Genomic DNA, 115343 nt, shown 5'->3' with positions numbered 1-115343 from the left:
TGGTCGGAGGAGATAAAGATAAATTTGATGCAGTAAAACCAATTATTGAGGCGATGGGGACTAATCTTGTCTATCAAGGTGAATCCGGAGCAGGACAGCATACGAAAATGTGCAATCAGATTGCCATAGCCTCTAATATGCTTGGCGTTGCAGAAGCGATAGCCTATGCAGAACACGCCGGCTTATCTCCGGAAAGAGTCCTTGAGAGCATAACGACAGGAGCTGCCGGAAGCTGGTCTTTAAGCCAGTTGGCTCCAAGAATCATCAAGGGTGATTTTGAGCCAGGGTTTTATATAAAACACTTTGTCAAAGATTTGAAAATTGCCATAGAAGAAGCGGAGAGGATGGGGCTGGAACTGCCGGGACTGAAATTGTCAAAAGGCATATACAGCCAGCTCATTGATCTGGGTTATGGTGATAAAGGAACACAAGCTGTTCAGATGCATTACCGCTGATTTTTACAGCTGATAGTTCACAGGTGGTTCCGAGGGTACTGAAGAACTGCTGATTTTTTGAGCTATGGACTAAAAAAGTAGCCTGATTGAATTATTTTATCGTTCAATCATGCTACTTTTGTTATTTTCATTTTACTTCTGTTGATTCCACAAAGAGCGTTCCGTGGTGACGCCTGCGGAAACAACGCGAGCCTAAGATCCACTTGGTCAAGTATTCTTCTTGACGAAGAAGGCTTGAGGCCGTGCTCGAGGCAAGCATCCACCGCTAAGCGATTCTTGAGAATCACAATAATATTAATAGCTCTTCTAGATTAGAAAGGACTTTTTCAGTGACCTCGTGATTCCTGCGGGCTTAGTTTTTCTAATAAGCAGCAGATTGGCTCTTTTTTACTTTTGCAGCATAAAACCGGAATATGAACCAGGCGATGATGGACAAAAAGATTCCTGATATAAATGGCAGCCCAATGGCAATGGAAAACAGCCATCCCCCAAGGGGTGGACCGATTATCCTGCCAAGGGAATCGAACGAAGAGAGAAGCCCCGTAGCGCTGCCATACCCGGTTTTCGACTTTTTGGTAAGCAGCGATGAAACGCTCGGCCTGATGACCCCGTTGCCGATACCGAAGACCGATAGAAAGATTGTGGCGGTAAGGAAGTCATCGACAAATAGAATAAGACCAAATCCGATAGCAGAAATAAAAATGCCGAGCTGGATAACGAAAGGCTCCCCGAATTTTCTTGTCAAACGTCCGACTAGCCCACCTTGGACAAGTGCGCCTGCAAGGCCCATGATCATAAAGATATAGCCTAACCTCACTGCCCCGAGTCCAGCCTTTTCTGCTGCAAAGTAAGCAAAAGTGGCTTCGAGACCTGACAGGGATAAAGAAACGAATAATTGCAGGAAAAACAAAAGGGATACTGGTTTTCCGAGTGCCGATCTTAATGGCTCTCTTTTTGCTGAATGCTGCCCTCGTGATTCCTTAGACAAAGATTCCTTCAGCAGGAACAAAACAAGCAGCAGCGTGATCAGCGAGGAAATACCCGCGACATAAAACGGCATCTCGAGACTTGTTTTGGAGAAAACACCGCCAATGGCCGGTCCAAATACAAAACCCAGACCGATCGCTGCTCCGATGATCCCCATACCTTTTCCTCTATCCTCTTCCGATGTGATGTCGGCAACATATGCCATGATGGTCGGCATGTTGGCAGATGATAAGAATCCACCAATAATTCTTGCGGCAAACAGCATCCAAAGCTGCGTAGATAAAGCCATTAAAAAGAATGACAATGCCAGACCGGCGATGCCGAGTGCGATGACCGGTTTCCGACCGATCCTGTCAGATATCCGTCCCCACATAGGTGCAAAAATCAGCTGCATAAAAGAATAAACAGCCATCAGTAAACCTAATTGCGTCGGGGAGGCCCCTATTTCCTCCGCATAAAAGGGCAGGACAGGAATGATAATGCCGAATCCGACCATGACGAAAAACATTACAGCGAATAATATCGGTAAAGCTTTTTTCATTTGCAAGGTACCTTTCACTCCTTGCCGCTTCCTTTCAGATCAAAAGACCTATGTATGCTTGCTGGTTTATAAGACAGCGGCCTCTCTATTATAAGGTGAGGATTCACAAGTGGTAAAGCTATCAGCAGTATTCTGTCGAAACTTTTTAAATAAGGGATATGGCCACATCTGTCTGGATTAAAACTCACTGGAGCATTTTTTTTATTGTTGATACCGGAAAAGGGGGGCTGGTAAACGATTAAAGCCACTGGTTATGTCCATTCTAATCTAATAAAGTTGGTAATCTATTTGTTGAGTCTCATTCTGCGGGCACGGCTTAAAAAATTTCTGGTCAAAAAGGTAACCTGACCGAGTGGAATTTCAGCCCGTGCCCGTTACTCCAATGATAGATTTTTGGAACGAAAAGCCACGAGAAATAGCTATTTTTCTCATGGTATTTTTCTTTTCTTACACGATTCATTTAAAAAATTTCAAGGAAGTTTTCCAAACGATCCAGTCCTTGTGCCAAAGTTTTCATATCATACGCGTAGGAGATCCGCATGTAACCCTGGCCATATTGGGAAAAAGCGTCGCCTGGGACAATAGCGAGACCAGCATTTTTGACGAGCTGCACCCCAAGTTCAAATGAAGAAAGACCTTCAACTCTGATTTCTGGAAGGATATAGAACGCTCCTCCTGGCCGTTCATACCGAAGCCCCATGGCATCCAGTCTTCCCATGATATATTTCCTTCTTTTATCGTATTCCTTTTTCATATCTTCCGGGTCATTACCACCGTTATGAATGGCTTCAAGGGCGGCATACTGGCTGATGGAAGTAGCACAGGAAACGTTATACTGGTGGACCTTTAATATATGTCTGGTAATTTCAGCAGGTCCAAGCAAATATCCAATCCGCCATCCCGTCATGGAATGGGACTTCGATACGCCATTCACGACGAGTACTTTGTCCCTGATTTCAGGAAATGATGCAAGAGAGACATGTTCCTGGTCATACACCAATTCACTATAAATTTCGTCGCACAGCACAAACAAATCCCGTTCTTTGATTATGGCGCTGATTTCTTCCAGTTCTGCTCTTGATAAGGTTACTCCCGTCGGGTTGGATGGATAGGGCAGAATGATACATTTTGTAGCAGGTGTGATAGCGGCAGTAATCGCTTCTGCCGTCATTTTAAATCCTGTCGGTCTGGTATCGACATAGACCGGCTTACCACCGGCAAGCCTGATCAGCGGTTCGTACCCAGGATACACAGGACCCGGCAGTATGACTTCATCCCCCTGTGACAAAATGGTGCGGAGGCTAATATCGATTGCCTGGGACGCTCCGACTGTGACGATGACTTCCGCCGAAGGATCGTATTCCAATTGGTATTTTCGCTGGACATGATTGCTGATTGCCTCCCGTAATTCGAAGATGCCTGCATTCGGTGTATAGATAGTCTGATTGCGGCTGATCGCATGGATCCCTGCCTGTTTCACATGTTCTGGAGTAGGAAAGTCAGGCTGTCCAATCGATAAGGAGACGACGTCTTTATAGTCGCTGACCATATTGAAAAATTTACGTATACCAGATATTTCTATATTTTTTACGTTGTCGTTCACTAAATGTTCCATGAGGTACCCCCAAGTATGATAAAAGTTAACAAAATGTTCAAACAATTTAAATAAATACATACATATCCCCTGTTATAATAGGGATATACTTCGAAGAAAGGAGTAGAGCTTGATGCGTCCGAATTTACCGACATTTGATGAATTAGTTAATCAGAAAAAGGAAGAACTATTAAAGGACCCGGAAGCGATGCAGGAAATCGAGAGACAGCTCGATGAAAAGCATAGTAAGGCGAATAAGGGCAAACCATACGTAAACTGATGATAACATACAAAGAAACAGCTGGCCTAAGGAGCCGGCTGTTTTTACTGTTTTTTTAAAACCAAAAAGATTGATACAATTCCTATAGAGGAAAAAGGAGGTTCGGAAATGAAGCAGACAGGTCTTGTTTTAGAGGGGGGAGGTATGCGAGGAACCTACACGGCGGGGGTACTCGACTATTTTCTGGATATGAATCTGCACTTTCCTTTCGTCGCAGGAGCATCCGCGGGAGCTTCTAATGGCAGTTCATATGTCGCCAGACAGCGGGGGAGAAACTACAATGTCCTAGTTGGCTACGGCGATCATCCTGAATACATATCCTATCTCCGGGCCCTTAGGAAAAAAGAGCTGTTTGGCATGGACTTCATTTTCGATAAACTTCCGAATGAACTTGTGCCATTCGACTTTGAAGCATTCGAAAACCGCCAGACACATTTTTCCGTGGCAACAACGGATTTAATGACTGGGGATGCTGTGCATTATCATGATTTTCCGGACCGTAACAGCCTGATGACGATCATGCGGGCTTCCTGCTCGATACCATTGATCGCTCCGAGCATCACTTACGAGGGAAAAACATTAATGGATGGAGGAATCGCAGCCCCGGTGCCGATCGATCAATCCATACAGTATGGAAATGAAAAGCATGTGGTAGTACTGACAAGAAATGAAGGGTACACGAAAGGAAGGATGAAAGGCGGATGGCTTATCCAGCGCAAATTCAGGCAGCATCCGGCGTTCGTAAAAACTATGTTGAACCGTCATGTTGCTTATAACGGTCTAACAGAAAAATTATGGCAGCTGGAAAAAGAAGGACGAGCATTTATTATCCGGCCAGAGACACCTTTATCCGTAAGCCGTATCGAACGTAACCGTAAAAAACTTCATGAGCTTTACATGCAAGGATATGAAGAAATGAAGTATCGGGAAAAAGCCCTGGAGGACTTCTTGAAATCCTGACGGAGCGAGAACGATTCTTGGAATTGGAATTAAATTTTATCAATAGGAAAACCCGAACCATTCTAGTTCGGGTTTTAAGTTTGGAGCCATTGCTCCGTTTTGTTAAGGTCAGATACGCTTAAACAGAATATTGTTTTCAAGATGAATGTGCTGGAACGTGTCTTCCTCAAGCTCTGCCAATCGTTTATAGGTGATCCGGTAAGAGTTACAGGCATCCTGCGGCGGCTCAAATCCTCCCGTAATCGTATGGATTTGTTTCAAAATATCACCTGCATGGTCATGCTCATTTTCAAGGGTCCCATTGGCAGCATGAATACGATTTCTTAATTCTTCACTCGGGTTCTCGTCATATTCTTTAACAAGCGGGAATACTTCTGTTTCTTCTTTGATGAGATGGGCTTCCAGTTCTGTCTTCAATTCATTGTACAGTTTATGGAGCTCTCTCAGATGTGGATGGTGATCCCCATGGACACGGAAGATCTTCGACACAAACTGACCTAATGCCGGCAATTCCTCATTCAAAAACGCATGGTGGGTATATACGATATGATCTACTAATTCCGTATTGGAAACTGCATCCCAGTCGGCAGCCTGATTGCCCTTCGAAACCCACTCTGTATAATTCTCATTCAGCTTTGTCAAAATCATATCTTCATCTATTTTCTGTTTATCAAATACCTCGCCCAGCGGCCGGTCTCCACCACAGCAGAAATCAATCCGATTCTTTTTAAATAGGTCACTTGCTTTCGGATAAATGTTTACGATATCCGCAGGTGTATGTTCTCTAGTGAATGTTGTCATAAGTACAGCCTCCTTTGTGAATACCTTTATGATACCTTTCATTTTTTGTTAAGACGTTGATATAAATCACACCCTGGCTGTGATTTACATAAAGGTGCCGTATAAACTGGTACATAACTGCCTAAACTGGTAGCAAAAAAGGAGGTCGGGGCAGTATGGAGCAATTTTCTCAGTGGGCAAAGTCGATAGCCGAGTGGGTGGAAGGAAGAATGGACGGGTTTGCAATATTGGGTATCGATCCATTGATTGTACATTTTGCATTAGCCTTTTTGCTGGTAGCTGGCGGTGTCTGGTTGTTTGAGCCACTCATGGAATGGCTGATCAGTGCCAATTGGAAGCGGCTGCTTGTATTTTTGGTCATTTGTCTTTCAGCTATTAATCTCTTTCTGAGCATTCAATTATATCAGGTGATGAATTATGACCAGACCGTTGCCGAAAATGTCTTAGGCATAGAGATTTTGGCTGTGGTCACATTTGGTGTCTGCTATACACTTTACGGCCTTGGCAGGCAGATTTACCGTTTAAGTACAAGACGCAGACGACAATCATAATTTATTTTAAAAAGCCCTTTTGCCATGTGAAGGCCACTGTAAGTGCGCTGGTGGTATAGAAAATGTATGACAAAAAAACAGTCTGTATGGTTCATAAGACACCATACAGACTGTTTTCTATTTAATTTTGAAAGTTTCTATGCTTCTATTTATTTATGAGTTTTTAAGTAGTAATTACAGCGTCTATTCGTGATAATCAACAACAAACTTTAACAGCTCTTTTAGGTTAGAAAAACTTTTTCAGCTGTCTCTTGCCATATGAAGGGTTTTTTTGCGTGCTTAAATTCTTCTTTTCCGCATAAAACAGATAATAACCATGAGTGGAAAGCAGGGAGGAACAGGATGAAGGAGACAACTGATTATGTAGAATTCTATCCGCGGAGACATATTTTAATAGGTACGAAAGATAAAAATGTACTCCATTCCAAGTTCTGGCGAGGGCAGCATGTATTGGATACCCATTGGGTAGTTGTTGTGAAGGGAAAAGAGATGTGGGAGAATAAACTTTCCTGGAAAGTGATGCTGCTGACAGCAAAAGAAAATGGCTGTTACGATGCTTGTGCAAGACCCATCAACGAAACAGGAACGCTTACTTTCCATGAAGCTTTGGGGATGGTCAGACGATGGGAAGATAAGCTGTATACTGATCGATGGTTTGACAGGGAGGAAAGTTGAAAGAAATTTACTTTTCTAATACATTCAGAATATATAAAATGTTTGCGAAGAAGCTTTTCGACGTAGCGAAAATGTTTATTCCGAAGTATAAGAAAAACTATCACATTCACGAAAAGACGGTTGAGTGCGAGTTTTTCTAAATTTATGGCTGCCGGTACCCGATAATAAGGGTGATTTTTCAGAAAGGTGGAAACTAGATGATTGAAGTCGGTTCGATTTTTTTGATATTTATATTATTTGGTTTGCTGCTGTTATTTTTAAATATTATAACAAGTATCTGGGCTTATCGGGACAGCAGGAGAAAGGGGAAAAGCCAGGAGTATGCACTGATCGTTCTGGTGGCTACAATCATTTTTCCGATTGTGGGCTTGATTGTTTACCTTGTAATCAGAAATGATTCTTAAAAAAAGCGGATGACCATAGAAGGTCATCCGCTTTTTTTTGCAGGAAAATCCTGTGTTTTATTTTTGGTTTTTTACTTGTTCATATAGGGCGTCATGCCACTTGTAAGCAATTTTTGACAAAGTCTCAGGTGATTCTCCATTAGGGGCAGCGTTCCTGACGATCTCCTGCTGCTCTGTTGTCATGTGTTCATAGGATGTACGCAATTCTGTCACTTCTTTTGTATAACTGCTTAGTTTGTGTAGAAAATTATCGAGCTCATCCATTTAAATCTACCTCCTCTATCAATCAATTACCTCATTCACTTGTTGATAAAACCTTACAATGTGCTGTTTATGGGAATCAGCGGTTTCTCAACTTTGCTAGCAGACGGAGCATTTCCACATAAAGCCATACCAATGTGACAATCAATCCAAAAGCCCCGTACCATTCCATATGCTTTGGGACATTTCGTTTAGAAGCATGCTCGATAAAATCGAAGTCAAGGACCAGGTTCAGGGCAGCTACTACAACGATCAGCAGACTGATCCCGATGCCGAGAAGGCTTGATTCATGTAACAGCGGCACCTGCATATTTGTAAAAGTACGCAGGATAATATCTGCTAAATAAACGAGCAGTATACCAAGTGTCGCCGCCACAACACCGAGGCGGAAATTTTTCGTCACCTTGATGATTCGCAGTTTATAAATGATCAGAAGCCCGAACAGAGTCATGATGGTCAATAACGCCGCCTGCATGACAATTCCTTCATAAAGATTTTCATAATAAGCAGATATGGCCCCAATAAATAATCCTTCCAAAGCGGCATAAACAGGAGCCGTTATCGGTGCTATTCGTGGGATGAAGGCCGTAATTAAAGCAAAAATCAGCGAACCGATAAGGCCAACTACTAAATAGAGCTCGACAGGCTGGCCATTAAAATATAAATTCCAAGTATAAAACGCTGTTGCAGCCAGGATAATCAAAAGTAGAAATACTTTGTTCACTGTTCCCTGCAGGGTCATAGCACGTTTGTCTGCATTTCCCTGATAGCGCGAAAAAGTTTTACCGTGCAAGGCAGGGTTTGCTGTCCGCATGATTTTTCCTCCTATTACATTAGTAATGTTAATAAACTATGATTATACAGGCATAACTATGTTTGAAAAACTTGGCTTGCCGCCAAGTCCTTATGGCGAAAGCCTTCGTTTTACTTATACTTTCATCCTTTAACAAAGTTTAAACTTTCTTAAAGTGTAAAAGAAAACGACCCGCTGCTGCGCGAGCCGTCCGTTTCTTACTCATTATACGGTTTGCGTCTCTGAATTCCGTACGACCAGTACCGCGTGAATGGCACCTGGCAGCCAGAATATGGCTGTCAGAATAAGGTTCAGCAAAGCTTTAAAAGTTTTGCCAGTCATCAACACTGCCAGTGGCGGCAGGAGTACGGCTAATATATATTTCAACATTTCAATCAGCCTCCTTAGACACCCTATTCCACCTGCACAGTATCTAAAACATAATAAAGAGAAAAATGGGTCGATGTAAGGAAAATTAGTATTGTGCTTTATTTGATGTAAGGTATGTTTATGCCAGAGTATAGGTAGCGAAAAAAGTATTTAGATGCAGGACACGCGTATTCGTAGTGGAAAGGCGCGTGTTAACGCAAAGGAAACGCGTGTATACATCCAGAAAACGCGTGTTCAAAGCCAAGAAACGCGTGTTCGAAGCAAGAAAACGCGTATTCAGGCTGAAAACGCACATTCAAACGCATGCTCACAGCCCGGAACACGCGTGTTCGCAGCCTAAAACGCGTGTCCGTTTTGCTTAAACGCGTTTTACGGTAGATTTACCTGATAATGTCAAGACAAAAAGGAAAAATCCCATCGTGAACATACATGATGGGATTTCCTTATTCTACCTCAAACTACATTATACTTCTGTTTACGGGACATTTTATCGATGGAGGGGAGACGGGTGATATCCATGTTGCCTCCGCTGACAATGACACCGCATTTGTTGGATGCTATTTTTTCTCCGCGGAAGAGCAGGGCAGCCATGGCAGCTGCTCCTGCGCCTTCGACCAGAGCTTTTTCCCGTTCTAGCAGGTGAACGATCGTTGCTGCAATTTCTTTGTCAGAAACAGTAAGCATTTGATCGACGTATTTTCGGATAAGCGGGAGAGTCAGCTCTCCCGGGCGTTTCACGGCGATGCCGTCCGCAATCGTCGATACTGAGGAAAGGGCAGTGCTGCCACAGGCATAATAATTATTGTAGGTGGCAGACGCTCCATCCGATTGAACACCGATAATCTTGATGTCTGGATTGATGCTTTTGGCGGCAACTGCAATTCCGCTGATCAGCCCGCCGCCCCCGACTGGCACAATCAGTGTGTCAAGAGAGGGCTCATCATGCAGCATCTCTAACGCGATAGTTCCTTGACCCGCCATGACATCGGGGTCATCGAAAGGGTGGATGAATACAGCCTGGGATCGTTTTTGTTCCTCTACGGCCGCTTCGTATGCTTCTTGAAAGGACTCCCCGGTTAATACAATACTTGCTCCATAGCTTTCTGTTGCTTTTGTTTTAGCTTGTGGTGTATGAGCTGGCATGAATATTTTGGCTTTAATTCCGCGCTGTGCCGCTGCCATGGCAACGCCTTGGGCATGATTCCCGGCAGAAGCAGCTATCACTCCGCGTTTCATCTCCTGTTTCGTCAGCTGTGAAATTTTATAGAAAGCCCCTCTGATTTTGAAGGCCCCTGTTTTTTGCTGGTTTTCCATTTTCATATAAACTTCTTTACCTGTCATCTCATTCAGGGTGGACGAAGTAGCCAACGAGGTATGATGGACAACTGATTTCAGCTGTTCTGCTGCATCAGCCACCTTATTTAATAATAACGAATTCCCAATGTCTTCACACTCCTTGATAAATTAATCTTTTTGCTTAATAGGCATGATTTTTTTCAAAAGCCGTTATTTTATCAGCGTGGGTCAAGGTCACTGCGATTTCATCCCAGCCGTTTAACAGCATTTCTTTATGATACTCAGCGATATCGAAGCGAAACTCGAGGTTTTCCTCATCGCAGACCAGCTGATTCTCTAAATCTACGGTCAGCTTGAGAGACTCTTGTTCGGCTTTTCTCAAAATTTCCTGTGTTTCCTCGGATCCTAATTTCACTGGCAGGATACCATTTTTAACGGAATTGTTATAAAAAATATCAGCAAAGCTCGGGGCGATGACGACTTTGAATCCATAGTCCTGGATCGCCCACGGGGCATGCTCCCGTGAGGATCCACAGCCGAAGTTCTCACCTGCTACCAGAATCGTAGCATTGTTATACTTTTCTTCATTCAGGGAAAAATCACTGCGTCTGTTGCCATCATCATCAAATCGCCAGTGGTAAAAGAGGAACTGGCCAAACCCTTGGCGTTCGATCCGTTTCAGAAATTGCTTCGGGATAATCTGGTCGGTATCGACGTTGGCACGGTTCATTGGGTAAACAAGACCCGTATGGACGCGAATCGGTTCCATGGCCTACACCTCCTTATCGGCAAACTGTGAATTTTTACTAAATGCCCGGACATCGACGAAATGTCCTTCCACTGCAGCTGCTGCAGCCATTTCAGGGCTGACGAGATGGGTGCGTGCGCCATTCCCTTGTCTCCCCTCAAAATTACGATTCGATGTCGATGCACAACGCTCTCCTGATGGGATAATATCGTCATTCATCGCAAGACACATGCTGCAACCGGCATCGCGCCATTCGAATCCTGCCGTAGTGAAAATAACATCCAGGCCCTCTTTTTCAGCTGCTTCTTTGACTGTTTTTGAACCAGGGACGACAAGTGCTGTCACTTGTTCGTGTACCTTTTTGCCGCGGACGATTTCTGCAGCCTTTCGCAGGTCACTTAACCTAGAGTTGGTACAGGAACCGATGAACACATGGTCGATAGTCACGGATGTCATCGGCTGATCGGCTTCTAAGCCCATATACTGAAGTGCACGCTGTATTTCGTCTTTTTCATAGTCTTTTTCTTTGTCGTCCGGATTTGGTACAGAACCGCCGACAGGTACACACATGGATGGATTGGTTCCCCAGGTGACCTGCGGTTCGACTTTGGATGCGTCAATCGTAACCGTTGCATCATAGGCTGCCCCAGGGTCAGTCGCAAGGGACCGCCAATGGTCGGCTGCTTCCTCAAAGGCTTCTCCTTCTGGAACATGCCGTTTTCCTCGCAAATAGTCGATCGTAGTTTCATCGGGACTGATCAAGCCGGCACGTGCGCCTGCTTCGATCGACATATTACACACTGTCATCCGCTGTTCCATCGACATTTCCCGGATGGTTTCTCCGGTGTATTCGATGACATAGCCAGTACCAAAACGGACGCCGTATTTTGCAATTACAGCTAATATCAAATCCTTTGCTGTAACGCCGGTTCCAAGCTTGCCTTCCACCTTGACCTGAAGCGTCTTCGGTGGAGCCTGGCCAAGCGTCTGGGTGGAGAGGACGTGTTCGACTTCACTTGTGCCGATTCCGAACGCAAGTGCACCGAATGCGCCATGTGTCGATGTATGGCTGTCCCCGCACACAATAGTTTTACCTGGATGGGTAAGACCAAGTTCCGGACCGATTACATGGACGATCCCCTGGTCAGGGTGATCGATATCAGCAAGAGGTACGCCGAATTCTTCACAATTTTCTTTAAGGGTATGCATCTGTTTTTTAGACACCTGATCTTTAATGACATGCCTGTTGCGGGTAGGGACGTTATGGTCCATGGTTGCAAAGGTCAAGTCCGGGCGGCGGACCTTTCTGTCTTTCATCCGAAGTCCTTCAAATGCCTGTGGAGAAGTCACTTCATGAATGAGATGAAGGTCGATATACAGGAGGTCCGGCTTTCCTTTTTCCTGATGGACGATATGATTTTCCCAAATTTTGTCGATAATCGTTTTTGGCTGGGCCATCTATTTCACTCCTTGCATTTTGGTAAATCAGGCATAAGCCCGCATGATGCAGCTCATGGCATCGCTTGGTGACAAATGGTCGATGACTTTGTCGGTCATTTGCACAGTGTTCACCCGGGATCCTCCTGCGACATTCAAGTCACCAGTGTGGTAGCCTGCATTGATTACTTCCTCTACAGCTGTCTCTACCAGTGCCGCTTCATCTTCCAGCTTGAAAGAGTGGCGGAGCATCAATGCAGCTGACAGGATCATCGCAAGCGGATTAGCGATATTTTGTCCTGCGATATCAGGGGCTGAACCGTGAACAGGTTCATACAGACCCAGTTGATCCGATCGAAGGCTTGCAGAAGGAAGCATTCCGAGGGACCCGGTCAAGACGGATGCCTCATCACTTAAAATATCTCCGAACATATTCTCGGTCACTATGACATCAAATTGGGCCGGATTCTGTATCAGTTTCATAGCTGCTGCGTCCACAAGCATATGCTCAACAGTCACTTCAGGATATTCCTGCTTTTTCTCTTCCACAATTTCCCGCCACAGCTTACTGGATTCGAGTACATTCGCTTTATCAACGGAAGTCAGGTGCTTCCTGCGAAGCTTTGCGCTCTGAAAGGCTTTATCGACAATTCGTTCAATTTCATGACGCTGGTAATATAGCGTGTCGACCACCGCCTGGCCGTTTTCCTGACGTTCGCTTGGTGTCCCGAAATAGAGGCCGCCAGTCAGCTCGCGAACAATCAGGAGATCACTGTTTTCAACGACTTCCTCCTTCAATGGAGAAGCAGACAAGAGCTTTTTGAAGCCCTTAACCGGTCGCAGATTGGCAAACAGCTCAAGTTCTTTCCGGATGCCAAGGAGTCCTTTTTCCGGGCGGAGATGGGAAGGATTCTGATCCCATTTAGGACCGCCAACCGCTCCGAGTAAGATAGCATCTGCCTGTTTACATGCCTTCACTGTCTCAGCAGGAAGGGGGGTGTCATGTTTATCCACGGCAGTCCCGCCGATATCATGGGATTCAAACGTAAACTTGTGATCGAACAGACAGGCAACTTCTTCAAGAACAGCTTTAGCAGAACCGATTATTTCTTGGCCGATCCCGTCTCCAGGAAGTAAAACGATATGCTTTTCCATGTAAAATCCCCCTTATACTTGTGCCTTTTTTTGTTGGTCAACCTGTTGAGTCAGAAAAATCCGATTGACTGCATTCAAGAAAGCATTTGCGGATGCTTCCAAAACGTCCTGTGCAGTTCCTCGGCCACTCGTTTCCGTACCATTGACGGTCATTTTGACGTGGACTTCTGCAAGGGCATCTCTGCCTTTACCAATTGAACTCAGCTGGTAATCCTGCAAGTGGATTTCTTCATGAACAAGGCTTTCAAGCGTATTGTAGATCGCTTCTACACTTCCTTGGCCCATACCGGCATGTTCTTTCCGGCTGCCTTCCGGTGTAGTCAATGCCACAGTAGCTGTCGGCAAGTTGGCAGAACCATAGTGAACCTGAAAGGCTTGAAGCTCATATTTTTTAACAGTGACATTTTCAAGCTGTGCTTCCATCAATATTGTGAACAAGTCTTCATCTGTCACTTCTTTCTTACGTGCAGTCAGCTGTTTAAAGGTCTCGAATACTTCTTTCATTTTTGCCTCACTGAACCTGTAGCCCAGCTCCTGGACTTTCTCGCGGAAAGCGTGGCTGCCGGAGTGTTTTCCTAATACCATGCTGTTGGAAGTTACACCAACCATCTCCGGGGTGATGATTTCATAGGTGCTTGCTTCTTTCAGGACACCATCCTGATGGATGCCTGATTCGTGAGCAAAGGCATTCTTTCCAACAACAGCTTTATTTCCGGGTATAGCCATGCCCGTAAGCTTAGATACGATGTCACTGGTACGCTTGATTTCTTTCAAGTTTAAATTGGTGGTGAACGGATATTGATCTTGCCGTATCTTCAAAGCGACCGCAATTTCTTCAAGGGAAGCATTTCCCGCACGTTCACCGATGCCATTGATCGTTCCTTCCACCTGAGTAGCACCGTTTTCAATGGCTGCAATAGAATTCGCGACCGCCATGCCCAAATCATCATGACAATGGGCGGAAAGCGTTACTTTATCAATGTTCGGCACATTCTCTCTCAAATGACGGAACAATTTGCCATATTCTTCAGGCGTCGTGTAACCGACTGTATCAGGTATGTTGATGACGGTTGCCCCGGCATCAATGACGGCTTCAACGACTTTAACCAGAAAGTCGACATCTGTCCGTGTTGCATCCTCGGCCGACCATTCCACGTGAGGGAATTTCTGTTTGGCATATGCTACCGTTTCGACTGCAATTTGAAGTACTTCTTCTGGTGTCTTTTTCAATTTATAGGTCATGTGGATAGGGGAGGTGGCCAGGAAGATGTGGAGGCGGGGCTCCACGCCATCCTTCAAGGCTTCCCAGGCTGTATCGATATCGCTTTTCTTCGCACGTGCCAGACCGGCTACGGAAACGCCTTTGATGGTCCGGGCAATGTGTTGTACCGCTTCGAACTCCCCTTGAGAGGAAGCCGGAAAACCGGCCTCCATGACATCAACGCCGAAGCGTTCTAATTGTCTGGCGATCTCAATCTTTTCCAGTTTATTTAAATTTACTCCTGCTGACTGCTCACCATCCCGAAGCGTTGTATCGAACACATTCACGTGACTCATCAGCTTACACCTCCTGTTTTTGTTTTTTCTGCTGTTTGACGAAAGGCATCAGTTCGCGAAGTTCCCGGCCGACTTTTTCGATTTGATGGTTGTTTTCTAAATTATTGGTAGCGTTGAATTCTGGTCTGTTGACCTGGTTTTCTGTGATCCAGCCTTTAGCGAATTTACCTGTCTGGATATCACTGAGTACTTCTTTCATCCGTGCTTTGGTTTCTTCGTTGATGACGCGTGGTCCTGATACAAAGTCACCCCACTGGGCAGTATCAGAAATAGAGTAGCGCATGTACTCCAGTCCGCCTTCATACATAAGATCGACGATCAGCTTCAGTTCGTGCATGCACTCGAAGTAAGCGACTTCTGGCTGGTAGCCGGCTTCTGTCAGCGTTTCGAATCCGGATTTGACCAGATTGGATAGCCCGCCGCAAAGGACTGCCTGCTCACCGAACAAGTCTGTTTCGGTTTCTTCCTGGAATGTTGTCTCCAGTACACCGGCACGACCGGCACCGATTCCTTTTGCATAAGCAAGGGCAATTTCTTTCGCTTCCCCGGAGTAATCCTGTTCGACACCGATCAAGGCAGGTACACCTGCGCCTTCTTCATAAGTCCTTCTAACGAGATGTCCTGGGCCTTTCGGGGCGACAAGGAAAACATCGACATCAGCAGGAGGGACGACCTGGTTGAAATGGACATTGAAGCCATGGGCGAATGCCAATGCATTTCCTGCCTGCAGATGAGGTTTGATTTGTTCCTCAAAAACTTTCGGCTGATGTTCATCTGGAAGAAGGACCATCACGACGTCTGCTTCTTCGACAGCTTCCGGAACAGTTTTCACTTCTAAACCGTCCTCCTCGGCTTTATCCCAGGATTTTCCTTTTCTTAGCCCGACAACAACCTGGTTGCCGCTTTCTTTCAAATTCAAAGCGTGAGCGTGGCCCTGTGATCCATATCCGATCACCGCCACTTTTTTGTTTGTCAGCACCTGTTCATTAATGTCGTTGTGATAAAGTACTTTTGCCATAATTATTCATCCTCTCAAAAAGTTTTTATTTTAAAATGGAATAATTCTTCATTTCTGTAACTTGCGGCTGGTGTCCGCGTAGGAATGCGGTTAACCCAGTCCGGGCGAGCTCCTTGATGCCATACGGCCGAAGGAGGTCGATCAGCGCCTCGATCTTTTCATGTTTACCTGTCACCTGAACGGTCAGACTATCTCTGCTGATATCGATAACAGAGGCGCGGAATGGTTCGATGATTCCCTGGATTTCACTTCGAAGCTGCGCGTTGCTTCCGACGCGGATCAAAGCAAGTTCGCTTGCGACAATTGCTTTATCGGTGATGTCAGAAACCTTCAGTACATCGATCTGCTTATTCAGCTGTTTAGTCAACTGCTCGAGCTTCTGGGTGTCAGGCACGTCTACGACTATTGTCATTTTTGAGATGCCCTCTGTTTCGGTTCTGCCAACTGATATACTTTCGATATTGAACTGCCGTTTAGCGAGAAGGCCAGTGACCCTGTTTAAAACGCCGCTTCGATTTTGTACGGTCGCTGTCACGATTCTTCGCATGGTTTCACTCCTATCATTTCATGAAGCCCTTTTCCAGGAGCAATCATAGGATAGACGTTTTCTTCCCGGAGGACACGACAGTCGATGACCATCGGTTCTCTTGTTTTCAAAGCATCTGGAAGTTTTTCTTCAATGTCTTGCTGGGAAGTTATTTTCATTCCTTTCAGATTATAACTTTCAGCAAGTTTAACGAAATCAGGCTGAGTATTAAGCAATGATTGGGAATAACGTTCTTCATAGAACTTTTCCTGCCACTGCCGGACCATACCAAGGGCTTCGTTGTTGACGATCAGCACTTTAACCGGAAGGTCCAGTTCCTGGAGAAGGGATAGTTCCTGCAGTGTCATTTGGAATCCTCCGTCACCGACGACGGCAACAACGGTGTCATCAGGGGAGGCGATTTGCGCTCCGATAGCAGCAGGGAAGCCGAATCCCATTGTGCCAAGACCTCCTGAGGTAACCCAGCGGTTCGGTTTCTCGAGCTTGTAATATTGGGCTGCCCACATTTGATGCTGTCCGACATCTGTCGTGATAATCGCATTCCCGCCGGTATAGTCATGCACTTTTTCCAGTAGCCATTGAGGTACCAATTTTGACTCCGGGTTGTTGTACCAAAGTGGATATTCCTTTTGGTAACCTTTTAAGGTTTCCAGCCATTCTTCCACATGTGGTATCTCCTTCGACTGTCTGATCAGCTCTTCCAGCGCTGCTTTGGAATCAGAAACAATCGGAATCTGTGTCGGAACATTTTTGCCGATTTCCGCCGGGTCGATATCGATATGAGCTACGGTCGCCTGTGGTGCAAAATGCTCTAACTTACCGGTCAGCCTGTCATCGAATCTTGCCCCAATGTTGATGAGCAAGTCGCATTCATATAAAGCCATGTTGGCGGTATAGGTACCATGCATGCCTCCCATACCGAGTGATAATGGATGGCTGCCAGGAAAGGAGCCAAGCCCAAGCAGCGTGTTTACGACTGGAAGGGAGTGCGATTCTGCGAATGTTTTCAGTTCCTCGGCTGCCTTTCCATGGATCACTCCAGCACCTGCCAGGATGACTGGCCTCTTGGCATGTGCAAGAGCATCAGTCAACTTTTTGACCTGGAGTGGATTCGGCTTCAGGTTCGGCTGATAGCCAGGAAGAGAAAAGTCGACGCTAGGAGGATTCTCTTCCACTTCCGACGATATATCTTTTGGAATATCGACAACCACAGGGCCAGGCCTTCCGGTAGAAGCGATATGAAAAGCTTCTTTGACAGTCCGTGGAAGGTCGGCAAGGGATTGTACCTGGTAATTGTGCTTTGTAATCGGTGTTGTAATGCCCATGACGTCCGCTTCCTGAAAAGCGTCGGTTCCGATCACTCCTCGGGCGACCTGGCCGGTGAATACGACGATGGGAAGGGAGTCCATCATGGCATCAGCTATACCAGTAATCAGGTTCGTCGCTCCCGGTCCGGAAGTCGCAATGACGACTCCAGGTTTTCCTGTAACACGGGCATAGCCTTCTGCCGCATGGATGGATCCTTGTTCATGCCTGGCAAGCACATGGTGGAAGGAATCTCCGGCACGGTGCAGAGCGTCGTAAATCGGTAATACTGCACCTCCCGGATAACCAAAAATCGTTTTTACTTCCTGCTGGATCAGTGCATCCACTAACAAGTCCGCACCTGTTTTTGGCTTAGTATCAGTATTCCTCTCGTAGTGCGGCTTCGCTTCTACCTTCATTTTTAAATCCCTCCTAAAATGTATTGATGAATGAATTGATTTGAGGACAATGAAAAAAGCCTTTTCAACCCCTCCTCAACTACACATCGATGTTGTAGGTGAAGAGGGGAGAAAAGGCTTTTAAAGTCTTTTCACGGTACCACCCTCGTTTACAGCATTTTTGCAAATGCTGCCTTAGGGAGCTGCATGACTATTATCAGCTCCTTTTGATAACAGGTGCCAGGCGACACCTGGTCACGCCTACTGTTCGCAGTTCAGCGCGACACTCGGGGAGGATGTCGGGATAAGGTGTATTTCCGGGCTTCCAGCAACCCCGGCTCTCTGTGAATACAGGCTCTTATCCCTTTATTCCCGTCATGGATTTCTTATCATTCGATTGACAATGGATCTTTATGTCAGCTCAGCTTACCTGAGCTTTATCTTTTGATTCATAAACTTTGTAGCCGTCAGTTGTGGTAAGTTTGCGGAATTCAGAAAGCAAATGTCCGGTAACTTTACCAGGTCTTCTGTTATTGATCGGGCGTGAATCCACTTCGTTTACGCCGATAACTTCCGCAGCAGTACCAGTCAAGAAGACTTCATCCGCTACATACACATCATGTCTCGTGAATGGTTGTTCCCGCATTTCATAGCCTAAGTTCTTGGCTAGGGCCATGATTGTATTCCTCGTAATTCCTTCCAGTGCTCCTAAGTAGGTAGGAGGTGTGGTGATAACGCCATTTTTGACGATGAAAATATTATCGGCAGAGCCTTCTGTGACATAACCTTGATCGTTCAACATCAGGGCTTCATCGACTCCTGCCTGGTTGGCTTCCATTTTGACAAGTATATTATTCATGTAATTCAATGATTTTACTTGAGGCGGAAGGACATCCGGCCGGTTCCTGCGGCTTGCTACCGATGCAAGGCGGACACCTCGTTCGTACAATTCCTTTGGAAAGAGAGCGAGTGCTTCCGCAATGACAACAATGCGAGGTTCCGGACATTTCGTCGGGTCAAGTCCCAGATCTCCAGGACCTCTGGAAACAACAACGCGAATATAAGCGGTCTCCAAATGGTTTTTGCGGACAGTTTCCGCAATTACTTCCTGGAATTCTTCCTTGGTGAATGGGATATCGATCATGACTGATTTCGCCGAGTCATATAAACGGTCAAGATGTTCATCAAGCTTGAAGATGTTTCCGCTGTAGACACGAATACCTTCGAACACCCCATCTCCATATAGAAAACCGTGGTCGTATACCGATACGACTGCGTTGTCTTTTGTAACATATTCGCCGTTGAGATAAATCCATTGGTTACTCATTACCTGCACTCCTCTCTGTCAGTTATTGTTTTTTTGAAAAGATTCTGAATTAAATGGCTTCTAAAATTCCAATTCGCCAACATCTGCTAAAAAGCGTCCAACTCAGTGCCTAGGCACCTGCTTTATGAGATGACCCTGCGAAGTTTTTTTGAAGTTGACGATTACTATACTCCCTTATTTTGAGAAGGTCAACAGGTAAAAAGAAAGTTTTCAGACATTTTAGATAAGTCAGATAAGTAGAAAACGCTTACATCTTTGTCATGTCAACAAACTGGGTGTGAAAAAAATTTCTTGAAAAATTTTGCATGCTTTTTTGTGAACGAAACCTGAAGGGGTTTTTGAAAAAGATTTTTCGGATGAGTGAAGAGGAAGTAGAACATACTTTCACTGATGTAAAGAAACTTCATTGGCTAGGTTAATTTCGATTGAGCAAAAAGGAGAAAGTGTGTGAACAAGCATTATTGACGGTTGCCTGCAGAAGAGAGAAAAAGGACTCTTTCTGGAAGGACATCGTTTGAATCCACAAATGTGGTGACACCCGCGGGAACAGCGCGAGCCGAAGATCCACTTAGTCAAGTGAATTTCTTGACCAAGAATGCTTGAGGCCGTGCCCACGGCAAGCATCCACCGACAAGCGATTTGCATAAATTAAAACAACGATGTACAGCTTTTTACATCTTTTTCAGTGATCTCTTTTTTTATCACGCGGGAGGCGTTTGTTCGCGAATAAGCGAGTGGTTTCGCACGCACTGCAGACAAAAAGATTGAGCCAATGTTTCTCTATATGCTAAAAAAATCCCTGTCAGGTAACAGGGATTTTTGACAATTCTATGACATTTATGAAGTGGTAAGCATGTGGTTGTTGAATATAGAAGAAATTTTGATCAGGAGCGTTTTCCGCGTTGATTCCATGGTGCAATATGCATCGTGCCGAGATAGGAAGGGGATTGCCGCCGGGTGTTTCTGACAGGGGAAGGTGCAGTCCTGGTGACGGGCTTCTTCCAATTCAAATAGCGGTAAAGCATTTTTTTGGCACGTGACAAGGATAATCTAGGTTTCGGATTACGATAATTCTGATCTAGCTTTCCAAGGTGTTTTAGGTTGTGAAAGTCTTGTTTTTCGGCAGGTACATGGAAGTAGTAGTTGCCGACTTGAATCAACAGGGTGGAGTGCTGTCGGCTTAGTTTGGGGTGGTCGGAGTAGTGGAGGCCGATTTTCTCTGCTTTGTTTTCACGAAGAAGCTGTTGGATCGTGTGTTTTTTTAAGTCGTATAACTCCTTCGGCTCAGGAGCTGTTTTTGCGTGTCGATTGACAATGAACAGGGCCTCAGCTATTTCCTGGGAAGAAAGCGGTTTATTTTCTTTCATTGGATGAACTCCTTTCACAGGCTATTTAACCAGGACAGCGTAACCAGGCACTGAAAAAGTGAAGCGCCTGGCACTCGCTGCTATTGGGTTTTTTTCAAATCTTCTAAAATGACTTCCATCTCGGAAGCTTTGATACCTTTGTAGCTTTTAATGACTTTCCCTTCAGGTGTCACAAGAAAAAAGCTGGTTCCATGAGTCATTTGATCGGAATCGGGAATATCTTCGAGTAACGAAGCAAAGGATTTGATGGACAACTCCCTGATTTCTGAGAACTTATATCCTGTCAGGAAGTCCCACATCTTGTAGTCAGGGTTGTATTTATCGGCGAATGATTTCAGTTTTTCTGGTGTGTCGGTTTCAGGGTCAACCGAGAAAGAAACTAGCTGTACATCTTTGATGCCTTCGTCCTTAATCATTTTTTGTAATCTGGCCATGTTTCCTGTCATGGAAGGGCAGACAGTGTCACAGCTCGTGAAAATAAAATTGGCGACCCAGTACTTACCTTTGTAATCCGATAAACTGACTTTTTCTCCATGTTGGTTCGTTGCAGTAAACTTAGCTACATCCCTGGACATATTTCCCTCTATCTCTTGTCCGCAGGCACTAAGGAGTAAAAGGACAAAAGAGAATGTCGCTATTTTGAGTAATTGCTTCATGCTAATCCCCCTGTAATGATAAACCTGCAGTCTTTGCTGCAGGGCATTTGTTTTCTTTTTTCCATTAGGAATCCAGGGTCCATTTTACCATGAAATACTCCTCTTTAACTATTATTCCACATTTTTTCACAAAAAAGTCGATTTACCCGCATTATTTGTTCGACAATTTAAAAACAGTCAGCTCCGGTTTGCACAGGAAGCGGTATGGAAGTCGTGTCGTTCCAAGGCCTCGGCTGACGTAAAGCTGAAGTGGGTAATCCCCAAGTTCATGAAATCCTTCAACATATTTTTCGGCATGGGGTGGTGTAACCAGATAACCGAACAATGGTACCTGAATTTGGCCGCCGTGGCTGTGGCCGGACAGTTGCACGTCTACCGGGAAACGTTTTACATAATCGGCGTAATCGGGTTCATGGACCATCATGATTGTGAACACACTGGGATCTACTCCTTGCAGCGCTTTTTCAAGGTTCGGGCGTCCAAGCATGACATCGTCTAACCCTGCGAGATAGAAAAGTCCATTCCCTTTTTGGATGGCGGTGCTGCTGTTCTGTAGTACTGTAAAGCCAGAGTCGGCCATCGTTTTTTTAACAACTTCTGTTCCATAGCCGCCATGGTCGTGGTTTCCGTAAATCCAGTATTTACCGTGCGGGGCTTGAAGCTGCTCCAATACGGACACGATATCTTCATCCCACGTATATTCATGTGGTTTATCAACCAGATCCCCCGTAAACAATATAAGGTCAGGCTGTTGTTGATTTATGGTGTCTACGACATTTTTTAATTGATCAAGGGAATAGTGAAAACCCACGTGTGTGTCGGTGAATTGGACGATTTTAAAATCCTGGAAGCTTTCCGGGATTGATGTATTCTTGATTGTTTCCGTTTGAATAGTCAGCATATCCGGTTCCATGTAGCGGGCATAATAATAGGTTCCTCCCCCGAGTCCAAAGAAGGCAAGGAGGCTGCCAAACATCTTTTTCAAAAAGGTGCGGCGTTTCATTTTCATAGAAATAACCTCTCTCTATCAAACAACTTCATTCCATTATGTAATTATAGCACGCTGATAGTTTAGTAGCTGTTGTGAAAACACTTTGATAATAAAATGATAAATTTCGAAAAGGAACAGGAATTTCTCCCCTTTTCTGGAATAACTAACAATAGTGAAGGGGGAAGACAGAATGAATGGTCAGGTAGTAATCGTAACTGGCGGGTCGAACGGTATGGGAAAGTATATGGCAAAAAAGTTTGTACAAGAAGGAGCCAGCGTCGTCATTACCGGAAGAAATGAAGAGAGGCTCATAAAGGCTAAACACGAGATAAGCGGGGAGGACCTGTCAAAAATAAAAACAGTCATAATGGATGTAAGGGAAATAAGGGACGTAGAGCGAATGGTGAACGAAACCGTCGAAACTTTTGGCGGCATCGATCATCTTGTGAATAATGCAGCAGGAAATTTCATTTCGCCCGCTGAGAAGTTGACACCTAATGGATGGAAATCTGTTATTGATATCGTGTTGAATGGAACATTTTATTGTAGTCATGCGGTCGGTAATTATTGGATTGCAAATAATAGAAAAGGATCGATTCTCAACATTGTTGCCACATATGCCTGGAATGCCGGGGCAGGGGTGATACATTCTGCTTCGGCAAAAGCAGGGGTACTTGCTATGACGCGGACGCTTGCGGTTGAATGGGGATATCGATACGGCATTAGGGCAAATGCGATAGCTCCCGGTCCAATTGAACGGACAGGCGGGGCTGAAAAACTGTTTGAATCGGAGGCAGCTGCTAAGAGGACGTTAAATTCGGTGCCATTAAAACGTTTAGGTACACCAGAAGAAATCGCCGACCTGGCCCATTTTATCCTATCTGAGAAAGCTTCCTATATGAATGGAGAGGTCGTAACGCTTGATGGCGGACAATGGTTGAATCAGTTTCCGTTCTGAACAAGGGATACGCTTAAGTTTCAATGCTCGTTTATTCAAGCACAGCAGTATATCCACGAACATATAGTATCAAAAAGGATGAACGGAATGTTTTACAAATGTCCCCATTGCTGCCTGATTTTCAAACAGCCAGGCATATGTACCAGCTGTAAGAAGCATAAATTGACCGAATTAGTGATAAATTCTGAAAATAAAAACAAAAAGTCAAACAGGTTTACCGTAATAAAGAATCGGGGTATGAGAGAGTAGTCGGAAGCAATTACTAAATTGTTCCAATTTGTTCTTTTTTGTTTCCAGGCAGAATAGTTATGCCATGTGGTTTATGTTAAAATGTTAAATGTAGGCAAGTTGCGTGTATCTAAACTCCTTCAACTGCTCGATTAAAAAGGGAGTGTGTAAGATGATAAGTGTAGAGTACAATGAATTAGCTCAAATCTCAGTAATGGAATTAATGATTCCAGCAGAAAAAGTAGCTCATGTCCAACTAGGAAACCCATTGGAACACGCGTTGTTAGTCCTTGTGAAGTCAGGCTATTCAGCCGTTCCTGTTCTCGATCCTACCTTTCGTCTTCAAGGAGTAATCAGTAAAGCTATGATTCTTGAGGAAACACTTGGCATTGAACAATTCGAATTGAACGCACTATCGGAAAAGTGTGTCGGTGATGTGATGGAAACGGATATTCCTTGCCTTAATAAAGAAGACGATTTTGAAACTGCTCTGAAGTCAGTCATCGACCATCCGTTCGTATGTGTAGCGAACGAAGATGGTTCATTTGACGGGATTCTGACACGAAGGGCAATTTTAAAGCAGTTGAACCGCCATTTGCACGCTTAATTCTCCAAGAATAACTACATCGCAGATATAACAATGGAAAACAGATACTTAAATATTTTCTAACAAGGGGCTTGCTCAAGGGTAGTTTCTCAAACCGCGGATTGGAAAGCGGGAGGAAGCTGCAATAGAGCGGGCCTCTTCTTTAAATCAGAGAGGAAAAAAGATGACCATGACAACCACTAGCCACGTACATAAAAAGAAATTGAAGCGTCCACTTATCCTTGCTTCGATTATGCTTGCCATGTTTCTGGCAGCGATTGAAGCGACCATTGTATCCACGGCTATGCCGAGTATTGTTGCAGATTTGGGAGGTTTCAGTCTTTATAGCTGGGTATTTTCCGCGTATTTGCTTACCAACGCAGCCACTGTGCTCATTTTTGGGAAACTTTCTGATATATTCGGAAGGAAACCTATTTTCTTGTTAGGCATTTCTCTGTTCCTGATAGGTTCGACTTTATGTGGGTTTGCTGGGTCGATGAAAATGCTGATCGTCTTTCGCTTAGTCCAGGGTCTGGGCGCGGGGGCTTTGATGCCGATAGCCACAACAATAGTGGGGGATATTTACACCAAAGAAGAGAGAGCGAATATTCAGGGGTATCTCTCCAGTGTCTGGGGAATTTCTGCTGTCACTGGTCCGGCGTTGGGAGGTTTTTTTGTCGAGACGATCAGCTGGCCGTTTGTCTTTTGGATGAACATTCCGTTAGGTATTCTTGCCATGGTCGGCATTCTCGTATTCTTCCATGAAGAACCCGACAAATCGAACCGAACCATAGACTATGCTGGTGCTGTTTACATGTTTTTAGCTGTCAGTGCCCTGATGCTCATCCTGGTGGAAGGGGGAGTCAGGATTTCCTGGGATTCCCCTTTGATGTTCCTGCTCCTCTCCGTAACCACAGTCGGATTCACCTTGTTTTTTTTCCAGGAAAAACGGGCAAAGTCACCGATGATGCCATTTCACATCTGGAAATATCGATCGATTTCCGTTGCGAACTTGACCTCGCTTACTACCGGGATGATTTTAATCGGCGTATCCAGTTATCTACCCGCTTTCGTGCAGGGTGTAATGGAACGGTCCGCAACCGTTGCAGGCTTTACTTTGACAACGATGTCAATCGGCTGGCCGATATCCTCTGCACTTGCAGGAAGGCTGCTGCTTAGAATCGGGTTTCGGACAACCTCCATGATCGGTGGTATCTCCTTGATTATAGGGGGGATATTTTTCTTCCTGTTATCACCTGATAAAGGCCCCGTATGGGCTGCTGCCGGTTCCTTTTTCATCGGCGTCGGGATGGGGCTCTCCACCACTTCTTTCATAGTTTCCATCCAGAGCACAGTGGACTGGAAAACAAGGGGGATAGCGACTGCTTCCAACATGTTTATGCGTTCATTAGGCAGTGCAGTTGGTGCTGCCTTACTGGGTGGCCTGTTGAACAGCCATATCCAGTCGACCATTGAAAAAGCAGGCCTGCAAGACAAGTTGTCCGTCGATTCAGCAAACGTGCTCCTGGATCCCGAACGAAGAGGGTCACTGTCACAGGAAGCACTCGATGTTTTGCGGGATTCCCTTACCACTGGCCTTCATTACGTTTATATCGGAATACTGGTGCTGGCGGTCCTCAGCTTCTTATTAATCACTTTACTCCCAAAAGGGGATGCAAAATGAAAATTCTTGTCACAGCTATGGCACTTTGATACAGTAAAATGAAACAGTAAGGATACATAACAGAGGAGGAATAGACATTGAAACAGATGGATGCTAACGAAATTATTTCTTTTATCTCAAATAGTACCAAATCCACACCAGTAAAAGTTTACGTAAAAGGAGAAAACCTCACCGACATCGATTTTGGTGAAGAGATACAGGATTTTGTTGATGAAAAAACTGGCGTATTATTCGGAGAATGGAAAGCGATCAAACAAGCGCTTGAGACGAATAAAAATAATATTGAAGATTATGTCCTGGAAAATGACCGTAGAAACTCTGCCATTCCGCTGCTTGATTTGAAAGAGGTAAACGCACGGATTGAGCCGGGAGCAGTCATTCGCGACCAAGTGGAAATCGGCGACGGCTGTATCATTATGATGGGTGCCATGATTAATATCGGTTCCGTGGTAGGGGACGGAACGATGATTGATATGAATGTCGTATTAGGTGGAAGAGCGACTGTAGGAAAAAACTGTCACATCGGTGCCGGAGCAGTACTCGCTGGTGTCATTGAACCGCCATCCGCCAGCCCTGTAGTCATTGAAGACGGCGTCATTATTGGCGCAAATGCAGTTGTATTGGAGGGTGTTACCGTAGGGCAAGGTTCTGTAGTTGCAGCAGGTGCGATTGTAACTGAAGACGTTCCTCCCAATACACTTGTAGCAGGTACACCTGCTAAGAAAATAAAAGATATCGACGATCAGACCAAATCGAAAACCGAAATCAAACAGGAATTGCGTAAACTGGATAATTGACTGTAAAAGAGTGGCCTTGCTGATTGCAGGGCCATTTCTATAAGCGAAAGGACGGATTAGCATGGAATCGGAACAATTGACAACCATACGGAGACAGCTGCACCAGATTCCGGAGTTAGGCTTTCAAGAATACAAAACGCAGCAATATTTACTTGATCAGATCAGCTCCTTTCCACAGAAACATCTAACCGTAAAAACATGGCGGACTGGGGTTCTTGTTTATATAAAAGGAATCAGACCAGGTAAAACGATTGGTTACCGTGCGGATATCGATGGACTTCCAATTAAGGAGGAGACAGGTTATTCTTTTCATTCCCGTCATGAAGGCAGGATGCATGCCTGTGGACATGATTTCCATATGACGATAGCTCTCGGGGTGCTGCACAGGCTGGCAGAAAAACCACCAGAACATAATGTGGTCATGATTTTCCAGCCGGCAGAAGAGGGGCCGGGAGGAGCACTTCCTTTATTAGAAAGCGAGGAATTCCAGCAATGGCGGCCGGATGTCATTTTCGCACAGCATATTGCCCCTGAGCTTCCTGTCGGCACGCTTTCGACTAAGGAAGGGATCCTCTTTGCAAATACAAGTGAACTTTTCATCGATTTGAAAGGAAAGGGAGGACACGCAGCCTATCCTCATTTGACACGGGACATGGTTGTTGCTGCAAGTGATTTTGTCACTCGCCTTCAGCAAATTGTCTCACGCGGGGTCGACCCGCTAGACAGTGCTGTCATCACAGTCGGAAAAATTGTGGGGGGAACCGTACAAAATATCATCGCTGAAACTGCCCGTCTTGAAGGTACAATCCGTACGATGTCCCCAGAAGCGATGAATCAAGTGAAGAAACAAATTGAACTCCTTTCAAAAGGTATCGAGACAGGACATGACTGTCTTATTCACATTGATTACGGGTCCAATTATTATCAAGTTTCCAATGACTCAACGGCCGTCGCTCAATTTAAACAGGTAGCTTCGCTTGCAGATGTGAATATTATTGAGGCTCCTGCTGCGATGACTGGGGAAGATTTTGGTTTCATGTTAAGAGAAATTCCCGGTTTCATGTTCTGGCTCGGTGTAGATTCCGAAAATGGTTTGCATCATGCACGGCTTTCTCCAGATGAAAAAGCGCTGCCAATAGGTGTAGATGTGGTTGAAAAAACCATCCGCAACTGGAAGTGACAATGCTTGCTGCATACCTTCTTTCCTCAAGGTAACAATATAGTATGTACAAAACCAAAGGAGGAAGGTACCATGAAAAAAATCGCAGTAGAAGAAAGTCTTGCAGACATAAGTTCCGCATTAAAAGAAAAAGGGTATGATATTGTTACCATGAGAAATGAACAGGATGCTGATGGCTGTGACTGCTGTGTTATTTCAGGGCAGGACAAAGACACCATGGGCATGCAGGATACAGTAACAGAAAAATCAGTCATTAACGCTCATGGCTGCACGGCAGAAGAAGTTTGCAGCCAGGTGGAACAACGGCTAGGGTAGAAACAAAAGCGGAAGCGCCTTGGTCCCCCGACCAGCTTAAGCCAAGCCTCGCCGTGACGATTTTTGTCACAGAGAGGATGGGCTTAAGACCACGAGGGGGTAGACGCTGAGCTGGATGAAACAAAAGCGGAAGCGCCTTGGTCCCCCCGACCAGCTTAAGCCAAGCCTCGCCGTGACGATTTTTGTCACAGAGAGGATGGGCTTAAGACCACGAGGGGGTAGACGCTGGAGCCAAGTATAGCCCGCTGTAGAAGTCTATCCACATCATTTGCTAAACAAGAAACAAGGAGCGGTATTTCGCTCCTGTACATAGCTGTTTTTTTAAGAGGAGAGATTGGATGGAAGTCACGCTGAAGCTATTGGCGGTCGCTATTCTGATTATATTGACGGCATTTTTTGTCGCCAGTGAATTTGCGATTGTCAAAGTGAGGAAGTCAAAAATGGAATCACGGGCTGCAGAAGGGGATAGAAAAGCGGAAAATGTACTGCGGCTTTCCAATAACCTGGATTATTATCTGTCCGCTTGCCAGCTGGGTATCACGATAACTGCATTAGGACTCGGCTGGCTTGGGGAGCCGACTCTTGAAGTGCTGCTACGTCCTGTGCTGCATCAATTCGATTTACCTGAAGCGGTCAGTCATGCCATTTCTTTCGGGCTTGCCTTTTTTATTATCACTTTTCTTCATGTGGTACTCGGAGAACTTGCTCCAAAAACACTTGCCATCCAGAAGGCAGAAGGCATTACGCTGGCATTGTCCCGACCGCTCATATTATATAGTAAAATGATGTACCCACTCATTTGGCTTTTGAACGGATCAGCAAATATACTTGTACGGATGCTCGGTTTCCAAACTGTCAGGGAATCCGATGAAGTACATTCCGAGGAAGAACTGCGCTATATTCTGTCACAAAGCTATGAGCAAGGAGAAATCAACCGTTCCGAATTCCGGTATGTGGACAGAATTTTTGAATTTGATAACCGTACAGCAAAGGAGATCATGATTCCAAGGACAGAAGTTTCAGTTATTGATATCAATGACTCAATTAATTCTATCAAACGTTTCATCCATCATGAACGCTATACACGCTATCCGGTTATCGATGATGACAAGGACCACGTACTTGGTGTAATTCATATGAAGGAACTTTTTTATAATGATTTTGATGAGCTGGAGAGCATTGAGCCGTTTATCCGTCCTGTCGTCAAAGTATTTGAAAATATTCCAATCCATGATTTGCTCGTAAGAATGCAGAAGGAACGTACACATTTAGCAGTGTTGATTGATGAGTATGGGGGCACTTCCGGCATTGTGACTATTGAAGATATCATTGAAGAAATCGTCGGGGAAATTCGTGATGAATTTGACCAGGAAGAAGAACGTGCCATCAAGCGTCTGAAAAATGGTCACTTCCTTGTCGAAGGGAAAGTATCCATACAGGATATCAACGAATATTTCAATATTAATTTGGATAATGAAGACTATGATACAATCGCCGGTTTCATTTATACCAATGAAATCGATGCTGAGGAAGGAACGATTGTGGTTCAGCATGGCTACAACTTCAAGGTAGTCGATATGGATGATGGCCAAATTAAAAAAGTAGAAGTATGGGTATAACGAAAACTTTCACGGAATCTGCTCGATTCCATTGAGAGAGTCCTTCGCAGGCGTCACCACCTACCGCTCATCGGGGAATCATTAGGATATAACCGTTTACAAACTACTAGCATAATCTAAAAAGTTCATTTTCTTATACATTAAACATTGAAAGTTAAACTCCTTCGAGGACGTAGGCGCTGGAGGAAGACCACTCTAAAGGGTCATCTATCAACATCAAAGACAAAAAAGTCTGTATGGACATAGAACTCCATACAGACCTTTTTTATAAACTTCAGTTTTTCAGTGGCCGCAATCTGTTCCGTGAGGGTTTTGTAACTTAAAAGGATTTGTAAAAAGAATCAAGCATCCTTTTTAGTGATATTTACCTGGTGAGGGAACGGAATTTCAATACCTGCTTCGTCAAGCGCTTCTTTCATTGCTTTTTTCAAATCTCGTTCTACACCCCATTGTTCCATGTTTTCTGTTTTACCAAGAACACGCAGTACAATATCCGATGAACCGAGCGCCTGGACACCAAGCACGCTTGGTCCTTCTCTCATCCGCTCATCATTCGCCTCAAAATCCTCACAGACACGTTGGAGGATGGTAATGGCCTGATCGATGTTTTCATCATAGGCAATACCGATATCAACGATTGCCTGCATATTTCCACGAGAATGATTGCTGACCCCGGAAATTTCCCTATTGGGTATATAATGGAGAGTTCCGTTGAAGCCCCGGAGTTTGGTGGTGCGTAGACCGACCTCTTCAACTACCCCATCATATCCTGCAGTCGTGACATAATCCCCGACATCTACTTGGCGTTCAATCAGGATGAAAAATCCAGTGACAATATCACTGACCAAACCTTGAGCACCAAAGCCAATGGCAAGTCCGACAATCCCTGCTCCGGCTAGCAGCGGTCCAATTGGAATGCCGAGCATTTCAAGAAGCATGACAGAAAACACAAACATTAATACATAAGAAAATATGTTTACGCTCAACCTGCTCAGTGTCAATGTCCTTGACTCCGGAAGCTTCCGGCTTTTACTGATTTTATTAATCGCACCTTGGATCGCTTTCTTTCCGATGGGCGCGATAATTGCAAAAACAAGAATCAATAAGCCAATCTTAAGTGCAACAGATATGACAATTTCGCTCAATTCCGCTGCATTGAAGGTAAACCCTTCTTCAAATAAATTCATGTAACTTTTCTCCTTTCTACCACTATTTCTTTACTAACCATAGCGGATTTTGTCAAATACTATCAAATTATAAGGTGCTGAAACGAAGAATTTCTTTAAAATGTCCTATGTTAGGGAATCATGAAACATATCATTTTACTTTATCTAGACGTTATTGTTTAATGAGAATGTGTGAAGGTTATATTATAGAAGCGGGCTTTGATTTTAAAGGTTTTGCGTCTAGATTAAATTAATTATCATTTAATATTGACTTTAAAAAACAAGCTCGTTATAATAGTAACCGAGATTGACAACTGTAGTTGTAAATATTTTAATCAATTTTTGGAGGGATTTTTCATGGCAGAACGTATGGTAGCAAAACAAGCACCACGCTTTGAAATGGACGCGGTGCTGCCGAACAAAGAATTCGGTAAAGTATCTCTAGAAGAAAACATGAAGAACGACAAATGGACAGTACTTTTCTTCTATCCAATGGACTTCACTTTTGTATGTCCAACTGAAATCACAGCGCTTTCTGACCGCTTTGATGAATTCGAAGACCTGGATGCAGAAGTTGTGGGTGTTTCTACAGATACCATTCATACTCACTTGGCATGGATCAATACTTCCCGCGACGAAAACGGACTAGGTGATCTAGCTTACTCTCTAGCTGCTGACACCAACCACCAGGTAGCGAAAGACTACGGCGTATTAATTGAAGATGAAGGTGTAGCACTTCGCGGCTTGTTCATCATCAGCCCTGAAGGTGAACTAATGTACCAAGTTGTAAACCATAACAACATTGGCCGTGATGTGGACGAAACACTACGCGTGCTTCAAGCACTTCAAACTGGCGGTCTTTGCCCAGCTAACTGGAAGCCTGGTCAAGAGACTCTATAATTAAGCATAATCAGGACAAGATAGAAGGAAAGGGTCTAACATCACGTTAGGCCCTTTTGTATCGAACCTTTTCTATTTATAAAGGAGGAAATATAATGCGTTTAAGAGAACCAATGCCAGAACTGCAAGGCGCGACTGAGTGGCTGAACGGTGAATTGTCAAAAAGTGATCTCGTAGGTGACAAGCCGACACTCATCCATTTCTGGTCCGTCAGCTGCGGTCTCTGTAAGGAAGCAATGCCCAATGTAAATGAATTCCGGGATGAATACAAAGATGAATTGAATGTTGTTGCCGTTCATATGCCTCGCTCGGAAAAAGACCTGGATCTTGATAAAATTAAAGAAGTCGCAGAAGAACATGGTATTACTCAGCCAATTTTCGTTGATAACAAGCATGCTCTGACGGATGCTTTCGAGAATCAATATGTACCGGCCTATTATGTATTCGATGCAGAAGGAAACCTTCGCCATTTCCAGGCAGGCGGTGGCGGCATGAAGATGCTTCGTAAGCGTGTCAATCGTGTCCTTGGTGCTACAGAAAAATAGTGAAAAATAAAAACCATCAGTACAGCACTGATGGTTTTTTCGTTTTCTATTATGAAAGAATCTTTTTTTTATCCGATGAATATACTACAGTTCGTCTATAAAATTTTCAGGGAAGTACATCGGCGCTGAGAAAATTTTAAGGTGGGAAGTATAAGGGCGACTAAGCCGGCAAAGAACGCCAGCAAAGTCTTCCTAATACTACAGTTCGTCTATAAAATTTTCAGGGAAGTACATCGACGCCGGGAAAATTTTAAGGTGGGAAGTATAAGGGCAACTAATCTGGGGAAGAACACCAGCAAAGTCTATATTAGTTGGGGGAATAATACTGTGCGTTTCTGAACGGTGAACGGCTCATGAATGAGTGGATAAAATCAGTGGAAGCATCCGCGGACGGGCGGAAGAAATCAGCGGAAGCAGGTAAAGAATTCTTGGACGACGTAAATATAAACGCAGGCGACAATTCAGTTCAAAGCATTTACTTTTATTACATAAATGGATGGCCAAGTAATAATTCAGCACCTGGCTGAATAAGTTAGCGTTCGTATAGTAAAACAGGCTTGCCGATTGAGAGTGTACAGGTATCTAAATTCTTAAAAACCCCTTATCTCGAAGCAATACTACTGCTTTCATAATTTTTTGAAAAAATGATGCAAAAGGGTAGATATTTATTTCGGAACCCGATATATTTATAATTACGTTAAAATTAGATTAAGGAGGGAGACAATGGAAACCTTTAAAAAACTTAAGGAGTTTTATTGGCCATATAAGAAATTTCTTCTGAGCTCACTTGTCTTCTTAATGTTGGTCACTGCGATAACAGTAGTTTATCCAGTAATCCTCCAGAAAACGATTGATGATGTTGTGGCACAGGAAAGGTACAGCATGATTCCTTATCTTGCCGGTGCATTTATTATGCTGATGCTTATAAAAGGATTTGCGACTTATTTCCATCAATACCTCGGTGATTTGTTCGGAATCACTTCTGTGTATAAGCTGAGGGATGAGCTGTATAAAAAATTGCAGCGTCTCCCATTTAAGTATTATGACAATGCCAAAACGGGAGATATCATGTCACGTCTGACAGCTGATGTAGAAGGTTTCCGTTTCTTCCTATCTTTCGGTTTTTCTGAAATGGTACGCATTACAACCTTGATTTTAATCAGCTTGAGTGTCATGTTCTATTATTCTGTTCCACTTGCCCTTGTTACGATGGCGGCGATGCCGTTCCTTGCCATTGTTGTCTATCAGTTCGACAGGAAGGTTCACCCGGCGTTCCGCAGTATCAGGAAATCGTTTGGGAAGCTGAATACACGCGTTCAGGAAAATATCAGTGGAATGAATACAGTCAAATCCCTGTCGAGGGAAGGATTTGAGATTGGCCGGTTTTCCAATAGGAATGATAACTACCGACAGAATTATATTACGACAGCCAACATTTGGGCGAAGTATTTTCCTTTAATGGAGTTTGTCGGTAATGTCTCTGTAGTAGCTTTATTAGCCTATGGAGGGTACCTGGTTGTCAATAATCAGTTAGCTTTAGGGGAGCTTGTCGCTTTTTTCAGCCTCGTCTGGTACATTCTTGGACCATTGATGAACCTTGGATTTGTCATAAATTTATTTTCTCAGTCCAAGGCATCTGGGGAACGTCTTTTGGAAATTTTAGAAGCAAAAGAAGATATCCAGGAAGTAGACGATCCGATCACAAATCAACGTCTGGATGGCCATGTAACATTTAATAATGTCACTCTTACGTACACAAAAGATGACGACTCTGCATTGAAAAACATCACCTTCGATGCGCCTCCAGGAAAGGTGATTGGTCTGATTGGAGCGACCGGGTCTGGAAAAACAAGCATCACCCAGCTGATCACCCGCTTTTATGAACCGGAGGAAGGGGAAGTGCTGGTCGATGGAAGACCGGTCGATCAATACGCGTTGAAAACTTTGCGCAGAAATATCGGGTTTGTCCTCCAGGAGTCCTTCTTATTTTCAACAACTATTAAAGAAAATATCGCCTATGGTAATCCAGATGCATCCATGGAGGAAATCATCGATGCAGCGAAACGGGCTCAGGCCCATGAGTTCATCCTTGAAATGCCTGACGGCTATGATACCCTCCTTGGAGAGCGCGGTATGGGACTTTCGGGCGGACAGAAACAGCGGATAGCGATTGCCAGAGCTATCCTGATCGATCCGAGCATTTTAGTTTTGGACGATGCTACATCCGCGGTAGATATGGAGACGGAATTTGAAATCCAAAAAGCTTTGAAGGAAGTCATGCACGGAAGGACGACATTCATCATTGCCCATCGTATTTCCTCCTTGAAGCATGCCGATGAAATTCTTGTGCTGGAAGATGGCAGTGTTAAAGAACGCGGTACTCATGATTACTTACTGTCGAATGGCGGTCCATACCAGCGGATATATGATATCCAATATCAGGACAAAGAAAAAATTCTCAATTCATCAAATCTCTAATAAGGGAGGGAAGCCCATTGGCCAAAAAAGCTAAGGTGGAAAAGCGTCAGAACAAGCATTTGAACCGATTCCAATACACCCAGGACCAGGCGATTGAAAAACCATTCAACTGGGAGCAGATGGTTCGCCTGCTGCAATATTTGAAGCCTTATTCCAAAAGATTGCTGCCTGCAGCTATTATTGCGATGCTGGTTTCAACAATCATCCGACTCGTCGTTCCGATCCTGATCGGTAAAGTTGCAATTGACGTGGCAATTACAGATGGGAATATCCCGTTATTAATCCAGTTGGTAGTCGGGATTGCCATATTATATCTTTTCAGTTATTTGGGAAATGTGTTCCGAATTAAGTGGGTAAACATTCTCGGTCAAAATGTTATCTATGATATTCGGAAACATCTGTTTTCTCATGTGCAGCGGCTATCCCATCGTTTTTTTGATTCCAGATCAGCGGGGTCTATCCTCGTTCGGATCATGAACGATATCAACTCGCTGCAGGAGCTATTTACAAACGGGATCATCAACCTCTTAATGGACGTCGTCACTCTTGTTGGAATTGTCGTCATCCTGTTCGTGCTCAGCCCGAAACTGGCACTAGCAATCATGGTCATTTTGCCGATCATGTTTTATATCTCTACGAAACTCAGAAGAAATATCCGACGGTCGTGGCAGCGAGTTAGGATTCAGCAATCTCGTCTGAATTCCCATTTGAATGAAAGTCTTCAGGGGATTAGAATCACCCAGTCTTTTTCCCAGGAAAGGGAAAACGCAGAGTTCTTTGATGGCGTGAATACGGAAAATTTTGAAGCGTGGAGAAATGCCACCAAAAAAAGTGCCATGTTCCGCCCTTTTGTAGAAATGAGTAATGCTGTCGGAACAGTAATATTGATTTCCTACGGTGCGATTCTTATCATTAACGGGGGAATCGAAGTAGGTACATTTGTATCTTTTGCCTTTTTCCTGGGGATGTTCTGGGAACCGATTTCCCGTCTTGGCCAGATGTACAATCAACTGCTAATGGCGATGGCAGCTTCTGAAAGGATTTTTGAGTTCCTCGATGAGGAACCGAATGTGGAAGAGAAATCAGATGCAAAGCGTCTTGATGACATGCAGGGACGTATCGAGTTCGACCGCGTCGAGTTTTCGTATGATGAAAAACGGACTGCGTTACATGAAATTTCCCTTGAAATGAAGCAGGGGCAGACCGTTGCTCTTGTCGGCCATACCGGTTCAGGAAAATCGACGATAGCCAATCTCATCAGCCGCTTCTATGATCCAACCAAAGGTTCTGTCAAAATAGATGGCCATGACCTCAGGGACCTCACCATTGAAAGCGTGCGGCAGCAGATTAGCGTGGTTTTGCAGGATACATTCATTTTTTCAGGAACGATCATGGAGAACATTCGCTTCGGTCGTCCGGATGCTACCGATGATGAAGTAATGGAAGCAGCAAAAGTAGTCGGCGCAGATGATTTTATTAAACGTCTATCAAACGGGTATCAAACAGAAGTGGAAGAACGGGGAAATGTGCTGTCTGCAGGCGAAAGACAGCTATTATCCTTTGCACGGGCGCTTTTAGCAAATCCCCGTATCCTTATTCTCGATGAAGCAACAGCAAGTATTGATACAGAAACAGAAGTGAAAATCCAAAATGCTTTACGTAAGCTGTTGAAAGGAAGAACGGCGATCATCATCGCGCACAGACTTTCCACCATCCGTGAAGCTGATAATATCATCGTACTCGAGCATGGACGTATCCTTGAACAAGGAAGTCATGAGGAATTGATGGATAAAAAAGGCGAGTATTTTGACCTTGTTAAAACACAATTCCAGATGCTCGATGCGATATAAGATAAGCTAACTCTCTGTCCTGTTAAAGGATAGAGAGTTTTTAATTGCTTCACCAGGATAAGTATTTTACAATGAAAGAAAGTTATAATTGTGAAAGTATTCACATACAATTTAAATTCACCCATATGTAATTTTAGGTTTGATAGAGGAAATTTAGTAAAAACATAACTATATGTGCATTTTCAATAATTTACTGTTTGATTAAGGCGAAAAGCCGATAGGAACTTTCATAGAAATTGACTATCAAGCTTTGCCAGACTGTATCAGCGTTTTCGTATGAAGCGATATTTCAGAATATGGAATTGTTGGGGGTTTTACGAATGTTTGAATACGATAGCGTGATAATGAGCAGATTGCTTACGTCATTGACACTTACTTTCCATATCATTTTTGCAACTATTGGGGTGGGTGTCCCGTTGATGATTTCGATTGCAGAATTCATGGGAATCAAAAAGAAAGACCCACACTATATCTTATTGGCAAGGCGTTGGACAAGAGGGTTCGTCATTACCGTTGCTGTCGGAGTCGTGACAGGTACAGCTATCGGTTTACAGTTATCTTTGCTGTGGCCAAGCTTTATGCAGGTTGCTGGAAACGTCATCAGCCTGCCATTGTTTCTCGAAACTTTCGCATTTTTCTTTGAAGCGATATTTCTTGGTGCCTATTTATATACATGGGACCGGTTCAGGAAACCCTTGTACCACTGGCTCCTGTCTATTCCGGTAGTGATTGGAGCAAGTATGTCTGCTTTTTTCATAACGACAGTTAACGCGTTTATGAATACGCCGCAAGGTTTTGAGCTGGAAGGAAGGACTTTGACCTCGATTGATCCGATTGATGCGATGTTCAATCCGGCTACCCCTACGAAAGTGTTCCATGTCCTGTCAACAGCTTATTTGACTTCCGCAGCTGTGCTTGCTGCAATAACCGCTTTCTATATACTTAAAAAGAAAGGTTCGGATTATCATAAGAAAGCATTGAAGCTGACTGTTGGATCGATTTTCATCTTTGCTTTGCTGACTGCGGTTGCAGGTGATTTATCGGCAAAATTTCTTGCTGAACATCAACCGGAAAAACTGGCGGCAGGTGAGTGGCATTTTGAAACCGAAAAAGGTGCTGATTTAATCGTCTTTGGAACCTTATCTGAGGATATGGAGGTTGAAAATGAGATAAGATTACCGAATGTGCTCAGTTTCCTGGCAAAAGGGGAATTTGACGCGAAGGTGACAGGTCTCGAAGAAATTCCGGACGACGAACAGCCGCCGCTTTGGATCCATTACATGTTCGACCTGATGGTGATGATCGGCTTTTATTCCCTGGGAGTGTCGCTGCTTTTCCTTATTCTTGCAAGGTTTAAAAAGTGGAACGAATATAACCGCTGGCTGTTATGGCTGATCGTCATCAATGGACCGCTTGCTATGCTTGCCATTGAATTTGGCTGGATATTTGCAGAAGTCGGCCGTCAGCCGTGGATACTGCGAGGCTATATGAAAGTAGCTGAGGGGGCGACAACCTCACCACATGTAGATTGGATGTTTGTCCTATTCCTTGCTCTTTATTTTGTGCTTGGTGTCGGCGTTGTGGTCGTCCTCCGGAAACTGTTCAAAAACAATCCGGCGGAGCTTGAGCTAGAACAGAGGTACCCGGAAATCTCCAGGCAGGAAGGGGATGAGCACTAATGGCCTATGAAATGATCGGAATCACTGTCCTTTGGATATTCCTTTATGGTTATCTTATTGTTGCATCGATCGATTTTGGTGCCGGATTTTTTGCTTATTACGCTAAAATCACTAAGCGGGATCATGTCATCAACAAGCTCATTTCCCGCTATTTATCTCCAGTTTGGGAAGTTACCAATGTCTTTTTTGTCTTTTTCTTTGTCGGCCTTATCGGTTTTTTTCCGGATGCCGCCTATTATTATGGCCAGACATTGTTAATCCCCGGAAGTATTGCCATCGTTCTTATTGCCATTCGAGGATCTTTTTACGCATTTGAAAATTATGGTTCAAAAGAAAGTAATGTGTATTTATTTCTTTATGGTGCTACAGGGCTTTTGATTCCTGCTGCCTTGTCGACGGCTTTGACGATTTCTGAAGGGGGATTCATCAAAGAAACAGAAACTGGGGTTCATTTGGAGACAACTGCATTGCTTACAAGTCCTTACTCGTGGAGTGTTGTCTTCCTTGCCATTGTTTCCGTACTTTATATCAGTGCATGTTTCCTCACTTTTTATGCTTACCGGGCTGATGATCAGGACGCCCTCGAGTTAATACGGAAATACGCACTGTTCTGGAGTTCACCGACAATCATTGCCAGTCTTACCACATTCATCGCCATGAGCCAGCACAATGAAGCTCATTTCAACCGGATGATGGAATACTGGTGGGTCTTTGGAGGTTCAGTTGCTTTCTTTTTAGTCGCGCTATTCTTTATTTACCAGGGAAAGTATTATGGTTGGGCATTTATAGCAGTCATGCTTCAATTCCTGTTCGCATTTTTCGGTTATGGAGCTTCCCATTTACCATATCTCTTATACCCTTATATTACGATTTCAGAGGGTGTAGTGAATGATTCTATGGGCCTTGCCTTAGTCATTGCCTTTATTGCCGGGCTTTGCCTGTTACTTCCTTCGTTGTTCATGCTGATGCGCATGTTTTTATTCGACGCAGACTATATAAAAGGGAAGAAGTGATGGGCAGCTTCCCAACGTGATGTGTTTTCATAGAAAAAGTATGGTAAAATACTGCTATCTGAAGCAGTAATGGGGGATCGACATGAAGAAGGAATATGCAGTAATCGGTTTAGGACGATTTGGTGGCAGCATTTGCCGGGAGCTAAGTAGTGAAGGGATGGAAGTGCTCGCCATCGACATTGATGAAGATAAAGTAAACGAATATAAAGAAATTGCTTCTCATGCAGTGATTGCCGATTCGACTGACGAAACGGTGCTGCGTGAACTCGGCATCCGTAATATTGATCATGTCATCGTCGCCATTGGGGATAACATTCAGGCAAGCCTGTTGACGACTTTGATGCTGGAAGAACTCGGTGTAAAAAAGATAACAGTCAAAGCGCAAAATGACTACCACGAGAAAATTTTAAGCAAAATCGGTGCCGACCATGTCGTCCACCCGGAACGGGATATGGGAAAACGTATAGCCCATAATATCATTTCCAACAACATCCTTGACTATATCGAGCTTTCTGACGACCATAGTGTCGTGGAGGTGAAAGCAGGTGCGAAAATGAGGGATAAAACCCTTGTAGACCTGGATATCCGCGCCCAGTACGGCTGTAACGTGGTAGCCATCAAACGCGGAAAAGAAATTTTTGTGTCCCCGCGGGCAACGGAAGTGATTCATGAAAATGACGTGCTGATTGTCATAGGTGCTGATAAAGATATCTCCAGATTCGAAAAGAACCTCGTAGTAGAGGAAGATTAATAACTAGCCGGAGGCATAGCTTCCTGCTAGTTTTTTTGTTGTACGTCAAAGTTTCAGCTTAAAAAGCCTATTAACGCCTCATGTTTCCTCCTCCCTGAAAAAGGTAATACAAAACTATGTTGAAAAATTGAAATATTGCCAGTAGGGAAAGGATGATTGTTATGGCAGAACAACGTACAGGGGAAATCATGACCAATATACTTAGGGAATGGGGAGTAGACCACTTATACGGTATGCCAGGTGATTCCATCAATGAATTTGTCGATGATCTCAGAAAACACGAAGATGAAATAAGATTTATCCAAATCCGTCATGAAGAAGTAGGTGCCCTCGCGGCTTCATCCTATGCAAAGCTTACTGGAAAACTTGGTGTCTGCTTATCGATAGCCGGTCCAGGAGCCGTACACCTGCTGAACGGTCTTTATGACGCCAAGGCAGATAATGCACCAGTTTTGGCTATTGTTGGGCAGGTACAGAGCGAAGCTGTCGGCACGGATGCGTTTCAGGAGATTAACCTGGAGCGTTTATTTGACGATGTGGCTGTTTACAACAGACGGGCAGAAACCGAAGTCCAGCTGCCTGATATGCTTGACCAGGCGATAAAAGAAGCATACGCGAAAAAAGGTGTAGCGGTTCTGATAGTGCCTGATGATTTATTTGCGAAAAAACAAAAGCTCGGGCAACGCCTGGTTTCAGGCGAATACTATAAGCCGGAAATTTTCCCTGCTGAAAATGCACTGGAAGATGCCAGAGAACTTCTTGAACAGGCCGAAAAACCGCTGATACTTGCAGGAAAAGGAGCAAAACATGCCTCGAAGGAACTGATTGCTTTTGCGGAGCATATGAAGGCCCCAGTGATATTAAGTCTGCTGGGGAAAGGGGTTCTTCCAGATAACCACCCATATTGCCTGGGGCAGCATGGCCAAATCGGAACGAAACCTGCATACAAAGCAATGAAGGAAACGGATTTGCTAATCCTGATCGGAACACAGTTCCCTTATCGGGACTTCCTTCCTGATGATGCAAATGCGATCCAGATTGATAACAAACCAGAAAACTTAGGGAAAATCTATCCGATAACAACCGGACTGGCAGGGGATGCAAAAGAAACCTTACAATACCTGACTTCCCATTTAACAGAAAAGAGTAATGATGCTTACCTGAAAAACTGCCAGGACGAGATGCACCAGTGGCGTGTGCACTTACAGGAAGAAAAGAGGAGTGAAGAAAATCCTTTACAAGCCCCACAAGTGATGCACCATCTTGAGCAGGTTATGAAAAAAGATGCCATTATTTCCTGTGATGTCGGAAACGTTACCGTCTGGGTGACTAGGTTTCTCCCATTATTACAGCAGGACTTTTTAATTTCAGGATATTTGGCAACAATGGGCTGCGGACTGCCCGGGGCTATCGCCAGTCAGATAGCATATCCCGACAGGCAAGTGGTGGCTGTCTGTGGAGATGGCGGTTTTACCATGGTTTCCCAGGATTTTGTAACAGCCGTCAAATACGACCTGCCAATCAAAGTAATTATTCTGAACAATAGTTCCATCGGTATGATCAAATTCGAACAGCAGGAAATGGGACATCTCGATTATCAGACGGAGCTTGGAGAAATGGACTTTGCCAAATTCGCGGAAGCTTGCGGAGGTGAAGGTTATCGCGTCGAAAAACATGAAGACCTGGATGTAAGCTTAAAGCAGGCGTTCCTGTCAGATAAACCAGCGATCATTGATGTCGCGGTTGAATCGCAGGCACCACTTCCTGGCCATATCGGTTACGAACAGGCAATCAGCTATAGCAAATATCTGATCAAAGAGTTTTTCGAAAGCGGTGAAGTAAATCTTCCAGACATGAGAAAATCACTCCGCCGTTTATCAAAATAACAGAAAAAAGCATGAGTAGCTCGGAGAATATAAAAATACTCCGAGCTATTTTTTCATCATAAGAACCGATGCAAATGAAAAGAAGATACCTTTAACTCCCGGACAACTCAAAAAGGGCTATCTCCAGAAGTCTAAGTTAGACATTGGAGACAGCCCTTATTTTTTAAAATCAGACTTCCATAATGATCGGTAAAATCATTGGACGTCGTTTGGTTTTGTCAAATAGGAATGGGGCGATCGTATCAGTGATCTCATTTTTAATTTCAGACCATTGTGTAGTACGTCGTTCCATCACTTTTTCCACGTGGGAGGCGACTAGCTTCTGTGCCTCTTTGATCAAGTCTTCGGATTCACGCATATAAACAAATCCGCGGGAAATGATGTCAGGACCAGATGCAATCTTGAATTCTTTCATGTTAATGCTTACGACCACAATAACAAGTCCTTCTTCGGAAAGGATTCGACGGTCACGTAATACGATATTACCGATATCGCCAATACCACTTCCATCTACATAGACAGAACCGGATGGGATTTTGCCGGCGATCATCGCATTGTCTTTTCCTAATGCAAGGACATCACCATTATCCATCACAAAGCAGTCGCTGGGATCTAAATTACATTCCTGCGCAATCTTGGTGTGTTCTTTGAGCATGCGATATTCCCCGTGAATAGGCATGAAGTACTTAGGCTGAATTAACCGAAGCATCAGCTTCATTTCTTCCTGACTGCCGTGACCGGAGGTGTGAATGTCATTTAATGGACCATGAATGACATCCGCTCCATTCCGATAAAGCATGTTGATTGTCCTTGATACACTGATGGTATTCCCCGGGATCGGTGAAGAAGAGAAAACGACAGTGTCTCCTGGCATAGTTTGAATTTGACGGTGTGTACCGTTAGCAATCCGGGATAGGGCGGCCATCGGTTCACCTTGCGAGCCGGTGCAAAGTATTGTCACTTCGTGTGCCGGCAGACGGTTAATCTGATGCGCATCAATGAATGTATCCTTGGGTGCCTGTATATAGCCCAGTTCTTGTCCAATCCTCATTGATGATTCCATACTGCGGCCGAATACTGCTACTTTACGATTATGTTTGACAGCTGCCTCGACAACTTGCTGTAAACGGTGAATATTCGATGCGAATGTAGCAAAAATCAACCTGCCATTGACGCGGCTGAAGATGTCCTGGATACTTTGGCCAACTACGCGCTCTGATTTGGTAAAGCCAGGCACCTCACTGTTTGTACTATCCGATAATAAGGCTAAAACACCTTCGCTCCCGATTTCTGCCATTTTCGCCAAATTCGCAGGCTCGCCTACAGGAGTGAAGTCAAACTTGAAATCCCCCGTATGGACGACGTTTCCTGGCGGTGTTTTGACGACGATACCATAGGAGTCAGGAATACTGTGTGTCGTGCGGAAAAAAGTTACGGCAGTCTTACGGAATTTAATCACATCATCCTCTTGAATGGTGTTCAACTTTGCATTCCGAAGCAGTCCGTGTTCGTCCAGTTTATTTTTGATGAGTCCGATCGCTAATTTACCAGCATAAATAGGCACATTGATTTCACGCAATAGATAAGGAATGCCTCCGATGTGGTCTTCGTGTCCATGGGTAATGAACAGTCCTTTTATTTTATCTTGGTTCTGCACCAGGTAGGTGTAATCGGGAATGACGTAATCGATTCCGAGAAGTTCGTCTTCTGGGAATTTAATTCCGGCATCAATCAGAATGATTTCATCCTGAAACTGGACACCGTACGTATTTTTACCGATTTCACCCAATCCGCCTAGTGCAAAAACAGCGGTTTGGTCATTTTTTACAAATTTCATGTTCAGACATTCTCCAATTCAAAGTCTTCTGACTGTTTTTCATAATTCAAGTGTTCCTCATCCAGCACTTGAATAAATTCGATGTTGATTCCACGATCGGAGAGCTTTTCCCGTACTCTTCGCTCTGTTTCTGCTTCGACGTACAGCGATTTTGTACGCTCTCGTACAGGAACTTCGTGAGGAAGCTCCTGGTATAATACCTTAAATATCATTACTAATATCTCTCCTAACTACTAGTTATTTCCACATTCTTGTCCTAGCATCAATGATAGCACGTTTTTTTATCGGATGGTAATAATAAAATAATTTGCATCTTCTCCAGCCATTAGGAGAATACCGCGTCAGGCTAACTTTCTTCGTTTCCAAAAATCTTTCCAACGTTTTCTCAGCTTCCTTCTTAAGCGTTTGAGCATGGTGCCCATCTCCTTTCAGATGAAGAAAACAGCCAAAAACGTAAAACCGATCCTATCCCTATTACTCTTAGTATAATACTGTTGAGCTAATATTGAAACAAAGAACCACCAAAACACGATATTTTCACTAATCTGTATAGAAGGCATCCCTATTAAAGCATACTTAAAAGTTAACGGCGTATCCCTTCTCATTCTGTTCAAGTCATGCTAAGGTTTATTCATGTTTTTAATTTGAATGGTTTATAATGCTTATTATTGCCAAATGTGTGTGTTCGAAATCATACTATTACATGTTTGACAAAATGAGAATGAACTATACTTCAAGGATTAACGTGATGGAGGTTGAGGAAGCATGGGTAAAAAAATCGCATTTTTTGATATTGACGGCACTTTATTAAATCACAATAAGGAACTGCCTGTGGAAACCATCCAGGCTATCAAAGACCTACAGAAAAATGACGTTTATTGTGCCATCGCGACTGGCAGAGCGCCGTTCATGTTCGAAGATATCAGGAGAACCCTCGGGATTGACTCCTTTATCAGCTTCAACGGTCAATATGTCGTGTTTGAAGGGGAGGTTGTCTACAAGAATCCTCTATCAACTGAGAAGCTTCAGTTCTTGTACGAAAAGGCTCAGGAAAGCGGACATCCGATGGTCTTTATGAATAATAAGAAGATGAAAGCGACAGAACCGAATCATCGTCATATTGCTGAAAGTCTTGGCAGTCTGCATTTTGACTACCCGGCAATTGATAAGGACTTTTATCAGGATAATGAAATTTATCAATCTTTGTTATTCTGTGAAGGAGATATAATTAATTCCTATCGCGGAGAGCATAATGGTTTTGATTTTATCCGTTGGCATCCGTTAGCTTGCGATGTACTTCCGGGGGGAGGTTCAAAAGCGGAAGGAATCAAAGCACTCATCCAAGCTGCCGGACTCGAGACGGAAGATGCCTACGCTTTTGGTGATGGCCCGAATGATATCGAAATGATGGAGTTGGTTGGTACGTCTGTGGCCATGGGTAATGCACTGCCGGAAACAAAAGCCGCTGCTGATCATATTACCGAAGATGTCGATGAGGGAGGGCTTGTCAAAGCCATTTATGAGGTAGGGTTGTTAAAATAACCCTTGATGATAGAAGATGAAAAAGACCATATTAAAAGTCACATGCCTTGCAGGCGGCCACTAAAAAAAGTTTTATATAACCCAAAGGACTGGTGAAATCTTGTTGCTGATTCTCACGAAACGCTTGCCGGCGGAGGCTTGCCGCGGGCACGGTCTCAGCTAACTTGGTCATGAAGACCGCTTGATCAAATGGATCTTCGGCTCGTGCTGTTCCCGCAGGCGTCACCACCTCTCGCTGATTCTGGAATCAACCATGATATAACAGTACAGTATGGCATTATAATACTTTAAAAGTGCCCAATATAAAAAGAGTGATTTTCTTTGATAAGGAATCCACTCTTTTTTCTTGTACAATAAGATCACTATATAAGCGGGATTCGATATTAGACCGTCAATTATCCATGAATTTAAGTCACTACGAGGGACCGGCTTATGTGAAAACAGAGGGTAAACTTATGAAGAAATAGAGGCATGGAATCCCTCAACGTTAAAGTCAAAACGGTCTGCATGGACATAAAACTTCATACAAACATTTTTTTGAAGGCAGTCTTTCTGAATATAAAAAACACTCTCCTTTTCAAGCAAGGTGGAGGAGAGTGTTTTTTGATATCAGGATATTATAAAAATAGATGGCCCCCTGGAGGTCTTAAGCCGAACCTCTCTGTGGCAAAGAACGTCACGGCGAGTCTTGGCTTAAGCTGGTCGGGGGTGAGCAAGGCGCTTCCGCTTTTGTTAGTCAACGGTCAACAGGTTTAGCGTTCTCTGGCTCTTTGAATGGATTATCCTGGTCAATGTGATCGTAGAACATGATTCCATTCAAATGATCAACCTCGTGCTGGAAAACGATGGCTGCAAAATCTCTCAGCCGTAATTTCACTTCATTTCCCTCCAGGTCAGTCCCCTTAATAGTAACCCGTGCGTATCGTGGTACATATCCAGGAACTTCACGGTCCACAGAAAGACAGCCTTCGCCACTCGTCAAATATGCCTTTTCCACAGAATGACTGACTATTTTCGGATTAAATAATCCATAACTGTACAACTTATCGTTAAAATCGGTGAAATGGACAGCAAGCATACGCTTAGTAAGACCGATCTGTGGAGCTGCAAGGCCGACACCTGGCCTGAGTCCGTATTTCTCACAGATGGTATCATCCTGGCTGTTCTTTAAATATTGCAGCATTTCATTTAATGTATTTCGATCTTCTTCTGAAGGTGGCATAGGTACTTCTGTGGCGACTTCCCGTAAAATTGGATCCCCTTCACGAATGATATCATTCATCGTAATCAATTTCTTAACACCCTTTCTCTCTATGTGCAAATTTCTCCATATAGTTTAACACATAAAACCATTTTTGGGAGCGAACGGCCCATAGTCTTTATAGGGGGTTCGTAAAATAATTGAAATAAAATGTGCTTTCAATTTAAAATTATTTATTATAGTATTGGAAATATGATGAAAAAGTTACATAGTTGTAATGTTTAAGGAGGAAACCACGTGCATGTAAGGAAGGTATTCATACCGTTTTTGATTATCTTTATCGCAATGGCAGGCTGCAGCAACAGTCCAGCTGCCGAGGTGCAAATTTATAATCATCTGGAGAAGGCAGTCGAACTGGAAGAGGAATTTCGTAACCAGCAGCAGCCAATTGTAGAATTAGAGAAGCAAGAACAGGAATTATATAATAAGATTATTGATTTGAGTATGGAAGAGTTCGACCAAATCAAGAAGTTATCCCAACAGGCTATGGAATTAGTCGAGAAAAGACAGGAAAAACTTAAGCTCGAAAAAGAAAGCATTGAAGCAGCACAGGAAGAGTTTGAAAAAATAAAACCGCTGATTGATGAACTTGGAGAAGAACAGGCAAAAGCTAAAGAAATCGCTCAGAAGCTTTACGACACGATGATTAAACGATATGAAGCTTATGATGAGCTTTTTAAAAGTTACCAGGAAGCCATCAAGCTCGATAAGGAATTGTACAAGATGCTGCAGCAGAAAGATTTGACTCAGGAAGAACTGCAGAAGCACATTGAAAAAGTAAATCAAAGTTATAGTAAAGTGATTGAAGCTAACAAGAAATTTAATGAACATACGAACACTTACAACCAGTTAAAAAAGGAATTTTATAAGGCTGCAGGTTTAAATGTGGAGTATGAGGAACAGAATAACGGCGAAGCAGAACAATCCGATTCTGATAGTACAAACGAGAAAGAAGGCAACACTTCAGAAAATAAGAACTAAAATCCCCCTTAAAATAGGGAGGCTACTTAAAAACCTGATGATCTATGGAAGGAAATATTTAAAAAACGGTCTGTATGGATTTAAATCCATACAGACCGTTTTGTCTTTCTAGATTGGTTACTTCTGAGGCTAGTGGGAACAGCATGAGCCGAAGAACCAACTGGCCAAGTGACCTTTTTAACCAAGAAGGCTTTAGACTGTGCCCGCGGCCTAAAGCCTTCGACAAGCGGTTCAAGAGAATCAACATAATAATTGCAGTTTGTTTAGATCATAAGATAGTGACTTTGATGGTCTGGGCTTTTGGAGACAATTATCCGCCGGCAAGCGATTCGATTGTACAATTTCTTATAATACAGTTTTGAAATTCAATTGAAACAGTATGTGCACCACCCGTGCTTCCGGACTGTTTCATTGAGCTGGCACCCACTGTATTCATTGATAAAGTAACACAAAGTGTTTGACGACCTGTATGAAATTAAGCTAAACTACAGAAAGAACATAAATTGTACCATTGCAATTTCCTTTTTCAATGTAACAGTTTAGGCGGTTTAGCCACAATGATTAATATAAAACGCTACAGGGTAAAAAGAATAAGAGCAAATAGGTACAGAATTTCTAAGCTTTTGGGAAAGCTATTGTAAGTAACTATTTTTTTATAAGGAAGGAAGAGGTGACTCACTTTGAAACGCATACTTGAAAACATTGAAAGTCAGTTCGAAATGTTTCAGATTTTGAACGAAAAAGGCGAAGTAGTCAACGAAGATGCCATGCCTGACCTTTCAGATGAAGATCTGAAAGAAATCATGCGCCGCATGGTATACACACGAATTTTGGATCAGCGTTCCATTGCACTTAATAGACAAGGACGCTTGGGATTCTATGCTCCTACAGCAGGACAGGAAGCATCTCAGCTGGGAAGTCATTTTGCATTGGAGAAAGAAGATTTTATTCTTCCGGGATATCGTGATGTACCACAATTGATCTGGCACGGACTGCCACTTTACCAGGCATTCTTGTTCTCCCGTGGACACTTCCATGGTAACCAGATGCCAGAAGGCGTGAATGCGGTCAGCCCGCAAATCATCATCGGTGCTCAAATTACTCAGGCTGCCGGCGTAGGCCTAGGCTATAAGAAACGCGGCCAGGAAGCAGTTGCAATTACTTATACAGGTGATGGCGGTGCTTCGCAGGGTGATTTCTATGAAGGGATTAACTTTGCTGGTGCCTTTGGAGCGCAAACCATCTTTGTCGTACAGAACAACCAATTCGCTATTTCTGTACCGGTAGAACAACAATCTGCAGCAAGAACAATCGCTCAGAAAGCAGTTGCTGCTGGTATTGAAGGCATTCAGGTTGATGGAATGGACGTGCTTGCTGTTTATGCTGCCACAAAAGAAGCTCGTGAACGTGCAATCAGTGGCGACGGACCGACATTGATCGAAACAATGACTTATCGTTATGGTCCTCATACGATGGCAGGTGACGACCCGACTCGCTACCGTACAGAAGAAACTGATAACGAATGGGAGGCGAAGGATCCGATCGTCCGCTTCCGTACTTTCCTTGAAAACAAAGGACTATGGTCTGAAGAAGAGGAAAACGAAGTGATCGACAAGGCTAAAGAAGAAGTCAAAGCTGCCATCAAAAAAGCAGACGAACAGCCGAAGCAGAAGGTCACTGACTTGATGGATATCATGTACGAAGAACTTCCTGCCTTCTTGAAAGAACAACGGGAAGAATATCAGGAAAAGGAGTCGAAATAAATCATGGCACAAATGACAATGATCCAAGCTATCACTGATGCGATGCGCACAGAACTGAAAAATGATGAAAACGTGCTTGTCTACGGTGAAGACGTCGGTTTAAATGGCGGGGTTTTCCGTGCGACGGAAGGACTGCAGAAAGAGTTCGGTGAAGATCGCGTCTTTGATACACCACTAGCTGAATCCGGAATAGGCGGCATGTCAATCGGACTTGCTCTGACAGGCTTCCGTCCAGTGCCAGAAATCCAGTTCTTCGGTTTTGTTTACGAAACCATGGATGCAATCAATGGACAAATGGCACGCTACCGTTACCGTTCAGGCGGTACCCGTCCAATGCCGATCACTGTCCGTTCTCCATTTGGCGGCGGGGTTCATACGCCAGAACTTCACGCAGACAGCCTGGAAGGTCTCATGACACAGCAGCCTGGACTGAAAGTAGTCATTCCTTCCAATCCTTATGATGCAAAAGGATTGCTGATCCAATCAATCAGGGACAATGATCCTGTTATTTTCCTTGAGCATATGAAGCTTTACCGTTCCTTCCGTGAAGAAGTTCCGGAAGAAGAATATACAATTGAACTCGGCAAAGCCGAAGTGAAGCGTGAGGGTAAAGATGTAACTTTAGTCGCTTATGGTGCGATGGTGCATACTGCTCTTAAAGCTTCTGAAGAACTTGAAAAAGATGGAATTGAAGCGGAAGTCATCGACCTTCGTACAGTAGCTCCAATCGATTATGAAACAATTATCGAATCTGTCCAGAAAACGAACAGAGCGGTCGTTCTTCAAGAAGCGCAGAAACAAGCAGGTGTAGCTGCCCAGATCGTTTCTGAAATCCAGGAGAAAGCGATTCTTCATTTGGAAGCGCCTGTCCTTCGTGTGACAGCTCCAGATACAGTATACCCTTTCTCCCAGGCAGAACAGGTATGGCTGCCTAACCACAACGATATTGTGGAAAAAGTAAACCGTGTCATGAACTTCTAAAAGAAACCTAAAATAAAGGAGGCATTTTACGTGGCTTACGAATTTAAACTGCCGGATATCGGTGAAGGTATCCATGAAGGTGAAATCGTCAAATGGTTTGTCAAAGCCGGAGACGATGTAAAAGAAGATGATGTACTTTGCGAAGTGCAAAATGATAAAGCAGTCGTAGAAATCCCATCGCCAGTGGAAGGTACGGTCAAAGATGTTTTGGTTGATGAAGGTACCACCACAACGGTAGGTGAAACGATTATCACTTTCGATGCGGAAGGCTATGAATCCGACGATAGTGAGGAAGAAGCACCGAAGGAAGAAAGCAAAGAAGAAGAAAAGAAAGAAGATAAACAGGCTGCAACGGAAGAAAAAGGTGAGAAAGAAGAAGACAAGCCTGCTGCTAAAGCATCTGAAGAAGAAGAAGATGTCGATGAGAGTAAGCGTGTCATTGCTATGCCTTCTGTCCGTAAACATGCCCGCGATAATGATGTCGATATCCGCAAAGTTAAAGGCACTGGAAAGAACGGCCGTGTGACGAAAGAAGATGTTGATGCATACTTGAGCGGCGACCAGAAAGAAGCAGAAAGCACCGAAGCAAAAGAGGAAGCAAAAGATCAAAGTGCTGCAGCATCTCAAGAGAAACAAGCGCCACAGCTTGAAGGACAATATCCAGAAACCCGTGAGAAAATGAGCGGTATCAGAAAAGCTATCTCCAAAGCGATGGTCAATTCCAAGCATACGGCTCCCCATGTTACATTGATGGATGAAGTAGATGTAACTGCACTTGTTGACCACCGTAAGAAATTCAAGGCTGTAGCTGCAGAGCAGGATATTAAGCTGACATATCTTCCATATGTCGTTAAAGCACTTGTGTCTGCGCTGAAGAAATATCCTTCCTTGAATACACAAGTTGATGACGAAACGGATGAAATCATCCACAAACACTACTATAATATTGGTATTGCAGCAGATACAGATAAAGGATTGCTCGTTCCAGTCGTAAAAGACGCAGACCGCAAATCTGTATTCTCGATTTCAAGCGAAATCAACGAACTTGCTGTAAAAGCTCGTGATGGTAAACTGTCTTCTGAAGAAATGAAAGGCGGTTCAACTACAATTACAAATATCGGATCTGCCGGCGGCCAATGGTTTACTCCGGTCATCAACCATCCGGAAGTGGCGATCCTTGGAATCGGACGTATTGCAGAAAAACCTGTTGTCCGGGACGGTGAAGTAGTAGTTGCACCAGTCCTTGCATTGTCCTTGAGCTTTGACCACCGGATTATCGACGGTGCCACAGCGCAATTGGCAATGAACCACATCAAGCGTTTACTGAACGATCCACAACTAATTATGATGGAGGCGTAAAGTATGGTAGTAGGAGATTTTCCAATTGAACTAGATACGTTAGTAGTTGGCGCGGGTCCTGGCGGTTATGTAGCCGCTATCCGTGCTGCCCAAACAGGGCAAAAAGTAACCATTGTTGATAAAGGAACTCTTGGCGGGGTTTGCCTGAATGTCGGCTGTATCCCTTCCAAGGCTCTTATCCAGGCAGGGCACCGTTTTGCTCACGCTAAGGGCGAAGACGATATGGGAATCAAGTCTGAAAATACGACTGTAGACTTTTCCAAGGTGCAAGAATGGAAGGGTAAAGTTGTTGATAAGCTCACAGGCGGTGTAGAAGGTCTACTTAAAGGCAATAAAGTAGATATCGTCAAAGGCGAAGTATATTTTGTCGACAAAAATACTGTACGCATCATGGATGATAAGAATTCCCAGACTTACACTTTTAATAACTGTATAATTGCGACGGGCTCCCGTCCGATCGAGCTTCCAAATTTCAAATATTCCGATCGTGTACTTGACTCTACAGGTGCATTGAACCTGGAAGAGATTCCTAAAAAAATGGTAGTTATCGGCGGCGGTTATATAGGAACAGAGCTTGGTACTGCTTATGCTGATTTTGATACAGAAGTCACTATTCTTGAAGGTACCAAAGATATTCTTGGCGGTTTTGAAAAGCAAATGACCCAGCTCGTGAAGAAACGTCTTAAGAAGAAAGGCGTAGATGTGGTAACCAATGCAATGGCACAAGGCGTCGAAGAAACCAAAGACGGTGTCAAAGTGACTTATGAAGTCAAAGGCGAAGAAAAAACGATTGAAGCGGACTACCTGCTTGTCACTGTTGGCCGTCGTCCAAACACTGATGAAATCGGCCTGGAGCAGGTCGGTGTGGACATGACAGACGAGGGTCTTATCAAAATTGATAAGCAGTGCCGTACTAATGTCGACAACATTTTCGCAATCGGTGATATCGTAGAAGGACCGCCACTTGCACACAAAGCTTCCTATGAAGGAAAAATTGCAGCAGAAGTTATAAGTGGTGAAAAATCAGAGATCGATTACCTTGGAATTCCGATGGTAGTCTTCTCCGATCCGGAACTTGCGTCTGTCGGTTACACGGAAAGTGAAGCCAAAGAAGCTGGATATGATGTCAAAGCATCCAAGTTCCCGTTTGCGGCTAATGGACGTGCGCTTTCGTTGAATGATACAGACGGTTTTGTAAAAATGATCACCCGCAAAGACGATGGACTAGTCATCGGCGCACAGGTTGCTGGTGCAAACGCCAGTGATATGATCGCTGAGCTTGGACTTGCCATCGAAACTGGCATGACAGCTGAAGACTTGGCACTGACTATCCATGCTCACCCATCTCTTGGTGAAATTACAATGGAAACAGCAGAAGTTGCACTAGGTACTCCAATTCATATCAAATAATAGCTATAATAGAAAATCCTGGACCACTATTGGTCCAGGATTTTTTGATTATCGAGGAAAAATCAAATTCCTTATTAAGAATTGGTAGTTATAAGTGTGGGTACTAATTGAATATAACTGCAAGGCTTGAGATGACTCCTGAGTGGAAATGAAAAAGGGGAAGTGAATGTTTGTTTTATAAAAAGTTCCTCCCAGCCTCTATTTGTGTTTAAATAAATACCTTATTATTCCACAAGTGATGATAGTTGCTGAAAGACTTCTCCCTGCTCCGCATGTCCGGAAATCTGTGTAATTGTTTTACCATTTTTTAATATGATAAGAGTAGGGTATTGGGAAACTTCTTCATGTAGTTTTACCAATTCGGGTGAACGCTTTTTAAAATCGAGGGAGCCACCATAATATTCATTTCGGAATTCCAAAAAAGCATTCAAGTAGGCAGCTTGTTTTTCTGACGCTTGCTTATCTGTAAAGAGATAAACCTCATAGCCTTCTGGGGCGGTACTGATTACTTCTATATTTTTCTGTCCGGGTGTACAACCTGCAACCATTAGAAGCATCGTTACTAAAGGAAAAACTACCTTGGCCATGTTGATCCACTCTCTTTCTATGGAGAAGATGTTTGCTTAAATTTTAACAGAGGAAACACCTTAATTTTCGGATGTTATTGAAATGTCATGGAAGTGAAATGCTTCCGTTTTATCTATGAAAAAAATGATATAGAAAGGGTTACATAGATGCGCACATGGATTTTATACCAACTGTTAATCATATGGTGGAGCAGTTACCTGATAGCTCTCCATTTATCTCATAAAGACCATGAACTGTTCAGAGGGATTCTTTTCTTGTGTTGGGCATATACTGGCGCAGTAATTATGAAAAAATGGGGAGCGGATAGTACACGGCGTCTCCTTCATTCTTTTATTGCGGGGGGATTTGTATGTGTGGGGGACTTCCTTTACTTGATGTTGATAGGAGGAGTGTAGGCTTAAAATGTGAGATATCTGTTTAACTGTGGACTTATGATTGGAACATAAATGAAAACAGTCATTTAGTACAATATCAATGATTAGCTTCTTGTAGAAAAGGTAAAAAAAAGAACTGCCCCTTTAAGTCATGATAGACCTGTCAGGGGCAGTTTTTTTGTAACGCAGTTATATTATTTTTCTTTTTTCAAATTTACTTTCTTCGCTTCTGCAGAGAAAGTTTTTACCAAGGAGAAGCAAAGCATAATCATTATAAAAGTGAACGGAAATGCTGCGATAATGGCTGCCGTCTGAAGGGCTGTCAGGCCGCCTTGCCATAATAGGACGGCAGCTGCTCCCGCCTGGATTATTCCCCAAACGAATTTCACCTGGTTACGTGGGTTCAGGCTTCCTCCTGTCGTTTGCATACCAAGCACGAATGTTGCAGAGTCTGCAGATGTGACAAAGAAAGTACTGATCAGGCAAAGGCCGATAATAGACATGACCATACCAAGTGGAATTTGTTCCAGCATCCCAAATAGGGCAACTTCTGGTCCTAGATCAGAAACAAGCGACTGAAGATTCGTATTCTGGAAGTACTCCAGATTGATTGCAGTTCCACCGAAAATGGAGAACCATAGTGCACCGAAAATAGTCGGAACTAATAGTACGCCCAGAATGAATTCTCGAATCGTACGTCCTTTGGAAACACGGGCTATGAACGTACCCACAAATGGTGCCCAGGAAATCCACCATGCCCAGTAGAAAATCGTCCAGCCATTTACCCAGGAACTGTTTTCTGCAAATGGTGTCATTCGGAAACTCATTTGTGGCAGGTGCTGAATATATGAACCGAATGTCGTTGTAAAGAGATCCATGATGAAATTAGTCGGACCAGCGAATAAAAGGAATACCATTAGGCCGATAGCCAATACGATATTCGTATTACTCAAGTATTTGATCCCTTTATTCAATCCTGTCATAGCTGAAATCATAAACAAGAACGTAACGACAATAATAATGATAAGCTGTAGTGTGAATGTGTCTTCTAATCCAGGTATCAGGTAAGACATTCCACTGGAAATCTGCAAAGCGCCAAAACCTAGGGAAGTGGCGACACCAAAAATTGTTGCAAAAACAGCAATGACATCAATTGTCGTTCCAAGTGGTCCTTTAATTCTGTCCTCTCCGAGCAACGGAACAAGTGCTGCACTGACTACCCCTGGCGCATTTTTTCTAAATTTAAAGTAAGCTAGTGCTAAAGCGATGACTGCATAAATAGCCCATGGATGTAATCCCCAGTGGAAAAAGCTATAACGCATCGCTACTTTGGCTGCATCCTCTGTGCCGCCCTCACCGTAAGGCGGTGTATGGAAGTGGGACAAAGGTTCAGCTGCCCCCCAGAAGACTAGTCCAATACCCATACCTGCACTGAACAACATGGCGAACCAGGTAATGTAGGAGTATTCTGGTTCATCGTCCGGCTTTCCGAGCTTCAAGTTTCCATATTTGGAAAAGATCAAGAAAATGGCGAATGCCAGGAAGCCTGTAGCAGAAAGCAGATAGAACCATCCGAATTTTTCAGTAATGAACCCTTGTACGTTTGTGGTAATGTTATTCAGGTTCCAAGTAGGTAATACTTCCTTTGGAATAACACCCCAGATTATGAAAAGGAATGCAATTGCAACGGAAATGTAAAACACTTTGCTGACTTGCTTCAATCTCATCATCCTTTCTTAAGTTTCTGGATTGTTTTCTCCGGAAAGTTTGTCTGCAAATTTAGATAGATATAATTTCTCTAACTCTTCCAGTACTTCATGCAAACAAAGTAATTCATATATCAAGACAGTTTGTGGGGGGAGATGGTGCTTTTGCTCGGTTTCTTGTTTGACATGTTCTTCTTTCCATTTCCAGAACATTTCATCTAGCTCCTGAATACCTTTTATATGTTCTGGCGGCATACCATCACCCGGCTTTTTTAATATAGCCACAAATGAAAGAATCATTCGCTTCAAGACTTCGAGTTCCCGCTCACTGAAGTCCTCCTGTGTTGTCCTGATATAGCGGAGATTTCCTAAATGATAGGTAATTTGCTGCAACAACGTCAATTGTTTCTGAGAAAAATGAATCGCCCGCACTTCTTTGCTCGAATGTTTATGGTATTTCCATTCTTCTCTTTGGAATTTGGCAAGCTGGAGAGTTTCCTCCAATAAGGAAGTCAATTGACGGTAACTGCGCTCAAGTGATCGATAATTTCTACGATTGCCGCTGATCAACGGTTGTAATATTTGTGCCATCAGAGCAGATGATTGGCTGTATAAGCGCGGGATATTCTGATGGATGCTGGGAAAATAATTCGGCGGCAAAAGAAAAAAATTGACCAGGGTAGAAATAACTATACCAATAGAAGTAGTACCCAATCTGATCAGGAACGAAACAACATAATGTTCCTGGAAAGTAGGAATCATGGCAATCGCTGTTATCGTAGCAACAAGTATGCCATCATTAAGACCGAGCCGGTGACATACGGCAATAGTCAGCATAGCTGCCAGCGCAAAAGTAATAGCTCCTTTTCCTAATAGACCATAAAAAGTAGTGGCTAGAACGGCTCCGATCGCAGAAGCAGGGAACCGGACAGCTGCTTTGCGAATAGAGTCCGCTGCCGTATGCTCAATGGTAACAATGGCGGTAATGACGGCAAAAATAACCGGCCAATCAAAATAACCGCATATCAATGCGGTAAAAAAAACAGCAATGCCTGTCTTTAATGTACGGCTGCCGAATAATTTAAATGATCTCAGTTGATTCAGCATTGGACTTCTCCTTGGTTTGTTTTTCCCATTACACATTCTAATATAAATCTCCCAAAAACCATAGTAAAAACTATTTATTTTCCTTTATAATATAAAGTATTAAACTGGAAATACATAACAGCGGGGGTAATCAAATGAAGCAAGTACTAGGTTTAATTCTGTGTATGATCCTTCTTGGAGCGTGTGGAAGTGAGCAAACAGCACAACCAACAGAAGAAGTAGTAAAGGCTGAAGAGACAAAGAAAGATAAAGCCAGTGAATCAAAAGGAGATAGTATGAAAGAAGAAACAGAGAGCCAAAAGCATGCAGATCAGCAGAAGAAGGAAAAAGAAGAACTAAAAAAAACAGAACCAATGTATGAACTCTCAAATAATTGGTCTTTTCAACCGATAACTTCGGAAGGGAATGCAAAAGTGGCTCTACTTACCATTGACGATGCTCCGGATAAACACGGCCTTGAAATGGCGAAAACCTTAAAATCACTGGAAGCCCCTGCGATATTTTTTGTGAATGGGCATTTTATCGATACGCCGGAGGAAGCGGCCCAATTAAAAAAAATCCATGAACTGGGCTTTGCTATTGGAAACCATACAGCATCCCACTCATCTTTACCTGATCTGACAAAGCAGGAACAACATGAAGAAATTGTCGGCTTGAACGATAGAATTGAAGCTATCATCGGTGAACGGCCGAAATTTTTCCGGGCGCCATTTGGACAAAACACGGAGTATTCCAAGCATCTGGCAAAGGAAGAGGGTATGCTTGTAATGAATTGGACGTACGGCTATGATTGGGATAAAGAGTATATGACCGAAAAAGCGATTGCTGACATCATGGTAAACACACCTTTACTGGCCAATGGTGCCAACCTGCTGATGCATGACCGCGAATGGACAGCAAATGCTCTGGATGATATTGTATCCGGTCTGCGCGAGAAGGGTTTCGAACTCCTAAATCCCGATTTAATAAAAACGCCGTGATTACTCCAAAAAGTGTGGAGATAACATCTGAGAAAGAAACTAATTTAAGTACTATGGAGTAGTAATAGAAAAGGCTGTTCCGGAATCTTCCGGAACAGCCTTTTCTTTATAAGGCGATCCGCTCTGTGACATAGAACCTCAATGCTTCCGTTTTTATTTTTTACCAAAATAATGCATATTTATTCTATTTATGATAATTTTCGTTTATAATAATACATAACCCTGCCATTGAATAAATGCAGTTGACCTTCTAATTTCTTCGCAATGAATTTAGCCAGTTCCACTCCCTTATTCTTGTCTCCATGTGTGGATGCTTCCGGCAATGTCACCTGTATGACGTCATTTCCTTTACCATCATTCTTAGAACCTACTCCAATAAGGATATACCCATAATCGGATTCCTGTCCCCTAAGCGTCAAATAACTTCCGTTTTCATGCTTGCTTTCACTGATCATGTATGGAAAAGCGTGTCCGTTGTAATTCCAATCCAATTGTGAGCCTGTCTTCGCCGTAATTTCCTGATAATATTCCAAAAGCTTGTGTACTTCACCTAATGTAATCTGCTGCTGGATACTGTCATCCAGTAAGTATATGTACGCACTTTTTCCCATCATCCCATCTCCCATAGCGTAATATAATATTATGTTAGCACTATATATATGGTTTACTCAATTAAATTTGTCACACAAATCAGAAAAAAGCCTTTTTAGGCTGAAAATAATAAAGGAGGGCGCATTATGGAAATGGAAAAATTGTATGATGAGATGGAACAGTCAAATGTAAGGTTCATCGGTTTTACGACTATGGAGGGAAGGTATGATTTTGGAATCGTATATACAAGCCAATTCTTCGGTAAGCCGCTCATCATCTGTATGCAGACAGGCCAATCAGCATTGATTGATGGTGCAGATATCAGGGATCTGGATTACCTCTTAACAAAATTCAAGCTTCCAAATTATCGAGTTGCCATGGATCTTGCCGATTTTCTGGATGAGGTTGTGCCGCCTTCCGAGTTAATTGAAGCCTCTTACGAATAAGTATAATCCCTTCTATCTTCTAATAAGGTAACAAAATGGTTGGCAATGAAATAAAAATGTCATACTATTTGGGCTTGATTTTTTAAATGTGACATATTAAAATAAACACATAACTTGAAAACGATTACACTAACCTTAAAGGAGATGGAAGATCTATGGGTACAATTGTTTGTCAGGATTGCCAGCAGATTATTGAGCATTATGATGATGAGAAGGTATCCACGCTATACAGTAAGTGTCCATCTTGCAATTCAGAAGAAGAATAATTGTTTTATGTCCGGCTGATTAATATAAGCCACCATTAGAAAAACCCACGGAGTATATTCCGTGGGTTTTCTCATTGGTAACTTTTAATTGTCTATTTAAATATTTATTTGAATGCCCGGTGTTCTTTAATAACGCGTATGGTTTCCAGGGTCTCATCCTCCGGCCCCTGTACCGGCAGCCCTGCTGATAAATTGGTCAAGATATAATGGATATTATCTTCTGTGATGATTTCCCCCGGGATAAAAATTGGAATACCTGGTGGATAAATCATGATTGATTCGGCACTGATTCTACCTATAGCATCTTTGAACGGGATAACCTCTGTTTCAGCATAAAATGCATCCCGGGGTGAAAGAGCTAAAATTGGGATTTCAGGTACCTGGACAACCACTTCTTTTTGAGTTGCTGACTTTGTTTTTTCCGAAGATAATACTTTTAAGGCGTGCAGAAGGGTATTGACTGTTTCTTCTGTGTCCCCGGGTGTTACGATACACAGGATATTATAGAGGTCAGAGAGTTCTACTTCGATGTTATAATGCGTTCTTAACCATACTTCAACATCATAACCGGTTACTCCAAGATCTTTGACAGAAATAATCAGTTTCGTCGGATCGTAGTGATATGTGGCATCGCTTCCGATTATTTCTTCGCCGACACAGTATAATCCCTCGACATTTTTAAGCTCCTTGCGTGCGTATGCAGCTAATGCAATAGCCTGCTCTATCATTGCTTTCCCGTGAATGGCAAGATGTCTTCTTGCAGTATCCAAAGAAGCTAGCAGGATATAAGAAGTCGATGTAGTCGTAAGCATAGATAAGACAGCCTGGACACGCTCGTGGGACACGAATCCTTCCTTCAAATTCAATACGGAACTCTGGGTCAGCGAGCCGCCAAGCTTATGGACGCTCGTTGCAGCCAAATCGGCACCGGCCTGCATAGCTGAAACAGGCAGATCATCGTGAAAATGAATATGAACCCCGTGTGCCTCATCAACAAGTACAGGTACGAGGAAAGAATGAGCGATGTCGACAATATGCTTCAGATCGGCCGAGATACCAAAGTAAGTGGGATTAATGACAAGGACAGCCTTCGCGTCAGGGTTTGCTTCCAGTGCTTTTTCAACTGCTCTTGGGGTAATCCCGTGGGATATCCCAAGCCGTTCATCTATTTCCGGATGTATGAATATCGGTGTGGCACCTGAAAAAATAATCGCAGACGTAACGGATTTATGGATGTTTCGAGGTACGATTATTTTATCGCCCGGTTTACATACGCTCATTACCATCGTCATAATGGCTCCGCTGGTTCCTTGGACAGAAAAAAAGGTGTAATCTGCGCCAAATGCATTTGCGGCCAACTCCTGAGCTTCTTTAATCATCCCATGTGGGTGATGTAAATCATCCAATGGTTCAATATTGATCAAATCTATGGATAAAGCCTTTTCTCCAATAAAATTCCGGAAACTTTCATCCATTCCTTTTCCTTTTTTATGTCCTGGTATATGGAATTGGACAGGATTTCTACGGACATGTTCGAGCAGTCCGGAAAATAGCGGAGTTCTGTCTTGAAACAATAGCTACACCTCTTCATAACTGATATCATAAAACAAGAGAATTATAGCAGAAGTAAGTAGATGTGGCTAGCTGAAAATGCAGGCTTATATCCGCATTTACGAGCACATACTTGACTGGAGGGGTTATATGAAGTGGGAAACGGAAGTGAGCAGACTGTTAGGAATTACATACCCTATCGTTCAGGGAGGATTGGCCCATCTCGCTTATGCCGACCTCGCTGCAGCTGTATCTAATGCAGGAGGACTTGGCCAAATCACAGCCATGAGTCTGGAAACTCCTGAGCAGTTAAAAGAAGAAATCAATAAAGTAAGAAGCATGACTGATAAACCATTTGGCGTGAATTTTGCCATTGGCCAGCACGGGAGACCATACGAGCATATGGTAACAGCTGCAGTAGAGGAGAACGTCCCGGTTATTTCAGTGACGGGAGGTAATCCGAAGCCGGTGCTGGATCGTCTTAAAGGTACAAACATCAAGAAACTGGTTCTTGTGGCTGCGAGAAGACAGGCAGAAAAAGCGGAGCAACTCGGAGCAGATGCAGTAATGGTTGTCGGACAGGAAGGCGGGGGTCATATCGGAAGGGATGACATAGGAACATTTGTCCTGACGCCACAGGTAGTGGATGCCGTGTCCATTCCAGTCATAGCTTCAGGAGGAATCGGAGACGGCAGAGGACTGATGGCAGCTCTCAGTCTTGGAGCAGAGGGAATTGAAATGGGGACGCGTTTTATAGCAACAAAAGAATGCCTCCATGCTCACGAAAATTATAAGAAGGCGTTGATTGAGGCAGATGAATTGGGAACCACGGTCATTAAGCGTTCATTAAATGCACCTGCCAGAGCTTTGAAAAATAAATGGACAGAAAAAATACTGCTGCTCGAAAAAGAAAACCCTGGCTATGAAGGGTTACGGGAATACATTAGCGGGGAGGCTAATAAACGCTACATTTATGAAGGAAAATATGAGGACGGATTCGGATGGGCAGGGCAAATTGCATCCCGAATAAAAGATGTTCCTTCTGTCTCGGAATTATTTTCACGAATGCTTAAAGAAGCAGAAGATATCCGGTCAAAATGGTGTTAAAGGAGTTGGTATAAATGAGTTACAGTTATCCAATCGATGAAATCTGGACGAAAGAGGAAATCGTCGATGTCGTAAATTTTTACTCACTGGTGGAAAAAGCCTATGAACAATCAGTCAAACGAGAAGATTTAATGATGGCCTATACTCGCTTTAAACAAATTGTGCCATCGAAAAGCGAAGAGAAGCAGCTTTTTAAGAAATTTGAAAAAGAATCCGGATACTCTGGTTATCATGCAGTTAAAAAAGCTAAAGAACTGGAAAATGGCGCAAAGGTTTCGATGCGCCAATAGACGAAGCCTCTTCTTTTCAAGAAAGATTACATTATAATAAATGAAGGGGCAGTCTCAAAAGGTCTAGTTGAAATGAAAAACCACGAAGAAGTTGATCTTTCTTTGTGGTTTTTTCGTAAGACAAACATGCACCAACAATGCATCAGCAGGGGAATAAAAATGAACCGATTGATTATTATTTTCAGGGTAGAAAGTTTAACTTTGTTAAAGAATTAAAGTATAAGTAAAACTAAGGATTTCGCCATAAAGACTTGGCGTCAAGCTAAGTTTTTTCTAATAAGTAAAAAAGGAGATCTTTGCATTGTTGATTGCCAATTTGGGCGGGGAAACGATGAGACTCCTGCAGGAGAGGCAAGGCTGACGAGGCCCCGCAGGGCGAAGCCCGAGGAGACTTGTCGTCTTCCCTGCGGAAAGGGAATCGTTTCCCAGCCATACTTTTCCGGTATCAACAATACAGAAAAGGCTGCCCCAATTAGTCTATTACAGACTTATGGAACAGACCCATTAATTAAAGCTTGTATTTGGTTATTCCTTCGCCAATTGGTACAAGGGCTCCAATTGTTGAAACGTTTCCTGACAGGTTTTTAAAAAGGCTTCACCGTCACTGACAATGGAATCCTTGCGGTCGATGGTAATACCACATAGAATTTCCGCTTTTTTCACATTCCCGAGCCGGTCTACCATTTCATCAAAATCCTTCTGTCTTAAATTCTTATGGGGAATGGTATCAGGTTTAGTATGGTCAACAGACCAGACAAAATTATCAGGAATTTCTTTTAGAATTTTTTTCTTGCGTTTTTTTAGCTTTTTAGCAAAATCCTGTTTAATCGGGCTCTCGTAAATGACGGCGAACCATAGGAATAAATGCGTCTCCCACAGGCCGATTTGGAAGTGGGGGAGTTTTTTATATCCCCGTTTACTATTTGCAAGAGCTGCCCAGGAATCATCTGGCGGATTTTTTGTTCTTCTTGCATGCCTTGCCACATGGACAAACATTTCATCTTCAGTCATGGCGGTCAGTTCAGGGGCAAGTTCTTCAGCTACCTGCTCCAGTTTTGGGGAGACATACGTTTTTAATGCGTCCATCCTTTCATCGAGACCTTCTATGGAAAATACATTAAAGTCCTTTTCCTCGAAACCTTGGAAATTTGTCATAACATCAACTCCTATAAGCTCTTTCCTATTCGAAAGTTTATCACAACACTGCTTTTCTTATAAGTGAAACGATTAGGTGGTTTAAATCATCGTAAAATTGGTTAAATAAAAGTAAATAAAACACAAACTGAACAAGCTCATACCTCATATAAATAGAATTAAAGGAAGGCTCCAAAGGGAGGGAGATCTCGTGAAGCGTGTTATGGAGGCATTGAGACGAAGAGAAGCAGAAGAAAAACTTCCAGTTATCCGCATGGAAATAGATTACGAGCTGGTCACACTGCATGATGCAATGATGGCGGATGATAAGGCGCAGATTGAAACGAGCAAAAAACGTCTGAATGAACTAAGAGCAGAACTTTTCCAGTGGCTATAGCAGAAGTGGGCAGCTGAACAAGTTGCTCGCTTTTTTCTTTGCTGTATAGAACAAGGCTTGTCTTAAACTGGTCGGGGGTGAGCAAGGCGCTTCCGCTTTTGCATCATCCAGCTGCAGCGCCTACCCCCTCGAGGTCTTAAGACAATCCTCTCTGTGACAAAGAGCGTCACGGCGAGGCTTGTCTTAAGCTGGTCGGGGGTGAGCAAGGCGCTTCCGCTTTCGCAATAACCTTTTTCAAGTGCATCATGTTCTGGCTTTTTGATAGGCTATTAATAGAAAGATATTGAAGTGAAGGAGACCTACAGGTATGGACAAACAAATTAGACAATCATTATTTGAGCAAGCATCAGCCTGGGTCAAAGAAGCAGGGGGAAGGATAAGGGAACGAATGAATCAGCCTTTCGCAATTGACACGAAATCTTCCCCTAATGACCTGGTGACGGAAATAGACAAAGATGTTGAGAAATTTTTTGCAAAGAATATCCGTGATAAATATCCTGAACATCAATTGTTTGGGGAGGAAGGATTTGGCGATGATATCAAAACTCTGGATGGCACCGTCTGGATAGTTGATCCCATTGACGGAACAATGAATTTTGTCCACCAAAAAAGGAACTTCGCCATTTCTGTGGGCATCTACAACAATGGAATTGGTGAAATTGGGATTATTTATGATGTAATGGGAGATCAACTCTATACCGCTAAAAAAGGGGAAGGGGCATATAAGAATAATGAACAGCTCCATCCGCTTAACAAAGAGCAGACATTAGATAAATCGATCTTGGCAGTCAATGCTTTTTGGGCATTGAAAAATAGACGTGTCGCGGAAGAAGGGATCCACCGTCTGGTTGAAAAAGTAAGAGGCACTCGCTCCTTTGGTTCTGCTGCTCTCGAATTTGCTTATGTGGCAGAAGGCATATTAGACGGTTACCTTACGATGAGTCTGATGCCTTGGGACATAGCTGCAGGAGTGGTTCTATTAGAAGAGGTCGGAGGCATTACCACACAGGCGGATGGACAACCGGTAAACATGCTTGATAAGACAACCGTGCTGGCATGCAATAAGCAAATTCATCAAGAAATTATCAGGGATTATGTAGAGTTAAAAGTCTGATTACAAAAAAGCGTTCCGGCTGCACGAGCCAGGAACGCTTTTTTAGATGGATAAGTGGATTGCAGCTTTTTTGTCTGCTCCAGCGCCTACCCCCTCGAGGTCTTAAGCCGAACCCCTCTGTGACAAAGCCCGTCACGTCGAGACCTGCCTTAAGCTGGTCGGGGGTGAACAGGCGCTTCCTCTTTTGTTTTAAGTTTGTCCGTCTTTTCGCCTTGTTTTTGCGATTCCGTACCCCATCGTTCCTAGACCGAGCAGGAAGAATAAACCGGCAAGCCAAAAGTTCCGCATACCAATGGCAAATCCGACGAACACAAAGCAAAGAATGACGATAAATGCGATGAATGCTTTGTCCCATTGGATATGTTGCATGCTATATCACCTCGTTAATATTACTTTTCAAGTATATCTGACTTTCTACGGTTTGAAAACTGAGCCGTATTTTGTCATATTGGACAGAGAATTATCGAATGATTTTAGGGTGGCGCAGACAGAAATGTTCTAGTATGATTAAGGCAAGAGAAAGCAAGGGGGAACACCATGAGAGAGAATAATATACTGAACGTTCCTAACGATCTGTGGCCGATTGCAGATATGTATTTCCAGGGTTTAGGAGCGGAAGTGAATTTGAACAACCAAGAAGAAGTGGCTTTACTATTCCGCGGCTTCTTTTTATTGTATTTGACTACTGTCATTCTGGCGATTATTACATTTAAGCTTGGCTTTGCCAGAAAGCTGCCTTTGTTGCAATCTGTTGTCGTATATGGTGTGTTGCTGATAGGGACGTTTATTCTAACATTGCTGCTCGGCCTCAACCTGCCGATTGCGGAAAGCCTGCTTGCCTCATCGATTGTTTTGGCCGTCTACCGTTTCAGGCTTCACCAGGAAAGGCAGAGAAAGCAGGAATCCAATTAAAAATGAGGTGGACTTTATGCACTCCCTGCAAGATGCGGTCTATAATTGGCTGACCATTAAAGTTGTCGCTGACAATCGCCCTGATGATCGTTCTGCTGTGGACACGACAGCCTTCTTTTATGAGATGCTTCAGGAAGATCATGGCGTGGAAAAAGCTGTAGTAAACAGGGACGAAGAGATGTACACAGTAACTTGCCATAAAGCAGATGAAGTACGTACCTTCCGCTTTCCTTCCGAGCTGATTGACATCATGCATAATCAGATTAAGAAGGAGCCTCACAAGTTCAGAAACTACACGTAAAAACCCGAGATAGGATTATCTCGGGTTTTAATAAATCATGATAAATATTTTTCCTTTTTACGCTCTTTATATATCCTGAAATTACCTGTGGCCAGACGTTTTTCAGTTTTTTCGCCAATTCTGTCGTGGCAGCTTGGACACATATAAGTGTGGATTCTCCGATTTCTTAACCGCTTGGCCTGAAGAGAATCACTGTCAATTTTTTCTATCTCATCACATATCACACATTGGACACGCATTATAATCACCTCAAACTATCCACTTGGTTTAAGGTTATTATAACATAAATACAATACAACAGCATTTGCTTACCACCCTGACTAACAATATATAAGGAGGATGAAAGATGGCCAATCAAGTAGAAGAGCAGCTGAACCAATCGCAGTTTGAACTTTTACAGAAGGAAACATTCATGTTGCTGTCGACCTACAGCCATACCTGTGAAAGCCCGATGGTAAATGCCATCAGCTGGGTATTTGCCCCAGATAGGAAAGCACTGGTCTTCGCAGTTGACAATCGATCCATCATTGTAGATAACATACGGACCTCCCCGGGAGTTGTTCTGACAATGATCGATGACTACTCCACTTATTCTATCAAAGGGAAAGCAGAGATATTGACTGAACGCATTACATCTATTCCTGTCCACCTTGCAAAAATAAAAGTTGCCATATCAGAAGTGAGGGACGTCATGTTCTATGGGGCGCAAATATCCAAGGGACCTGATTATGATAAAACGTATGATGAAGAAGCAGCAGCTAAGTTAGATGCCCAAGTTATGGAATCACTGAAAGAATAAGAAGGAATTTGTTTCATTCCACTCTGTTTTGGGAAATGTATCTGTGAGAAGTTTCAGAAAGGATGATGGACTTGAAGAAAAGGTGGATTTATTCAGCAGTCGGTGCGATAGGTGCTGGCGCATTAGCTTACGTTTGGAGAGATGAAACAAAAAGGGATCAGTTGAAACAAAAAGCAAAATCCTTACAGGAAAAGTGGACACAGTCAGAATCCGGTGATTTTCCTGTGGATGCAGCAGGGAAACCGGAAGTGGATAATTTTGAAAACACAAAAATGGTATCTGAAGGTTCCCAATTCGGTGTGAATTACTATAATGAACTGACGGATAAGGAACGTGAAATTCTAGAAAAGACAAACAGCTAAATCCCTCAGGATTTAGCTGTTATTTTTTTGTTTCAGATGATCATTCGATTGATCATTTTCGATATCTTCCAATTGCTTACGTTCATTTTCCGGGATGGTCTTTTTATTCTGGTCCGGTTCAGCAGGTTGTTCTTCATCAATAGGCATTTCCGGCATATACCTGCCGACAATAGCACTAAGCTCGCTTGTGATTGCCTGGAGAGGGTGCCCTTGCTGGATTTTTTGGCTGAGCTGTCTGATTCGTTCAGTACCATCAGCGTCCGCAACGACTAATGCCTGTTTTCCATAAGGATCATGTTTCATCGTTTCCGCTACGGAATATTTAATAGTGCCGACACGTGAACGGTCCAGATCTTTATCTACGTCAATCCCGATGATGACATAAGGACCAAAGACAATTGCTGTTGCATCCTTTACGTTTGGTACCTCTGTTGCGAGACGGCTAAGATGCTCTGCTTCTTCCTGATTAGTAAGCCGTTTTCTTTCCACTGGGTCTGAGTCCTTTACTAATAACGGCCCGGAGCCTTCGCGATCCTGTCTTAGTGTTTCTGGTTCATTGCCCTGGCAGGCGCTGATCAAAATTAACGGGAGAACGAAAGTCGCTAATATCATCCATTTACGCATTCAATTTCACCTTCTTTTTATACTAGGGTTTCTCAATCGTCTAACCTTATGCATTCAAACATATAAATGAGGTAAGAATAATCGATACCACATATCCACGTAGGAGGCGTACCTTTTGAAAAAAATCTATGTCTTGGATACCAATGTCTTATTACAGGAACCGAACTCGATATATACTTTTGAAGATAACGATGTTGTTATTCCGGCAGTGGTACTAGAAGAGGTGGATACGAAGAAACGACACATGGAAGAAATTGGCCGTAATGCCAGGCAGGTATCAAGGATCATTGACAAACTGAGACTTCAAGGTAAATTACACAAAGGAATCCCTCTACCGCGGGGCGGAAAGTTAAAAATAGAATTGAATCACCGTTCTTATCAGAAAATGGAAGATATTTTCATTGAAAAAACCAATGATAACCGTATTTTGGCAGTTGCCTTGAATTTACATGAGGAAGAAAAGAAGAAAGCGAATGGAAGGCAGGTAATCCTTGTTTCCAAGGATATGCTGATGAGGGTCAAGGCGGATGCTCTCGGAATAACAGCAGAAGACTTCTTGAATGAACGTGCCATCCATAAAGATGAAGTCTATACAGGCTTCAGGGAGATTTATACCGACAAAGAGGTTCTGGATCGGTTTTATAAAAGTGGTGACGTACCTATCAAGGATTTGGCAGGATCCTATTATGCCAATGAATTTTTCATTTTGAAAAATAGGGCGAATCCTTCCCAGTCAGCCATGGGTATTGTAAATTCTTCAGGAATCCTGAAGCCCTGCAATTTTTCAAGCGACCATGTATGGGGGATTAAACCAAGAAATGCCCAGCAGACGATGGCGCTTGAATTACTGCTAAGGAAAGATATTCCTTTGGTCACCATGGTGGGAAAAGCGGGAACGGGTAAAACATTGATGGCACTTGCAGCAGGATTGATGCAGATTGAAGATCTAGGACTGTATAAAAAAATGTTAGTCGCAAGACCTATCGTTCCGGTAGGTAAGGACATCGGCTATCTGCCAGGGGAAAAGGAAGAAAAACTCAGGCCGTGGGTGCAGCCGATATATGATAATCTGGAACACCTTTTCAATGTTAAAAAACCGGGAGAACTTGATGGAATCCTGTCGGGACTTGGATCTATCCAAGTTGAAGCACTGACCTATATCAGAGGGAGGAGCATACCGGACCAGCTTATTTTGATCGATGAAGCACAAAACCTAACTCGTCATGAAGTTAAGACGATCTTAACGAGAATCGGGGAAGGAAGTAAGATCATTTTGCTCGGGGACACCCAGCAGATCGACCATCCTTATTTGGATGAATACAATAATGGTTTAATACACGTTGTAGAGAAATTCAAGGAGCACCCGATAAGCGGGCATGTTAAATTGATCAAAGGGGAAAGGTCACCTTTGGCACAGCTTGCAGCTGATTACCTCTAGCAAGCAATGATGGGGCTAATAGCATGTTTTCCTAAGGAATGCTCAAAGAGTCAGCCAGCATAATCCAGCTTGAAACTAAAGAGACTAACCCACGAGAACGAAGTCTCGTGGGTTAGTCTGGCTGTTAATGAAAAATAATTTGTTGTACACCTTTAATCGGCTTGTCTTTGTTGGATTCGTCTTCAAAATAAATATGAATCGGACCATTTTCCTTCAGTGGCTTACCTGCTTCTGAAAAAAGCGCAAGACTTTGCTGCATTTGAGAAATCGTAATTTCGACATCCCCTTCGTTCGTCACTAACGTAATGGAGTCACTGTTTCTATCAGGTTCACTGGTAGCAACGAACGGCTTTAATGGAATCAGGTATGTACCTTTTAGGATTTTTTCTTTTTCAAAACGGGATATGCTTTTATTAACAGGCGGATTAATTTTTTGCTGATAAATTTCTCTATCCCAGCGCATGGAGGCTTTTTCTAAATCATTTTCTGAAGAATCCTTTTCATCAGCATTTCCGAAGGCTTCTTCAAAAGATATTTTTCGATCATCAAAGATCCATACCGTTGGGTCAAGGGTAATCGGGTATTTTACATTTCCTTTAATTTGGACAATCATGGCTGCGGCCACCTTTCGATAGAATAATCACCTGAACCAAGAATAGCAAATATCACGACTGAATGCACACAAGGAGGCTGTATCATGTCAAAAGGCATAACAAGGGAGATATTAGAAGATTGGCTGAAAAATGTCCGCCCTTACGCAAGAGATGGGAAGGTAGCGGATTATATTCCGGCACTTGCCAAACAGAATCCGGATGATCTGGCAGTAGCCATATGTGATTTGGATGGCGATAGTGTCAGTGCAGGAAACGAGGTATGCTGCTTTACCCTGCAAAGTATTTCCAAAGTTCTATCCCTTGCGCTCGCATTGATGGATCATGGAGAAGAGTATGTGTTTGAGAGGGTGGGTATGGAGCCAAGCGGCGACCCTTTCCATTCGATTTACCGGTTAGAAACACATAATCCTTCCAGACCCCTGAATCCAATGATTAACGCGGGTGCCCTTGCTGTGACAAATATGATACATGGAATCACTCCTGACGAAAAAGTAGGACGTCTGCTAAGTTTTATCCATGAGATGACCGACGATCGCTCGATCACTTACAATACAGAAGTGGCGAGTTCGGAGTATGAATCAGCCCATCTGAATCGTTCGCTTTGCTATTATATGAAACAGCATGGCGTCATCAAAGGAAGCGTAGAAGAAACCCTTGATGCCTATACGAAACAATGTGCGATCGAAGTAAATATCAGGCAGCTTGCAAGAATTGGTGCCATTTTTGCTAATGAAGGAAAGGATCTGGATTCAGGAAGGCGGATTCTCCCGATGCACCTTGCCCGTATTTGCAAGACCTTTATGGTAACTTGCGGTATGTATGACGCCTCAGGAGAATTTGCAATTAAGGTAGGAATACCAGCAAAAAGTGGTGTTTCCGGAGCGGTTGTGGGAACGGTAAACGGCTATGGTGGAATCGCTGTATACGGACCAGCCCTTGATGGAAAAGGGAACAGCGTTGTCGGTTTGAAATTATTGGAACTCTTATCAAACCGTTATGACCTTTCCATCTTCTGAGTAAATAATCAAGCAGGATAAGGGAGAGGTTGGTGATGATGGAGGCTATTGAATAACTGAAGGTCTTAGAATTCTTTTCCGTTTTACCTCTGTGGATTCCATTATGAGCGCTAGGTGGTGACGCCTGCGGGAACAGTGCGAGCCGAAGATCAACTTGGTCAAGTGATTTTCTTGACCAAGAAGGCTTGAGGCCGTGCCCGCGGCAAGCACCCACCGCTAAGCCATTCGTGAGAATCAACAACAAACTTTAAAAGTTTGTTTAGATTAGAAAGGACTTTTTTCAGCACCCTCGCAATGATGCTGGTGTTTTTTTAAGCAGACTAATAACTTATCTTGCAATTTTCCGGGACAGGCGATAATATTATAAGAAGAAGTCTGTTAATGGAGGGGATTTTGATGTTATCTGATCTGGCTGTGGATCATCGCGAAAAGGCCTATGCCCTTCTTAAGGCTGATGCAGATAAGATCTTAAAGTTGATCAAAGTGCAAATGGACAACCTGACGATGCCGCAGTGCCCTTTATATGAAGAGGTATTAGATACACAAATGTTCGGTTTATCACGGGAAATAGATTTTGCTGTCCGCCTTGATTTGATCAGTGAAGAAGAAGGCAAAGCGTTACTCGATAACCTTGAACAACAACTGAATGTTTTGCATGAAGCGGCCCAGAAGTCTTGATATACAAACTCAAATTACGACAACCATACTTGTTGTGATTTGAGTTTTTTTATACCTTAAGCGGTTACAAAAGAGACTTGTCAGAAAATCCAACGATTACCCGAAGAATATATAGGTGCACGGATATTCTGCAAGAACTTTTACATATTTAAAGAAAATATACGATTGGTCTTTACGGATAAGCAGGAATTTCAGATACTTGTCTAGTAACACTACATAGAAGGATGGAACGAGATGCGACAAAAATTTAAGAGTTTCGACTTTACTCTGATGTTCACCCCGATTATTTTATGTGCTTTCGGTGTCGTAATGATTTACAGCGCCAGTATGGTCTATGGCCCGGTGGTATTAGGGGTATCCAGTGATTATTTCATGAAAAAGCAAATGATTTGGGCTGCATTAGGAATTTTACTGATGCTGTTCTTTGCTGTATTCCCATACCGTCATCTGCAAAGACTTACTAAATTGATCGTTCTGGTAATGATACTATCCTTAGCAGGCTTGTTTGTTTTTGGTAATGAAGTCAATAACTCTCTTTCCTGGTACAACTTAGGGTTCATGAGTCTGCAGCCCGCGGAAATCGTTAAAGTTGGCATAATTATATATTTATCCTCTGTTTATGCCAAAAAACAGCGTTATATTGACCAATTCGGAAAAGCAGTGGTTCCTCCGTTAGTTTTAACCAGCTTGATTCTCGGTCTGATCGTATTGCAGCCGGATCTTGGTACAGCTGCTATCATTGGATTGATAGCAAGCTTTGTGATTGCAAGTTCAGGGATTAAAGGGAAGCACATAGGATTGCTGGTGGGAGTTACCCTTGCTTTTGTCCTGTTGATTGCTCCTCAAATGGTAACAGATGAACGGCTGGCCCGTTTTACTGGAGCTTATCAGCCATTTGAGACCCCAGAGGGCGATGGTTATCACCTGATCCAATCGTACGTTGCAATTGGGACAGGCGGAATTCTTGGTGAAGGGCTCGGACAGGGAGTACAAAAGCTTGGCTACCTCCCAGAACCACATACCGACTTTATTATGGCTGTTATTGCAGAAGAATTAGGGTTCATAGGTGTACTGATTGTTGTAGGTTCATTAAGTACCATTGTATTACGTGGTCTGTACATCTCGAGAAAATGCAAGGATACGTTCGGGGCACTGCTTGCCCTGGGAATTTCCAGCATGATTGCCATCCAGTCCTTTATTAATCTTGGAGCGATGAGTGGTATGCTTCCGATTACAGGTGTGCCACTTCCTTTTGTCAGTTATGGAGGTTCATCGCTTTTAATCATGATGCTCTCAGTCGGAATCCTGAATAACATTGCCCGCAAAGTTAAAGCCAAAGAAGATCAGGAAACACAGGATGAACAACAGCCGCCACAGGAGAACCAGACCAGTTTCCAAAGGAAACAGCTAGAAAGACAAGGAGTGAAATCATGACAGAATTGAAGAAAATCAACAAAGTTCTCGTCGCTAACCGCGGGGAAATCGCGATTAGGGTGTTTCGTGCATGTACGGAGCTCAACATTCGAACAGTGGCAGTGTACTCCAAGGAAGATACCGGTTCCTATCATCGCTATAAAGCAGATGAGGCATACCTGGTGGGAGAAGGTAAAAAGCCGATTGATGCTTATCTGGATATAGAGGGTATCATCGAAATTGCTAAAACCGTCGGTGTAGATGCGATCCATCCCGGATACGGTTTTTTGTCAGAGAACATCCATTTTGCCCGTCGATGTGAAGAAGAAGGCATCACTTTTATAGGGCCGACCAGTCATCATCTTGATATATTCGGTGATAAGGTAAAGGCCAGGGAACAGGCGATAAAGGCTGATATTCCTGTCATACCAGGAAGTGACGGGCCAGTTTCAACCTTTGAGGAAGTGGCAGCTTTCGGTGAAAAACATGGGTACCCGATCATCATCAAAGCATCTCTTGGCGGTGGTGGACGTGGCATGCGTATTGTGCGAACTGCCGGTAACGTGGAAGAGGCGTACCAACGTGCCAAGTCTGAAGCGAAAGCAGCTTTTGGAAGTGATGAGGTTTATGTAGAAAAATTGATAGAAGAACCAAAACATATCGAAGTTCAAATATTAGGTGACTTCCATGGGGATATTGTTCATTTATATGAACGGGACTGCTCTGTCCAGCGCCGTCACCAGAAGGTTGTCGAAATAGCACCTAGTGTTTCATTGTCTGATCACTTACGGGAAGCTATCTGTGATGCTGCAGTCAAGCTAATGAAGAATGTCGATTATGTAAATGCGGGCACTGTAGAATTCCTCGTAACCAAAGATGAATTTTACTTCATTGAAGTAAACCCCCGTGTGCAGGTGGAACACACCATCACTGAACTGATTACTGGTGTTGATATCGTCCAATCACAAATCATGATCGCAGAAGGATATAAGCTTCACGATAATCCTATCGCCATTCCTAAGCAGAATGATATCAGAACTCATGGGTATGCCATCCAATCCCGTGTAACCACTGAAGACCCACTGAACAATTTCATGCCCGATACAGGCAAAATCATGGCTTACAGGTCAGGTGGCGGATTCGGTGTCCGTCTTGATGCTGGCAATGGGTTTCAGGGAGCTGTTATTTCCCCGTTTTATGATTCCTTACTCGTCAAGGTTTCCACCTGGGCTCTTTCCTTTGAGCAGGCTGCAAATAAAATGGTACGGAACCTGCGTGAGTTCAGGATACGTGGCATAAAGACCAATATTCCTTTCCTCGAAAATGTCATACAGCATAAGCAGTTCCTGTCAGGAGAATACAACACGATGTTTATTGACAGTTCCCCTGAGCTGTTTGTTTTTCCTAAACGTAAAGACAGGGGTACTAAGATGCTCAACTACATCGCCGATCGAACGATCAATGGTTTTGATGGGATGGAACAAAAGAAAAAGCCGGCTTTCACGAAACCTCGGATTCCGAAGGTGAAATCTTCAGAACCGGTACCAGAAGGCACAAAACAGATTCTTGACAAGCAGGGTCCGGAGGGTCTTGCAAATTGGCTGAAGGAACAAAAAGAAGTTTTGTTGACTGATACAACCTTCCGTGATGCCCACCAGTCACTGCTTGCGACTAGAATCAGGACGAAGGATCTTGAAACGATTGCCGAGCCTACTGCCCGCATGCTTCCGAATTTATTTTCCCTGGAGATGTGGGGAGGGGCGACATTTGATGTCTCCTATCGTTTCTTAAAAGAGGATCCTTGGCAGCGGTTATTGAAACTCCGTCAAAAGATGCCGAATGTATTGTTCCAAATGCTCCTGCGTGCCAGCAATGCTGTTGGTTATAAGAATTATCCAGACAATTTGATCCAGGAATTTGTTGAAAAAAGTTCGCAAGCCGGTATCGATGTATTCCGTATCTTCGACAGCCTGAATTGGATCGAAGGAATGAAGTTTACAATCGAGGCTGTACGGGAGAATAATAAGGTTGCTGAAGCAGCTATCTGTTATACAGGTGACATATTAGATTCCGCCCGTCCGAAATATGATCTGGAGTATTATAAAAAGATGGCAAAGGAACTTGAAGCAGCAGGCGCCCACATTCTAGGCATCAAAGATATGGCAGGTCTGTTAAAGCCTGAAGCTTCGTATCAATTGATTTCTAGCCTGAAGGAAACAGTAGATATACCGATCCACCTCCACACTCATGATACAAGCGGAAATGGAATCTTTACGTATGCACGGGCAGTAGAGGCTGGAGTCGATGCAGTGGACGTTGCCGCAGGTTCAATGGCAGGGCTGACTTCACAGCCGAGTGCCAACAGTTTGTACTATGCACTGGAGGGCAATGAACGTAAGCCTGACGTTAACATTAAATCCTATGAACAGCTCGGACACTATTGGGAGGATGTCAGAGCATACTATTTTGATTTTGAGAGTGGCATGAAAGCCCCTCATTCAGAGGTCTACGAGCATGAAATGCCAGGAGGTCAGTACAGCAACCTTCAGCAGCAGGCAAAAGCTGTCGGATTAGCAGAACGCTGGGATGAAGTGAAAAAAATGTATCGCCGTGTCAATGATCTCTTCGGCGATATCGTCAAAGTGACTCCTTCATCCAAAGTGGTAGGCGACATGGCCTTGTTTATGGTACAGAACGACCTTTCCGAAGATGATATTTATGAAAAAGGGGAGTCGCTTGCGTTTCCGGATTCCGTGGTGGAATTCTTCCAGGGCTACCTTGGTCAGCCTTATCAAGGTTTTCCATCAGAACTGCAACGGATCATCCTGAAAGGAAGGAATCCGATCACGCAAAGGCCGGGGGAATTGCTTGAACCGGTAGACTTCAATGATTTAAGAAAAACTCTTTTCCATTCATTGGATCGCCAGGTGACCAGCTTTGATATGATCACGTATGCCTTATATCCGAAAGTGTTCATGGATTATCATCGTTTCTATGAACAATATGGAGATATGTCAATGCTGGATACACTTACGTTTTTCTATGGCATGCGGCTCGGAGAAGAAATTGAAGTAGAGATCGAGCAAGGAAAGACATTGATTGTAAAGCTTGTCTCCATTGGAGAAGCACAGCTTGATGGGACACGGACTGTCTATTTCGAATTGAACGGGCAGCCGCGGGAAGTCGTCATCAAAGATTCCAATGTCAAGTCGATCGTGGAAGAACGACCGAAAGCCGATAAATCTAATGAAAAACATATCGGTGCCAGTATGCCAGGTACTGTCATAAAAGTCCTCGCGGAAAAAGGGGAAAGAGTCAAAAAAGGTGACCATCTGATGATCACAGAAGCAATGAAAATGGAGACCACTGTCCAGGCTCCTTTTGATGGGGAGATAAAAGACGTGTATGTTGGCAATAATGAAGCTATCCATGTAGGAGATTTATTAATTGAATTTGTATAATTGTCCATAATAATAGTAAGGGGCTCCGGAAGTATGAGGGTACTTCGGAGCACCCTTGTTTTTTGTGAAGCCATCATAAAAGCATTGATAATCTTTAGTTACACTAAAAAACCTTGCATTGTCGGCTGTTGTTTGCTAGAAATATATAGGGGGTTATCAAGCAGGACAAATTTTCCTGCTCCATTTCCAACCCGCTAATTTCATTTATATGAAAGCTGAATGGTAAATGTATGTGGAAGAACATGTTGAGTTAGTGAAGTCCGAATTCACAAAGTTGTCACAAATATAATCCTTGTGATTAAATAGATAGAAACATGATTCCATGATACAATGAGGATGTTGCCCCGCGGACTTTTGCAGGGGTTTCACACATTTATTAACTTTTTAACACCCCTCTTTAAAACGGTGGTTTCCGATGGAATTGTCCGAGCAGTAAAACGTTTTGTGAGGGATGTAAAAGGGAGGGAGATAATACGATGAACAATCCGAGAACAGTCGAATCAACATCTTCACCAGTCATCAATCATTCGGCTGTCAGCGAGTCATCGCTTTTGGCTGACATCAAGCGTCTGATCAAAGTCGGTATCATCAACTCTAATTTGATTACGACCTTCGCTGGTTTCTGGTTGGCATTGTACTTTACAGATACATCCTTCCTTGATCATTGGCAGACGTTCATTATGACAATGGTCGGAACCGCTTTTATCATAGCGGGTGGATGCATTCTAAATAACTGGTACGATAGAGACATTGACCATGTCATGTCTCGGACAAAGACACGCCCAACCGTAACTGGAACTATAGCATTATCCCACATTAAAACTATGGGAATAGTAGTATCTGTTTTAGGTTTTGTATTCTTACTGTTTACTACAATTGAAGCTGCCCTTCTCGGGGCATTCGGTTGGTTTGTATATGTAGTGCTATATACAATGTGGTCAAAAAGAAGATACACGATTAATACTGTCATCGGCAGCTTTTCAGGTGCCGTCCCGCCTCTGATTGGATGGGCTGCTATTGATCCCGGACTGCAATTGGAAGCATTGATTATGTTTTTAATAATGTTCATATGGCAGCCGCCTCACTTCCTGGCGCTGGCAATGAAAAAGAAAGACGAATATAAGGCTGCAAATATTCCGATGCTGCCTGTAGTACATGGCTTTGAAATAACCAAGCGGCAGATTGTCGTCTATATTGCATGCCTCCTGCCTTTGCCAATCTATTTAGCTTCATTAGGCACTGTCTTTCTTACAATCAGCCTTATAATGACCTTTGGATGGCTAGCCCTTGGAATCGCAGGTTTTGTGATGAAGAATGATTTGAAATGGGCGAACTGGATGTTCCTTTATTCCTTGCTGTACCTGACTGTCATTTTCCCACTAATGGTCATTGTTACTATTCCTTATTAACCAAGCCAGGTCCCCGGGCTGCCCCGGGGCTTGGTTATAAAATATAAGTTCATAAAGAGAAAGAGAGGTATAATTCATGAAAGGATGGATGGGAAAATTCCGTGCTCTGTTCCTTTTCAGTTCACTTGCCCTGGTCTTATCGGGTTGTGGAAAGGAAAATTTAAGCGCTCTCAAGCCTGAAGGTTACGGAGCGGAAGTAATACTAGATCTAATGATTCTAAGTATTGCCATAATGGTATTTGTATTTATTGTCGTAATGGCCATTTATACATTCGTACTGGTCCGTTATCGTGCAAAAAAAGGACAGGAAAACTACATTCCAAAACAAACAGAAGGTAACAAAGCATTAGAAATCATTTGGACAGTCATACCGATCATCCTGCTATTGGTATTAGCTGTACCAACAGTTCAGGCTACTTTTGATTTAGCCGAAGAATCAACTAAGAAATCAGACATACAAGTGGAAGTCACTGGTTCCCAATTCTGGTGGCATTTCGAATATAAGGGACAGGAAATCTCCACCAGCCAGGACCTTTATATTCCTGAAGGCGAACGCGTATACTTAACTATGAAATCAAGCGATGTTATCCACTCCTTCTGGGTACCTTCCATTGCAGGTAAAGTGGATACAAATCCGGGAGACAATGAAAACTCCATGTACCTGGAAGCTTATGAAGAAGGGGTTTACTGGGGACATTGTGCCGAGCTTTGCGGACCCGCACACTCTCTGATGGATTTCCGTGTTGTTGTCGTAAGTCCTGAAGAATTTGAGCAATGGGTCAATGATATGAAAAATGTCGATCCTAAAGCTGAGCCAGAAACAACCGTTGCTCAGGAAGGACAAGAGTTATTCCAAAACAATTGTCTGAGCTGTCACGCAATCGGTTCCGCTCCAAAAGGTGTCGGACCAAATCTGACGAACTTCGGAGACCGTACTAAGATTGCCGGTATACTGGAACCAACAAAAGAAAATCTGGTGGATTGGATAGTTAACCCTGATGAATTCAAACCAGGAAATAACATGCCATCTAACTTGGTGAGTGAAGAAGAAGCATCTAAAATTGCCGAATATTTGATGCAGCTTCAACCATCAAAAATAACACCGGAATCTGCAAAAGAATAAGATAAACTAATGATATAAGAGAGGTTTAAAGGGAGGTTAAAGCGTGAGTACTGCAGTAGCGCAAAAGAAAGGCTTCGGCGCCTTTCTATGGGACTACTTGACAACCGTTGACCATAAAAAGATTGCACATCTTTACCTGGTTTCCGGAGGTCTGTTTTTCCTGTTAGGCGGATTAGAAGCTATGATTATACGTATTCAGCTGATGAAACCAGATAATGAATTCATCAGTGCAGGTCTTTATAATGAAATGTTGACAATGCATGGGACAACCATGATTTTCCTTGCAGCTATGCCATTGATATTCGCTCTGATGAATGCCGTGGTGCCTTTACAGATAGGCGCAAGGGATGTCGCTTTCCCATTTCTTAATTCCTTAGGGTTTTGGCTGTTTTTAGCCGGGGGAGTTATCCTTAACTGCTCCTGGTTCATGGGAGGAGCGCCAGATGCCGGATGGACAGCATACGCACCACTGTCCACTACTTCACCGGGACACGGAGTCGATTTCTATGTCATCGGACTTCAGATTGCTGGGGCCGGTACCTTGATTGGCGGGATCAACTTCCTTGTAACAATTGTCAATATGAGGGCTCCAGGGATGAGCTATATGAGGATGCCGCTTTTCACATGGGCTGTTTTCGTAACAAGCACGTTGATTCTATTTGCATTCCCGGCATTGACAGTCGGTTTGTTCCTGATGATGTTCGACCGCATGTTCGGTTCTGCGTTCTTTGACGTTAATGCCGGCGGTAACGTCATCATTTGGGAGCATTTATTCTGGATTTTCGGGCACCCGGAAGTATACATCTTGATTCTTCCTCTATTTGGTGCATTCAGCGATATTTTTTCTACATTTTCGAAAAAACGACTATTTGGATATTCTGCCATGGTATTTGCAACCGTTTTGATCGGTTTCCTTGGTTTCATGGTTTGGGCTCACCATATGTTCACAACAGGTATGGGGCCAGTGGCTAACTCCATTTTCGCAGTAACCACCATGGCGATTGCCGTACCGACGGGTATTAAGATCTTCAACTGGCTGTTTACTATGTGGGGCGGAGCTATCAGGATGACTACTGCCATGCTTTGGTCCATTGCATTCATCCCGACATTTACTATCGGTGGAATGACGGGTGTCATGCTGGCATCAGCTGCGGCCGACTATCAGTACCACGATACTTATTTCGTTGTTGCCCATTTCCACTACGTCATTGTGGGCGGGGTTGTTTTCGGTATTTTCGCCAGTCTTCACTACTGGTGGCCGAAAATGTTTGGTAAAGTATTGAATGAGAAACTTGGAAAGCTTACTTTCTGGCCATTTTTCATCGGTTTCCATTTGACCTTCTTCATCCAGCATTTCCTTGGCTTGATGGGGATGCCGCGTCGTTATTGGAAGTTTCTTGAAGGACAAGGACTTGAAACTGGAAACATGATCAGTTCCATTGGTGCGTTTTTCATGGCTTTTGGTACAATCGTTTTCCTAATAAATGTCGTTTATACAGCGGTGAAAGAAGAAAAAGCGCCAGCTGATCCATATGACGGCCGTACGCTAGAGTGGTCGATTCCATCACCACCTCCATTTTATAACTTCAAACAGACACCGCTTGTTCGTGGTCTCGATCCACTTTGGGTGGAAAAGTCTGAAGGCAAGAAAGGTATGACACCGGCTGAACCGTTAGGCGATATTCATATGCCGAACAGTTCCATCCTGCCTTTTGTTATGTCACTTGGTCTTTTCATTGCCGGATTTGGTTTCATTTATCAGGTTGATAATATTGCCTGGTTATCACTTGTATTTATCGGAATGGGCATTACGCTAGGCTGTATGCTTATCCGCTCTGTGAAGGATGATCTTGGCTACCATGTCCATAAAGAAGATTTAGAAGAGGAGGGTGGCCATTAATGAGTAATGAAGATGTATTAAATCCAAAACGTATGCCCCATGAGCCTGAGAAAGCCACCCTGGAAGGTAAGAACAAATTCCTCGGCTTCTGGTTTTTCCTTGGGGGAGAAACTGTACTGTTTGCAAGTTTATTTGGGACTTATCTTGCTTTGAATGATTCAACTGCCGGCGGCCCAAGTGCAGATGAATTATTCGGGCTTGAGCTTGTCTTTATCATGACAATGCTGCTTTTGACCAGTTCATTGACAAGTGTCTATGCGATCTACCATATGAAAAACAATGACCTTGGAAAAATGCTGGTTTGGCTCGGTGTTACCGTCGCTCTCGGTTTCGCATTTCTTGGTTGTGAAATTTATGAGTTCTACCATTATATACATGGGGAGCATTTCACATTCCGTTCATCGGCCTTTGGTTCTGCGTTCTACACGCTGGTTGGTTTTCATGGAGGACACGTATTATTCGGTCTTCTGTGGATTCTGTCACTGATAATCAGAAATGCCAAGCGTGGAATCAACCTGTACAACGCACCGAAGTTCTATGTAGCAAGTCTTTACTGGCACTTCATTGACGTTGTCTGGGTATTTATTTTTACAGTTGTCTATCTGATGGGAAAGGTGGGTTAACGAATGGCAAAGGATACTAAAACGAAGAGCACTACTGATTTCAAGAAAGAAGCGCATAAGGAAGAGATGAAACAGCAAGTCGTTACATTTGCTTTGATGATCATCTTCACGATAGCTGCATTCGCTCTTGTCGTTTCTGATGTCATCGATCGTTATTTCATCATTCCAATTATATTATTACTGGCTCTTGTCCAGGTCATTTTCCAGCTTTATTATTTCATGCACATGAAAAATAAGGGCCATGAAATGCCTGCTTTGATGATCTACGGAGGCATTTCTGTCGCTGTTATGACCATCCTTACATTTACAACAATCATTTGGTGGTAATATTGAAGAGAGATCGGTTGCTTAGCACCGGTCTCTTTCTTCAATTTAATAGAATGTGTGTCAATTTTGTGAAATTGACTTTATAAAGGAGAAAGGCTCGAGTTTTGCAGGAGAATCGTTTAAAATAAGGTATATCATGACCTATCTGGAGTGAAATATTATGTGGTTAGAGTTACAGATTTTCGGCTTTCGAGCCTTGTGGAGTCCATATTATTTTATTTTCATGCTGGTTTTAGCAGGTATATATTATTTTCTCACCGGTCCAGGCAGGCACCGTTTTACAGATTCTGAGCGACCGGATGTGAGTCAGCAAGTTTACTTTTATGGAGGATTGCTGCTTCTTTATATCATAAAAGGGTCACCGATTGACTTATTGACTCATATCATTTTTACGTCCCACATGGTTCAGATGGCATTATACTGTTATTTGCTGCCGATTTTATTTATCAAAGGGATACCGGCATGGATGTGGAAAAAGGTTTTTGATGCTCCAATAATACGTTCGGTATTAAAGCTTTTGACAAAACCTTTAATTGCTCTGTTGTTATTTAATGGATTATTCTCGTTATACCATTTACCAGTAGTTTTTGATTATGTGAAGGCAAATGAAATCGCGCATGCGGCTATCGTAACTGTTCTTTTATTCGCTGCATTTTGTATGTGGCTCGTTGTTTTTCCTCCGATTGAACAATTGCACAAACTAAGTCCGATTTTGAAAATCGGATACATTTTCGCAAATGGTGTATTGATTACTCCTGCATGTGCATTGATCATTTTCGCGGACACGACTATTTATAGTACGTACACGGAAAATGGTGCATGGTTCCAGGCGATGAGTCTTTGCGTCCCAGGTGATGTATTAAGCGGGCTTAGCAGTCTGAAAATGAGTGGTCCCGAACTGTTTTCCCCACTTCCTTTGCTTGAAGATCAGCAACTTGGAGGAATCATGATGAAGGTAGCTCAGGAAATTATTTTCGGTGTAATGATTGCCAAAATATTCTTTGGCTGGTTCAACAAGGAAAGATATTCGATAGATCCACTTCCTGCCAATGCTCCACAAGATTCGTGATAGTTATATCTAGCTTTCCTGGCTGTTTGGGAAAGCTATTTTTTTGAAGTCTGTGATATTATATTAGTAGTTTCAGTGAAAGGATGGAAATAAATGCCTTTGTTACCTACCATCAGTACTTTTTTTATCGCGCTTAGTGCAATTCTGGTTGCAATCGGCTGGGTGCTGATTGCGAAAAATAAGCGGATTGAGCATAAGCGGGTTATGGTTGCGGCTGCCATCAGTGCGCTGCTATTCTTTCTCATTTATTTGTCCAGAACGATTCTGGTAGGTAATACCAGTTTTGGGGGGCCGGAAAAGATAGAGATTTATTATACGATTTATTTGATTTTCCATATTATTTTAGCGACAACTGGAGCAGTGTTCGGTCTTGTCACACTAAGGCTGGCATTGAAAAGGAAAATTCAGAAGCATCGAAAACTCGGTCCTGTAACAAGTATTATCTGGTTTGGTTCGGCTGTTACAGGAGTAGTGGTCTATCTTCTTTTGTATATTATCTATGAGAGCGGGGAAACGACGAATGTGTTCCGCGCCATATTCGGAATGTAAACTTGTGCATCGCATGGGATCAGGTGATTCGATGCGATTTTTTGTTTAGCTGTATGTGGGAAAAGGTATATAGTAATGGTTTCTTTTAATCATCTGATGATATCTGGAGGAGATAGATATGATTGTGGAAACTTCTCGCCTGTTGATTAAGCCGATAACAGAGGAAAGTGGGCAGAAGCTGATCAAACATCCGCTCGCATTTTATTTTACATATCAAATCGCCTGGAACGAAAACTGGCCGCACAATGGTTTACTGGCCAGACTTCCTTTATATACCGAGAATCTGGCAAACGGTACCCAGGTGGTAGGCTTCGGCCCATGGTTTATCGTTTCAAAAATAGACCAAAGGATTATCGGGGATATCGGATTCCATAATCCTCCCGACCGAGAGGGTGCTGTGGAACTTAGTTACTACATTCTTCCCTCGGAACGAAATACAGGTTTTGCAACGGAAGCGGTTGAGGCAATGGTGGGTTGGGCTTTTTACAATGGTGCGGATGAAGTGAAAGCCCAATGTGATAAAAGGAACGAAGCATCCCAAAGGGTGTTAAAGCACAATTATTTTGAACAAATTGCCAGTAAACGTGATATATTAGTGTTTCGAAAGGAGAGGGAAGTATTTGGCTATTATCAGGAAAGCAGGAAAAGAGGAATATGAAGAAATTATGAAGCTGGGTGAAGCAGCATTCAACTATAGACTGACAGAAGAACAAAAAGAAGACAGACGATGGCAGATGGATAAGCAGGATATCTTAGCTGTTTTCGAAGACGAGAAGCTTGCAGCAAAGCTCCACTTACTGCCATTAGAAGTATATTTAGGAGAAAAGCGGGTACGTATGGGTGGAATTGCTGGGGTTGCTACCTATCCAGAGTATCGCCGCGCAGGTTATGTATCTCAGATGATCAAAGATAGTCTCTCCATAATGAAAGATAAGGGTATTTCCCTGTCATTACTTCATCCTTTTTCTGTTCCTTTTTACCGTAAATTCGGTTATGAACTTACCCAGTACACACATACTTATCAATCCAGCCCTTCAGATTTATTATCTGAAAAGTACCAGGCAAAAGGCAAATTAAAGCGGAAAACATATCAGGAAGCACGGGATGAACTGAACCATTTATATGAAAAAGCAGCCTCTCAATATACGCTAATGCTCGTCCGTAAAGATTGGTGGTGGACGCGAAGGGTAATCGATTCGGAATCTGTAATCATCCTGCATTACGATAATATTGGTGACCCAGCAGGTTATATCATCAGCACAATGAAATCCGACAAGCTGGTCATTGAAGAATTCATCTATCATTCTGCCGACGCTTTTTATTCCCTTTTACAATGGGTGAAAAATCATGACTCTATGACAAACCAAGTGGAAATGATGCTGCTTCCGAACAATCTGGACGCTATCTACTTTGAGAATCCTGGCATCAAAGAAATGAAAAAGGCTTATTTCATGGCCAGAATTGTGGACGTAGAAACGTTTTTTAAAGAATATCCTTTCTATTCTGCGGAAGAATCATTCGACCTCCGATTACATATAAGAGATGAGCAAGCTGGCTGGAATGATGGGACCTGGGTGTGGAGGGTGAATGGCGGTAAAGCTGTTGAAGTCAGGAAGGTTAATGGCTTTAATCAGGCTGATATTTATACGGACATACAGTCATTGACGGCCATCATGTGTGGGAATATGGATGTGAAGTCAGCCGTATTTATGGAAAGAATGAAAGGCGATGCCGAGAAAATAACTGCTTTTGAGAAAACCATACGTCCACAGACCGCTGCATTTCTCGATTTTTTCTAAAAAGCTGCATTGGGTATTCCTATTCCTTCTAACGTAAATGCTGCCCGGACCGTTCCACGGCGGGCAGCATTTCTTCTGTCAAATTTTAAAATTCCACTTGATGATTCCTGCCTCTTTAGCAGAGTTGAAAGCAATTAATAATAACGGTCCTAGAATGAACCCCATCAGGCCCATCAATTGCAATCCCAGAAACATCGCAATCAATGTCGCAAGCGGTGACAGGCCGATATGTCTGCCCATCACTTTTGGCTCTACCGTCCGTCTGATCGCAAGAAGTACCAGAGCAAGAATGGCAAGCTGGGTGCCTGTTACAAAGTCGCCTGTAAGGAACATATAGACCGACCATGGTCCAAGAATGACGATTGAGCCGATTATCGGTATAAAATCAATCATCCAGATGATTAAGGACATTACAACAGCGACTTCAGGCGTAATTATCAACAATCCTAACAAAGAAACAATAAAAATAATGATACTGACGAGAAATTGAGCTTTTAAAAAACCAAAAACCACATATGAAAGACGTGCATTCATAAATTTGACTTTTTCAGAGGTTTCTTCCGTCATATGGGCATAAGCATTGCTTTTTAGCCGTGGTATCTCAAGCATAAACAGGAACAAAGCAATCAGATATACAAGCAGGCTCACGATGTACTCTGGTATTTTCGCAAATGCAATGGCAATTTTGTCTATCGTCAGGTTGTTCGTAATTGTTTCTGTCAGCTTTCGGACATTATTCTGGATACCAGAAGTAACTTCTGCGACAAGTTCATCAGGTAGATCTTCCGCATAACGGTCCATGGAAGTTTCCCAGTCGTTTACCACCTGGTTAATTTGTTTTACATAGTACGGTGCATTATCTGTGAAATGGACCACTTGTGTTACCATTTTTGTCACTGCGTATGTACCTATTATACTGATCATTAACAAAAACAATAAAAATACGATTATGACCGCAACTTTACGTTTGAACCGGAAGCGGAGCTGCATCCATCGGACGGCTGGGTTAAGGAACAAAGCCGTAATCAAAGCGACTATCAATGGCACTGAGACAGGAAGCAGGTAGTAGCTGGCGATGATGATAACAACTGCGGTTAGTAGTAATATCCATTGGCGTTTCGTAACGTATTTGAACAATTTAGTTATGTATCTCCCTTCATTATTGCAACTCTACTTCAAAATATAGCAAAAATAACAAATTTTGAACAGTTAATAATGTGAAAAACCGCTTCCCTGATATTAAGGAAAGCGGTTCATATAAATGTATGCTCTCATTCTGTGTGGTGTGCTTTCAATTCATCCGCAGCTTTATGCACAAGTTTCTTCGCCCGTTCAATTAAGTCTTTGGAAAATTCCTCTTGTTCTCCGTACTCTACCCCGTGCGGGTAATAATGACGCCCAAGGAGTGGGGTTAGCATTTTAAAGACTGCATTTCCTGTGTCTACATCACCTTCGATGGCATATCCCTGAATCCGGACATAATAGGTGATATTTTTTTCCGGTGAACCTATTTTGTAATCATAGGTGATCCGCTCATAATCCCATTGTCCTCCGCGAATGAATCCGGCTTTATTCAAAATATGATGCATCGGTTTTTGTTCAACGATTACTTCTTCAATCCCAGTACCTTCTAGTCTCATTATTTCCACCTCGCAAATTGTATGTATCTATGACAATCATAGTATGAAATTGGGCATGATGCAATTTATTATACTATAAAAAAATTGGAGTTGCATGTAATTTTTAAGACGTTTTGGAAACACTAAACCATGATTGGGCAGGATTTCCTGTCTGAAACCGTGATGATAAGGAGGAAAAGAAAATGAAAGTTGTCCGTGATATTATGACAGATGAGGTTTCATGCTGCAGTCCGGAGGATCATTTGTTTGATGCAGCTACTTTGATGAAAGAAAAAAATGTAGGAGCTGTTCCAATTTGCAACAGTAACCACGAATTATTGGGGATGGTAACTGACCGTGACCTTGTAATCCGAGGATATGCAGAAAAAAAGCCTGGCTCCACATCGATTCAGGAAGTCATGAGTGAAAAGCTATATCATGTATCACCAGATGCTTCCCTGCAGGAAGCAAGTGATACTATGGCAGAACACAAAGTTCGTCGTCTGCCTGTCGTTGACCAGGGAAAGCTGGTTGGAATTCTTGCGCTTGGCGACTTGTCCGTTGAACATATGTCCGACCAGGCTGCTGGTGAAGCGTTGGAGCGGATTTCTGAAAGACCTGAACTACATTAATAAGGAAGGCTGTCTCTAAAGTCTATCACAGGCTTTTTAGAGACAGCTTTTTTGCTGTCTAAGCGACGGCTAAGCTTGAGGCGGCTTACTGTCTTACCTGCAAAAATCAAAGGATGTTTCTCTATGTTTTAGTTTATGTAAAGGACATGAACAGGCCGATTATACATATTTATTTGCCAAAAGGATTATAATGGAGATAGATGATTTAATAGAAGCACTATTATTAATAATAGATAGGGGAAATGCACCTTGAATTTACTGCGATTACTGGTGCTGTTGCTCTTGGCTGGCGGAGTCTATCTCATCGTTGATGGGGGAATCGCCGATAAAAAAATAGAGCAAGGGATAGAAAAGGGGAAGGAAGCTGCTCTTGAAGTAGCAGAAATGCTGGAAGAAAGCCAGCCAGATTCCAATTCTTCAGAGAACAAGGAGACACTGGAATTTAAAGGCTCGCTATACCAGTGGATTGGCAAGGATGAGCAAAGTCTGATAGAAGCTTTTGGAGAGCCGGCAAGAAAAGATGCGAGCGCCTACGGCTTTGAATGGTGGATTTATAATAAGGATCCTGAGAAATACCTGCAGTTCGGCGTTCAAAAAGGAAATATTGTCACTTGGTTCGTAACAGGGAAGGATCTGGAAGCTGAACCTCTCTCAATCGGCCAGGATTATGCTTCTGTCCAGTCTATACATGAATTTAAACAGGAAGTGACTTATACCGATGGGATTGAGCAGTTTACCTTCCAGTTGACGGAAGAAGATATGAAAAGCAGACCACTCGTTAAGCTGAGCGACAGTGTTTATGCCCAGCTATATTTTGATACTTTTACACAAAAATTATCATCCATCAGGGTGATGAATGCAGAGGTATTGCTGAAGCAGCAGCCTTATCGTGTAACTTATCGTGGCGAATTGCCTGACAACCCTGCCATTTTAAAAAAAGAATGGGCGGCAATAGAAAATGGAAGGGAAAAACAAATATTTGATATCACAAACCGCATTCGTCTGCGCTTTGGCAAGGAGCCGGTGAAATGGTACGAGCCGGTTGCTGAGGTGGCATTTTTGCACAGCAAGGATATGAGTATCAATAATTACTTTTCGCATTACGGCCAGGATGGAACCGGTCTGAAAGAAAGGTTAGAGGAAGGAAAAGTGACGTATGTTAGGGCCGGTGAAAACATCGCTGCCCAGTATCCCGACGCTGCAGCGGCTGTGGAGGGCTGGCTGAACAGCAAAGGGCATAGAGAGGCCCTGTTACATGAAGGTTACACTCATCTCGGGGTTGGGGTATATCAGGATTATTATACACAGAACTTCTTAGCCTTGCCGTGAAATATGTCTGAGGACTTTGCCCGAATAGGGTGAAGTCTTTTTTAATAGACTAAAACAAAATTAGCTTTTAGAATTAGTGACATATTTAAAGTTCCAAGTAATAGCATTAACGCATTCGTGTAAGGATGAGTGCATACGATTTTTCTAAGCTGCACATGTGTAAGGAACTGGTTTACCAGCACGATTCATAAAGAGGTGCATAGGCTAATATAAGGTAAATCAGAAATAGTGGGGTGTTTTCGATGGAAGGAAAATCGCTTCATCCAAATGTCGAACAATTTCGCGAGTTTGTCAACAGGCATCCTAAAGTGAAGCACGAGCTTCGAAATAACAAAAAAGTTATGCAGGACTACTACGAAAAATGGCTGCTGTTAGGCGAAGAAGATCCATTTTGGGAATCTTTCAGTGAAACAAAGACGGAAAAATCAGCGGAAAAAGATACAGGGAAAAAAGAATGGATGTCTCAGTTTGTACAAATGGTAGACCAGGTCAACTGGAATAATATCAATGGCCATATCCATCAATTGAATGGGGCTCTTGGAAACCTTCAGAATCTCGTTCAGCAGTTTCAGGAGATGAAGCAGAAATCCCAGGGACCAAAATCTAATTCGTTCCCTTTTATAAAGGACTGATGAATCATGCAGCCAGAGGTATATCAATTCTTAAAAAATAATGAAGAACGAATTGCTTTCATACGCCTTAATCCTGAGTGGTACCGAAAACTTACCAGGGATCCTACCCAATATATGAAGTTTGATAAGGAGATGAAATATTTCTTCGGTAAAACTTCTATCCAGAGAATTGAACGAATCGGTAATCAGCTGCAAATGATGAATATGTTAATCCATATGGCTAAAGCGATGAAGGATGGATAAATAATTCCAGCATCTTTCCTTTCATACCTGATATTTGGTATGATGGGAGTGGAGGTGGATGTGATGCTTGCCACAATGGAAATTGTCGATCTGCTGGATCATTCTGAGCAGGTAGGGCAAATGATTTTGCAGTCTGAGCCAATGGCTGATTACCAGTCTGCAAAAAAAGCATTGGAAGAGGATGAACAGGCACAAAAGTTGATCCAGGAATTCCAACGAATCAAAGACCATTATGAGGATGTCCAGCGTTTCGGACGCTATCATCCTGATTATAACGATATAATGAAACAAGTACGTACAGCTAAGCGGGAAATGGATATGAACGAAAAAGTTGCATCGTTCAAAATGAAAGAAAGGGAGCTGCAAAAATTACTTGATGAAGTAAGTCATGTGGTAGCTCATAGTATTTCTACGACCATTAAAGTGCCAAAGGACGGCATGGCCCTGACCGACAGTGGCTGCGGTTGTGGTTCCGGCGGCGGATGCGGCTGCGCTTCTTGATTACATCGGGTTCGTGAAGCGGATGCAATCATCGCATAGATTACCGCAGCAAAACATTTTACGCTGGGGAACTAGAAAACGAACCCGATAAACATAGGACGCCTGATCTTTGCGGACAAAACTCATCGCAAGGGTCAGGCGTTTTCCTTTCATGGCGGAAGCTGCTGTCCGTTTCAACAGTTCATCCAAATCAGCTCGGCTTCTCCCTGACTCTGGAGTTAAGTAGAGAAAAGGAAGACCAGTTATTTTTTTAATTTGATACTTCTCAATTTCTTCAGATTCAGTTAATAGTTTTTCGAAAGATTGCCAGGCTCGTTCATGATCCGTCATACACCAGTCCTCCTTTTTGAGAGCCAATGAACCAATTCCATTACAGGTTTTCCCTATAATTGGTTCAGTAAAGCTTTGTTTAACATTATACATAGGTGTGAATTTATTATCATACAATTGCCTGAAAATTTGAATTCTGATAAACTGACTGTAAATGCCAATTAAAGCGAGGATAAAATGATGACTGTAAACCGTCAAGGAATGATTATATATTTTCAGCATATGAAAAACTTACGGCAAATCAAAAAACATGGGCATTTGATCTATGCCTCTAAAAAGAGTAAATACGCCGTTCTTTATGTCGATAGAGAAAGGTACGAGGAAATCATGGAAAGAATGGACAGGATGCCTTTCGTATCCAGAGTCCTGCCTTCCCACAAACCTGACATTAAAACGGATTATGAGAATGCAAAACCAGATAAGGCAAAGCAATACGATTATAAAATGGGAATATGAACGGATATAGCCAGACCTCGCGCGAAGAGGGCTGGCTTTTTTTCTGAGAAATCTTGTCTTAAGTTGGTCGGGGGTAAGCGAGGCGCTTCCGCTTTTGATTCATCCAGCTTCAGCGCCTACCCCCTCGAGGTCTTAAGCCGATCCTCTCTGTGACAAAGAGCGTCACGGCGAGGCTTGGCTTAAGCTGGTCGGGGGTAAACAGGCGCTTACGCTTTTGTTACTGCATAGGTGGGATGTATTTGTTCATCCGTAATATGCCGATCAGATGCTGATAATATAAGTCTGATTCATAAAAAGCGTCTGATGGCTTCACCGTCAGATCGATTATGTTTTTATCCAGTCGCTCGGCCAGCTGCACAAACATTTCGTACCGTTTCGTTTGTTTGTCCTCTGGGTCAGGAATGCCTTCCCGGCAGATGTATATTGGCTGGAATTTATCTCCACCTGAGGGTTCCATAACGATTACCAGGGATGCAATAGGTTTATGGTTCTTTACGGTATGAAAAACCATAAGATGCTTTACACGGCTGGACATCTGGTCCCCAATTTCGAGCAATTCATAAAGATCCGCTGTCCCTTCGCCTAATTCGATAAATTTTTGTATCATGGTATCATTCCTGCTTTCTATTTATAGCGTGACTTCAATTCTTACTTTAGCATGAAGGGGAAGATAGGTTCAATGCGAGAATATATTTACTATAACTTAATTATGTAAACAGAGGGGAATAAAATAGGGCTGTCCACCAAACGCTGTTACTGTATCCGTTAACCCCGTCAATATAATTGCCGGAAAACAGATCAGTATAGCGGATGGGAACAGCCCTCCTTTTTGCCTCTTACACAAGAAACAAAAAGCAAAGGGAGAGGAGAAACCGGAGGAAGAGCTTATGGGGATGTAAGCCTTCTCCGTCTTCTAAAGCAGCATGCAATCGCTTGCTGCTTCATTGACTATTATTGTCGTTTTATAAAGGAAATATACTTATCAGGGACAAATTTGATCCTTGTACGGGGAAGTTTCCCGCCCTGATGTTTTTATGGTAGGATAATGTAGAATGATGCGTGAAAGGGGGGCTCTGAATGAGAGTGATTGCAGGAGAACATAAGGGCAGACAGCTGCGTCCGGTTCCGAATAAACTGACTCGGCCGACCACCGACAAAGTGAAGGAAGCACTGTTCCAAATAATCGGGCCTTTTTTTGAAGGTGGACAGGCATTGGATCTATTTGCCGGCAGCGGCGGGCTAGGAATAGAAGCAATCAGCCGTGGAATCGAGAAATGTATATTTGTCGATAAACATCCAAAAGCTATCCAGACTATCCATGAAAACCTGGAGACATTAAAACTGTCGGAAAATGCGGAAGTGTTCCGGACAGATGCCTTTCGTGCGATGAAGGCAGCAGGTAAACGGGGGTTGAAGTTTGACCTCATTTTTCTCGATCCCCCTTACAAAAAGGTTTCCTACGTAAAGCTTCTTGAAAAGATTCAGGAAGAAAGCCTCCTTCAAAACGGAGGATTTGTAATCTGTGAGCATGATGCGAAGGAAGTGCTGCCAGATCAAGCAGCAGATTTTCAACTATACAAACATGATATATATGGAAGTTCTATTGGAATAAGTATGTATCGATAAGGAGGAAGACAATGACACGCCTTGCTATATGTCCCGGGAGCTTCGACCCGATTACATACGGTCATCTCGATATTATCCAGCGTGGGGCAAAAGTGTTTGACCATGTGATTGTAGCTGTTTTCAATAACCAGTCAAAAGCACCTTTGTTCAATGTTGAGGAACGGCTGGCTTTAATCAAAGAAGTGACTAAAGATATGGATAATGTTTCCGTCGACTCCTGTGGTGGATTATTAATGGAGTACGCTCAGGAAAAAAACGCCAATGCAATACTTCGCGGACTGCGTGCAGTCAGTGATTTTGAATATGAAATGCAGATCACTTCCATGAACCGAAAACTAAATGAGGAAGTGGAAACTTTTTTTGTAATGACGAACAACCAATATTCCTTTTTAAGCTCGAGTATCGTGAAGGAAGTTGCCAAATACCAGGCATCTGTTTCAGACCTTGTACCTCCGCCTGTTGAGGAAGCTCTGAAAGAAAAATACAAAGCCTGATTCTTATCTTACATAACGTACGATGAAAACCTGTCCGAATTTGTCAAAGGACAGGTTTTTAACGATTGCTGTTTTTAGAGTTTATTCTTTTTAGAAGCAGGTTACAGCCAATGAAAAGGGTTGCGATAGTAAGTAACGGTCCGAATTGTTCCATTTTTTCTAACACATAAATTATCCAGCTATGACCGCTCTCTGACAAAACGGGAAGTGCATCGACGTCGCCGTTCGTTTGGGAAAGATATAATGGTTCGTAAAGGAATATGCACAATATGCTTGCGAACAAACCGTGCATGAGTCTTCCAATAAAATAAGGCACAAAACTTACATCCGTTTCGGCAAGAATGCTCGCGACCTGGGCTTGCACGGATAAACCATTGAATCCGAGAATGAAGCTGACTCCTATTGCGGCATAGAGCATATCTGCGCCTGACTGGGACAACATTTGTGAACCCATGGTAATTTCCATCAATCCAGAAAATATGGGAATACTGAGGGATGCCGGCAAATGAAATATGTGCAGAACATATTCGAAACCTGTCGCAGCTACTGCAGTGATTCCGGTTACGAACATCAACTTGTTCATAACGGAAAAAATGATAATGAAACCTCCGATCATCAGTAATGTCTGGATAGAGGATAACACTGCGTCACCAAACAATTTACCGAATGGGCGTTCCTGTTGAATGCGTGTCAGGTGGAGTTCATGGAATGCACGCTTTAAGGAAAAGCTTGTTTTTTCCTTTCTCCGCATGTTTTTATCCTTTTTTTTATAAAAACGCATGGAAAGTCCGACCAGTGTGTTGCCGATGTAATGACTGGAAGCGAGGAGTATTCCTAAAGCAGGGTCATTGAAAAAACCTACTGCAACAGCTCCGAAAATAAACAAGGGGTTGGATGCATTCGTAAAGGATACAAGCCTTTCTGCTTCAGTCCGGCTCAGTTGTTTTTCCTGCCTGAGTCTGGCGGTTATTTTTGCTCCTGACGGATATCCGCTTGCCATTCCCATTGCCCAAACGAAACTTCCTGCTCCAGGCACATTGAATAAAGGGCGCATAATCGGCTCAAATAAAACGCCGATAAAGGTAACGACACCGAAGCCGATCATCAACTCTGATATGATGAAAAAAGGCAATAAGGAGGGGAATACGATTTCCCACCACATATCCAGACCGCGGATACTGGCTGATAGAGCCTGGTCAGGGTACTGGATCAACAGCAAGGCAAACAGGATAGTGAATAGCGCAAGAAAGAAGGATTTTAATTGTGACTTCATAGGAGCCTCCTTATCAACAGGTACGGAATCCTGTACTTCTATTTGCATCCATAGTAGAATGATTTTTATTAAGACAAGCATACGTTCGTCTTTTAAAGATATGCACATAGTCGATATGGATATGCCATAAAATAATGTATGATCATGAGCCAGGGAGCGGTGGATAGTGAAGCGTCCAAAAATAGGTTTAGCATTAGGTTCAGGTGGTGCGAGAGGATTCTCTCACCTTGGTGTCATGAAAGCGCTGAGTGATAATGGCATACCAGTCGACTTGATTGCCGGAAGCAGTATGGGAGCTTTAGTTGGTTCTCTCTATGCCGCAGGGCAGCGCATTGAAGATATGTATAAGCTTGCAACAACCTTCAAGCGAAAATATTACCTTGACTTTACTGTGCCGAAAATGGGTTTTGTCCAAGGGAAGCGGATCAAAGAATATGTTCGCCTATTTACATTCAACAAAAATATTGAGGATTTTGATATACCGATAGGAATTGTAGCGACAGACCTCTATTCCGGAAAGAAAAAAATTTTCCGCTCGGGCAATGCGAGTGATGCTGTCCGGGCAAGTATAGGAATTCCGGGGATTTTTGTCCCTGAACAGATTGGGGACCGACTGTATATCGACGGAGGAGTGATAGACAGGGTACCGGTCACCGTTGCCAAAGATATGGGGGCAGACCTCGTCATTGCCGTAGATTGTGCCCATTTTATTGGAGACCCTAACATCAATTCTATTTATGATGTCATCATACAAAGCATTGATATCATGCAGAATGAGTTGGTAAGCTATCTTGGGGTATCGGCTGATATTATGATCCAGCCTGATGTTTCCCAATTCAGCGCCAGAGCGTTTACCGATATCGAAGAGATTGTTGCTGAAGGAGAAAAAGCAGCATCTAAATTAATTCCTCAGATCAAACAGCGATTGTCCGATTGGAAGGAGCCTTAACATGAGATTGAATAGACGTTTTGTCATTACAGCACTTATAACCGTATTAATAGCAGCATTTTTAGGAGGATACAGGCTCCCATTTTATATTTATAAGCCTGGAGGAGCCGATGAACTGGATCCGGTCGTGGAAGTGGAAAACGGGTATGCTAGCGATGGGCAGATGCACCTAGTGACGGTGAGGGGAGGACAGGCCACCCCCATTCAGTACTTGTTAGCAAAAATCAGACCCTTCCATGAAGTTTATCCCCTTGAAGATATTCGCCCCAAAGGCATTTCGGAAAGCGAGTATTATAATGCCCAGCTCCATATGATGGAGTCATCTCAGGAAGCAGCTGTTGTGGTTGCTTATGAAAGTGCCGGCAAAAAAATTGATATTCAGTATGAAGGTGTCTATGTGATGAACATACTGAAGGGTATGCCTGCGGAAGAAGTACTCAAGCCTGGTGATCGAATCATTAAAGTGGATGAAATGGAAATCCATAAATCCGACAAATTAGTGGAATATGTAGAAGGTATGGGAGCGGATGATTCGATTACCCTTACCATCCAGCGGGATGGGGAAAAAATAACGAAACAAGTTGAACTAGCACCATTTCCTAAGCAAAAAGATAAAGTTGGGATTGGGATCACCTTGGTGACCGATCGGAGCATCGAAGTGGCACCGGATGTTAAATTTAAAAGTGGTGAAATCGGTGGTCCTAGTGCTGGATTGATGTTCTCCTTGGAAATTTACGATCAATTGACAGAAAATGATATAACAAAAGGTTATCAAATTGCCGGCACCGGGGAAATATCTTACGAAGGGGAAGTTGGCAGAATAGGCGGCATCGATAAAAAAGTAGTTGCTGCCGACGACGATGGATGCGATATCTTTTTTGCACCGAATGAAGGTGGTAAAAAAGGTTCCAACTATGAGGTGGCGAAAAAAACTGCTGAAAAGATTGGGACAGATATGAAGGTCGTCCCTGTAGATACATTCCAGGATGCATTGGATTATTTAAAGGAATTAGAGCCAAAAGAATAATACTAAGAGGCTGTCCTATAAGTCTGTAATAGACTAATCGGGCAGCCTTTTCTATATAGTCGGTAACGGAATAGCGGAAAGAAGCCGGAATCGCAGAGTATGGTTTTATTTAGAATGTATAGTGGCACTCGATCAGGGAAAGTAACCTCTCCCCGGCCAGCAAGAACAAAAACAGCTTGAGGAAAAACGAATAGTTTCGCCACAAGCTGATACTGTTAGTGTGGGTTTCACGCCGATGCTTGTGTGTCCGTTCGCGAAATGGGGAATGGTCCGGGATCCATGCGGCAGTAAAAGCCTTTTTTCTGCTATGTTTGCAGGGACGGAAGCTGGATCGGCGGCTGAAGCTCCTGATGGAGGAATTTGTGCTTCACTCCAGACGGCAGAACACTATAGTAAGCATCAGAAGACCGCTCATCCAATGCCAGCAGAGGATTGTCAAGCTGCTGAGCCTGATTAATCATTGGTACTTCCATATGCTTTTTTATTTTTCTTAAATACTTCTGACCTGTTTTGCTCATCCCCAGGATCCGCACATAAGGCAGACGATCCTTCTCCAGAAGCCCTCGTGCAGTGTCTTTTTTTGTGTTGCATAGTATATGCACAAACATCCGCTGCAAGCGAGTCCACGTGTAGCGTTTGGTCTTCATCGCTTCCATTAAACTATGAAAATCTTCGACATCCTTAATGACATTTTTCAGACGATACTGAAGTCCTTCATCAACGGAATGAATAGCGGCTAGTTCCTCGTGTGTCATGGTAAGTACTTTGTACTGAAGGAATGGAAAATACTTTTCCCAGGAATGCCAGAGGCCAGTCTGGTGACGATAATTATTCAGGATTTGCCTCGTTGTGTCCGGGAAAGACAGACCGGCTGGCTCTGAAATAGTATTATGATGAAGCAGCTCTTTCCTGATACTGGTGGCACTGGCGATTTTACCTGTTATCTCTTCATCGTGGTATGCATTTTTCACGCGCTGAATTGTGAGTGGCTGGATGGATGGTGCGTATTTCAGCACTTGTTTTACGTATCCAAAACCAAGTATATTATTTGGCTGGGACAGGTCGACCTCACCTTCTGTAAGTCCGATCATACGGTAAGCAGATCGCGCAGCCTCCGGGAATGATAAGCCTTCAGAAAGTTCTTGTTTTAACTTTTCGTCAAAGGCTTCTTTATTTAGGTTATAAGTTTCAGCAGCTTTTATAAAACTGTCGATATTCCCATGTTCACTTCCGAAACAGACATGATCTACACCCAGCTCCTTCAAAGTAAGGATAGCCCCCTTGCTGAAGAGGTCGCTGTGTTCAACCGCAAACAGGTGCGGAAGCTCTACGACCAGATCTGCTCCGGCTAGAAGCGCTGCCTCTGTACGGTGCCATTTATCCATTATGGCAGGCTCTCCTCTTTGCAGGAACTGGCCGCTCATGACAGCAACCATACAATCAGCCCCGGAAGTATATTTGGATTGTTCCAAGTGATGAAGGTGTCCGTTATGAAAGGGATTATATTCAACTATTAGACCACAGGTTTTCATTAATATTCTCCTTTCCGTTCTGGCAATATGTATTCATTATGGTCATTGTAGCAAAGAAAGAGTCCCCCAGACTCGGAAAATTCGCATAAATTCCTGCAGGTGTGTTATCTTAGTAAAAAATCATCAGCTTTTCTGTTCTAAGGTGTAAAGAAAAAATGTTGACAAACGCCTAAAATATATTTACAATAACTCTTGTTGCCATGAGGTGATTAATATGAAATTTCCTCTACAAAAAATCAAACAGGCAGGGCAGGAGCCCTTGGAGTTTGAAGAGGATGTAAACGTGCAAGAATTAGAAGAAATGAATAATGATATTCGCCGGATTCCGCCGGTCCACGTGAAAGGACAGGCTGTAATGCAGGGAGAGGAAATCACTTTCCAATTTACTATAGATGGAGAAATGATTCTTCCTTGCGCCCGAACCTTAGTGGATGTCGAATATCCATTTCATGTGGAAGCACTCGAGGTATTTTCGTCTTCTCCTTTCTATAACGAAGAAGATGAATCAGAAATTCATCCAGTTAATGGAGAAGTGCTTGACTTGACGCCTTATATCAAGGAAAATATACTTTTGGAGGTTCCTTTTCGTGTGTTTTCTGACAAACAGGAAGCATATGAAAAAGCACCACAGGAAGGTCAAGGATGGCAACTTCTTACCGAGCAGCCGGAAGAGAAGAAAGTTGATCCTCGAATGGCTAAGCTACAATCATTACTCAATGATGATCAAAAAGAAGAATGAGAAAATCCAAATAGAGATTTTCGATTGATTGAAGGAGGTGTTGAACATGGCAGTACCAAAAAGAAGAACTTCTAAAAAGGTGAAAAACCAACGTCGTACGCATAAAAAGCTTCACGTACCTGGCATGGTAGAATGCTCCAATTGCGGAGAGTACACGAAGCCACACCATGTTTGCAAATCTTGTGGACATTATGATGGGAAGCAAGTAGTCGAACAATAAACAGCAAGCTCGGATGTCTGATGTATTTCAGGCATCTTTTTTTCGTTCTATTTTTGTTGGCAAAGGGACTGTACACCAGGTAATTGCATTACTAGCAGGGTAGGGGGGAGTTTTGCCTGGGCAATAGAAGCGCGAACGAGGCTTTATTTTAGCCTGACCTGTTTTTTTCCGGCCGTACATTATTATAAGCATCTGCGCTTGTGCTTAACTGATTCTCTGCTAGTCAGATAGGTTATACTGAACATACTTGATCATTGGAGGTTGTATTTATGTTCCATTCCATTACATATGAAGAATTTGACCCAGGCTATGCCATTATAAAGCTGAATCGCCCAGATAAATTAAATGCTGTATCAAAAAAAATGGCGGAGGAATTACGCGCTGCTCTCCGGCAGGCTAAAGAAAACGAAAAGTTAAAATGTCTGGTTATCACTGGCGCAGGGAACCGAGCTTTTTGTGCCGGCGGGGATCTAAAAGACTTTCATGGAGAAATGGATGCTGGCGAGGCATTCCAGCTGCTATATCCTATGAAAGAAGTACTTTATGAGCTCGCTTCCTTTCCTATGCCCACTATCGCACTATTGAATGGACAGGCAAGAGGGGGAGGCTGTGAAATTGCTACAGCCTGTGATTTCAGAATAGGTGTTGAAGGAGCCGAGTTTGGATTCGTCCAGGGGCAGCTGGGTATCATTCCCGGTTGGGGAGGCGGAGCACTTTTATATGAAAAAATTCGTCCGGAACGAGCTTATCTGTGGCTGACAGAAGCCACCATGTACGATTATAAGAAAGCCTATGACATAGGGTGGCTCCATCATATTATCACAAAATCGGAACTGGAGAATATTGAATCGCTGCTACAACAATTCCTCAATAAGTCACTTTTACAATTATCTCATCTTAAACAACAATACGAGAAGAAACTATCGATGCTTTCCTTATCTTCCATGATGGACGAAGAAGTCCGTGTCTGTGCCCGTTTATGGGAATCTGAGGAACACAAACAAGCGGTCGAACTGTTCCTTAAGAGTAGAAAATAAGATATCACAAATCTCCCATTACCTTTACAGTGTTAGAAATATAGAAGATGTTATTCTACCAAACCTTTTTCTTGCATAATTATATAGCAAACGATAGAGGAGGGGTGGAATGGACGTTAATCGCCAGGATGCATGGAAAGAGGATGAAGATCTTCTGTTAGCCGAAACTGTTTTGCGCTGTATCCGGCAGGGGAAGACTCAGTTGGAGGGGTTCAAGGAAGTTGCCGACAAACTATCGAGAACTCCAGCGGCATGCGGGTTCAGATGGAATGCAAATGTCCGTAAGAACTACCAGCGGGCAATAGAAGCTGCTAAGTCAGAACGTAAGAATAAGCAATCGAGCCTACATCATCGATCAAATGGTGAGGTTAATGGCAACATGTCTCTTGATGATGCTATTTCCCTGTTAACGGAGATGAAAGAAAAGCAGGCAGCTGCAGAGGATTTACCGATTATCCAGGAAAAACTGAAGTCCTTAACTGATGAGAATCAGACGCTGAAAGCCGCCATCGACAGGTATCAATCAGCATGGAAAGAAATAGAAAAGTTGATGGCGTGGGTTCAGAAGGATCATAAACTGACCAATTGACGGAATTGACTGGAGAAATGAAAAAATAACTCCTCTTCAGTAATTGCTGAAGAGGAAGGATTCTAGGTGAGAAAACATAAATAGTGTACTTGAATATTTCCGTGTTTTCTCACGTAGTGTTCTTTAGACAGCAACATTTACATAAAAAAGGTGCTTCAAAGGGAATTCTTCGATCCCATGAAGCACCTTTTTATCTTTGTCTGCGAAATGATAAAAATCGCTGATCGGTGATTATGCGACTTATTTATCTGTCAGCTCTTTTTCCTGTACACCAGGCGGCATCCAGATTAATGGATTTTCGCCGAGGTCACGTTCGACATCGTACTGAGCTTTTTGGAATCCCATCTTTTCCCAAAATGCATGGGACTTGATTCTTGGGTTTGTTTTGATTGGCAGTTTGTAGCTCTTAGCAAAGTCGACCAATGCTTTTCCGTATCCTTTACCGCGATAATCTGGCAGGACTTCCAGTTTCCAAAGCTCCAGATAATCCTGTGGCGGCTCAAAATACTGGTCATATTTTGCGTGGACGCGATATAAACTCATCCTGGCAACTAAAGCGCTTCCATAGTAAATGCCGAAAAATGGAGACTCACTGTCATTTTCTACAATATTGTTTTGCAAGTCATCCAGCATGGAAAGCTCCTGGTTGCCATATTCTTTAAATCGTTTAAATTCCTCAAGTGTTTTGTAATTCACTAATAGGCGTTCTACCTTTAAAGTTTCCATCAAAGCGAATTCCCCTTTCTGTCTATTCTCTATCTTATTACATTATAATATAAAAATTTTAAGAATGAAACGAACAAGTAACAGCATAGGCAAATCAGGGAATATCCATCTCCTCTTCAGGTGACTTTTTTGCTACAATAAATAATTAGATAGGAAATGGGGCGGAGGAGGAGACATGAAAATCGGAATTATTGGCGGAGGGGCGATGGGAATGCTGCTCGCCTTTTATTTGGAGGAAAATCACTCTGTCACTTTGTATATCAGGAACAGAGATCAGCTAGGGAAGCTCAGGGAAAAAGGTATAACTATGAAAAATAATGGAATTCCACACTTTCCACGCTTTAAAATGCTGGAGGAGGTCGGTAAGGATGATTTGTTATTTATATGTGTAAAACAATATCACCTGAAAATCCTGATGCCTTTATTGCAGGGTGTAAGTGAAAATGTACCGGTTGTCTTCCTGCAAAATGGCATGGGCCACTTGGATCTCATCAAACATCTGAAAACCACCGTTCTGGTCGGTGTCATGGAACACGGAGCTATCCGCGTGAATGAAAATGTTGTCACTCACACTGGTAAAGGGGTCATACGCCTTGCAGATTTCCACGGCGACAAAAAGGCTGCTGAGATTTCAACTATATTGAATCGTGATTCGTTTCCATTTGTGTTTTCCAAAGATTATTACAGCATGTTAGCTGAAAAGCTGGTTATTAATGGGGTCATCAATCCATTGACTGCAATTATGGAAGTCGAGAATGGGCAGGTGATCTCCAATCCTCACTTTGAAAAGCTTGCTTATGAGTTATGCCGGGAAGCCTGTATGGTGCTTGGGCTACCCGCAGAAAACGCTTGGAAAAGGGTTAAAGAAGTTGCCAGCCATACCTCGGTTAATCAATCCTCCATGTTAAAGGACCTACAGGAAAAAAGACCGACGGAAATAGATGCCATTTCAGGGTATTTGCTTTCCAGCAGCAAGGTCCAGCTGCCATACCAGCATTTTGTTTATCACGCAGTAAAAGCGAAAGAATTAATATATGGGGAGGAAAAATAGTTGGGGGAGTTTTTGATTTACCTATACGCTGGGATAGTGACCATGCCCCTTCCGGTAATTGCGATAATCTATTTTTTCACCAGGAAATTTTACAAGTATAAATGGAAGGCAATACACAAAACAACCAATATAGCTACTTTTCTTTTTATAGTAGCAGTGGATTTACTGTTGCTCGTATTATTCGATCATTCTTTTTTTGGCTGGATCATTCTCACTCTTTTGTTTATTCTCGTGGGAGCCGTTCTTGTTCAATACCGACTTCATGAGGAAATCGTCATCAAAAGAGTAATCAAAGGGTTTTGGCGATTTAGCTGCCTGCTTTTTGGTTTTGCTTATATTGGCCTTACATTGTATGGATTAACTGCAAAACTATTGGAGTTATAAACATAATATGTGAATTCTCCTACTCTTTTTTGTACAATACTTAAGAATACATATAATAGTCGATGCCAGAAAAGAAAGGGAGATATTCACCGATGCGAATTGATCCGATCAATATATCCACTAAAGTACCATTCATGAAAGATTATTTATATAATTACCACAAGGTAGCACATAAATTTGATTATAACCCTTTTCGGGAAGAGGAATATGCAAAGAGGCTGGATGATCTACAATCACGTACGTTTGACAGGGACGGACTTGCTGATGTTCTTGAACATATGAATAGGGAATGGGAAGCACCAGAGAGGACAATGGAAAATATCAATGCCTTAAGGGACCCTGAAAGTGTTGTTGTCATTGGCGGACAGCAGGCTGGTTTGTTGACAGGTCCCTTATATTCTGTTCATAAACTTATTTCTATTATCCAATTTGCAGTACAGGCAAAACAGAAGCACGGGGTAAATGTTGTTCCCGTCTTCTGGATAGCCGGAGAGGATCATGATTTTGATGAAATCAATCATGTTTTCCTTCCACAGGGGAAACGGATGAAAAAATTCCAGGTTGGTCAATACCCAGATGGGAAGCCATCTGTCAGTGATTTGGAACTGGATCGAGTTGCTGTAAGGAAGTGGATAGACAGATTGTTTCATGAGCTTGAAGAAACAGCATATACCAATGCTATTCAGAATAAGCTTCATTCTATCCTTCAACATTCGCAAAGTTACGTTGATTTCTTCTCGCGACTGATTTTTGAGCTGTTTGAGGATTCCGGTGTCGTGCTGGTAGATTCCCATCACCCGGCATTACGTAAGCTGGAAAGTTCTCATTTTCAGATGTTGATTGAAAATCAGCCACAGATTGCAAAGGGTGTTTATGGGGCACTGCAGGAAAATTACCGGGAAGGTTACGCAACACCATTGGAATGCACCCTGGATGATGCCCACTTGTTCTATCATCATCAAGGAGAGCGAATCCTCCTTTCGCGAGACGAAGATGGTAAGTTCTATGGAAAGCAATACGAGGTCGAGTTGACGCAAGAAGAACTGGAGAGTATAGCGTATGAACATCCGGAACAACTCAGCAACAATGTTATTACCAGGCCTTTGATGCAGGAATTGCTCTTTCCGTCACTTGCCTTTATAGGAGGGCCGGGGGAAGTCCGTTACTGGTCTGTTTTGAAACCGGCATTTGAGGCAGCAGGAATTCATATGCCTCCAGTGGTTCCTAGAATTTCCTATACACTCATCGACCGCAAGACAGCCAAATACATGGATCATTTTGAACTAGGTTACAAAGACGTGATTGAATCAGGCGCAGCCAGGGCAAGGATGTTTTGGCTTAATGCCCAAAGTCATCCACCACTCGAAGAAATTACCGATCAAGTGAAACTTGATATCGAACGTATTCACGAACCGCTTCGTCATAAGGCAAAGGCCGTTCGGAATGATTTAGGCGATCTGGCAGAAAAAAACTTATTCCATCTGATGCGTGAAGTGGAATTTCTGGAAAAAAGAGTAGCAAGAGCACTCGAGGAAAAGCATGAACGTGAACTGGTGAAGTTTGATTACATTGACATCCACCTGCACCCGGAAGGTGGGCTGCAAGAACGAACCTGGGGCATTCTTCCATGGGCCAATACCCATGGCTTGGATGTGTTTAAGCGGATATCCGAAAAAAAGGCAGATGGCATCTGCGGTCATTATGGGGTCTGGCTTTAATAAACCTCCACTATCCACCACCAATATTACTCAACTGTAAATAAACAATGGTGTTATAATGGTGTAGTTTCTTTACAGTCCCAGTATAAAAGCGTTAAAGGATAGCCGTGTTACCGATACGTAACAAGTTTTCGTAAAAGAGATAACCTCCTATACAAACGCTACTGCACCAGTAAAAATATTTTTAAATCCTGCTCAGCCGAGCAGGATTTTTTTGATTGTGGGCGAATAATATGATTAATGTGGAGGAAAGTGGGGGAATGTGGTACACTGGATGAAGAAAGTGGGGTACACTCTATGTTCATGGGCGAATTTCAGCACAACATTGATATGAAGGGCCGAATCATCGTTCCTGCAAAATTCAGAGAGGGACTCGGTGACACATTTGTGCTGACCCGAGGACTTGATCAGTGTTTGTTTGCCTACCCCAAACAAGAGTGGCAGCAGCTGGAAGAGAAGCTGAAGAAACTCCCACTTACGAAGAAGGATGCCCGTGCCTTCACACGTTTTTTCTTTTCTGGAGCCGTAGAATGCGAAGTGGACAAGCAGGGAAGAGTCAATATTGCCCAGCCCCTCAGAAACTATGCCAAGCTTGAGAAAGAATGTGTTGTAATCGGTGTTTCCAACCGGATCGAATTCTGGGCGAAGGATAAATGGGAAGACTATTTTGAAGAATCTGAAGAATCCTTCGCTGAAATTGCAGAAAACATGATGGATTTTGATATTTGATGATTTGAAAAGAAGCGGGTGAGTAAATGTTTGAACATTTTAGTGTGCTGAAAGAGGAAACTGTTAAGGGTTTGAATATTAAAGCCGATGGTACATATATAGACTGTACACTTGGCGGGGGTGGCCACTCGGAAGAAATTTGCAGGATGCTAGGCGAGGGTGGAAGATTAATCGCTTTTGACCAGGATCAGGCTGCGCTCGCTGCTGCAAAAGAGAGACTTGCCCCTTATGAAGATAAAATCACTTTTGTCCATGCTAATTTCCAAGAGTTAGAGGATCGGCTGCATGAGCTTCGTGTCGAACGCATTGACGGTATTTTGTTTGATTTAGGTGTATCCAGTCCACAGCTTGACGTGAAAGAGCGTGGATTCAGCTATCAGCACGATGCCCCGCTTGATATGCGTATGAATCAACAGTCTGATTTGTCCGCATATCAAGTGGTAAACGAATGGAAATATGAAGAGCTTGTCAGGATATTTTTCAAGTATGGAGAAGAAAAATTTTCAAAGCAGATAGCTAGGAAAATAGAAGCCAGACGGGAAGAAAAACCGATTGAAACAACTTACGAGCTCGTTGACATCATTAAAGATGCGATTCCCGCACCAGCCAGGCGTAAAGGGGGACACCCGGGGAAACGTATCTTCCAGGCAATCCGAATAGCTGTAAATGATGAGCTGGGAGTCTTCCAGGATGCGTTGGATCAGGCGGCAAGAATAGTCTCCATAGGAGGCAGGGTGGCCGTCATTACTTTCCATTCCCTTGAAGACAGAATCTGTAAGCAGGCATTCAAGAAGTGGAGCAAAAGCCCACCATTGCCGAAAAACATTCCCGTGATCCCTGAGGAAAAACAACCGCCGTTTAAACTGGTGACACGCAAGCCGATTATAGCAGGGGAAGAAGAACTGGATGATAACCGGAGATCGCGTTCAGCGAAACTGAGAATTGTAGAAAAAGTTACCTATTGGAAAGAAGAATTTCAATTTGGAGAAGGGTGGAAGAGCAAATGAACGCAGAGCAGATAAAACACGTAAGACAACCGGAACGTGAACAAAAATCACAAGTAAAAGTGAAAGTACATAAAAAAAGGTGGATATCACGAGGAGAAAAGGCGCTTTACAGCATTATGAGCGGTATTGTCATTGTATCCGCTGTGTTTGTTGTCCAGTTCTCAGCTACAACCGATGCCTTGAACCGTGATGTACAGAAGTTGGAGCACCAGGTGCAAGCACAAAAAACGGAGAACCAGAACCTGCAATACCAGGTAAAGGAATTAAGTAATCCTGATCGTATTTTAAAAATCGCCAAAGAGAATGGGTTGAAAATCCAAAACGCCAAGGTTAAACAAGCAGCAACGATTGGAAACTAACTAGAGATTGTGGTGATTATTTTATGAGAAAGAGCAGAAATACTCACCGGATGGCAAAGGTATGGATGATGCTGTTCATCTTGATGTTCATGACGGTGATGGGGCGTTTTCTATACATCGAAACCACTGGTGAAGTACAGGGTGTCGACCTTAACGAATACGCAGCGGAGAAGCGGACGAGCTCTTATCAGCTAGATGCAAACCGGGGTCGGATTCTTGACCAGAATGGCATGGTACTCGCTTATGACAGACCTACTTACCGTTTATATGCTATCGTCGACCCCGCTTATTCCGAAAACATGGAGGAGCCAATGCATGTATCCGATCCCGGTAAAACGGCGGAAATGCTGGCTCCTTTCTTGGATATGCCAGAGGAAAAAATCGAAGCGACACTCGAGGAAGGAATCGAGGATGAAAGGTTCCAGGTGGAATTCGGAGCAGCAGGGCGGGATTTATCCCAACAGACAATGGAAAAAATAAAAAAACAGGATATTCCCGGAATTAATTTCAAGGAAGAATCAAAGCGCTACTATCCAAATGGGAAGTTTGCCTCCCATATTCTTGGATTTGCCAGAAACAAAGACGGGAAAATGACAGGGGTTACTGGTATCGAGAAACAAATGCAGGAATACCTGCATGGTGAGCCAGGAAGAATTTCCTACCAGCGGGATAAATATGGAACAGAGCTGCTTAACCCGAACGAAGTTATCAAACAGCCTGATGATGGAGAAAATGTCGTCTTGACACTTGACCAGAAAATCCAGACATTTTTAGAAGATGCCATGACCCAGGTCAACAAACAGTACAAACCAGAAAAAATCATGGCTGCAGTCATGGATCCTGATACTGGGGAAATATTGGCTTTAAGCAATCGTCCCAGCTACAATCCGAATGATATTGAAGACGTGGATAACTGGTACAATGATGTGATTTCTTATCCGATTGAACCGGGATCCACCATGAAGATTTTTACATGGGCAGCTGCCATGGAAGCCGGTGTCTATAACGGTAAGGAAAAATTCATGTCCGGGAGTTATGAATATCTGGAAGGGGAGCGGCCAATCCGCGACCATAACCGTGAAGGCTGGGGGAAAATCACCTATGACCAGGGGCTTCGGGTATCCTCTAACGTAGCTGCTGCTAAATTGGTAAAAGAAAAACTTGGCCCAGAAACTTTCCTGAAATATCTCAAGGATTTTGGTTTCGGGCAGAAAACCGGAATTGATTTACCCGGGGAGAAGAAGGGAAAAATCCTTTATAATTACTTAAGTGAAAAGCTGACCACATCTTATGGACAAGGTACAACCGCAACACCAATTCAGCTGATGACGGCAGCAACTGCCATCGCAAATAAAGGCAAAATGATGAGGCCCTATGTGCTCTCCTCTATTGTAGACAGCGAAAGCGGAGAAGTTATCAAGAAAAAAGAGCCGGAACAGATCGGCAAACCGGTTTCAGCAGAAACAGCTAAGAAGGTCCGTGATCTGCTTGGGACAGTTATTACAGGTGAGGAAGCAACGGGCGGAATATATGAGTTGGACGATTATTCTTTGGCAGGTAAAACAGGTACTTCCCAGATTCCAGACCCGGAAACTGGGGGATATATGACTGGGAAAGGGAATTACATTTATTCGTTTATGGGCATGGCTCCTAAGGAAGACCCAGAACTGTTAATTTATGTGGCAGTTAAACAGCCGGAACTTGCTCCAACTGAATATGGGGCGGAGCCTTCAGCCTATATTGTGAAGACGGTGCTGGAAAATAGCCTGCACTATCTTGACATCCAGCCAGATCAGGAAAAAGATGTCGATGTGAATAGTACTGAACTGGAAGATGTAACAGGCGAGGATCCAAAGCAGGCTAAAGAAAAGCTTTCCAAACAGCATCAACGCATTACAGTCATCGGTGATGGGGAAGAGGTAGTCCGTATGTTCCCGAAGCCGGGAAGTAAGACACTTCCGACACAAAGAATTTACCTGGTGACTGACCAGCCTAAAATGCCTGATATTACAGGTTGGTCTGTGCGGGACGTTTTCAATCTTGCTGATCTGTTCAACCTGAAAGTCGAGCAGATGGGCAACGGCTATGTAACGAAACAAAGCATCAAGCCGGGGGCGAAGCTGAAAGAAGATAGTTATCTGGTGGTAGAGTTCCAGCCGCCAGGACAACAAGAAAAGAATAAAGAATCCGGAGCCGAGGGGAGCGAAGGTGCAGAAGAAGGCGCCGAACCATCCGAAGGCACCGGACAAGGTGGCGAAGACGCTTCTGGTGCCTGAGAAGCCTTGCCTCTATCGAACAAGCAGTGTTCTAATCGTTTTTGGACTGACATATAGTGATACAAGCTAAGTCTCTGCATAAAGGAGCGAAAAGATGAAGCGAGTATCATTAGTAACAGTCCGTAAACGGTTAGTCGCTGTTTTTCTTTTGTCAGCAATCATTTTCAGCATTATTATTATAAGATTAGGATATGTCCAATTCTTCCTTAGTGACTTCCTCGTAGCCGATGCTGAGGAATCCTGGAGCAGGGATATCATCTTCGAGCCAGAGAGAGGAAAAATCCTTGATACTACCGGAGAGGTATTGGTGGGGAATGTATCTGCCCCCTCTGTCATGGTTGTACCAAGACAGGTGAAAAAGCCGAAAGAGGTTGCGAGACATCTGGCCGAAATATTGGATATGCCGCTTGAAAAATCCTATACTCATGTAACCAAGAATGCTTCGATTGAACGTATCTTTCCGGAAGGTATCAAAATTTCCGTAGAACAGGCGAAAAAGATCCAAAGCTTGCGTATGGATGGGGTCTATATAGCACAGGACTCGAAGCGCTATTATCCCAATGGTGCGTTTCTTTCTCATGTTTTAGGTTTTACGGGGATCGACAGCCAGGGTCTGATGGGGTTGGAGGCTTTTTATGATGAAAGGTTAAGTGGAGATCCTGGTTATCTATCCTTTTATTCAGATGCCAAAGGAAAACGTATGCCGGATAAAGCCGATGTCTACGAACCTCCGGAGGATGGGATGGATCTGCAGTTGACGATAGATCATCGTGTCCAGACGATTATCGAGAGGGAGCTTGATATTGCTGTTTCTAAATACGAACCCGATGGAGCAATAGCCATAGCATTGTATCCGGATACCGGCGAGGTGGCAGGAATGGCTTCCAGACCTAATTTTCACCCGGAAAATTACCAGAAGGTCGATCAGTCCGTTTATAACAGAAATCTTCCTGTATGGAGCACCTATGAACCTGGTTCAACGTTTAAAATCATCACACTTGCCGCTGCTTTAGAGGAAGGACTTGTTGACTTGCATGATGACCATTTCCACGATTCGGGCTCTGTAAAAGTAGGCGGAGCTACATTAAGGTGCTGGAAAAGAGGAGGACATGGCAGCCAGACTTACCTGGAAGTTGTCCAGAATTCCTGCAACCCGGGTTTTGTCAATCTCGGCGAACGTTTAGGAAAAGAAAAATTATTCGGATACATTGAAGATTTCGGATTCGGGCAAAAAACAGGAATAGATTTGCAAGGAGAAGGGAAAGGGATATTGTTCAAGCCTGAGAATGTCGGTCCTGTGGAACTTGCCACGACCGCTTTCGGCCAAGGTGTTTCTGTTACGCCGATACAACAGGTCATGGCCGTTGCGGCAGCCGTAAATGGCGGTTACCTCTACGAACCTTATATCCAGAAGGGATGGCTTGACCCAGTCACTGGGGAGGTTGTTGAGCAAAATGAACCGAACCTTAAACGGCGCATCATTTCAGAAGAAACGTCTAAGCAAGTCAGGCAGGCGCTGGAAAGCGTGGTAGCTAAAGGCACGGGACGTGGGGCATATGTGGAAGGCTACCGGGTCGGGGGAAAAACCGGTACGGCACAGAAGGTAGGAAAAGACGGAAAATACATGAGTGATAATCACATTGTCTCCTTTATCGGATTTGCCCCTGCTGACGATCCGGAGCTAGTCGTTTACCTCGCTATTGATAACCCTAAAAACACAGTTCAGTTCGGTGGAGTGGTAGCCGCACCAATCGTCGGAAATATCATGGGCGACAGTCTGCGTGCAATGGGAGTAAAGCCACGTGAAAATGGCCTGGAAAAGAAATACGCATGGCCTGAACAACCGCTTGTCAAAGTTCCTGATATGGTTGGGATGTCGAAGGAGAAACTGCAAACTTATCTAGTCGATCTTGAATTGGAGGTTAGCGGGTCCGGAGATAAAATAATTCAGCAGGCGCCAGCTCCTGGAGTGAAAGTAGAAATGGGATCAACTGTCCGCATTTATTTGGGAGAATAAACTAATGTATGAGGATAAAGTTCTTTTGTGTCTTTTCAGGTGATGATGGAATCATGAAGAGGGATCTTTTATAAAATGGTTTTAAGAGCAGGAAGGTAAATCTTTGACAGGAAGGAAAAAATAATTTATATTCTTGCATCGTTACGGTGAACAACTTTTGCTATAATAGATAAGAATGTGTCCATAGATAGGATGAACAGAATGAAGCTAAAAAAATTGATGACACATGTCCCTTTTTATCAAGGGAGTAAAGACATCGAAAACTTGGAAGTGACAGGCATAAGTATGGATTCACGTTCAGTGAAAAAAGGTGATTTATTCATCTGCCAGCCAGGGGAACAATTTGATGGCCACGACTTCGCTGAGGAGGCAATCCGTAAAGGGGCTTCTGCTATCGTTGCTGAAAAGAGCCTTGATGTGTCTGTACCAGTAATAATCGTTCCCGACTCCAGTCGGGCGATGGCTGCGGTGGCAACTGTTTTTTATGGATACCCGACTCAGGATTTGCGTGTTATCGGCATTACCGGCACAAATGGTAAAACCTCCGTCAGTTATTTACTGGAAGCGATTTTTAATAAACACAAACAGCGTACCGGTTTGATTGGTACTATCAAAATGAAAATCGGCAATAAGGAGTTTGAAGTCAAAAACACTACGCCAGATTCCTTGTTCCTTCAAAAAAGTTTCCATGATATGAAATCAGCCCAAGTAGATACGGTGATCATGGAAGTATCTTCCCATGCCCTTGATATAGGGCGGGTTCACGGAACAGACATGGACGTAGCTGTGTTTACGAATCTCTCCCAGGATCACCTGGATTACCATGAGAGCATGGAAGATTACTTCCATGCCAAATCTTTGCTGTTTTCCCAGTTAGGAAACAACTTTATTCCGGGTAAGAAAAAATTTGCAGTAATCAATGAGGATGACCCGGTTGCTGACAGGTTAATAAGAAGTGCCGCTCAACCGGTCATTACATATGGAATTGAACAGGAAGCTGATGTAACAGCGAATAGGATTGACCTTCATGCAAAAGGGACGTCGTTTTGGCTGGAAACACCCAATGGGAAGTTATTTGTAAACAGCAAGCTGATGGGAAAATTCAATGTATATAACATGCTTGCCGCCTCAGCTTCAGCGATTGTCTCTGGAGTAGAGTTATCCACCATAAAAGCGGCATTGGAGGAAACAACAGGTGTAAGAGGGCGGTTTGAGCCTTTGCTTGCCGGGCAGCCGTTTGGTGTTGTCATCGATTATGCCCATACGCCAGATTCTTTAAAAAATGTCCTTACGACCATGAGGGAGTTTTGCAAAGGAAAGATCAGGACGGTGGTGGGCTGTGGTGGGGACCGTGACCGCACAAAACGTCCTTTAATGGCTGATGTGGCAATGGAATACAGTGATTTTCAGATATTCACATCAGATAATCCCAGGACAGAACCTCCTGAACAGATTCTGGATGACATGGTAGGCCATTTGTCTGGTGGTTTTGAACGGATTGTAGATCGGAAAGACGCGATTCAGACAGCCCTAAAGAAATCCCTGCCTGGAGATATGGTTCTGATTGCCGGAAAAGGACATGAAACATACCAGGAAGTCAATGGGAAACGGTTTGAATTTGATGATCGCAAAGTAGCGGAAGAATTTTTAACAAGGTTAAAGGGGAGTAAGTAATGCTTTTTGCAGTTAATGAACTAAATGATATATTTTCCATTTCTCAAGGGGCGAGCCATGAGGAAATCACCATTCATTCCGTCATGACCGATTCCCGTAAAGAAATGAAACAGAGCATATTTGTCCCGGTTGTCGGTGAGAAATTTGATGCTCATCAATTTATGAAACAGGCAATTGAAAATGGTGCCGTCGCAGCTTTATGGCAATCGGACCGGGAACTGCCTAAATATGTGCCGACAGATTTTCCAGTATTTTTTGTTGAAGATACCACCAAAGCATTGCAAGTTATGGCGAAGTATTATCTGGGGAAAGTGGACCCGGTTGTCATCGGCATTACAGGATCGAATGGAAAGACAACAACGAAAGACCTTGTTTCTTCCGTAGTTGGCACTAGATACCGTACGCATAAGACAGCAGGAAACTTCAATAATCACATTGGTCTTCCTTTGACAATTTTTGAAATGCCTATGGAAACAGAGGCAGCCGTGCTTGAAATGGGAATGAGCCAATATGGTGAAATTGAGGTATTAAGCAATTTGGCAAGACCAGATTATGCGATCATTACAAATATCGGTGAATCACATATTGAATTTTTGGGAAGCAGGGAAGGCATTGCCAAAGCAAAGCTTGAAATCAAAGCCGGATTGAAAAAGCAAGGCGGGTTGATTTTCGATGGGGATGAACCGCTGCTGGAAGCAGAAAAGGATTATCCGGGAAATTGGCCGTGCGGCATGGGCGAAGATAACCGGGTGGTCATTAAAGACATCGAGATATCTGACGAATCGGGGAGGTTCACCATTGATGGTGAATCGTATGAAGTTCCAATACCTGGAAAGCATAATATAAAAAACGCAAGCTTTGCTATTGCCTTAGCGCGCTTGCTAAATATTCCTAAAGACCGGATTCAAGAGGGATTAGATGATATACAGGTAAGTGGAATGAGATTTGAACGGATCGAAGGGAAAAATGGCTCCCTGATCATTAACGATGCTTATAATGCTTCACCGACGTCTATGAGAGCAACAATCGAAATTATCAAGAACATGAAGAGTAAACAGAAGAAGGTATTAGTGCTCGGTGATGTCTATGAACTAGGGGAACTTTCCAAAGAAATGCACCGAAGTGTTGCTGATGCGATTGACGAACACATCCATGCTGTCTATACCTGTGGGGAGGATGCTGAGGAAATCAGTAAAGCAGTTGCTTCCAGGAACCCATCCGTAACCACCGGGCATTACACGGATAAGCATAAGCTGCAGGAAGTCCTTGTAAATGAACTTGACAACGATACTGTTGTGCTATTGAAAGCATCACGTGGTGTCAAACTGGAAACACTTATCGAGCATTTGACAGAAGCTTAATGGACGGGAATGTGCAGCAAAGGAGGAGTAATCAATGAACGACTACGTTTTATTTATAACTATGGCAATCGCTTTTCTAATCACCGTCCTTATCTCGCCTGTATTCATTCCTTTTCTTCGCAGATTGAAGTTTGGACAGAGCATTCGGGAAGAAGGGCCACAAAGCCACCAAAAGAAATCAGGCACTCCTACTATGGGTGGCCTGATGGTTTTATTTTCCGTGAGTATCACGACATTGATTGTCGCATCGAAATTCAATCCTGATCCAATGACTTTTGAGGTGTTTTTGCTATTATTCGTTTTAATCGGATATGGATTGATTGGATTTTTGGACGATTTCATCAAAGTAGTGATGAAACGCAATCTCGGTCTTACCTCTAAACAAAAGATGCTTGCACAGTTGATCATCGCTATTGTTGTATATATTATTTTACGCCAGCATGGCTTCCCGACTTACGTGGATATTCCGCTGACAGATATCAGGTTTGATCTTGGAATTGGGTATGCTGTTTTGATTCTGGTCATGCTCGTAGGGGCGTCTAATGCTGTTAACCTGACAGACGGACTTGATGGCCTTCTGGCTGGAACAGCTGCAGTCGCATTCGGTGCATTTGCCATTATTGCATGGGAAGGGAATATACAATTTGAAATAGCAGTGTTCGCATTAGCGATTGTCGGTGCACTGCTCGGTTTTCTTGTTTTCAATGCCCATCCTGCCAAAGTGTTCATGGGAGATACAGGGTCTTTGGCTCTTGGTGGTGCAATTGCTATTGTCGCAATTCTTACTAAGCTCGAAATTCTGCTGGTCATCATTGGCGGCGTCTTTGTCATTGAAACATTATCCGTTATCATTCAGGTCATTTCTTTTAAAACAACGGGAAAACGGGTATTTAAAATGAGTCCGCTTCATCATCACTATGAATTAAAAGGATGGTCGGAATGGCGGGTTGTAACTTCCTTCTGGATGCTCGGACTTATTTTTGCTGTTTTGGGAATCTATATTGAGGTGTGGTTAGGTTGAAATTATTAAAGAATTATCCATATAAACAAGTGTTAATTCTCGGATTGGCTAAAAGCGGGACGGCAGCTGCAAGGCTTCTTCTTGATAGTGGGGTTTCTGTCAGGGTCAATGATTGGAATGCAAGTCATGAAGATGAAAATGTCCAAGGACTGAAGGAAGCAGGAGCAGAAGTGGTACTTGGCAGCCACCCTTTATCCGTTTTGGATGGGGTTGAAATAGTCATTAAAAATCCAGGGATCCGTTATGACAACCCGATTGCAGCTGCTGCATCGGAAAGTGGTTTGCCGATAATTACCGAAGTGGAGCTGGCAGGACTTCTCCATGAAGGGCCGATGATTGCCATTACCGGATCAAACGGTAAAACTACCACAACGACTTTAACCTACAATATGCTTGCAAAAAGTAACAGACCAGCCAGGGTAGCTGGCAATATCGGTGAGGTATCCTGTGAGGTAGCAAGA

118 protein-coding genes (2 of these 118 cut by a window edge) are annotated in these 115343 nt (G+C 43.2%); 79 read left to right on the top strand and 39 right to left on the bottom strand.

Annotation, left to right across the window (positions count from 1 at the left end):
* Window positions 1-455: the 3' portion of an NAD(P)-dependent oxidoreductase gene (locus JOC33_RS09265; protein WP_205092204.1), read on the top strand. 403 nt of this gene lie to the left of the window's left edge; only the last 455 of its 858 coding nucleotides appear in the window; its start codon lies beyond the left edge, outside the window; the stop codon is at window positions 453-455.
* 361 nt (window positions 456-816) lie between these two features.
* Here JOC33_RS09265 and JOC33_RS09260 read toward each other — a convergent pair whose 3' ends face one another.
* Together JOC33_RS09260 and JOC33_RS09255 are read right to left on the bottom strand one after the other, a co-directional pair.
* Window positions 817-1989 (bottom strand): MFS transporter, encoded by a 1173-nt coding sequence (locus JOC33_RS09260; protein WP_205092203.1) that lies wholly within the window; start codon window positions 1987-1989, stop codon window positions 817-819.
* A 454-nt stretch (window positions 1990-2443) separates the two neighbouring features.
* Window positions 2444-3598: an aminotransferase A gene (locus JOC33_RS09255; protein WP_205092202.1), complete on the bottom strand. Its 1155-nt coding sequence runs from the start codon at window positions 3596-3598 to the stop codon at window positions 2444-2446.
* Window positions 3599-3710: 112 nt separating this feature from the next.
* Here JOC33_RS09255 and JOC33_RS09250 point away from each other — a divergent pair, with 112 nt between their 5' ends.
* Together JOC33_RS09250 and JOC33_RS09245 are read left to right on the top strand one after the other, a co-directional pair.
* Window positions 3711-3857 carry an FbpB family small basic protein gene (locus tag JOC33_RS09250; protein ID WP_205092201.1) on the top strand — a complete coding sequence of 49 codons (147 nt, stop codon included), beginning with the start codon at window positions 3711-3713 and terminating at the stop codon, window positions 3855-3857.
* A 108-nt stretch (window positions 3858-3965) separates the two neighbouring features.
* Window positions 3966-4817 (top strand): patatin-like phospholipase family protein, encoded by an 852-nt coding sequence (locus JOC33_RS09245; RefSeq protein WP_205092200.1) that lies wholly within the window; start codon window positions 3966-3968, stop codon window positions 4815-4817.
* A gap of 108 nt (window positions 4818-4925) precedes the next feature.
* On the opposite strand, the gene ric is transcribed toward JOC33_RS09245, so the two are convergent.
* The gene (ric, locus tag JOC33_RS09240) at window positions 4926-5618 is read right to left on the bottom strand and encodes an iron-sulfur cluster repair di-iron protein (RefSeq protein WP_205092199.1); all 693 of its coding nucleotides are present in this window, start codon (window positions 5616-5618) and stop codon (window positions 4926-4928) included.
* A 155-nt stretch (window positions 5619-5773) separates the two neighbouring features.
* Between ric and JOC33_RS09235 the strand changes: the two genes are divergently transcribed.
* From JOC33_RS09235 to JOC33_RS09225, 3 genes are all read left to right on the top strand, one after another.
* On the top strand, window positions 5774-6169 hold the full coding sequence (locus JOC33_RS09235) for a hypothetical protein (protein ID WP_205092198.1): 396 nt from the start codon (window positions 5774-5776) through the stop codon (window positions 6167-6169).
* Window positions 6170-6511: 342 nt separating this feature from the next.
* Window positions 6512-6844, top strand: coding sequence for a hypothetical protein (locus tag JOC33_RS09230; RefSeq protein WP_205092197.1), 333 nt, complete (start codon window positions 6512-6514; stop codon window positions 6842-6844).
* A 197-nt stretch (window positions 6845-7041) separates the two neighbouring features.
* Window positions 7042-7248 carry a PLDc N-terminal domain-containing protein gene (locus JOC33_RS09225; protein ID WP_205092196.1) on the top strand — a complete coding sequence of 69 codons (207 nt, stop codon included), beginning with the start codon at window positions 7042-7044 and terminating at the stop codon, window positions 7246-7248.
* A gap of 57 nt (window positions 7249-7305) precedes the next feature.
* Here JOC33_RS09225 and JOC33_RS09220 read toward each other — a convergent pair whose 3' ends face one another.
* The 15 genes from JOC33_RS09220 to JOC33_RS09150 form a co-directional block, all read right to left on the bottom strand.
* Window positions 7306-7512 carry a hypothetical protein gene (locus tag JOC33_RS09220; protein WP_205092195.1) on the bottom strand — a complete coding sequence of 69 codons (207 nt, stop codon included), beginning with the start codon at window positions 7510-7512 and terminating at the stop codon, window positions 7306-7308.
* A gap of 76 nt (window positions 7513-7588) precedes the next feature.
* Window positions 7589-8323 (bottom strand): Bax inhibitor-1/YccA family protein, encoded by a 735-nt coding sequence (locus JOC33_RS09215; RefSeq protein ID WP_205092194.1) that lies wholly within the window; start codon window positions 8321-8323, stop codon window positions 7589-7591.
* 204 nt (window positions 8324-8527) lie between these two features.
* On the bottom strand, window positions 8528-8689 hold the full coding sequence (locus JOC33_RS09210) for a YqaE/Pmp3 family membrane protein (RefSeq protein ID WP_205092483.1): 162 nt from the start codon (window positions 8687-8689) through the stop codon (window positions 8528-8530).
* Between the two features lie 456 nt (window positions 8690-9145).
* Window positions 9146-10108: a threonine ammonia-lyase gene (ilvA, locus tag JOC33_RS09205; protein ID WP_338054492.1), complete on the bottom strand. Its 963-nt coding sequence runs from the start codon at window positions 10106-10108 to the stop codon at window positions 9146-9148.
* A gap of 61 nt (window positions 10109-10169) precedes the next feature.
* Entirely contained in the window at window positions 10170-10757 is a 588-nt protein-coding gene (gene leuD, locus JOC33_RS09200; protein WP_205092193.1) for a 3-isopropylmalate dehydratase small subunit, read from the bottom strand.
* Window positions 10758-10760: 3 nt separating this feature from the next.
* The gene (leuC, locus tag JOC33_RS09195) at window positions 10761-12194 is read right to left on the bottom strand and encodes a 3-isopropylmalate dehydratase large subunit (protein WP_205092192.1); all 1434 of its coding nucleotides are present in this window, start codon (window positions 12192-12194) and stop codon (window positions 10761-10763) included.
* A gap of 27 nt (window positions 12195-12221) precedes the next feature.
* On the bottom strand, window positions 12222-13328 hold the full coding sequence (gene leuB / locus JOC33_RS09190) for a 3-isopropylmalate dehydrogenase (protein WP_205092191.1): 1107 nt from the start codon (window positions 13326-13328) through the stop codon (window positions 12222-12224).
* A gap of 12 nt (window positions 13329-13340) precedes the next feature.
* Window positions 13341-14885 carry a 2-isopropylmalate synthase gene (locus JOC33_RS09185; protein ID WP_205092190.1) on the bottom strand — a complete coding sequence of 515 codons (1545 nt, stop codon included), beginning with the start codon at window positions 14883-14885 and terminating at the stop codon, window positions 13341-13343.
* A gap of 4 nt (window positions 14886-14889) precedes the next feature.
* Window positions 14890-15903 (bottom strand): ketol-acid reductoisomerase, encoded by a 1014-nt coding sequence (gene ilvC, locus JOC33_RS09180; protein WP_205092189.1) that lies wholly within the window; start codon window positions 15901-15903, stop codon window positions 14890-14892.
* 25 nt (window positions 15904-15928) lie between these two features.
* Entirely contained in the window at window positions 15929-16450 is a 522-nt protein-coding gene (ilvN, locus tag JOC33_RS09175; protein ID WP_205092188.1) for an acetolactate synthase small subunit, read from the bottom strand.
* Entirely contained in the window at window positions 16435-18174 is a 1740-nt protein-coding gene (gene ilvB, locus JOC33_RS09170) for an acetolactate synthase large subunit (protein WP_205092187.1), read from the bottom strand. Before ilvB ends, ilvN begins: the two co-directional genes overlap by 16 nt.
* Window positions 18175-18574: 400 nt before the next feature.
* The gene (gene ilvE, locus JOC33_RS09165; RefSeq protein WP_205092186.1) at window positions 18575-19480 is read right to left on the bottom strand and encodes a branched-chain-amino-acid transaminase; all 906 of its coding nucleotides are present in this window, start codon (window positions 19478-19480) and stop codon (window positions 18575-18577) included.
* A gap of 884 nt (window positions 19481-20364) precedes the next feature.
* Window positions 20365-20847 (bottom strand): YkyB family protein, encoded by a 483-nt coding sequence (locus tag JOC33_RS09160; protein ID WP_205092185.1) that lies wholly within the window; start codon window positions 20845-20847, stop codon window positions 20365-20367.
* Between the two features lie 80 nt (window positions 20848-20927).
* Complete coding sequence (locus tag JOC33_RS09155) at window positions 20928-21503, bottom strand: SCO family protein (RefSeq protein ID WP_205092184.1); 576 nt, start codon at window positions 21501-21503, stop codon at window positions 20928-20930.
* Between the two features lie 151 nt (window positions 21504-21654).
* Complete coding sequence (locus tag JOC33_RS09150; protein ID WP_338054491.1) at window positions 21655-22512, bottom strand: metallophosphoesterase; 858 nt, start codon at window positions 22510-22512, stop codon at window positions 21655-21657.
* A gap of 172 nt (window positions 22513-22684) precedes the next feature.
* Here JOC33_RS09150 and fadH point away from each other — a divergent pair, with 172 nt between their 5' ends.
* The 7 genes from fadH to JOC33_RS09115 all read left to right on the top strand — a co-directional run bounded on the left by fadH (window position 22685) and on the right by JOC33_RS09115 (window position 29861).
* Window positions 22685-23452: a 2,4-dienoyl-CoA reductase gene (gene fadH / locus JOC33_RS09145; protein ID WP_205092183.1), complete on the top strand. Its 768-nt coding sequence runs from the start codon at window positions 22685-22687 to the stop codon at window positions 23450-23452.
* Between the two features lie 400 nt (window positions 23453-23852).
* Window positions 23853-24287 carry a cyclic-di-AMP-binding protein CbpB gene (cbpB, locus tag JOC33_RS09140; protein ID WP_205092182.1) on the top strand — a complete coding sequence of 145 codons (435 nt, stop codon included), beginning with the start codon at window positions 23853-23855 and terminating at the stop codon, window positions 24285-24287.
* Between the two features lie 163 nt (window positions 24288-24450).
* Window positions 24451-25950: an MDR family MFS transporter gene (locus tag JOC33_RS09135; protein WP_205092181.1), complete on the top strand. Its 1500-nt coding sequence runs from the start codon at window positions 24451-24453 to the stop codon at window positions 25948-25950.
* Window positions 25951-26027: 77 nt separating this feature from the next.
* Window positions 26028-26747 carry a 2,3,4,5-tetrahydropyridine-2,6-dicarboxylate N-acetyltransferase gene (dapD, locus tag JOC33_RS09130; RefSeq protein ID WP_205092180.1) on the top strand — a complete coding sequence of 240 codons (720 nt, stop codon included), beginning with the start codon at window positions 26028-26030 and terminating at the stop codon, window positions 26745-26747.
* 61 nt (window positions 26748-26808) lie between these two features.
* Window positions 26809-27927, top strand: coding sequence for an N-acetyldiaminopimelate deacetylase (locus JOC33_RS09125; RefSeq protein WP_205092179.1), 1119 nt, complete (start codon window positions 26809-26811; stop codon window positions 27925-27927).
* Between the two features lie 72 nt (window positions 27928-27999).
* Complete coding sequence (locus JOC33_RS09120) at window positions 28000-28242, top strand: YkuS family protein (RefSeq protein ID WP_205092178.1); 243 nt, start codon at window positions 28000-28002, stop codon at window positions 28240-28242.
* 338 nt (window positions 28243-28580) lie between these two features.
* Window positions 28581-29861, top strand: a complete 1281-nt coding sequence (locus JOC33_RS09115) for a hemolysin family protein (RefSeq protein WP_205092177.1) — start codon at window positions 28581-28583, stop codon at window positions 29859-29861.
* Between the two features lie 341 nt (window positions 29862-30202).
* On the opposite strand, the gene JOC33_RS09110 is transcribed toward JOC33_RS09115, so the two are convergent.
* On the bottom strand, window positions 30203-31048 hold the full coding sequence (locus JOC33_RS09110) for a mechanosensitive ion channel family protein (protein WP_205092176.1): 846 nt from the start codon (window positions 31046-31048) through the stop codon (window positions 30203-30205).
* Window positions 31049-31384: 336 nt separating this feature from the next.
* On the opposite strand from JOC33_RS09110, the gene JOC33_RS09105 reads away from it, so the two are divergent.
* The 9 genes from JOC33_RS09105 (at window position 31385) to JOC33_RS09065 (ending at window position 42129) form a co-directional block, all read left to right on the top strand.
* Window positions 31385-31927 carry a peroxiredoxin gene (locus JOC33_RS09105; protein WP_205092175.1) on the top strand — a complete coding sequence of 181 codons (543 nt, stop codon included), beginning with the start codon at window positions 31385-31387 and terminating at the stop codon, window positions 31925-31927.
* Between the two features lie 95 nt (window positions 31928-32022).
* The gene (locus tag JOC33_RS09100; protein WP_205092174.1) at window positions 32023-32472 is read left to right on the top strand and encodes a redoxin domain-containing protein; all 450 of its coding nucleotides are present in this window, start codon (window positions 32023-32025) and stop codon (window positions 32470-32472) included.
* Between the two features lie 353 nt (window positions 32473-32825).
* On the top strand, window positions 32826-32999 hold the full coding sequence (locus JOC33_RS09095; protein ID WP_205092173.1) for a hypothetical protein: 174 nt from the start codon (window positions 32826-32828) through the stop codon (window positions 32997-32999).
* A gap of 196 nt (window positions 33000-33195) precedes the next feature.
* Window positions 33196-34950 carry an ABC transporter ATP-binding protein gene (locus JOC33_RS09090; RefSeq protein WP_205092172.1) on the top strand — a complete coding sequence of 585 codons (1755 nt, stop codon included), beginning with the start codon at window positions 33196-33198 and terminating at the stop codon, window positions 34948-34950.
* A gap of 17 nt (window positions 34951-34967) precedes the next feature.
* Entirely contained in the window at window positions 34968-36800 is a 1833-nt protein-coding gene (locus JOC33_RS09085) for an ABC transporter ATP-binding protein (RefSeq protein WP_205092171.1), read from the top strand.
* A 320-nt stretch (window positions 36801-37120) separates the two neighbouring features.
* Entirely contained in the window at window positions 37121-38479 is a 1359-nt protein-coding gene (locus tag JOC33_RS09080; RefSeq protein ID WP_205092170.1) for a cytochrome ubiquinol oxidase subunit I, read from the top strand.
* Window positions 38479-39492 (top strand): cytochrome d ubiquinol oxidase subunit II, encoded by a 1014-nt coding sequence (locus tag JOC33_RS09075; protein WP_205092169.1) that lies wholly within the window; start codon window positions 38479-38481, stop codon window positions 39490-39492. Before JOC33_RS09080 ends, JOC33_RS09075 begins: the two co-directional genes overlap by 1 nt.
* A gap of 82 nt (window positions 39493-39574) precedes the next feature.
* Complete coding sequence (locus JOC33_RS09070; protein ID WP_205092168.1) at window positions 39575-40243, top strand: potassium channel family protein; 669 nt, start codon at window positions 39575-39577, stop codon at window positions 40241-40243.
* A gap of 161 nt (window positions 40244-40404) precedes the next feature.
* Window positions 40405-42129, top strand: coding sequence for a pyruvate oxidase (locus tag JOC33_RS09065; protein ID WP_205092167.1), 1725 nt, complete (start codon window positions 40405-40407; stop codon window positions 42127-42129).
* A 169-nt stretch (window positions 42130-42298) separates the two neighbouring features.
* Here the strand turns inward: JOC33_RS09065 and rnjA are convergent, their stop codons facing one another.
* Complete coding sequence (gene rnjA, locus JOC33_RS09060; RefSeq protein ID WP_205092166.1) at window positions 42299-43966, bottom strand: ribonuclease J1; 1668 nt, start codon at window positions 43964-43966, stop codon at window positions 42299-42301.
* 2 nt (window positions 43967-43968) lie between these two features.
* The gene (locus JOC33_RS09055) at window positions 43969-44178 is read right to left on the bottom strand and encodes a DNA-dependent RNA polymerase subunit epsilon (RefSeq protein ID WP_205092165.1); all 210 of its coding nucleotides are present in this window, start codon (window positions 44176-44178) and stop codon (window positions 43969-43971) included.
* A 553-nt stretch (window positions 44179-44731) separates the two neighbouring features.
* Here JOC33_RS09055 and JOC33_RS09050 point away from each other — a divergent pair.
* Window positions 44732-45508 carry a Cof-type HAD-IIB family hydrolase gene (locus JOC33_RS09050; protein WP_205092164.1) on the top strand — a complete coding sequence of 259 codons (777 nt, stop codon included), beginning with the start codon at window positions 44732-44734 and terminating at the stop codon, window positions 45506-45508.
* A 736-nt stretch (window positions 45509-46244) separates the two neighbouring features.
* On the opposite strand, the gene def is transcribed toward JOC33_RS09050, so the two are convergent.
* Entirely contained in the window at window positions 46245-46799 is a 555-nt protein-coding gene (gene def, locus JOC33_RS09045; protein ID WP_205092163.1) for a peptide deformylase, read from the bottom strand.
* 207 nt (window positions 46800-47006) lie between these two features.
* On the opposite strand from def, the gene JOC33_RS09040 reads away from it, so the two are divergent.
* The 5 genes from JOC33_RS09040 to lpdA all read left to right on the top strand — a co-directional run bounded on the left by JOC33_RS09040 (window position 47007) and on the right by lpdA (window position 53263).
* Window positions 47007-47750, top strand: coding sequence for a YkyA family protein (locus JOC33_RS09040; protein WP_338054490.1), 744 nt, complete (start codon window positions 47007-47009; stop codon window positions 47748-47750).
* 680 nt (window positions 47751-48430) lie between these two features.
* Window positions 48431-49513: a pyruvate dehydrogenase (acetyl-transferring) E1 component subunit alpha gene (pdhA, locus tag JOC33_RS09035; RefSeq protein WP_275576979.1), complete on the top strand. Its 1083-nt coding sequence runs from the start codon at window positions 48431-48433 to the stop codon at window positions 49511-49513.
* Between the two features lie 3 nt (window positions 49514-49516).
* Window positions 49517-50494, top strand: a complete 978-nt coding sequence (locus JOC33_RS09030) for an alpha-ketoacid dehydrogenase subunit beta (RefSeq protein WP_205092162.1) — start codon at window positions 49517-49519, stop codon at window positions 50492-50494.
* A 30-nt stretch (window positions 50495-50524) separates the two neighbouring features.
* Window positions 50525-51853, top strand: a complete 1329-nt coding sequence (locus tag JOC33_RS09025) for a 2-oxo acid dehydrogenase subunit E2 (RefSeq protein WP_205092161.1) — start codon at window positions 50525-50527, stop codon at window positions 51851-51853.
* 3 nt (window positions 51854-51856) lie between these two features.
* Window positions 51857-53263 (top strand): dihydrolipoyl dehydrogenase, encoded by a 1407-nt coding sequence (gene lpdA / locus JOC33_RS09020; protein WP_205092160.1) that lies wholly within the window; start codon window positions 51857-51859, stop codon window positions 53261-53263.
* Between the two features lie 224 nt (window positions 53264-53487).
* On the opposite strand, the gene JOC33_RS09015 is transcribed toward lpdA, so the two are convergent.
* The 3 genes from JOC33_RS09015 to JOC33_RS09005 form a co-directional block, all read right to left on the bottom strand.
* Window positions 53488-53850, bottom strand: coding sequence for a hypothetical protein (locus tag JOC33_RS09015; RefSeq protein ID WP_205092159.1), 363 nt, complete (start codon window positions 53848-53850; stop codon window positions 53488-53490).
* 569 nt (window positions 53851-54419) lie between these two features.
* Window positions 54420-55946 (bottom strand): glycine betaine uptake BCCT transporter, encoded by a 1527-nt coding sequence (locus JOC33_RS09010; protein ID WP_275576978.1) that lies wholly within the window; start codon window positions 55944-55946, stop codon window positions 54420-54422.
* Window positions 55947-55961: 15 nt separating this feature from the next.
* Window positions 55962-57038, bottom strand: a complete 1077-nt coding sequence (locus JOC33_RS09005) for an aromatic acid exporter family protein (protein ID WP_205092157.1) — start codon at window positions 57036-57038, stop codon at window positions 55962-55964.
* Window positions 57039-57172: 134 nt separating this feature from the next.
* Between JOC33_RS09005 and JOC33_RS09000 the strand changes: the two genes are divergently transcribed.
* Complete coding sequence (locus tag JOC33_RS09000; RefSeq protein WP_205092156.1) at window positions 57173-58018, top strand: polysaccharide deacetylase family protein; 846 nt, start codon at window positions 57173-57175, stop codon at window positions 58016-58018.
* A gap of 188 nt (window positions 58019-58206) precedes the next feature.
* Here JOC33_RS09000 and JOC33_RS08995 read toward each other — a convergent pair whose 3' ends face one another.
* Entirely contained in the window at window positions 58207-58632 is a 426-nt protein-coding gene (locus JOC33_RS08995; RefSeq protein WP_338054489.1) for a DUF1885 family protein, read from the bottom strand.
* 123 nt (window positions 58633-58755) lie between these two features.
* Between JOC33_RS08995 and JOC33_RS08990 the strand changes: the two genes are divergently transcribed.
* Window positions 58756-59055: a DUF3055 domain-containing protein gene (locus JOC33_RS08990; RefSeq protein ID WP_239534066.1), complete on the top strand. Its 300-nt coding sequence runs from the start codon at window positions 58756-58758 to the stop codon at window positions 59053-59055.
* A 155-nt stretch (window positions 59056-59210) separates the two neighbouring features.
* On the top strand, window positions 59211-59321 hold the full coding sequence (locus JOC33_RS08985) for a GapA-binding peptide SR1P (RefSeq protein ID WP_205092155.1): 111 nt from the start codon (window positions 59211-59213) through the stop codon (window positions 59319-59321).
* A gap of 104 nt (window positions 59322-59425) precedes the next feature.
* Here the strand turns inward: JOC33_RS08985 and JOC33_RS08980 are convergent, their stop codons facing one another.
* Window positions 59426-60895: an aminotransferase class I/II-fold pyridoxal phosphate-dependent enzyme gene (locus JOC33_RS08980; RefSeq protein ID WP_205092154.1), complete on the bottom strand. Its 1470-nt coding sequence runs from the start codon at window positions 60893-60895 to the stop codon at window positions 59426-59428.
* 127 nt (window positions 60896-61022) lie between these two features.
* Here JOC33_RS08980 and JOC33_RS08975 point away from each other — a divergent pair, with 127 nt between their 5' ends.
* On the top strand, window positions 61023-61979 hold the full coding sequence (locus tag JOC33_RS08975) for an NAD(P)H-dependent flavin oxidoreductase (protein ID WP_205092153.1): 957 nt from the start codon (window positions 61023-61025) through the stop codon (window positions 61977-61979).
* 14 nt (window positions 61980-61993) lie between these two features.
* On the top strand, window positions 61994-62269 hold the full coding sequence (locus JOC33_RS08970) for a UPF0223 family protein (RefSeq protein WP_205092152.1): 276 nt from the start codon (window positions 61994-61996) through the stop codon (window positions 62267-62269).
* 525 nt (window positions 62270-62794) lie between these two features.
* Here JOC33_RS08970 and JOC33_RS08965 read toward each other — a convergent pair.
* Window positions 62795-63424, bottom strand: coding sequence for a YktB family protein (locus JOC33_RS08965; protein ID WP_205092151.1), 630 nt, complete (start codon window positions 63422-63424; stop codon window positions 62795-62797).
* A gap of 190 nt (window positions 63425-63614) precedes the next feature.
* On the opposite strand from JOC33_RS08965, the gene JOC33_RS08960 reads away from it, so the two are divergent.
* Both JOC33_RS08960 and JOC33_RS08955 read left to right on the top strand, forming a co-directional pair.
* Window positions 63615-63800, top strand: a complete 186-nt coding sequence (locus JOC33_RS08960) for a hypothetical protein (RefSeq protein ID WP_205092150.1) — start codon at window positions 63615-63617, stop codon at window positions 63798-63800.
* A gap of 307 nt (window positions 63801-64107) precedes the next feature.
* Window positions 64108-64914 carry an inositol monophosphatase family protein gene (locus tag JOC33_RS08955; RefSeq protein ID WP_205092149.1) on the top strand — a complete coding sequence of 269 codons (807 nt, stop codon included), beginning with the start codon at window positions 64108-64110 and terminating at the stop codon, window positions 64912-64914.
* Window positions 64915-65103: 189 nt separating this feature from the next.
* On the opposite strand, the gene JOC33_RS08950 is transcribed toward JOC33_RS08955, so the two are convergent.
* Complete coding sequence (locus JOC33_RS08950; protein WP_205092148.1) at window positions 65104-65283, bottom strand: DUF5325 family protein; 180 nt, start codon at window positions 65281-65283, stop codon at window positions 65104-65106.
* Between the two features lie 168 nt (window positions 65284-65451).
* On the opposite strand from JOC33_RS08950, the gene JOC33_RS08945 reads away from it, so the two are divergent.
* Both JOC33_RS08945 and JOC33_RS08940 read left to right on the top strand, forming a co-directional pair.
* Window positions 65452-65826, top strand: coding sequence for a YlaH-like family protein (locus tag JOC33_RS08945; protein ID WP_205092147.1), 375 nt, complete (start codon window positions 65452-65454; stop codon window positions 65824-65826).
* Between the two features lie 16 nt (window positions 65827-65842).
* Window positions 65843-66127: a hypothetical protein gene (locus JOC33_RS08940; protein WP_205092146.1), complete on the top strand. Its 285-nt coding sequence runs from the start codon at window positions 65843-65845 to the stop codon at window positions 66125-66127.
* A gap of 35 nt (window positions 66128-66162) precedes the next feature.
* Here JOC33_RS08940 and JOC33_RS08935 read toward each other — a convergent pair whose 3' ends face one another.
* On the bottom strand, window positions 66163-66366 hold the full coding sequence (locus JOC33_RS08935) for a YlaI family protein (protein WP_205092145.1): 204 nt from the start codon (window positions 66364-66366) through the stop codon (window positions 66163-66165).
* A gap of 107 nt (window positions 66367-66473) precedes the next feature.
* Here JOC33_RS08935 and JOC33_RS08930 point away from each other — a divergent pair, with 107 nt between their 5' ends.
* Window positions 66474-66926, top strand: a complete 453-nt coding sequence (locus JOC33_RS08930; RefSeq protein ID WP_205092144.1) for a pyridoxamine 5'-phosphate oxidase family protein — start codon at window positions 66474-66476, stop codon at window positions 66924-66926.
* A 71-nt stretch (window positions 66927-66997) separates the two neighbouring features.
* Window positions 66998-67288: a hypothetical protein gene (locus tag JOC33_RS08925; RefSeq protein WP_205092143.1), complete on the top strand. Its 291-nt coding sequence runs from the start codon at window positions 66998-67000 to the stop codon at window positions 67286-67288.
* Window positions 67289-67300: 12 nt separating this feature from the next.
* Here JOC33_RS08925 and JOC33_RS08920 read toward each other — a convergent pair whose 3' ends face one another.
* Window positions 67301-67912 carry a YhcN/YlaJ family sporulation lipoprotein gene (locus JOC33_RS08920; RefSeq protein WP_205092142.1) on the bottom strand — a complete coding sequence of 204 codons (612 nt, stop codon included), beginning with the start codon at window positions 67910-67912 and terminating at the stop codon, window positions 67301-67303.
* Between the two features lie 115 nt (window positions 67913-68027).
* Between JOC33_RS08920 and JOC33_RS08915 the strand changes: the two genes are divergently transcribed.
* Window positions 68028-69350: a PhoH family protein gene (locus JOC33_RS08915; protein WP_205092141.1), complete on the top strand. Its 1323-nt coding sequence runs from the start codon at window positions 68028-68030 to the stop codon at window positions 69348-69350.
* 124 nt (window positions 69351-69474) lie between these two features.
* Here JOC33_RS08915 and JOC33_RS08910 read toward each other — a convergent pair whose 3' ends face one another.
* Window positions 69475-69963: a hypothetical protein gene (locus JOC33_RS08910; protein ID WP_205092140.1), complete on the bottom strand. Its 489-nt coding sequence runs from the start codon at window positions 69961-69963 to the stop codon at window positions 69475-69477.
* A gap of 84 nt (window positions 69964-70047) precedes the next feature.
* Between JOC33_RS08910 and glsA the strand changes: the two genes are divergently transcribed.
* The 13 genes from glsA (at window position 70048) to JOC33_RS08845 (ending at window position 85331) form a co-directional block, all read left to right on the top strand.
* Window positions 70048-70980 carry a glutaminase A gene (gene glsA / locus JOC33_RS08905; RefSeq protein ID WP_205092139.1) on the top strand — a complete coding sequence of 311 codons (933 nt, stop codon included), beginning with the start codon at window positions 70048-70050 and terminating at the stop codon, window positions 70978-70980.
* A 396-nt stretch (window positions 70981-71376) separates the two neighbouring features.
* Window positions 71377-71658 carry an Fpa/YlaN family protein gene (locus JOC33_RS08900; protein WP_205092138.1) on the top strand — a complete coding sequence of 94 codons (282 nt, stop codon included), beginning with the start codon at window positions 71377-71379 and terminating at the stop codon, window positions 71656-71658.
* Window positions 71659-71892: 234 nt separating this feature from the next.
* Window positions 71893-73092: an FtsW/RodA/SpoVE family cell cycle protein gene (locus tag JOC33_RS08895; protein WP_205092137.1), complete on the top strand. Its 1200-nt coding sequence runs from the start codon at window positions 71893-71895 to the stop codon at window positions 73090-73092.
* Complete coding sequence (gene pyc, locus JOC33_RS08890) at window positions 73089-76532, top strand: pyruvate carboxylase (RefSeq protein ID WP_205092136.1); 3444 nt, start codon at window positions 73089-73091, stop codon at window positions 76530-76532. The genes JOC33_RS08895 and pyc overlap by 4 nt, the downstream gene beginning before the upstream one ends.
* A gap of 476 nt (window positions 76533-77008) precedes the next feature.
* On the top strand, window positions 77009-77941 hold the full coding sequence (gene cyoE, locus JOC33_RS08885) for a heme o synthase (protein WP_205092135.1): 933 nt from the start codon (window positions 77009-77011) through the stop codon (window positions 77939-77941).
* A 76-nt stretch (window positions 77942-78017) separates the two neighbouring features.
* Window positions 78018-79064, top strand: coding sequence for a cytochrome c oxidase subunit II (gene coxB / locus JOC33_RS08880; RefSeq protein WP_205092134.1), 1047 nt, complete (start codon window positions 78018-78020; stop codon window positions 79062-79064).
* Between the two features lie 43 nt (window positions 79065-79107).
* Window positions 79108-80964 (top strand): cytochrome c oxidase subunit I, encoded by a 1857-nt coding sequence (gene ctaD / locus JOC33_RS08875; RefSeq protein ID WP_205092133.1) that lies wholly within the window; start codon window positions 79108-79110, stop codon window positions 80962-80964.
* Window positions 80964-81587, top strand: coding sequence for a cytochrome (ubi)quinol oxidase subunit III (locus JOC33_RS08870; RefSeq protein ID WP_205092132.1), 624 nt, complete (start codon window positions 80964-80966; stop codon window positions 81585-81587). Before ctaD ends, JOC33_RS08870 begins: the two co-directional genes overlap by 1 nt.
* Window positions 81588-81590: 3 nt before the next feature.
* Window positions 81591-81914 (top strand): cytochrome c oxidase subunit IVB, encoded by a 324-nt coding sequence (gene ctaF, locus JOC33_RS08865; RefSeq protein ID WP_205092131.1) that lies wholly within the window; start codon window positions 81591-81593, stop codon window positions 81912-81914.
* 160 nt (window positions 81915-82074) lie between these two features.
* Window positions 82075-82983, top strand: coding sequence for a cytochrome c oxidase assembly factor CtaG (gene ctaG, locus JOC33_RS08860; protein WP_205092130.1), 909 nt, complete (start codon window positions 82075-82077; stop codon window positions 82981-82983).
* A gap of 93 nt (window positions 82984-83076) precedes the next feature.
* Window positions 83077-83532: a DUF420 domain-containing protein gene (locus JOC33_RS08855; protein WP_205092129.1), complete on the top strand. Its 456-nt coding sequence runs from the start codon at window positions 83077-83079 to the stop codon at window positions 83530-83532.
* Between the two features lie 118 nt (window positions 83533-83650).
* Window positions 83651-84190, top strand: a complete 540-nt coding sequence (locus JOC33_RS08850; protein ID WP_205092128.1) for a GNAT family N-acetyltransferase — start codon at window positions 83651-83653, stop codon at window positions 84188-84190.
* Entirely contained in the window at window positions 84153-85331 is a 1179-nt protein-coding gene (locus JOC33_RS08845) for a GNAT family N-acetyltransferase (protein ID WP_205092127.1), read from the top strand. The genes JOC33_RS08850 and JOC33_RS08845 overlap by 38 nt, the downstream gene beginning before the upstream one ends.
* A 78-nt stretch (window positions 85332-85409) precedes the next feature.
* Here the strand turns inward: JOC33_RS08845 and ytvI are convergent, their stop codons facing one another.
* Together ytvI and JOC33_RS08835 are read right to left on the bottom strand one after the other, a co-directional pair.
* Window positions 85410-86468, bottom strand: a complete 1059-nt coding sequence (gene ytvI, locus JOC33_RS08840) for a sporulation integral membrane protein YtvI (RefSeq protein ID WP_205092126.1) — start codon at window positions 86466-86468, stop codon at window positions 85410-85412.
* Between the two features lie 134 nt (window positions 86469-86602).
* On the bottom strand, window positions 86603-86971 hold the full coding sequence (locus JOC33_RS08835) for a YugN family protein (protein ID WP_205092125.1): 369 nt from the start codon (window positions 86969-86971) through the stop codon (window positions 86603-86605).
* 182 nt (window positions 86972-87153) lie between these two features.
* Between JOC33_RS08835 and JOC33_RS08830 the strand changes: the two genes are divergently transcribed.
* The 5 genes from JOC33_RS08830 (at window position 87154) to JOC33_RS08810 (ending at window position 90287) form a co-directional block, all read left to right on the top strand.
* Window positions 87154-87582: a CBS domain-containing protein gene (locus tag JOC33_RS08830; RefSeq protein ID WP_205092124.1), complete on the top strand. Its 429-nt coding sequence runs from the start codon at window positions 87154-87156 to the stop codon at window positions 87580-87582.
* Between the two features lie 249 nt (window positions 87583-87831).
* Entirely contained in the window at window positions 87832-88911 is a 1080-nt protein-coding gene (locus JOC33_RS08825; protein ID WP_205092123.1) for a CAP domain-containing protein, read from the top strand.
* Window positions 88912-89153: 242 nt separating this feature from the next.
* Window positions 89154-89543, top strand: coding sequence for a YlbD family protein (gene ylbD / locus JOC33_RS08820; protein WP_205092122.1), 390 nt, complete (start codon window positions 89154-89156; stop codon window positions 89541-89543).
* A gap of 6 nt (window positions 89544-89549) precedes the next feature.
* Entirely contained in the window at window positions 89550-89786 is a 237-nt protein-coding gene (locus tag JOC33_RS08815; protein WP_205092121.1) for a YlbE-like family protein, read from the top strand.
* Window positions 89787-89849: 63 nt separating this feature from the next.
* Window positions 89850-90287 (top strand): YlbF/YmcA family competence regulator, encoded by a 438-nt coding sequence (locus JOC33_RS08810; RefSeq protein WP_205092120.1) that lies wholly within the window; start codon window positions 89850-89852, stop codon window positions 90285-90287.
* Here JOC33_RS08810 and JOC33_RS08805 read toward each other — a convergent pair whose 3' ends face one another.
* On the bottom strand, window positions 90288-90617 hold the full coding sequence (locus JOC33_RS08805) for a hypothetical protein (protein WP_205092119.1): 330 nt from the start codon (window positions 90615-90617) through the stop codon (window positions 90288-90290).
* 180 nt (window positions 90618-90797) lie between these two features.
* On the opposite strand from JOC33_RS08805, the gene JOC33_RS08800 reads away from it, so the two are divergent.
* Window positions 90798-91073 carry a YlbG family protein gene (locus JOC33_RS08800; RefSeq protein WP_205092476.1) on the top strand — a complete coding sequence of 92 codons (276 nt, stop codon included), beginning with the start codon at window positions 90798-90800 and terminating at the stop codon, window positions 91071-91073.
* A 217-nt stretch (window positions 91074-91290) separates the two neighbouring features.
* Here JOC33_RS08800 and JOC33_RS08795 read toward each other — a convergent pair whose 3' ends face one another.
* Window positions 91291-91680 carry a DUF7147 family protein gene (locus tag JOC33_RS08795; RefSeq protein WP_205092118.1) on the bottom strand — a complete coding sequence of 130 codons (390 nt, stop codon included), beginning with the start codon at window positions 91678-91680 and terminating at the stop codon, window positions 91291-91293.
* Window positions 91681-92150: 470 nt separating this feature from the next.
* On the opposite strand from JOC33_RS08795, the gene rsmD reads away from it, so the two are divergent.
* Together rsmD and coaD are read left to right on the top strand one after the other, a co-directional pair.
* Window positions 92151-92699 carry a 16S rRNA (guanine(966)-N(2))-methyltransferase RsmD gene (gene rsmD / locus JOC33_RS08790; protein WP_205092117.1) on the top strand — a complete coding sequence of 183 codons (549 nt, stop codon included), beginning with the start codon at window positions 92151-92153 and terminating at the stop codon, window positions 92697-92699.
* Window positions 92700-92710: 11 nt separating this feature from the next.
* Complete coding sequence (gene coaD / locus JOC33_RS08785; protein WP_205092116.1) at window positions 92711-93193, top strand: pantetheine-phosphate adenylyltransferase; 483 nt, start codon at window positions 92711-92713, stop codon at window positions 93191-93193.
* A gap of 58 nt (window positions 93194-93251) precedes the next feature.
* Here coaD and ylbJ read toward each other — a convergent pair whose 3' ends face one another.
* On the bottom strand, window positions 93252-94466 hold the full coding sequence (gene ylbJ / locus JOC33_RS08780; protein ID WP_205092115.1) for a sporulation integral membrane protein YlbJ: 1215 nt from the start codon (window positions 94464-94466) through the stop codon (window positions 93252-93254).
* Window positions 94467-94632: 166 nt separating this feature from the next.
* Here ylbJ and JOC33_RS08775 point away from each other — a divergent pair, with 166 nt between their 5' ends.
* Together JOC33_RS08775 and JOC33_RS08770 are read left to right on the top strand one after the other, a co-directional pair.
* Window positions 94633-95415, top strand: coding sequence for a patatin-like phospholipase family protein (locus JOC33_RS08775; protein ID WP_205092114.1), 783 nt, complete (start codon window positions 94633-94635; stop codon window positions 95413-95415).
* A gap of 1 nt (window position 95416) precedes the next feature.
* Window positions 95417-96442, top strand: coding sequence for a SepM family pheromone-processing serine protease (locus tag JOC33_RS08770; protein ID WP_205092113.1), 1026 nt, complete (start codon window positions 95417-95419; stop codon window positions 96440-96442).
* Window positions 96443-96747: 305 nt separating this feature from the next.
* Here JOC33_RS08770 and JOC33_RS08765 read toward each other — a convergent pair whose 3' ends face one another.
* Complete coding sequence (locus JOC33_RS08765; protein WP_205092112.1) at window positions 96748-97974, bottom strand: nucleotidyltransferase; 1227 nt, start codon at window positions 97972-97974, stop codon at window positions 96748-96750.
* 214 nt (window positions 97975-98188) lie between these two features.
* Between JOC33_RS08765 and JOC33_RS08760 the strand changes: the two genes are divergently transcribed.
* The 4 genes from JOC33_RS08760 (at window position 98189) to JOC33_RS08745 (ending at window position 100559) form a co-directional block, all read left to right on the top strand.
* The gene (locus JOC33_RS08760) at window positions 98189-98713 is read left to right on the top strand and encodes a YceD family protein (RefSeq protein ID WP_205092111.1); all 525 of its coding nucleotides are present in this window, start codon (window positions 98189-98191) and stop codon (window positions 98711-98713) included.
* A gap of 46 nt (window positions 98714-98759) precedes the next feature.
* Window positions 98760-98933 carry a 50S ribosomal protein L32 gene (gene rpmF / locus JOC33_RS08755; RefSeq protein ID WP_205092110.1) on the top strand — a complete coding sequence of 58 codons (174 nt, stop codon included), beginning with the start codon at window positions 98760-98762 and terminating at the stop codon, window positions 98931-98933.
* Window positions 98934-99202: 269 nt separating this feature from the next.
* A complete protein-coding gene (locus tag JOC33_RS08750) occupies window positions 99203-99970 on the top strand; it encodes an enoyl-CoA hydratase/isomerase family protein (protein ID WP_205092109.1) in 768 nt (255 codons plus the stop codon).
* Window positions 99971-100079: 109 nt separating this feature from the next.
* The gene (locus tag JOC33_RS08745; protein ID WP_205092108.1) at window positions 100080-100559 is read left to right on the top strand and encodes an RsfA family transcriptional regulator; all 480 of its coding nucleotides are present in this window, start codon (window positions 100080-100082) and stop codon (window positions 100557-100559) included.
* A 240-nt stretch (window positions 100560-100799) separates the two neighbouring features.
* On the opposite strand, the gene JOC33_RS08740 is transcribed toward JOC33_RS08745, so the two are convergent.
* The gene (locus JOC33_RS08740; RefSeq protein ID WP_205092107.1) at window positions 100800-101285 is read right to left on the bottom strand and encodes an N-acetyltransferase; all 486 of its coding nucleotides are present in this window, start codon (window positions 101283-101285) and stop codon (window positions 100800-100802) included.
* A 175-nt stretch (window positions 101286-101460) separates the two neighbouring features.
* Here JOC33_RS08740 and JOC33_RS08735 point away from each other — a divergent pair, with 175 nt between their 5' ends.
* From JOC33_RS08735 to murD, 12 genes are all read left to right on the top strand, one after another.
* Window positions 101461-102336: a 2-dehydropantoate 2-reductase gene (locus tag JOC33_RS08735; protein WP_205092106.1), complete on the top strand. Its 876-nt coding sequence runs from the start codon at window positions 101461-101463 to the stop codon at window positions 102334-102336.
* Window positions 102337-102720, top strand: coding sequence for a DUF3397 domain-containing protein (locus JOC33_RS08730; protein WP_205092105.1), 384 nt, complete (start codon window positions 102337-102339; stop codon window positions 102718-102720).
* A gap of 92 nt (window positions 102721-102812) precedes the next feature.
* The gene (gene bshC, locus JOC33_RS08725; protein WP_205092104.1) at window positions 102813-104438 is read left to right on the top strand and encodes a bacillithiol biosynthesis cysteine-adding enzyme BshC; all 1626 of its coding nucleotides are present in this window, start codon (window positions 102813-102815) and stop codon (window positions 104436-104438) included.
* Window positions 104439-104735: 297 nt separating this feature from the next.
* Complete coding sequence (gene mraZ, locus JOC33_RS08720; protein ID WP_205092475.1) at window positions 104736-105167, top strand: division/cell wall cluster transcriptional repressor MraZ; 432 nt, start codon at window positions 104736-104738, stop codon at window positions 105165-105167.
* 26 nt (window positions 105168-105193) lie between these two features.
* Window positions 105194-106174: a 16S rRNA (cytosine(1402)-N(4))-methyltransferase RsmH gene (gene rsmH, locus JOC33_RS08715; RefSeq protein ID WP_205092103.1), complete on the top strand. Its 981-nt coding sequence runs from the start codon at window positions 105194-105196 to the stop codon at window positions 106172-106174.
* A complete protein-coding gene (ftsL, locus tag JOC33_RS08710; protein WP_205092102.1) occupies window positions 106171-106533 on the top strand; it encodes a cell division protein FtsL in 363 nt (120 codons plus the stop codon). Before rsmH ends, ftsL begins: the two co-directional genes overlap by 4 nt.
* A 23-nt stretch (window positions 106534-106556) precedes the next feature.
* The gene (locus JOC33_RS08705; RefSeq protein ID WP_205092101.1) at window positions 106557-108809 is read left to right on the top strand and encodes a penicillin-binding protein; all 2253 of its coding nucleotides are present in this window, start codon (window positions 106557-106559) and stop codon (window positions 108807-108809) included.
* A 94-nt stretch (window positions 108810-108903) separates the two neighbouring features.
* A complete protein-coding gene (locus JOC33_RS08700) occupies window positions 108904-110826 on the top strand; it encodes a stage V sporulation protein D (RefSeq protein WP_205092100.1) in 1923 nt (640 codons plus the stop codon).
* Window positions 110827-111027: 201 nt separating this feature from the next.
* On the top strand, window positions 111028-112500 hold the full coding sequence (locus JOC33_RS08695; RefSeq protein ID WP_205092099.1) for a UDP-N-acetylmuramoyl-L-alanyl-D-glutamate--2,6-diaminopimelate ligase: 1473 nt from the start codon (window positions 111028-111030) through the stop codon (window positions 112498-112500).
* Window positions 112500-113861, top strand: a complete 1362-nt coding sequence (locus JOC33_RS08690; protein WP_205092098.1) for a UDP-N-acetylmuramoyl-tripeptide--D-alanyl-D-alanine ligase — start codon at window positions 112500-112502, stop codon at window positions 113859-113861. The genes JOC33_RS08695 and JOC33_RS08690 overlap by 1 nt, the downstream gene beginning before the upstream one ends.
* Window positions 113862-113895: 34 nt before the next feature.
* On the top strand, window positions 113896-114882 hold the full coding sequence (mraY, locus tag JOC33_RS08685; protein ID WP_205092097.1) for a phospho-N-acetylmuramoyl-pentapeptide-transferase: 987 nt from the start codon (window positions 113896-113898) through the stop codon (window positions 114880-114882).
* A protein-coding gene (murD, locus tag JOC33_RS08680; protein ID WP_205092096.1) for a UDP-N-acetylmuramoyl-L-alanine--D-glutamate ligase crosses the window boundary here: on the top strand, window positions 114879-115343 show its start. It continues 885 nt past the right edge of the window; 465 of the gene's 1350 nt are visible here — the first part of the coding sequence; the start codon lies at window positions 114879-114881; its stop codon lies beyond the right edge, outside the window. Before mraY ends, murD begins: the two co-directional genes overlap by 4 nt.

The organism is Thalassobacillus pellis (assembly GCF_016908295.1).
GTDB classification, from domain to species: domain Bacteria; phylum Bacillota; class Bacilli; order Bacillales; family Halobacillaceae; genus Thalassobacillus; species Thalassobacillus pellis.
Note: the sequence above shows the minus strand (reverse complement) of the source record. Positions and strands in the feature narration are given on the sequence as shown.

What these genes read in the sequence shown, in the direction of transcription:
- JOC33_RS09215 (WP_205092194.1), bottom strand. Translation starts at nt 8,323, where the DNA reads ATGCGGACAGCAAACCCTGCCTTGCACGGTAAAACTTTTTCGCGCTAT.
- JOC33_RS08835 (WP_205092125.1), bottom strand. Translation starts at nt 86,971, where the DNA reads ATGAGACTAGAAGGTACTGGGATTGAAGAAGTAATCGTTGAACAAAAA.
- JOC33_RS09005 (WP_205092157.1), bottom strand. Translation starts at nt 57,038, where the DNA reads ATGCTGAATCAACTGAGATCATTTAAATTATTCGGCAGCCGTACATTA.
- JOC33_RS09235 (WP_205092198.1), top strand. Translation starts at nt 5,774, where the DNA reads ATGGAGCAATTTTCTCAGTGGGCAAAGTCGATAGCCGAGTGGGTGGAA.
- rsmH (WP_205092103.1), top strand. Translation starts at nt 105,194, where the DNA reads ATGTTTGAACATTTTAGTGTGCTGAAAGAGGAAACTGTTAAGGGTTTG.
- JOC33_RS09135 (WP_205092181.1), top strand. Translation starts at nt 24,451, where the DNA reads ATGACCATGACAACCACTAGCCACGTACATAAAAAGAAATTGAAGCGT.
- JOC33_RS09055 (WP_205092165.1), bottom strand. Translation starts at nt 44,178, where the DNA reads ATGATATTTAAGGTATTATACCAGGAGCTTCCTCACGAAGTTCCTGTA.
- JOC33_RS08940 (WP_205092146.1), top strand. Translation starts at nt 65,843, where the DNA reads ATGCACTCCCTGCAAGATGCGGTCTATAATTGGCTGACCATTAAAGTT.
- ilvN (WP_205092188.1), bottom strand. Translation starts at nt 16,450, where the DNA reads ATGCGAAGAATCGTGACAGCGACCGTACAAAATCGAAGCGGCGTTTTA.
- ylbJ (WP_205092115.1), bottom strand. Translation starts at nt 94,466, where the DNA reads ATGAAGTCACAATTAAAATCCTTCTTTCTTGCGCTATTCACTATCCTG.
- JOC33_RS09070 (WP_205092168.1), top strand. Translation starts at nt 39,575, where the DNA reads ATGAAGAAGGAATATGCAGTAATCGGTTTAGGACGATTTGGTGGCAGC.
- JOC33_RS08745 (WP_205092108.1), top strand. Translation starts at nt 100,080, where the DNA reads ATGGACGTTAATCGCCAGGATGCATGGAAAGAGGATGAAGATCTTCTG.
- JOC33_RS09125 (WP_205092179.1), top strand. Translation starts at nt 26,809, where the DNA reads ATGGAATCGGAACAATTGACAACCATACGGAGACAGCTGCACCAGATT.
- JOC33_RS08690 (WP_205092098.1), top strand. Translation starts at nt 112,500, where the DNA reads ATGCTTTTTGCAGTTAATGAACTAAATGATATATTTTCCATTTCTCAA.
- JOC33_RS09090 (WP_205092172.1), top strand. Translation starts at nt 33,196, where the DNA reads ATGGAAACCTTTAAAAAACTTAAGGAGTTTTATTGGCCATATAAGAAA.
- fadH (WP_205092183.1), top strand. Translation starts at nt 22,685, where the DNA reads ATGAATGGTCAGGTAGTAATCGTAACTGGCGGGTCGAACGGTATGGGA.
- ric (WP_205092199.1), bottom strand. Translation starts at nt 5,618, where the DNA reads ATGACAACATTCACTAGAGAACATACACCTGCGGATATCGTAAACATT.
- JOC33_RS08930 (WP_205092144.1), top strand. Translation starts at nt 66,474, where the DNA reads ATGGCCAATCAAGTAGAAGAGCAGCTGAACCAATCGCAGTTTGAACTT.
- JOC33_RS08815 (WP_205092121.1), top strand. Translation starts at nt 89,550, where the DNA reads ATGCAGCCAGAGGTATATCAATTCTTAAAAAATAATGAAGAACGAATT.
- JOC33_RS08700 (WP_205092100.1), top strand. Translation starts at nt 108,904, where the DNA reads ATGAAGCGAGTATCATTAGTAACAGTCCGTAAACGGTTAGTCGCTGTT.
- JOC33_RS08985 (WP_205092155.1), top strand. Translation starts at nt 59,211, where the DNA reads ATGGGTACAATTGTTTGTCAGGATTGCCAGCAGATTATTGAGCATTAT.
- JOC33_RS08830 (WP_205092124.1), top strand. Translation starts at nt 87,154, where the DNA reads ATGAAAGTTGTCCGTGATATTATGACAGATGAGGTTTCATGCTGCAGT.
- JOC33_RS09080 (WP_205092170.1), top strand. Translation starts at nt 37,121, where the DNA reads ATGTTTGAATACGATAGCGTGATAATGAGCAGATTGCTTACGTCATTG.
- JOC33_RS09220 (WP_205092195.1), bottom strand. Translation starts at nt 7,512, where the DNA reads ATGGATGAGCTCGATAATTTTCTACACAAACTAAGCAGTTATACAAAA.
- ylbD (WP_205092122.1), top strand. Translation starts at nt 89,154, where the DNA reads ATGGAAGGAAAATCGCTTCATCCAAATGTCGAACAATTTCGCGAGTTT.
- JOC33_RS08695 (WP_205092099.1), top strand. Translation starts at nt 111,028, where the DNA reads ATGAAGCTAAAAAAATTGATGACACATGTCCCTTTTTATCAAGGGAGT.
- JOC33_RS09110 (WP_205092176.1), bottom strand. Translation starts at nt 31,048, where the DNA reads ATGAATTTATTTGAAGAAGGGTTTACCTTCAATGCAGCGGAATTGAGC.
- lpdA (WP_205092160.1), top strand. Translation starts at nt 51,857, where the DNA reads ATGGTAGTAGGAGATTTTCCAATTGAACTAGATACGTTAGTAGTTGGC.
- JOC33_RS08705 (WP_205092101.1), top strand. Translation starts at nt 106,557, where the DNA reads ATGAGAAAGAGCAGAAATACTCACCGGATGGCAAAGGTATGGATGATG.
- coaD (WP_205092116.1), top strand. Translation starts at nt 92,711, where the DNA reads ATGACACGCCTTGCTATATGTCCCGGGAGCTTCGACCCGATTACATAC.
- glsA (WP_205092139.1), top strand. Translation starts at nt 70,048, where the DNA reads ATGTCAAAAGGCATAACAAGGGAGATATTAGAAGATTGGCTGAAAAAT.
- JOC33_RS08975 (WP_205092153.1), top strand. Translation starts at nt 61,023, where the DNA reads ATGAAGTGGGAAACGGAAGTGAGCAGACTGTTAGGAATTACATACCCT.
- JOC33_RS08965 (WP_205092151.1), bottom strand. Translation starts at nt 63,424, where the DNA reads ATGACAAATTTCCAAGGTTTCGAGGAAAAGGACTTTAATGTATTTTCC.
- JOC33_RS09105 (WP_205092175.1), top strand. Translation starts at nt 31,385, where the DNA reads ATGGCAGAACGTATGGTAGCAAAACAAGCACCACGCTTTGAAATGGAC.
- JOC33_RS08765 (WP_205092112.1), bottom strand. Translation starts at nt 97,974, where the DNA reads ATGAAAACCTGTGGTCTAATAGTTGAATATAATCCCTTTCATAACGGA.
- JOC33_RS09095 (WP_205092173.1), top strand. Translation starts at nt 32,826, where the DNA reads ATGAATGAGTGGATAAAATCAGTGGAAGCATCCGCGGACGGGCGGAAG.
- cyoE (WP_205092135.1), top strand. Translation starts at nt 77,009, where the DNA reads ATGAACAATCCGAGAACAGTCGAATCAACATCTTCACCAGTCATCAAT.
- ilvB (WP_205092187.1), bottom strand. Translation starts at nt 18,174, where the DNA reads ATGAAGGTAGAAGCGAAGCCGCACTACGAGAGGAATACTGATACTAAG.
- JOC33_RS08855 (WP_205092129.1), top strand. Translation starts at nt 83,077, where the DNA reads ATGCCTTTGTTACCTACCATCAGTACTTTTTTTATCGCGCTTAGTGCA.
- JOC33_RS08935 (WP_205092145.1), bottom strand. Translation starts at nt 66,366, where the DNA reads ATGCGTGTCCAATGTGTGATATGTGATGAGATAGAAAAAATTGACAGT.
- JOC33_RS08750 (WP_205092109.1), top strand. Translation starts at nt 99,203, where the DNA reads ATGTTCCATTCCATTACATATGAAGAATTTGACCCAGGCTATGCCATT.
- rpmF (WP_205092110.1), top strand. Translation starts at nt 98,760, where the DNA reads ATGGCAGTACCAAAAAGAAGAACTTCTAAAAAGGTGAAAAACCAACGT.
- JOC33_RS08795 (WP_205092118.1), bottom strand. Translation starts at nt 91,680, where the DNA reads ATGATACAAAAATTTATCGAATTAGGCGAAGGGACAGCGGATCTTTAT.
- JOC33_RS08970 (WP_205092152.1), top strand. Translation starts at nt 61,994, where the DNA reads ATGAGTTACAGTTATCCAATCGATGAAATCTGGACGAAAGAGGAAATC.
- JOC33_RS09065 (WP_205092167.1), top strand. Translation starts at nt 40,405, where the DNA reads ATGGCAGAACAACGTACAGGGGAAATCATGACCAATATACTTAGGGAA.
- JOC33_RS09250 (WP_205092201.1), top strand. Translation starts at nt 3,711, where the DNA reads ATGCGTCCGAATTTACCGACATTTGATGAATTAGTTAATCAGAAAAAG.
- JOC33_RS09120 (WP_205092178.1), top strand. Translation starts at nt 28,000, where the DNA reads ATGAAAAAAATCGCAGTAGAAGAAAGTCTTGCAGACATAAGTTCCGCA.
- JOC33_RS08990 (WP_239534066.1), top strand. Translation starts at nt 58,756, where the DNA reads ATGGAAATGGAAAAATTGTATGATGAGATGGAACAGTCAAATGTAAGG.
- pyc (WP_205092136.1), top strand. Translation starts at nt 73,089, where the DNA reads ATGACAGAATTGAAGAAAATCAACAAAGTTCTCGTCGCTAACCGCGGG.
- JOC33_RS08945 (WP_205092147.1), top strand. Translation starts at nt 65,452, where the DNA reads ATGAGAGAGAATAATATACTGAACGTTCCTAACGATCTGTGGCCGATT.
- coxB (WP_205092134.1), top strand. Translation starts at nt 78,018, where the DNA reads ATGAAAGGATGGATGGGAAAATTCCGTGCTCTGTTCCTTTTCAGTTCA.
- JOC33_RS08995 (WP_338054489.1), bottom strand. Translation starts at nt 58,632, where the DNA reads ATGATGGGAAAAAGTGCGTACATATACTTACTGGATGACAGTATCCAG.
- JOC33_RS08895 (WP_205092137.1), top strand. Translation starts at nt 71,893, where the DNA reads ATGCGACAAAAATTTAAGAGTTTCGACTTTACTCTGATGTTCACCCCG.
- JOC33_RS08805 (WP_205092119.1), bottom strand. Translation starts at nt 90,617, where the DNA reads ATGACGGATCATGAACGAGCCTGGCAATCTTTCGAAAAACTATTAACT.
- JOC33_RS08740 (WP_205092107.1), bottom strand. Translation starts at nt 101,285, where the DNA reads ATGGAAACTTTAAAGGTAGAACGCCTATTAGTGAATTACAAAACACTT.
- JOC33_RS08850 (WP_205092128.1), top strand. Translation starts at nt 83,651, where the DNA reads ATGATTGTGGAAACTTCTCGCCTGTTGATTAAGCCGATAACAGAGGAA.
- JOC33_RS09075 (WP_205092169.1), top strand. Translation starts at nt 38,479, where the DNA reads ATGGCCTATGAAATGATCGGAATCACTGTCCTTTGGATATTCCTTTAT.
- JOC33_RS09155 (WP_205092184.1), bottom strand. Translation starts at nt 21,503, where the DNA reads ATGAAGCAATTACTCAAAATAGCGACATTCTCTTTTGTCCTTTTACTC.
- ctaF (WP_205092131.1), top strand. Translation starts at nt 81,591, where the DNA reads ATGGCAAAGGATACTAAAACGAAGAGCACTACTGATTTCAAGAAAGAA.
- rnjA (WP_205092166.1), bottom strand. Translation starts at nt 43,966, where the DNA reads ATGAAATTTGTAAAAAATGACCAAACCGCTGTTTTTGCACTAGGCGGA.
- JOC33_RS08810 (WP_205092120.1), top strand. Translation starts at nt 89,850, where the DNA reads ATGCTTGCCACAATGGAAATTGTCGATCTGCTGGATCATTCTGAGCAG.
- JOC33_RS08770 (WP_205092113.1), top strand. Translation starts at nt 95,417, where the DNA reads ATGAGATTGAATAGACGTTTTGTCATTACAGCACTTATAACCGTATTA.
- leuC (WP_205092192.1), bottom strand. Translation starts at nt 12,194, where the DNA reads ATGGCCCAGCCAAAAACGATTATCGACAAAATTTGGGAAAATCATATC.
- mraZ (WP_205092475.1), top strand. Translation starts at nt 104,736, where the DNA reads ATGTTCATGGGCGAATTTCAGCACAACATTGATATGAAGGGCCGAATC.
- JOC33_RS08735 (WP_205092106.1), top strand. Translation starts at nt 101,461, where the DNA reads ATGAAAATCGGAATTATTGGCGGAGGGGCGATGGGAATGCTGCTCGCC.
- ctaG (WP_205092130.1), top strand. Translation starts at nt 82,075, where the DNA reads ATGTGGTTAGAGTTACAGATTTTCGGCTTTCGAGCCTTGTGGAGTCCA.
- JOC33_RS09000 (WP_205092156.1), top strand. Translation starts at nt 57,173, where the DNA reads ATGAAGCAAGTACTAGGTTTAATTCTGTGTATGATCCTTCTTGGAGCG.
- JOC33_RS09030 (WP_205092162.1), top strand. Translation starts at nt 49,517, where the DNA reads ATGGCACAAATGACAATGATCCAAGCTATCACTGATGCGATGCGCACA.
- JOC33_RS09255 (WP_205092202.1), bottom strand. Translation starts at nt 3,598, where the DNA reads ATGGAACATTTAGTGAACGACAACGTAAAAAATATAGAAATATCTGGT.
- JOC33_RS09245 (WP_205092200.1), top strand. Translation starts at nt 3,966, where the DNA reads ATGAAGCAGACAGGTCTTGTTTTAGAGGGGGGAGGTATGCGAGGAACC.
- JOC33_RS09050 (WP_205092164.1), top strand. Translation starts at nt 44,732, where the DNA reads ATGGGTAAAAAAATCGCATTTTTTGATATTGACGGCACTTTATTAAAT.
- bshC (WP_205092104.1), top strand. Translation starts at nt 102,813, where the DNA reads ATGCGAATTGATCCGATCAATATATCCACTAAAGTACCATTCATGAAA.
- leuD (WP_205092193.1), bottom strand. Translation starts at nt 10,757, where the DNA reads ATGGAACCGATTCGCGTCCATACGGGTCTTGTTTACCCAATGAACCGT.
- JOC33_RS08900 (WP_205092138.1), top strand. Translation starts at nt 71,377, where the DNA reads ATGTTATCTGATCTGGCTGTGGATCATCGCGAAAAGGCCTATGCCCTT.
- JOC33_RS08800 (WP_205092476.1), top strand. Translation starts at nt 90,798, where the DNA reads ATGACTGTAAACCGTCAAGGAATGATTATATATTTTCAGCATATGAAA.
- ftsL (WP_205092102.1), top strand. Translation starts at nt 106,171, where the DNA reads ATGAACGCAGAGCAGATAAAACACGTAAGACAACCGGAACGTGAACAA.
- cbpB (WP_205092182.1), top strand. Translation starts at nt 23,853, where the DNA reads ATGATAAGTGTAGAGTACAATGAATTAGCTCAAATCTCAGTAATGGAA.
- JOC33_RS09150 (WP_338054491.1), bottom strand. Translation starts at nt 22,512, where the DNA reads ATGAAAATGAAACGCCGCACCTTTTTGAAAAAGATGTTTGGCAGCCTC.
- JOC33_RS09160 (WP_205092185.1), bottom strand. Translation starts at nt 20,847, where the DNA reads ATGAAAGAAAATAAACCGCTTTCTTCCCAGGAAATAGCTGAGGCCCTG.
- JOC33_RS08950 (WP_205092148.1), bottom strand. Translation starts at nt 65,283, where the DNA reads ATGCAACATATCCAATGGGACAAAGCATTCATCGCATTTATCGTCATT.
- JOC33_RS09100 (WP_205092174.1), top strand. Translation starts at nt 32,023, where the DNA reads ATGCGTTTAAGAGAACCAATGCCAGAACTGCAAGGCGCGACTGAGTGG.
- JOC33_RS08955 (WP_205092149.1), top strand. Translation starts at nt 64,108, where the DNA reads ATGGACAAACAAATTAGACAATCATTATTTGAGCAAGCATCAGCCTGG.
- JOC33_RS09015 (WP_205092159.1), bottom strand. Translation starts at nt 53,850, where the DNA reads ATGGCCAAGGTAGTTTTTCCTTTAGTAACGATGCTTCTAATGGTTGCA.
- JOC33_RS09225 (WP_205092196.1), top strand. Translation starts at nt 7,042, where the DNA reads ATGATTGAAGTCGGTTCGATTTTTTTGATATTTATATTATTTGGTTTG.
- JOC33_RS08910 (WP_205092140.1), bottom strand. Translation starts at nt 69,963, where the DNA reads ATGATTGTCCAAATTAAAGGAAATGTAAAATACCCGATTACCCTTGAC.
- JOC33_RS09185 (WP_205092190.1), bottom strand. Translation starts at nt 14,885, where the DNA reads ATGAGTCACGTGAATGTGTTCGATACAACGCTTCGGGATGGTGAGCAG.
- leuB (WP_205092191.1), bottom strand. Translation starts at nt 13,328, where the DNA reads ATGGAAAAGCATATCGTTTTACTTCCTGGAGACGGGATCGGCCAAGAA.
- JOC33_RS08870 (WP_205092132.1), top strand. Translation starts at nt 80,964, where the DNA reads ATGAGTAATGAAGATGTATTAAATCCAAAACGTATGCCCCATGAGCCT.
- JOC33_RS08920 (WP_205092142.1), bottom strand. Translation starts at nt 67,912, where the DNA reads ATGCGTAAATGGATGATATTAGCGACTTTCGTTCTCCCGTTAATTTTG.
- JOC33_RS08760 (WP_205092111.1), top strand. Translation starts at nt 98,189, where the DNA reads ATGAAATTTCCTCTACAAAAAATCAAACAGGCAGGGCAGGAGCCCTTG.
- JOC33_RS09230 (WP_205092197.1), top strand. Translation starts at nt 6,512, where the DNA reads ATGAAGGAGACAACTGATTATGTAGAATTCTATCCGCGGAGACATATT.
- rsmD (WP_205092117.1), top strand. Translation starts at nt 92,151, where the DNA reads ATGAGAGTGATTGCAGGAGAACATAAGGGCAGACAGCTGCGTCCGGTT.
- ilvC (WP_205092189.1), bottom strand. Translation starts at nt 15,903, where the DNA reads ATGGCAAAAGTACTTTATCACAACGACATTAATGAACAGGTGCTGACA.
- JOC33_RS09115 (WP_205092177.1), top strand. Translation starts at nt 28,581, where the DNA reads ATGGAAGTCACGCTGAAGCTATTGGCGGTCGCTATTCTGATTATATTG.
- ilvE (WP_205092186.1), bottom strand. Translation starts at nt 19,480, where the DNA reads ATGAGTAACCAATGGATTTATCTCAACGGCGAATATGTTACAAAAGAC.
- mraY (WP_205092097.1), top strand. Translation starts at nt 113,896, where the DNA reads ATGAACGACTACGTTTTATTTATAACTATGGCAATCGCTTTTCTAATC.